A 91,081-nucleotide genomic window follows, 5' to 3' on the forward strand; every position below is an offset into this window, starting at 1 on the left:
TGCTCAAATGCAAGGGACTACATTAGTTCTTAACGTTGGGTATTCTCATCCAGTAGAAATTACACCACCAGCTGGTGTAACTGTAGAAGTACCTTCGAATACACAAGTAGTTGTAAAAGGTGCTAACAAAGAACATGTTGGTGAATTAGCAGCGAATATTCGTGGTACTCGTCCTCCAGAACCTTATAAAGGCAAAGGAATCCGTTATGTTGGCGAATTCGTACGTCGTAAAGAAGGTAAAACTGGTAAATAATAGCAGCTTGAGAGTTATTTTTCAACTTCGTTTGAAAAATAACGATCCGTTGTCTATCGCAGCTTAAGAGCTAGCAAATATAAAGAGGTGACAATTGTGATTACAAAACCAGATAAAAACAAAACACGCCAAAAGAGACATCGTCGTGTACGTAACAAAATCTCTGGTACTGCTGAGTGCCCACGCTTGAACGTATTCCGTTCTAACAAAAACATCTACGCGCAAATCATTGATGACGTAGCGGGTGTAACGCTAGCAAGTGCCTCTGCCTTAGATAAAGAAATTTCAGGTGGAAACAAAACAGAAACAGCCGCAGCTGTTGGTAAATTAATCGCTGAACGTGCCGCTGAAAAAGGCGTTAAAGTAGTAGTCTTTGACCGTGGTGGATACCTTTACCATGGCCGCGTGCAAGCTTTAGCTGAAGCAGCGCGTGAAAATGGACTAGAATTTTAGGAGAAGGAGGAACACCATTCATGGTTTATATTGATCCAAAACACTTGGAATTAGAAGACCGCGTGGTTTCTATCAACCGTGTAACAAAAGTTGTTAAAGGTGGACGTCGTCTACGCTTTGCAGCATTAGTTGTTGTGGGAGATAAAAACGGTCACGTTGGCTTTGGGACTGGTAAAGCACAAGAAGTGCCAGAAGCAATCCGTAAAGCGATCGAAGACGCGAAGAAAAACTTAGTTGAAGTGCCTATGGTTGGTTCTAGTATCCCTCACGAAGTGATTGGGGTATTCGGTGGTGGCCGTATCCTTATGAAACCTGCAGTAGAAGGTTCTGGGGTAGCCGCTGGTGGACCAGTTCGTGCCGTATTGGAATTAGCTGGTGTAGCAGATATTACATCAAAATCATTAGGTTCAAATACACCAATCAACGTTGTTCGCGCAACTGTTGAAGGGTTAAAACAATTAAAACGTGCCGAAGAAGTGGCAGCACTTCGTGGTAAATCTGTAGAAGAAATTTTAGGATAAGGAGGACATAAGAATGGCTGAATTAAAAGTTACATTAAAACGCAGCATCATCGGACGTCCTCAAAACCAAAAAGATACAGTTAAAGCATTAGGTTTAGGAAAAGTAAACAGCTCTGTTGTCAAACCTGATAATGTTGCCATTAAAGGTATGATCAACACTGTGTCACATTTAGTGGACGTTGAAGAAGTTTAATTTACAATAGTACATTGTTAAGGAGGTGCCAAACCAATGAAACTTCATGAATTGAAACCTGCTGAAGGTTCACGCCAAGTACGTAACCGTGTTGGACGTGGTACTTCATCTGGTAATGGTAAAACTGCCGGCCGTGGACAAAAAGGGCAAAAAGCTCGTTCAGGCGGCGGTGTTAGACTAGGATTTGAAGGGGGTCAAACTCCATTATTCCGTCGTTTACCAAAACGCGGCTTCACGAACATCAACCGTAAAGATTATGCAGTCATCAACTTAGATGTCTTAAATCGTTTCGAAGATGGAACTGAAGTTACACCTGCAGGCTTGATCGAAGCTGGAATCGTGAAAAACGAAAAAGCTGGAATCAAAGTTCTTGCTAACGGTGAATTAACAACTAAAAAATTAACTGTGAAAGCAGCTAAATTCTCTAAAGCAGCAGAAGATGCAATTGTTGCAGCTGGTGGAACAATCGAGGTGATCTAATGTTTAAACTATTAAAAGATGCTTTTAAAGTCAAAGACATTAGATCAAAAATTTTGTTTACTGTATTCATTCTTTTTGTATTTCGTTTAGGTGCGCACATAACTGTACCTGGCGTAAATGCAAAAGGTTTGCAAGACTTAAGCAATTTACCATTTTTAAATATGTTGAATATGGTCAGCGGTAGTGCTATGCAAAACTTCTCTATCTTTTCGATGGGGGTTTCACCATACATTACAGCATCGATCATCATCCAATTATTACAAATGGATATCGTTCCAAAATTTGTAGAATGGTCGAAGCAAGGTGAAGTCGGACGTAAGAAATTGAATCAAGCAACAAGATATCTAACGATTTTCTTGGGTATTGCTCAATCTATTGGGATTACTGCTGGATTTCAAAGTTTAAGTAGTGCTGGGATCGTAAAAAATCCTAACACGAGCACGTTTGTGATGATCGCTGTGATTTTAACTGGTGGAACAATGTTTGTTACATGGTTGGGAGAACAAATTACTGAAAAAGGAATCGGAAATGGAGTTTCAATGATTATCTTCGCGGGGATCATTTCTCGTTTACCAGAAGGAATCAAAGAGATCATTGATGATTACTTTATCAATATTGAATCTTCTAGAATTTGGCAATCTGTGATTTTTATTGTGATTTTGATTATTGCAATTTTAGCTGTTGTTACATTAGTAACATTTTTCCAGCAAGCAGAACGAAAAATTCCGATCCAATATACAAAACGCGTTTCTGGTGCACCAACAAGTAGTTATTTACCGTTAAAAGTAAATGCTGCTGGTGTTATCCCAGTTATCTTTGCTAGTTCATTGATCGCAACGCCGAATGCTGTTTTACAAGCCTTCTCTAAAAGCTATGCTGGTGAAGGTTGGTACGATGTAATGACACAAATTTTTAGTTACAATACCGTTCCAGGTGCGATTATTTATACTGTACTGATCGTTGCTTTTACATTCTTCTATGCATTTGTTCAAGTTAACCCTGAGAAATTAGCGGAAAACTTACAAAAACAAGGAAGCTATATTCCAAGCGTACGACCAGGTAAAGGGACAGAAGAATATATTTCTGGAATGTTAATGAGACTAAGTGTTGTCGGTTCTATATTCCTAGGACTAGTTGCCTTACTACCGATCATTGCACAAATGATTTGGAAGCTACCGCAATCTATCGGTCTCGGAGGAACAAGCTTACTGATTGTAATTGGTGTTGCTTTAGAAACAGCGAAACAATTAGAAGGTTTAATGTTGAAACGTCAATATGTTGGCTTTATCAATAAGTAAGAATAGTGTGTTGAGGATTATCCTCAGCACTGTTCTCTCATTGGGCTAGCTTCAAAAGCCAGTCTTTAAAATTAGGAGGAAATGAAATGAACCTCATTTTAATGGGATTGCCTGGAGCAGGCAAAGGAACTCAAGCAGAACAGATCGTGGATACTTATGGTATTCCTCATATTTCTACAGGAGATATGTTCCGTGCTGCAATGAAAAACGAAACTGCTCTTGGCTTAGAAGCGAAATCTTATATCGATAAAGGTGCTTTGGTTCCGGACGATGTAACAAATGGAATTGTCAAAGAACGTTTGGCAGAACCTGACACTGATAAGGGTTTTTTATTAGATGGTTTTCCTCGGACTTTGGATCAAGCAGAAGCATTAGATAAAATGTTAACAGAATTAAATAAAAAAATTGATGCTGTCATCGACATCCATGTTGAAGAAGAAATTTTGGTTGAACGCTTAGCTGGTCGGTTTATCTGCCGCTCATGTGGTGCAACTTATCACAAAATCTTCAATCCTCCTACCGTAGAAGGAACATGTGATCGTTGCGGCGGACATGAATTTTATCAAAGAGAAGATGACAAGCCTGAAACGGTCAAAAACCGTCTGGCAGTCAACATCAAAAGCAGTGCACCAATTTTAGACTTTTATAAAGCTAAAAACGTACTGGATACAATAGATGGGAATCGCGAGATCGATACTGTTTTTTCTGAAGTGAAAGAAATCATTGAAAAAAAATAGTTTTCTGATTGGCCGCAAGCTTACCATTTGTGTTTGATTCAGATTCTCTTGCCAAATAGAATAGTTTATGATAGAATATATCAGTCCGACTTCTACCTTTTTGTAGAGGTTTAATTGAAAATTCTAGGTGGGGGCTGAAGTTTCCGCCATTTTATCGTGTGAAAATGCGAAACAAGTACAAGGAGGTACTGTGCGTGGCTAAAGAAGATATGATTGAAGTCGAAGGTACAGTCGTCGAAACTTTGCCGAATGCAATGTTTAAAGTTGAACTAGAAAATGGACACCAAGTTCTTGCTACTGTTTCCGGTAAGATCCGTATGCACTACATTCGAATTTTACCTGGAGATAAAGTAACTGTAGAGTTATCTCCATATGATTTAACTCGTGGTCGAATCACTTATCGCTTTAAATAATTGTACTCCGTAAAATTCAGGGAGGTATTATCATGAAAGTAAGACCATCAGTAAAACCAATGTGTGAGCATTGTAAAGTAATTCGCCGTAATGGACGTGTTATGGTCATTTGCCCAGCAAATCCAAAACATAAACAACGTCAAGGATAATAGGAGGTGTAACGTAGAATGGCTCGTATTGCAGGAGTAGACATCCCTCGTGATAAACGTGTAGTAATTTCCCTTACTTATATTTTTGGTATTGGTAACACTACAGCTAAAAAAGTTTTAGCAAACGTTGGCGTATCTGAAGATATTCGTGTTCGTGACTTAACAAACGAACAAACAGATGCTATCCGTGCGGAAATCGATAAGTTAAAAATTGAAGGTGATCTTCGTCGTGAAGTGAACTTGAACATCAAACGTTTGATGGAAATCGGTTCATACCGTGGTATCCGTCACCGTCGTGGATTACCAACTCGTGGACAAAACACGAAAAATAATGCACGTACTCGTAAAGGCCCAGCTCGTACTGTAGCAGGCAAGAAAAAATAATTCCTAAGTGAAGGAGGTTAGATCTTCATGGCAGCAAAAAAAGTTAGTCGTAAACGCCGTGTGAAAAAGAATATAGAAACTGGGATTGCACATATCCATTCTACATTCAATAATACAATTGTAATGATCACTGACAGTCATGGTAATGCTTTAGCATGGTCATCTGCAGGTTCATTAGGTTTCAAAGGAAGCAAAAAATCAACACCGTTTGCAGCTCAAATGGCCGCAGAAGCTGCAACTAAAGCAGCACAAGAACATGGACTTAAAACTGTTGATGTAACAGTTAAAGGACCTGGTTCTGGACGTGAAGCAGCGATTCGTTCATTGCAAGCAACAGGTTTAGAAGTGACTGCAATTCGTGACGTGACTCCAGTTCCTCATAATGGATGCCGCCCTCCAAAACGCCGTCGTGTTTAATGAGTGCCACTCATTCTGAGTTTGAATTAAGAACGTCATTGAACAAGACACTTTTCGTTTTGAAAGGGGTATAGATAAGAATGATTGAATTTGAAAAACCAAGAATCGAAAAAATTGATGAGAATAGAGATTATGGCAAGTTCGTCGTTGAACCACTGGAAAGAGGTTACGGGACTACTTTAGGCAATTCTCTACGTCGTATTTTATTATCTTCTCTACCAGGAGCTGCTATTACCAATATTCAAATCGATGGTGTGTTGCATGAATTCTCTACCATTAAAGGTGTAAGAGAAGACGTAACTCAAATTATTTTGAATATCAAAGGCTTAGCATTAAAGCTTTATGCAGAAGAAGAAAAAACCCTTGAGATCGATATTACAGGACCTGCTACAGTAACTGCTGGCGATATCATCGTCGACAGCGATGTTGAGATCTTGAATAAAGATTTAATTATCTGTAGTGTCTCTGAAGGAGCTACTTTCCATGCTCGCTTAACAGTGAAACCTGGTCGTGGCTATGTTCAAGCAGACGAAAACAAAAAGGAAGATATGCCAATTGGTGTTCTCCCTGTTGATTCCATCTATACACCAGTTCGCCGTGTGAACTACCAAGTAGAGAACACTCGTGTTGGTCGTCGTGATGATTTTGACAAATTAACAATGGAAATATGGACTGATGGTTCAATCATTCCTCAAGAAGCCCTTAGCTTAGCAGCTAAGATTATGACGGAGCATTTAGACATCTTTGTTAACCTTACTGATGAAGCGAAAAACGCTGAAATCATGGTTGAAAAAGAAGAAACACAAAAAGAAAAAATGCTAGAAATGACCATCGAAGAACTAGACTTGTCTGTTCGTTCATATAACTGTTTAAAACGTGCAGGTATTAACACTGTACAAGAACTTACAAATAAATCTGAACCAGAAATGATCAAAGTACGTAATTTAGGTCGTAAATCTCTTGAAGAGGTTAAACTAAAACTACATGATTTAGGTTTAGGCTTACGTAAAGACGATTAATACTTTTTACGAAGGAGGAAAACCAACGTGGGTTATCGTAAATTAGGACGCACATCAAGCCAACGTAAGGCAATGTTGCGTGACTTAACTACTGATTTAATTATCAATGAACGTATCGTTACAACTGAAGCTCGTGCGAAAGAAATTCGTTCGACTACAGAAAAAATGATTACTTTAGGCAAACGTGGAGATCTTCATGCTCGTCGTCAAGCAGCTACTTTTGTACGTAATGAAGTTGCTAGCGTTCGTGAAGAAGACGAAAAAATCGTTGTTGAATCAGCTTTACAAAAGTTATTCAATGACCTTGCACCTCGTTATGCTGAACGCCAAGGTGGTTACACTCGTATCTTGAAGACAGAACCAAGACGCGGAGATGCAGCACCAATGGTAATTATCGAATTTGTTAAATAATCAAACTATACCGTCACTTTATAGATGATTCTTTTAGAGTGTTATGATGTTGGAGGCGACTCCTAGTCTAGCTCAACGCTTTCCCTGTCAAACTTGGTTTGACAGGGGAGCACTCATCATATTTTAAAGTGTATTTTTTTGTCTTACAACATATTTTGTTGTAAGTTTTTTTGTATTTAAAAAGATTTAATAGCGATTTTTTTTATTCTTTACATAAATTTGAGCAAAAATAGGTAAAGAAGGAACCTTTTAGCGACTACTCTTTTTTGTTATCTTATTGCATCTTAGTGTAATCTTTAGTATACTTTTATTAGTCGGAATTTTCTGACAAATAAAAAGGTGTATAAAGGGGTAGTATTATGGCACAAATGACTGCCTTTACGTTTTTGATGGCTATTTTACATATTGGAGATGTAGTATCTAGTAAGACCAACGCATGGATCTCATCTGTCTTTGTTTGTGCGGTATTATTTGTTAATGAGGGAGTAAAATGAAAGAATTAAAAACGTTGGTTCAAAAGTATAAAGCTGAAATAATTGATTTTAGAAGAGATTTACATCAACATCCCGAATTACAATTTGAAGAATTCAGAACAACAGAGAAAGTTGCTGAAGTCTTAGATCAGTTGGGAATTCCGTATCGAAAAACAGAACCGACAGGAATCATCGCTGAGCTGGTTGGGGCAAATCCAGGTAAGACAGTTGCATTACGTGCGGATATGGATGCCTTACCTGTGCAAGAATTGATAGAGAATATTCCTTATAAATCATTGGAAGACGGGAAAATGCATGCCTGTGGACACGATGCGCATACAGCGATGTTGTTGACGGCAGCTAAAGCGTTGAAAGAAGTACAAGCACAACTTAAAGGAACGGTTCGTTTTATTTTTCAACCATCAGAAGAAAATGCACAAGGAGCCAAAGCAATGGTTGCTCAAGGTGCTGTCGATGGAGTAGATGATGTTTTTGGTATTCATATTTGGTCGCAAATGCTTTCTGGCACAGCCTCTTGCGTAGTTGGATCATCATTTGCATCTGCAGATATTTTTTCGATTGATTTTAAAGGGCGTGGCGGTCATGGTGCAATGCCTGATGCTTGTGTGGATGCAGCTGTGATGGCTTCATCATTTGTCATGAATGTTCAAAGTGTGGTTTCTAGAGAAACGAATCCATTAGATCCAGTGGTAGTGACAGTTGGTAAAATGGATGTGGGAACTCGTTTTAATGTTATTGCTGAAAATGCGCGATTAGAAGGGACTGTCCGCTGCTTTAGCCTTGAGACACGTGATCGTGTAGAAAAAGCGCTAAAACGTTATGCAGAGCAAACTGCGCTGATGTATGGCGGTACAGCAACGCTAGAGTATAATTATGGAACGGTTCCGGTGATCAATGATGAAGAAGATGCTTTGTTTGCTCAAGAGATCATTAAAGAAAACTTTGGAGAGGTAGCACTTATTCAGGAACCGCCAACAACTGGTGGAGAAGATTTTAGCTATTTTACGGAGCATACATCTGGTTGCTTTGCTTTAGTAGGATGTGGAAATCCGGAAAAAGATACACAATGGGCGCACCATCATGGCCGTTTCAATGTGGATGAAGATGCAATGGAAATTGGTGCAGAATTATATGCGCAATATGCGTTTGAGTATTTGAATAAATAAAAATATCGAATTATAAAAGGATGCAGGGAAACTAGTGAGTAGTTTTCTTGCATCCTTTTATCTTCATTTGAGAGATAATGGAATTATATCAAAAAAACTTCCTGTCTTGACAGATAAGAATTCACATATTAGGTTATATTTTGTTATAATAGAGATTAGTGTAAAGATAAGAAGAGATGATTGAAAAAACACTGATTTTTTGTTAGTGTTAGGAAGACTAAATAATTGAGGGAGTACGCGATGCAACCGATAATTGAATTAAAAAATATCGATTTTAACTATCAACCTGAAGATGCTTCTCCCGCTTTGAAAGATGTATCTTTTTCCATCCAACAAGGTGAGTGGATTGCAATTATTGGACACAATGGTTCAGGTAAATCGACGTTAGCAAAAACAATCAATGGATTATTATTACCAGCGTCTGGCACGATTGCCGTCGGCGGTAAAGAATTAAATGAAACCAATGTTTGGGATATCCGTAAAATGGTCGGGATGGTCTTTCAAAATCCCGATAACCAGTTTGTGGGTTCGACTGTGGAAGATGATGTTGCATTTGGCTTAGAAAATCAAGGCATTCCTCGTGAAGAAATGCTTGTAAGAGTCAAAGACGCTTTAGAGAAAGTACGCATGGATTCATTTGCCACACGTGAACCAGCTCGCCTATCAGGGGGGCAAAAACAACGTGTCGCAATTGCTGGTGTCGTTGCTTTACGCCCCGATATAATCATTCTAGATGAAGCGACTAGTATGCTTGATCCAGAAGGACGGGAAGAAGTGATTACGACAATCAAAAAAATCAAAGAAGAAAGTAATCTGACTGTCATCTCGATTACTCATGATATTGATGAAGCGGCTAATGCTAATCGAATCTTAGTAATGAAACAAGGAGAGCTAGTTGCTGAAGGCACACCTGAGAAGATTTTCTCAGCAGGGACTGAATTGATTCAAATGGGTTTAGACCTACCCTTTCCTGAGCGATTAAAGATTGCTTTAAAACAACGAGGAATTGATGTGCCAACGGAATATTTGACTGAAGAAAGGATGGTGGATTGGTTATGGACATCCGTTTTGAACAAGTAGATTTTACGTACCAACCGGATACGCCATTCGAGCAACGGGCATTATTCGATTTAAATTTGACGATAGAAAATGGTTCATACACTGCGATTGTAGGGCATACTGGTAGTGGAAAATCAACGTTGTTACAACACTTGAATGCTTTGGTGAAACCAACAAAAGGAACTGTTACGATTGGGGATCGGACAATTGTTCCAGAAACAAATAATAAAAATTTGAAACCCATTCGTAAAAAAGTTGGGATCGTTTTTCAATTTCCCGAAGCTCAATTATTTGAAGAGACAGTTGCGAAAGATATTGCTTTTGGACCCAAAAATTTTGGTGTATCAGAAGCAGATGCAATTAGATTAGCGGCAGAAATGCTTGATTTAGTTGGTCTGGATGCTAGTTACTTAGAACGTTCTCCTTTTGAGTTATCAGGCGGTCAAATGCGACGAGTTGCTATTGCTGGTGTTTTAGCGATGGAACCGGAAGTTCTAGTACTAGATGAACCTACAGCAGGTCTTGATCCGCAGGGGCGTAAAGAAATGATGGCAATGTTTCAGCGTCTACATGAAGAGCGTGGGATGACGATTATTTTGGTGACTCATTTAATGGACGATGTCGCTAATTATGCAGATCATGTGATTGTATTAGAAAAAGGCAAGATGGTTAAGTCGGGCACGCCACAAGACGTTTTTCAAGATATCGATTGGCTGAAAGAAAAGCAGTTAGGTGTCCCTACAGCGGCATCATTTGCTGAAAAATTGATGGCTAAAGGTGTTTCTTTTGAGCAACTACCTTTGACAGCAGACGCATTGGCCGATGTTTTGATAAAGGAATTGCAAAAGGCAGGTGAGGATCAATGATGAATAAGTTGATTTTTGGACGCTATATTCCAGGTGAATCGTTTATCCACACTATGGATCCTCGTGCAAAGTTACTTGCTAGTTTCTATTTTATTGGAATCATATTTTTAGCGAATAATTGGCAAACATATAGTGTTTTAGCAATTTTTACGTTATTTGCGATTTTTCTATCAAAGGTGAATATTCGTTTCTTTATTCGTGGAATCAAACCGTTGATTTGGCTAATTTTATTTACGGTTGCTTTGCAGATGCTGTTTACTCAAGGTGGAACTGTTTACTTTAGCTGGGGGATATTCTCGATCACTGAGTTTGGCGTGATCAATGGACTCTTTATTTTCTGTCGTTTTGTGTTGATTATTTTCATGTCAACGTTACTGACACTAACAACACCACCGCTTGATTTGTCGGATGCTATTGAGTATTTATTACGCCCATTAAAAGTCGTTCGTTTTCCTGTTCATGAAGTATCGCTTATGCTATCGATCGCATTACGTTTTGTCCCAACTTTGATGGATGAAACAGAGAAAATAATGAATGCGCAGCGGGCTCGTGGCGTTGACTTTGGTGAAGGCAATTTAGTACAGAAAATGAAGGCTGTAGTTCCTTTACTGATTCCATTATTTGTCAGTAGTTTTAACCGAGCAGAAGATTTAGCAACTGCGATGGAAGCCAGAGGGTATCAAGGTGGCGATGGTCGGACGAAGTATCGGGTCTTGCATTGGCATGTCACAGATACTGTAGTAATGTTAGCATTTGTAGTTTTGACTGTACTATTGATCTTTTTAAGAAGTTAGAAGTAAAGGTGGAAAAGAAATGCCGCGTTATAAAGCAATAATTGCTTACGATGGAACAAATTTTAATGGGTTTCAGACTCAACCAAATGGACGAACAGTGCAAGCTGAGTTTGAAAAAACATTGAGAATGATGAATAATGGCAAAATGATCACGATTTTTGGTTCAGGTCGGACAGATGCTGGTGTTCACGCTGCGGGACAAGTTATTCATTTTGATTACCCCCACACAAGAGAGTTGGAGAAAATGCGGTATGCTTTGGATACACAAACACCTGAAGATATTGCTGTAAAAAGTGTCGAAATTGTCTCGGATGATTTTCATGCGCGCTATCATGTCGTTGAGAAAACCTATCAATTTCGAGTAGATATTGGTAAGCCGAGAAATCCCTTTAAACGATTTTATGCTAGTTATTTTCCTTACCAAGTCGATACGGACAAAATCCAACGAGCGTTGACGGATTTGATTGGAACGCATGATTTTACTTCATTTTGTGCATCGGGCACTGAGGTCGAAGACAAAGTCCGAACGATTCATGAAGCAAGTCTAGAAATGAATGAAGCGAAAGATGAGTTGATTTTTACCTTTCGTGGAGACGGCTTCTTATATAAAATGATTCGAATTTTAGTAGGAACCTTACTTAAAATGGGAAATGGTAGAATGGATGAAACATTGATTCCTGAAATCATAGCAGCAAAAGATCGGAATTTAGCTGGACCTACAGCACATCCAGAAGGACTTTATTTGGTGGAAGTGAAATACGAGCAGTAAGAGAAAAAGAGGTTGGGACAGAAGTGTTTAACCTCGAGAAATAAGAGGGAATTCACGAAAATTGCTCTTCAAATTTTTGTGAATTTCAGCTTATTTCCGAAGGAGTTGCTTCTGCTCCCACCGTTTATTCGCATTTAGGGTGTGAAACAAAAGTGCTTTTTACTTTTGTCCCACACCCTTTTTTGCGTATATTATAATTAGAGGCCAGATAACTATTCATTTTTTGAAACCTAAATCAATGAGTGAATCCATACGTTTTCAGTTCATTTTGTTTGTGAAATAGAAGATGTGCCTGGTTCAATTCATTTAATGCATTGTGTAGATCCTTAATAAAATCATGAGCTAAGTTTGTTCCAAAATCTTCTCGAACAACGATACGATGAACAAGAGTATTAGCCAGATTTTTTGGTAAAGGATACGTTGGAACTTGCCAACCTTTCATTCTTAGTCGATCGGATAGATCATAGAGCGTCCACTGGATGTCTTTATCTGTTGATAATGAATAACAAATGACCGGTAGTTCACTGCCGTCATTAATGACATCAAAGCAATCGATTGTTGCTAGCTGTTCGCTTAAAAAGGTAGAGACAGCACGTGTTTTTTGATGGATGGATTGGTAGCCTTCAAAGCCATAGCGTAAAAAGTTATAGTATTGGCCGATGATGTGGGCAGCACTATGGGAAAAATTGATAGCCATTGTGGGTAAACTTCCTCCTAGGTAGCTCACTTCAAAAATTAATTCTTTAGGAAGATACTTTTTACCACGCCAGATTACCCAACCGACACCTGGATAAACCAATCCATACTTGTGACCAGACGTATTGATTGAGACGACATTGTTTAAACGAAAATCCCAAATAAGTTCTGGATCGACAAAAGGAGCAAAAAGTCCACCCGATGCAGCATCTACATGAATAAAGACCTTATAATCCGTTGTTTGATTATATTGTTCAACTAAGTGATCAAGTTGTTTAATATCATCATATTTTCCTGTATAGGTGATACCAAGAATTCCGACGATCCCAATGGTATATTCATCTACATAGTCCATAACTGTCTCGAGATTTAGGGTCATTTCATTTTGTTCTATTGCTACTTCACGCAATTCCACATCCCAATAGACACCAAATTTTTCCCAGCAAACTTGATAGCCAGCAGAAATAACTAAGTTTGGCTTTTTCTTGGTACTATCTAAGCCTAACTTTTGAACGCGATTTCGCCAAGCAAATTTTAGTGCCATCCCTGCTAACATGCAGGCTTCAGATGAACCAATCGTTGAAGTCCCTAGAAATTCTTCAGTCTCGTTTGCATGCCATAAATCTGCGATCATATTGACACAACGTTTTTCTAATTCAGTTACTTGGGGATATTCTGATTTATCAATAGCATTTTTTTCTAGAGTCTGGCTCATCAAATCAATTGCTTCTGGTTCCATAAAGGTTTGACAGAACGTGGCTAAATTTTGCCGTGCATTTCCTTCATCCAATAATTCATCCGCTACTAATTGATGTGCAACTCGAGGTTCGATTGATTGTTGAGCCAAACGATATTTTGGTAGTATGCTACCTTCCTCTTTAGTGCCAAAAATCGGTTCTAGATAATCTGTTTCTTCTGATTTCTTTTTTTCATGGAGCATTCTCTTCACCTCAAAAAAAGTAGTTAGAAAAATTCTTCTAACTACAGTATATAACGTTGGGAGAAATAAATCTTATCTTAACTCAGGACGTCTTTACTCACCAATTATTCTGGTAGGATATTCTTTTTTTCAAATAGCTGCTGCAAAGTTCGATATAAATCAGCCAATTCTTCTTCACCGTAAGATAAATCCCAAAAATAAAGTGGCAGCTCTGGGTATTTTTTTCTTGGTAATAAAGAAGAACTGATTACTAAATCGTACTCTTCATTGAGTGTTTCTTGATAAGGAGCAGAATCCACAAAACCTAAATCGTTTAAAAATTGGTAGATTCTTCTGATCAAAAGGAAATTATGTTCAAAAGCAACACCAACGGTTAAATGATCCGAATGTTTCGGCTTATCATAGGCTGGCAGTAAGATACTTTTGAATGCATGGACTAATGGCGCTTTAATCGTATAAATAAACTTATATTCTTTTTCTTGCGATTTCTCATCAAAGAAAGCTTGAATTTTAGCTTCAAGATGCTCACTAGCTTTTTTCTTTTTTCGAGGTAATTCCACTAATTTTTGCAGATTAGGGAAGGGTTGGCGCAAGACAAAAAAGGTAAAGGTAATATTTAGCAAATTGCCTATAATAATGGGTTTATTAAGAACTTCAGGTTCTTTTTTGAAGATGTTAATTGTTGCATAATCTAAAAACTCTTGAACTAACTCATATACAGGGTTAGGTTTACCTGAAAAGTCCTGTAGTGTTTGAAACAATGAAGGATCATCATCCAGCGTATAAAAAGGTGCATAATGTGCTAAGAAAAAGATAAAGCTACTTTCACCTTTACTGTGTTTAGAAGGTAGTGCCTGAACTGGTCCAAGTTCTTTATTTAAGCGTTCAAAATCGTAATAAGGATTATCTTTCATTAAGAAATCATAGCGGTCATCGTAGCTAACAAAAATCTTTTTACGCATACGACAAAGAAAGATAGCTGCAAAATAGGTTAATTCTTTTGCACCTAAGTAAGTTCTAGATAATGGAAAGTATTCGGAGAAGGCTTCAGTGAGTCTTTCAGCTTCTTCTTTTGCAACACTTTTAAAGGGCCAGATCGTTCCTCGTGTTCCTAACCATAATGTATCAAAAAGAGCAACTCTGACAGCACGTTCATCGCCAGTTAAATTGGCTTCAGTATATGTAAATCGCAGATTAAATTGTTTTACGTGCTTTTTCAAAGGTAACATTTTTCTAGAAACGGTTGAGCGGCTAACGTAATAACGTTCACAAAAGTCATCTATGTTGGGTGAATCATGGTTTAACAAATAAAGAATAAATTGAAACGGAACCGATTTTTTCAATAGAAAATAACGGTACTCATCAATTGTTACTAATAGTTTAGTACTGTCTATTTTTCCTGCTTTTTTTAAAATTGCTGGATGGTTGGACAGGACTTTAGTTAAATCATTACTAATTTCATTTATAATAATAAATGTCTGCTGATAGTTTAAAGAGAGTTCATCAGATAATTGAGTAATGGAGATATCTGATTGATTGAGTTGTGTAATTCTTTTGAAAAGCTTAAATTTCGTAAGCATTCCCGAATCCATCATCAATTCTTCATATAGCATACTAATCACTTCCTTGCCCCTATTCTACTGTACTTTAGGGGGGCTTGTCAGCTAAGACGATGTTCAACCAACAGTTAGAGACACATCCTTAACAAAAAGGCAATCTTTAATCCAGTGTGAACAAAAGACAAAATAAGATGAACATTATTTCTCTTTTTGATTAGAAAAATTACCAGTAAGATAGATAAGATTATGAACGATTCAAATCAAAAAAAGCTGAGCTAAACCCTTAGGCTCACCTCAGCTACTATTTAATTTTAACTAAGTGTTTCAACTTTTTTGACCTTGGTCCAGATCAAGCCAATCAGAAAGCCAAGTGCAGCTGGAACGACCCAACCCATACCAATCGTAAATAGAGGGAGGTAATTCTCTGCAGCTTTTAAAATAGAAGTGACGACAGTATTTGATTTAATAAAATCAGGTGCACTATTCAAGGCATCGAGTAGCGCTGCAAAAAGAGTAACATAAGTTGTCATACGATAAACCTCTTTGCGATGGTGAAATAGTGGACTGATGATAACCAGAATGATTAAAGTCATTGCTAAAGGATAAAGAAACATTAAAACGGGAACTGAAAATTGAATAATATTCGTCAACCCAACATTTGCAAACAAACAAGGTAAAATACTAGCTACTGCAATATAAAAAGCATAAGAACCTCTTGGAAATAGCTCACTGAATGTTTCAGAACAAGCGGTGATCAAACCAATCGCTGTTTTTAAACAGGCTAAAATTACGATAAAAGCCAATAAAATACTACCTAGAGTCCCTAAATAATGATTTGCGATCTGCGCTAAAGCAATCCCACCATTCTCACTAAGAGGAAATGTCCCTAAACTCATTGTACCCATATACGATAACAAGGTATAGATGATTCCCATCAAGACAATACTGATTGCACCAGACTTGATCGTATCTTTTGCAATATCGTTCGGTTTTTCTACACCCATTCCCCGAATCGTCGAAACAATAATGATGCCAAAGGCTAAAGAAGCCAACGCATCTAAGGTATTATAGCCTTCGGTAAACCCTTTGAAAAAGGGATTTGCTACGTATGTGTCAGTGATAGCCGCAAAAGAGATTGAACCAAGCGGTGTAATAAATGCAAATAAAATCAAAATAGCTAATAAAAATAGAAATAATGGATTTAAAAATTTTCCTACATACCCTAATAATTTAGAAGGCTTACGCGAAAAAGCCCAAGCAACCAAAAAGAATAACGCTGAAAAAATAGCTAAAATCAATTTATGTTGTTCGCTTGGAACAAAAGGAGCTAAACCAATCTCAAAAGAAGTCGTCGCAAGGCGCGGTAATGCAAAAAATGGCCCAATCGTCAGGTACAATAATACAGTAAATCCAACAGCGTAGCGTCGATTCACACGAGTAGCTAAATCAAACACACCATTACTTTTGGAAATCCCAATGGCGATCACTCCTAAAAAGGGTAAACCGATTCCGGTAATCAAAAAACCAAGATTTGCTAAAAAAATGTTAGCGCCGGCTTCTTGTCCCATATGAACAGGAAAAATCAGATTCCCTGCTCCGAAAAATAAACCAAATAGCATGGAACCTACATAAAGGTAATCACGCCATGTTAATTTCTTTGTCACATTTCAACACTCCTTAATAATTATCTTTAATAAAAATAACAGAATAAGAAGACCACAGCAAGCGGAGTTTCAGAAAATACTTAAAGTTTTCTGAAACTATTAAAACTAGCTGAGATTAATCAACAAAATAGGCAAACTGATAGTCATCACAAAATAGTCCGTTGATTAGAAATTCATCTTTAAATAAAGCTTCTTGGATAAACCCATTTCTGCGATAAAACTGAATGGCTTTAATATTAGGTCCCATGACACGTAAAGAGATTTTATGAATTCCTGCTTTAACTGCAGCTTCTTTGACATAATCCAACAATTGTCTGCCAACGCCTAATGACTGACTGTTTGGATGAACACCGATGCCAAACATCCATTGTTTTTTATGTGCAGCTAGAGGTGTAGGATGGTGAATATCAATGAAACCGTGGACCTGATCTGCATCTACCGCAACAAAAATGATCCGTCCATTGATTTTTTCTTTGTATGCATCCACAGATTCGTAATGATGAAGGACAGGGGAGTTTTGATTGGTCCAAATAGTATTTTCTATTTCAAGTAATCCTGGTAAATCATGCTCTTCCATTACTCTAATCGTTAGTTGTTTTTTCATTGTATTTCTTCTTTCGAGTTCGTTAAAATGTTAAATCGCTCTTCTAGCTTTGATTTATGAGAGGTTAGAATATCTTCAAAACGAATATCGTATTTGTCTGCTAAAATGAAGACATTATCCAAAACATCTCCCAGTTCTTCCGTTAGGTCTTGAACCAGATGCTCAGGATCTTTTTCTTTTTCATCTGGACGATCACGTCCAATTTCTAATGCTCGAACGGCACGAGCAACTTCTCCTGTTTCTTCTGCTAAAAAGCCTACACGAATAAATGAGCTAAGTGTATACCAACCTCTTTTTTTATAAAAATCGCTGATCCATTGTTGATAATGTTGAAGTTCCACACAAATCCCTCCAGTCTATTTTACTATGGTAGCATATCAGACAATAAAAGCAAAAACTAGATAAAAATCACACTATCTCAACTCAAAAGCTCAAGTTAAAATAATGTGACCGTTCAGTTTATTCAGATCTTAGTGCTTCTACTGGATCTTTTTTAGCAGCCATTTTAGCTGGGATCGAACCGCCAATCAAGGTTAAAATAATGCTGATAGCAACTAAAAGTAGTGCATGGATCGGATTTAATTGTGCAACATTGGCCAAACCAGTCATATTTTCAATAATTTGATTTACTGGGAAGGTGAGGGCATATGCAATGGTAATTCCCAATAAGCCAGAACAAGTACCAATGATCAACGTTTCTGCATTGAACACTCGTGTGATATCTTTCTTTCTAGCACCTAAAGCTCTTAAAACACCGATTTCTTTTGTTCGTTCTAAAACGGAAATATAAGTGATGATTCCCACCATGATCAACGAAACAACTAATGAAATAGAAGCAAAAGCAACTAGAACAAGGGTGATACCATCCATGATACCGCCTGTCATTTCAGTAACAGTACTAGCTAAATCAGTGTAAACGACTTTGTTTTTATTGTCTTTTTTATCATTGTAAGCATCTAAGTAATCAACGATTTTGTCTTTTGTTTCAAAATCTTTTGGATAGATATAAACCATCATTGGAGCAGAATCGCCACCTAGATAAGCTAATAAGCTTTGTTTTGAATCAGCATCTAATTTTTCCATCGTCATTACGTTCATATCGGACTCTTTTTGAGCTTTCACGATCTCAGAATTTTCTTCCTTAGCAATGATATCTTCTACTAAAGTATCACTATAAGCAATTCCTTGACCAAGCATAGCAACCTGAACATCCTCTTTTTGACGAACAACAGCTGAAATAGTCAAACTCATTTCGGCATTGTCATACATCTCGGCATAATTATTTTTAGGAATGAAATTGCCCATATTCGTCTTTTCAAAGTATTGATTATTGCCAATCAATTTTAATTCTGTTCCTACTATGTCATTAAAATTGATCGTCTCTACGTTATCAATCGAGAACCCTAGATTTTTCATTGTATTTTCATCAATACGGTTTTTACTATCTACCACTAAAACCATATCTGTATTAGATTTAGGATAACTTCCAGCTAAAACGTCATAGTTTTTTTCGAGGTAGGTTTCTTTCTCATCTTTGAAAGCTGCTGGATAAGAAGATAGACCAACACCGTTCATACTAGTCATACCTGCACCTGAGCTGACATTTTGATTCCCGCCGGAGCGGGTCATGCCAACTGAAACAGAAACTGGTGTGACCTCGTTGCCTACTTTACGAAGCATATTCATTCCAACGACTCGAGTATAGCCAATACTGCGAACCCAGTCAGAATCAATAGCATTTAAATAATCCAAGTACTTTTGATTCAAATCATTTTTATGTGTCACACTATTTTCTTCTGGATTATATAAGAAGACTTTATCAGATTTGACAAATTCTTTTTTATGCAGTGGACCATCGGCTCTAAGCTCATTTAAAGATTCTTCATCCATATTGACTGCTTGCTGAGAAACAATGATTGGAAATTCGGCTAATGCATCACTTTGAAAGGAATCAATCTGCTTTTGAAACCCATTGGAGAGACTTAAAATCAAAGCAATTCCAATGATCCCAATACTGGCAGCGAATGCAGTCAAACCTGTCCGCCATTTTTTAGTCGCGATATTTTTTCCAGATAGTTTTAAGGCAGTGAAGAAACTCATGCTCGTTTTTTTCAAATCATAATGACTACTTTCTTCAGCTTCCAAATAAGGATTAGAATCATGGATAACATGACCATCTCTAAAGTTGACGATCCGATCTGCATATTGTTCAGCAAGTTCTGGATTGTGTGTTACCATAATGACTAATTTATCATCAGCAATTTCTTTGATTAAATCCATAATCTGTTCACTAGTAGTTGTATCTAAGGCACCAGTTGGCTCATCAGCCAAAATAATATCTGGATCATTAGCTAACGCTCGTGCGATTGCGACACGCTGCATTTGACCACCGGATAGTTGGTTTGGTTTTTTATGAAGGTGTTCTGTTAGTCCAACCCGTTCAAGTACCTCAACAGCGCGTTGTTTTTTCTCATCAGCTGAGACACCACTTAGGGTCATCCCCATTTCTACATTATCTAAAATGCTTAAATGAGTGATTAGATTATAGCTTTGAAAAACAAAACCTACGCTGTTATTTCGATAAGCATCCCAATCGGCATCTTTAAAATTAGTCGTGGATTTGCCATTAATGATTAAATCACCACTGTCATATTGATCAAGACCACCAATAATATTAAGTAAAGTCGTTTTACCAGAACCACTTTGTCCTAGAATCGCGACAAATTCATTTTCACGAAAATTAATATTGACACCATTTAAAGCAATTTGAGTAAATTCCCCAGTTGTATAACTTTTTTTAACATTTTTTACTTGTAGCATTGCTTGACTCCCCCTTCTTTACTTTACTAGTTTAACAAATGAATATGTACTCAGTATGAACAAAGAAAAAGAATCCAAACTTCTGTTTTTTTATGCTATAGTTAGTAACAAAAGAAATGAAGGAAGTAAAAAAATGATTACGATCTTAGTTGTAGAAGATGATAAAAATATACGGAAATTGCTTGTAACGATTTTAGAGCAAAGTGGGTATCAAACCTTGCAAGCCCAAAACGGTATGGAGGCTTTGTCCATAATTGAGCAAGAAACTGTTGATTTATTCGTTTTAGATGTAATGTTACCGCAAATTGATGGCTACCAAATTGCAGAAAAAATTAGAGCAATCAATGCACAATTGCCGATCATCATGGTCACGGCTAAAAGTTTACCATTAGACAAGAGGAAGGGCTTTATAGCTGGAACAGATGACTATTTAGTTAAGCCAATCGATGAAGAAGAGTTTTTACTTCGGATCAAGGCTCTATTAAGAAGAACTCAAAATGAATTGGAAGCAAAAATTCGTGTTGGTAAAACGGTTATTGATAGTGATAATCTGTCGATCCAATCAGAAAATACTTATTTAGAATTACCCAAAAAAGAGTTCCAACTACTATATAAATTGTTATCTTATCCCAATAAAATTTTTACTCGTCAACAATTACTAGATGATATTTGGGGGATTGATAATATGGCGGATGAGCGGACAATTGATGTTCATATCAAGCGCCTGCGAGAAAAAACGATTCACAATAAAGACTTTGATTTGATTACGATTCGGGGTTTAGGCTATAAGGCGGTGAAACATGAGGAGAAGTAGATCACTTAAACTTCAATTTGTCTGGACGATTTTTTTGATTTTAGTTTCTACGAGTATGATTTCAGGAGTCATTCTTTTAGGGTTGATGAAAATAGGCGTGATTAATTCATTGTCTGGGTATCCTTTTTTGCGCTTAGCAATCACTCTACTTTCTTGTGTGATCATTGGAACAACGATTTCGTTGGTAGTTAGTAAACGAATTTTAAAACCAATTAATGATCTAGTTGAGGGGACAAAAGAAATTGCAAAAGGAAATTTTGAGATTCATATTGAAAACGATACATTAAAGGATGAACTTGGTGCCTTGATCGATAATTTTAATTTGATGGCTGCTGAGCTTAAAAATGTTGATTTAGTTCATAATGACTTTATTACCAACTTCTCTCATGAATTTAAAACACCAATCGTTTCGATCAGAGGTTTTGCTAAGCAGTTGAATAATCCCAACTTATCAGAAAAAGACAAGCAAGAAAGTATTGCTATTATACTGGAAGAAACAGAAAGACTCAGTAATTTATCAATGAATATTTTACTATTGTCAAAAATTGAAAATCAGAAAAAAATCACACTGAAAAAATCTTCTTATTACTTAGATGAACAATTGCGGATGTGTATTTTATTGCTACAAAATTTATGGGAAGAAAAAAATATCGAACTGTCGCTCGATCTGGCACATTTACGTGTTACAGCAGATGAAGAGCTATTAATGCAGCTTTGGCTGAATCTGATAAAAAATGCCATTCGCTATTCTCACATAGGTGGAACAATTACGATTAGTTGTTCTGTTTTCGGAAATGCTGTGAAAGTAAACATACAAGATAACGGTATTGGAATGACGGATTATGCCCAGAAACATATTTTTGATAAGTTTTATCAAGGAGATCCCTCTCACCATGCAGTAGGAAATGGCTTAGGACTGACAATTGCAGCACGTATTGTTCAATTACATGGAGGAAAAATGCAAGTGAAATCAAAACAGGGAAAAGGTGCTACCTTTATTTCGATTTTACCTGCAATCTATACAGAAGAGACACCAACCATTACATCGTAAGAGACAGAGCAAAGTTTACTTATTTGTAGTATCATAATGAAGTATCAGGAAGCCTTAAGAAAATGGAGGGAGAAATCCATGACCACATTTTATTTTGTTAGACATGGAAAAACAGAACTTAATCTAAGCTTGAGATTTCAAGGAGGCGCTATCGATTCGCCATTATTACCGATTGGTGTTGAACAAGCAATTCAAGCGGGACGCTATCTTTGTGATCTATCATTTGATGCAGCTTACGTCAGCACGCAAAAAAGAGCGATGGATACAGCAAATTATATTTTGAAAGAAAATAATTTTTTGGATGACTTAACAGTTCACTATCAGGATAGCTTGCGAGAAATCAGATTTGGCAAACGTGAAGGAGCCGAAATCGATCATACGGATGAACAAACGAACTATCTAAGACAACGACCAGATTTATATGATCCTAAGGCCTTCGGTGGTGAAACGATTGACGCTTTAGTTCAGCGTTCAACGGAGACAATTGAAAAAATCAGCAAAGAATACCCTGATGGCAAAGTGTTGATCGTAGCTCACGGGGTCCTACTGATCACATTGATTAATTCCTTAACTGGTAAAGAAAAATCGCGTTGGCGTGAGGGTGGGCCATTAGCGAATACGAGTATTTCGATTTTAGAAAAAGAACAAAATACAGAATATTATACAATCAAATCGTTTAATGATATTTCTTATCAAACACAAAATGAAGAAGCATAACGAGATGTTTATTGAGCAAGAACAGGTGGGATTTTTATGAAAAGAATGGCAGTTTATTGTGGTGCTAGTAAAGGAACTAAAGCAGTGTATGAAGAGCGAACGAAGGAATTAGGGCAATGGATGACCGTTCATGATTATGACCTTGTTTATGGTGGTGGAAATGTTGGCTTGATGGGGATTTTAGCAGATCACGTTATTGAAACTGGCGGTCAAGTTATTGGTGTAATGCCGTCCTTTCTAATAGATCGGGAATTGGCTCATCAAGCCATTACTGAAATGCACATTGTTAGTGATATGCATGAGAGAAAACGAAAAATGATCGATTTAGCTGACTGCTATCTTGCTTTACCTGGTGGACCAGGCACTTTAGAAGAAATCACGGAAGTCGTTTCTTGGGGCCGAGTTGGGGAGCATCAAAATCCCTGTATCTTTTTTAATGTCGATGGCTACTACGATTTAGTAGCAGAGTTTTTTGATAAGATGGTGACAGATGGGTTCTTGACTAAGGAAGATCGAGCAAAGATCTGTTTCTCGGATTCGTTAGAGGAAATAAATGATTTTATAGATACGTTTACACCACCGATGATTAGAAAATATAAATAAAAAAACTCTTATGAACGTTTGCTGTTCATAAGGTTTTTTTCTCTATATTTAAAGTAATGATTGATTTAAGTTTTAGACAAAATACGGTGTAAAAATTCTTTCGTCCGTTCTTCTTTTGGATGAACAAAGATATCGTCAGATGTACCTTCTTCAGCGATTACACCTTTATCCATAAAGATTACACGATCAGAAACTTCTTTAGCAAACTCCATTTCGTGTGTTACGATGATCATCGTTAAACCAGTATGAGCTAAGTCTTTCATTGTTTTTAACACCTCACCCACCATCTCAGGATCAAGTGCTGAGGTCGGTTCGTCGAATAACATGACATCAGGATTCATTGATAACGCACGGGCGATTGCGACACGTTGTTTTTGCCCACCGGAAAGTTGTGATGGTTTTGCATCAATAAAGCGCTCCATTCCAACTTTTTCAAGATTTTCTAAAGCTGTTTTTCTCGCTTCTTCTTTGTTGCGTTTCAGTACAGTGATTTGTCCGGATGTGCAATTTTCTAAAACATTCATATTGTTGAATAGGTTGAATGATTGAAACACCATTCCTAAATGAGTGCGATATTTTGGCAAGTTGTAACCACGTTCTAAGACATTTTCACCATTATAAATAATTTTTCCGCCAGTTGGTTTTTCTAGTAAGTTGATACAACGTAAAAGCGTTGATTTACCGGAACCAGAAGAACCGATGATCGTAACAACTTCACCTTTATTTACTGTGACATTGATATCTTTTAAGACTTCATTTTCACCGAAGCTTTTTCTTAGATGTTCAACTTCAATAATTTGATTCATCTTGTTCTCCTCCTAGCTTTCTTTTAGATTTTCTGCTTCTTCTAATTTTACATAAGCAGAAGGACCGTCCATTTTCTTTTCAACAACGCGTAAGATACGTGTGATGGCATAGGTCATGATCAAATACATGATGCCCACGATCGTAAAGGTTTGGAAGAATTGGAAGTTTGCACCAGATGCAGAGTTCCCTTGGAAGAATAAGTCAGCTACTCCGATAACACTCAAGACAGCTGTATCTTTAATATTAATGACAAATTCATTTCCAGTTGCTGGTAAAATATTTCGTAAGACTTGAGGAACAACAACTTTCCGCATTGTTTGACCATGAGTCATTCCAATTGCTTGGGCTGCTTCAAATTGACCTTGATCAACCGCAAAAATCCCGCCACGGACGATTTCAGACATATACGCTCCAGTATTGATCGAAACGATAAACAAGGCTGCAACGGTTCGATCTAAAGAAATCCCAAAGGCTAAAGCTAAACCATAGAAGATAACCATTGCTTGAACCATCATCGGTGTACCACGGAAAACTTCGATATAAATAGAAAGCAAGGCATTTCCCAATTTTTGGAAGAAGCGTTTCACTTTATTTTCAGATTCAGGAATCGTGCGGACAACACCGATCAATAATCCTAAAGTCGTACCGACAACTGTTCCAATCAGCGCGATAAATAGAGTCAAACCGGCACCTCGTAAGAACATACCACCATATTGATCCCAAATGTTCTTGAAGTCAGCTAAAACGCCTGTTTTTTCGCTATCACTTGTTTCTGCGGCTGGCTGATCTTTGACTGCTTGATCCATGATCTTTGTTCGTTCTTCTGGTGAGATACCAGATAAAATTTGATTTACTTTACTGATTTCAGGATCCGCTTTGCGCATACCAACTGCAATTTGAACATCTTCAGCATTTGTTTGGAAGCCGTTTTCTTTAGAAAATTCAAGCATTTCTAAATCATTGTTCACACTTGTAGCAGTGACACCTTCAGGACGTTCACTCACATAACCGTCAATCATACCAGAAGCTAAGGCGGTTCTCATCGCTGAAAAGTTATCCATTGCTTGTTGTTTACTGACACCAGGAATTTGATCGATCACACTATAATGGAAGGTATTTAACTGTGCTGTAATTTTCGCGCCAGATAAATCTTTCAAATTTTTAGCATCTGCGAATTTCCCTTTTTTTTGAACGACTACAACTAATTGAGATTCATAATAAGGATCGGTAAAATCGATTTCTTTGCGCCGTTCAGCTGTTGGGCTCATTCCGGCGATAATTGCATCAATTTTGCCAGATTGTAAGGCAGGTGCTAGGCCATCCCATTTTGTTTGGACGATCACTAGTTTTTTATCGAGACCATCTGCAATTTTTTTAGCGATTTGCACATCATAACCGCCGGCGTAAGAAGAATTGCTTTGAATGGGCACGGCTCCGTTTGCATCGGTTTTTTGCGACCAGTTGAACGGTGCATAGCCTGCTTCCATACCGACACGGAATTCACCATTTGTGTTTTCTGCTTGGCTGAAGACTGGGGCACAGAAAATACTTAGAATAAATGCTACTAGCAAGCCAAGTGAAAATGTTTTTTTGTTCATGTTTGTCTTCCTTTCTTTTCCATCACTGAATTTGTTCTACTATAATTTAGTTTAGAGGTTGGGACTGAAGCGTTTAATCCCGAGAAATAAGAAAGAATTCACGAGAATTGCTCTCCAAATTTTTGTGAATTCTGGCTTATTTTCGAAGGGATTGCTTCTGCTCCCGCCGTTTATCCAGACCTTTTACGCAAAAAAACAACTATGCAAAATGCATAGCTGCCTACTATCGTCAGGTACTCTCAACAAAAACATAGCGCAACTTAGCATCACTACTAAGACAGTCCGCAAGTTGTTCGCTTGCGTCCCAACACATAACAGGGAGGCTGTTATGCATTTCGGCGATTGTTCCTAGACTTGTTTCAAAGTGTCCTCTCACTCCACAAGCTTAATAAAAATCGCAACCTCTACCTCGATTTGAGGTACTATTTAATTATTAGATTCAAGTACAAAGTGTACGTTAAGTGAGCGGAAAAGTCAATATTTTGCTTGGAAAGACTAGCGATTTCTAACTGTTTTACAATAGTTTGTTAAAAAAGTAAAAGAGCGAGGCAAAACTAATGATCTGTTTTGCTTCGCTCTCTAAATTCGAATAACTATTTTTGTCTTGAACACTTAAAAATTTTATGTTAAAGTTTTATCTTTTTTCAACGAAGAAATAATCCTTTACGATTTTAGGATTTTTCTTGTCGACATACATTATAACGATTTTACTATCCGTTAATTGTCTGTCAGTATCGATTGTGTAATAAAATTGTGTGAATGGTTTTCCTAGTGTAATGGCTTGGACATTATAAATGCCAGTTCCACCGTTGAAATCAAATTCACCGATTTTTAAATCGTATAAAGCGTTAGGTTTTTTTAAATGGAATAGAATATGAGTGAGTTTGTCAGTATTAGAGACTACTTCACGAGTTTCTTTCATTTCTTGCTTAGAAAAATGCGAACCGGTTCTAGCTGGGAAAGGTAAGTCAGCTGGGTTTAATTTTTCCTTGACTGTAACCGTAATGCGTTTTTCGATATCACCAAAATTAGTTACAGAAAGAATCGAGATTTCTGTAGAGCCAAGTTTTTTACCTGTAATTGTTCCATTATCATCAATATAAACAATAGATACATCATCTGAGATCCAGAATAGTTCTTTATCAGTTGCATTCGTTGGTAAAACAGAAGCGTTCAGTTTCATTGATTCACCTAGGTATAACGCTACATTTTCTTGATCAACCACGATTTCTTTAGGAGCAACTTCGTTTACAGTAACTTCAACATGTTCTGCGATTTTTCCGTCAGCTGTTGTTGCAGAAATCCATGTAGAACTAGGATTTACGGCTGTGATATGACCAGTATTATCAACAGTAACGATATCCTCATCCTCCGTTTCCCAGTGTAATTGCTTGTTGGTTGTATTCTCTGGTAAAACAGAAGCTTTAAGGGTCATAGAGTCCCCAGCATTTAGTTCGATAGCGTCTTTTTCAATGACAATTTCTTTAGGTGCTATCTCAATAGGAGTGCTTGCTTCACCAATATGTTCTAAAATGAAATCAATTTTTTCAGAATTTAATTTAACACCCACATTTCGATTACCACCGCCAGCAGAATGGACAACGATTATTTGATGCTTGTCATTAAATACGGAAGAACCAGATTGACCGCCGAAAGTATCAAAGTCGTAATCAATTAGGCTATTTGTTTGTTTTCCAATGATTTTACCTTTCGCTTCCCATTGGGTTCCCCATGTTTTATCCCCTAGATAACCTGTACTCGACACATTGTCTCCAATCGTTACTGTATCTGTTAAGATAATTGGTTTTTGTTTAACAATATCGCCAATTCCCTTACCATCATTTGGTTCCAAAGTAAGTACTGCTACGTCATCACTTGTACTTGAAGTCGTTAAATAATGTTTAAAGATATGAACTTCTTTAATTTGGAATTTTCCATAAGGAAGAGTTGCGCCGTTTCTTCCGGGAATAACATAGTTAGAATCTGTATTTGGATTGTCTTTAATACCAGATACAACATGAGCAGCTGTTAGTACAGTGTTTTTTCCGATAACAGAGCCCGAACCGAGAGCGCCATTTGCACCAATAAAGACAGTACTTTGATAAGGCATGGCTGTAGTGTCAGTGATTTGAACACGATCATCGTTACCAATGACGGAACGAGATTCTACTGCGGATACAGATTCAGGACCTAAGCTAACCAACGTTGCCCCCAGCAAAAAATACCAATTAAACCTAATTTTAAATTTTTCAAGATAGTAATTCCTTTCCTTTTTTGAATTCGCAGTCTACTGTTTATAAAATAGTAGATGTGGAAAGTATAATATGATTTTAAAAAAATGGCAATAAAGAAATAAATTTGTTATAAAATCGTTATTTAAAAAGTAGTTCGTATGATTGTTGAAATAGAAACAATAACTCTTTATACTGTAAATAGAAATGATCCAGCAGACAGGGGTGTAGAAAATGAACAAAAAAGAGCAAACAATTAGTGAATTTAGGGCATTATTTAATAAATTGATCTGGTTGAATAAACTTAAGATGGAAGAGGCTCTTAAAGAATACAAACCTTCGGAGGTCCACTGCATAGAATACATTGGGAAAAATGCTGATCCCAACGTAACGAAACTTGCAGAAGCCTTTTACATGACAAGAGGAGCTATCAGTAAAATAACGAAAAAACTGATAAAAAAAGAGCTAATTGAAAGTTATCAAAAAGCTGAGAATAAAAAAGAAATTTACTTTAGATTAACGAGGAAAGGTCAGTCAGTTTTTGATATTCATGAAAAAGTGCATAATGAATTTCAAAAACGTGACAACACGGTATTTGAACAAGTAACGGAAGAGCAATATGATAATATGTTGGCATTCATTGAAAATTACAGTAAACATTTAGATGAAGAAATGAAAAAACAAGGACTAGAAAATAAAGCTAAATAAATTTTGAATAAAAGTAGAACAAGATAAGCAACCTGACTCTATTATGAGGAGGTTGTTTTTTTGTTGACAAGGAAACTAAAAAAAGTTAAAATATTTATGTTTCTTAGGAAACTAAAAAACTAGGAGAACTATCAATGTTTAAATTTAAATCAAAAAAGAGACAGACTGAAGAGCAAACTATGAATAAACATGCCTTACTTTTCGGATTGATTTCTGTATTTCTGATCGGAATCAGTTTTAGTATCATAACGCCAGTTATACCGTTTTTAGTAGAACCTTATATTCGGAATACTAGTAATCAAGCTACCGTCGTGACGCTTTTGGTTTCAGTCTATGCCTTATGTATGTTTTTTTCAGCGCCTATTCTTGGTGCGTTAAGCGATAAATTCGGTCGACGACCATTATTGCTAATTAGTCTTTTAGGATCGGCCCTCGGTTTCTTAATTTTGGGTATCGGGGGAGCTTTATGGGTTTTGTTTGTTGGACGAATCATTGAAGGAATCACTGGTGGAAGTATCAGTACAATCTTTGCTTATTTCGCTGATATCACGCCAAGAGCGCAACGCACAAAATATTTTGGCTGGATAAGTGCAATTACTGGTGTAGGAACAGTAATGGGACCGGCATTGGGTGGTGTGTTGGCAGCTGAATTTGGACATGCTGCGCCGCTGTACTTCGGTGCGATGATCACCGTTCTCAATGTTGTGTATGGTTTTTTCTTTATGCCTGAAAGCCTTGATAAGGATAAACGACTAAAAGAAATTACGTTTGCTAGATTAGATCCTTTCCGTCAGCTATTTAGTGTGCTATCAATGAAAAATTTAAATAGAATACTCATTTCAGCATTTTTACTGTGGCTTCCTAATGGTTCACTGCAAGCGATCTTGTCACAATTTACGATTGATACATTTAATTTAAAGCCCGCACTGATTGGTTTGATTTTTTCGATCATGGGCATTCAAGATATTCTAACCCAAGGATTGATCATGCCAAAACTGTTACTTAGATTCAGCGATAAGCAAATTATGCTTCTTGGAATGCTGTCTGAAGTCATCGGTTATGGCTTGATCGCTGGCTCTGCTTTGCTGACTTCCTATCTTTTATTTATCATTGGGTTGTTTATCTTTGGATTTGGCGATTCGATTTTTGGACCTGCTTTCAATGGAATGGTTTCAAAATCTGCTGATTCAACTGAACAAGGAAGGGTTCAAGGTGGTAGTCAATCTATTCAGTCTTTGGCGCGAATCGTCGGACCAGTTATTGGCGGACAGCTTTATATAACTGTTGGATCGGCTGCGCCAGCGTTTATGGGGATGTTGTTGATCGCGATCTCAATAGTTGTCTTGAGTAAAATGAAGGACGACTGTGTAGACTATTAATTCGACTCAACTAACTTTTTTCTTATACTGATGGGATAGATTAAAACGATCAATTATAAAGTTAAACGCTTTTAGTTAGTAATACAAAAAGGCTATCTCAAATAAATCAGATAGCCTTTTTTCTGTATAAACTTATTTAAGTCTGTTGAAACTGACTATTATATAAATCAGCATACAACGAAGGTTTCGCCAACAATTCTTGGTGATTCCCTTTTTCCACGATATCTCCGTCTTTCATCACTAAAATCAAATCCGCACTTTCAATCGTAGACAAACGGTGAGCAATCACAAAACTGGTTCGGTTATTCGTCACTTCATCCATCGCTTTTTGGATGTGAGCTTCTGTTCTAGTATCCACACTGGATGTTGCTTCATCTAAAATAACCACAGGAGGATTTGCTAAAATGATTCTAGCAATCGTCAATAGTTGTTGCTGACCTTGTGACAGCGAGCCATTCTCGCTTGAAATAATCGAATCATAACCATTTGGCAGAGTCCGAATAAAGTGATCACATTGGGCAATTTTAGCCGATTCGATGACTTCTTCTCGTGTTGCGTCCATGCGCCCATATGCGATATTCTCCGCAATTGTTCCTTCAAATAACCATGTATTTTGTAAAACCATTCCAAACATTTCGCGTAAATTTGTTCTTGAAAGATCTGTAATATCCACACCGTCAAAGGTGATACGACCATTATTTAACTCATAAAAGCGCATCAGTAAATTTACTAATGTCGTTTTACCTGCACCAGTTGGTCCAACGATTGCCACCATTTGTTTTGGTTTAACCGTGAAATCGACTTGCTTCATCAATATTTTTTCTTTTGTATAACCAAACTGAACGTTATCAAAAGCAATTGCACCAGATGGTTGATCGATGCTTTGCAAGTTCTTTTTTTCTGGAATGTCATCTTCTGCATCTAAAATCTCAAAGATGCGATCAACAGCTGCTAATGCTGCTTGAATGGAGTTGATAACATATGATGCTGTGGAAATTGGTTCAGAAACTTGATTGATATATTGCAGATAAGCTTGCAGTAAACCGATTGTGATCCCACCTTGTAAAACTAAGAATGCTCCGATGATCGCACTGACGATAAATGCTAATTGATTGATCAAACGAATTGCTGGATAAATCGCAAAGTTCATAAATTGAGCACTTAAAAAGGCTTTGTAGTGCTTTTGATTTGTTTGAGAGATGACGTCTTTTGCATGATTTTGTTGATTGAAGGTTTTCGTCACTAAATTCCCAGATAAAAACTCTTCAGTTTTGTTGTTCAAAATCCCAAGTTCAGCCTGACTTGCTTCAGCCAGTTTCTTATTTTTATTAGCAATTTTGCCTGTTAAGAATGAGCTTCCAGTAATTAGGACAATGACGATCAGGGTTAGTTTTACATCAATATAGAACAGCATGATCCCAGCAAAGACGATCGTTGAGATCGATGTAAAGAATTGATTGATCCCAGTTAAGAAAACTTGTGATAATTGGTTTAAGCTAGTTGTTGTTCGGCTAAGAATATCCCCTACTTGATGTTGATCAAAAAAGGCCATTGGTAATGATTTAAATTTCTTCGTGACTTCTTTTCTGACTCTTAAGGTGATCCTTTCGCTTAAAGCGGCCATCACACGTTCTTGAATGTAAGACATCAAACTACTGATGATTGAAAAGACAATCAGAATCAAAACAGGTGTCAATAAAGCATCTTGAACTAGGGAAAATGTAATATGACCGACTCCATGAGTTTTAATCAATGTAAGCAAATCGTCAATAGCAATCCCCATAATGAAAGGCATAGCAATAACTAAGGCATTGCCGACTAAACTACACAGAATCAAGCCCAGAAATATCGGACGTTCAGGTCGAATCAATTGAAAGAATCGTTTTAATGTTTGTTTATTTAATTTTTCCATCATGACTGTGCTCCTTTCATGATAATCCCTTGTGAGCGGGCAAACTCTTGGTATGTTTTATTCTGTTGTAACAGTTGACTATGTGTTCCTTGACCTACGATTCTGCCTTCATCTAAAACGATAATCGTATCAGCTTGTTGGATCGTACTTAATCGTTGAGCAACAATCAGCAAGGTTTTATCGGACATTTCTTCTTTTAATGCGAGTCTTAATGCAGCATCCGTTTTATAATCAAGCGCTGAAAAACTATCGTCAAAAATATAAATATCCGCAGGTTTGATCAAGGCACGGGCAATACACAAACGTTGTCTTTGACCGCCAGAGAAGTTGGTTCCGCCTTGTGCAACAAATGAATCATAACCATCTTCTAATGTAGCAAGGTAAGAAGAGAGTTGAGAAATTTCAGCTGCTCGATCCATATCTTCTTTTGTTGCTTCAGGATAGCCCATCAATAAATTACTCTTAATCGTTCCGCTAAATAGAAAGGCTTTTTGAGGAACGTAACTGATTTTAGAACGTAGCTCATCTTGTGTAACATTTCTGATATCAATACCATCAAATAAAATAGCTCCCTCAGAGACATCGTTAAGTCTTAACAGTAATTTGGCAACTGTACTCTTACCAGAACCTGTACCACCAACGATTGCGGTCGTTTTTCCTTTGGGAATACTAAAATGGATATCCTCTAAAACGGGTTCATCCGCTTGATCATAACTGAAGGTTACGTGATTTAAATCGATCAAGGCATCTTGTGGTTCCGTTTCTTCAAGTAAAACAGGTTGATCAGTATCAAGAATTTGGTCTTGGGTATTTAAAATTTCTTCAATTCTTTTTACTGAAGCAAGGGATCTAGGTAACATGACTAACACCATTGCTGCGATCATTAAGTAAGCAAGTGTCAGTAAAGAATACTCAACGACGGCAGAAACCGTCCCAATTTGCAAGGTACCAAGTGCTACGAAGTTTCCACCAAACCATAAGATAGAAGAAAACACCACACCCATTAATAAGAAGGCAACTGGTGTAATAAACGCGAAAATACTGTTTACGCGGATCATCCCGTTTGCATAGTCAGAAAATGTTTTATTTGTTCGCTCTTCTTCATATTCTTGATTGTTAAAAGCTCGAATCATATTGATCCCAGTGAAAAATTCACGTAATGTCACAATGATCCTATCCATTTTAGGTTGGATCAATAATGAAAGAGGCGTTCCTTTTTTCATCAAGATATAGACGATCAATCCAAAAGCTGAGATGGCAATTAGTGGTACTAAAGCCAATGTCGCTGAATAAGTGTACGTCATATAAAGTGAGAAAATCGCAATAATCGGTGCAGGTAAAATGAGTTGTAGAAACAAGACAATCATTTGTTGAATATTATCAACGTCATTCGTCATTCTTGTTAGTAGGGAACCTGTCCCAAAATGATCTGCATCTTTGATAGAAAATGTTTGAAGTTTGGCAAAAAACATTTCCCGAGTTTCCAACCCAAATTTTGCGGCTACTTTAGCAGAAAGATAGCTTCCAGCAATTGCTGAGAGCGCACCAAATAAAGCCATTGCGAGCATTTTAAGGCCGATCATTTTAATGGATTGTTGATCGCCGCTGGCAATCCCAACATCGATCAATTGTGCTACGAGTAACGGTACACCAAGTGTTCCGATAATTTGTAAACATAAACAAAGAACTGTCGCTAAAATAAGTGTCAGATTCTTTTTAATGAAAAACTGAATGATTCTCATTTAAATTCCTCCTTTTCAAGACTCAAAAGGAATTCTACACCTTAAAGTTACTTGAATGTCAATGTTTTTTGTTTATAATTAAAATCAGAGGTGAGCATATGGAAAAAGAGAAGTTATTAACTGTAGGACAAGTGGCTGAAATCATGAATTTACCCAAGTCGAAGATTCGCTATTGGGACGATATGAATCTGCTGACATCGTCTAGAAATAGACAAAATGGCTATCGGCTTTTTGATATGGAGGATATTTTGACAATCAGTGATATTGATTTTTACCGGAGACTCGATATACCCATTAATAAAATGACTAATCTCTATCGCAAATCGCCAGAGGAATTATGGACGATATTAGATGAAACTCAAACACGCGTTGCATCAGAATTAGCTGAATTAGAGAAAAAACAGCAAGGGATCAAGCATAGGAAAGATCAACTGTTGAGTTTGATAGAACTAAAAGAAAAAGAATTTCTTGATGAGCCATTAGATGTAGAACGAATCATTCCAATTGATTTAAAAGATCCCAATGAATTGCAGACATACATTGATAATCCTTCAAGCTTAGTTGTTTATATCGAGAAAGGACATGAAAAAGAAATTACTTACGGATTTGCTGTGACGACGAAAGAATTTGTCAAAGAAATGACGATTTGGCAACAACCAGAGCAACCAAACTACTCGTATAAACAATTTCTACTTACGATCAAGTCCGACAATCCTTTAGAAAATAATTTTGAGTCAATGAAAGAGAAATTGGAGAAAAAAGGCTATCATACTGGGGCGATGGTTGGGCGTTATATCATGACAGCTGAAGACCAGGATGGATTTTATAGAGATTATTATAAAGCTTGGATCGAAGTAGATAAGTAATGTTGGGCATAAAAATCGTAAACTTGCTGAGAAGATGCTATGATTTAGCCAATAACAAAAGGGTGACTAGACTATGAAAAAATTACAAACAATTCAAGAGGTAATAACCTTTGTCAATGAAAATCAGCTTGCTTTTTTATACGTTTCACAAGAAAACTGTTCAGTGTGTCATGCGCTCAGACCTAAATTGACTGAGCTATTAAAAAACTATTCTAAAATCGAATTAAGAGAAGTTGAAGCGGATAAAGTCAAAGCGATTTCCGCTGAATATCTAATTTTTTCAGCACCAACTTTACTATTTTTCGTTGATGGAAAAGAGTATCTTCGTGAAGGAAAGTTTGTTCAGTTTAAAAAATTAACTGACGCAATCGAGCAAATCTATTCATTTGAAGAGAATAAGATATAGTTTAAACTCAGTAAGAATAAGCAGTTGAGTGTTATGTGAGGAGACTTGTAATCAAAATGTAAGCGTACTATTGACAAAGAAAATAAGACGTTGTATACTTTGGTCAACGGATCGTTACTGGTTAAGCAGGCGTGACCTCTCACATTACTTTTTTGGTGATGTTTGATATGGTCAGGTCTTTTTTCTTTTTTCAAGTTAAGAACAGGAGATAATTGCAATGAAAATACTGAAAGTTTTTAATAATAATGTTTCTTTGATCTTAAATGATGATAGTGTTGAAGAAATCATTATGGGCAAAGGCGTCGGTTTCAACAAGCGTGAAGGTGACGTGATCGATCCTGTCTTGATTGAAAAAAGATTTGTTCTAGAAGGTAACAATTCCGTCAGCAATTTAGATAATCTACTTGCAAGAATCGACATTGAAGATATTGAACTGGCCAGTGATATTATTCAATTAGGTGAAACTGAATTAAAGCAAGCAATCGATGATTCCATATTGCTGACATTATCCGATCATATCGGCTTTGTCCTAAATCGTGCGGCAGAGGGTTTACAAATGCGCTCGCCACTAGAATGGGACATTAAACAAATTTATACAAAAGAATATGCATTTGCGTTGAAAGCCGTTCAAATGATGCGGGAGAAAACGGGCATTGAGATTCCTGACCAAGAAGCTGCTTTTATTACCCTTCATTTTGTAAATGCTTATAATTCTACTAGCAGTATGAACGAAACCATGCTGACAACCAAAATCATTCAAAGCATTATCGATATCATTAAATACCATTATGGCAAAGAATATGATGAAACTTCTTATGATTTTACTCGTTTCATCACCCATATTCGTTATTTTGTCAAAAGGCAGTTGGACAAAGAAGTATCGTCAAATGAGGATTCGTCCTTGATCAATCTGATCGCTGTCAAATACGAACAAGATTATCAATGTGCAGTCAAAATCAAAGCATTTTTGGCACAACAATATGATTGGACGATTTCCAATGATGAATTGATGTACCTAACACTTCACTTAAATCGCTTATCAAGCAATCAATAGGATCGTTACTGTTGGATCAGGCGTGACCTAAGAAAAACACTTAGTCTATAAGTGTTTTTCTTAGGTCATTTTTTTCTGAAAAATGAATCAAAGAGAGGAATTACTATCATGCGTTATGAAGAAGAAAGTAAAAAAATCATTGAACTTGTCGGCGGCAAGTCGAATATCAATAGTTTAGTTCATTGTGCGACACGTTTAAGATTTAGCTTGAAAAATACGAAAAAAGCGGACAAAGAATCATTAGAGAAGTTGCCCTATGTGATGTCAGTTGTGAATAGCGGTGGACAATATCAAGTCGTGATCGGTAGTAAAGTCCCAGATTATTATGCAGCGATTCAGTCGCTCGCTGATTTAAACGAAGATGCACCTAAAACAGAGAAGAAACTAAGCTTCAATTATGTGTTCGAAGTGATTTCTGGGGCCTTTTCACCGCTGATTCCAGCAATGGCTGGATCTGGAATGATCAAAGCAGTTTTGACGATTTTAGTTGAAATGAAATTATTAGCTGATACTAGTTCAACTTATATGGTCCTAAGTGCGGCAAGTAATGCAATCTTTTATTTCTTACCTGTTTTTCTAGGGATCACATTAACGAAAAAAATCGGTGGGAATATGTATGTTGGTGGTGTAATTGGTGCGGCCTTGCTGGAACCGTCATTTACTGGAATGATTGGTCAGGAAAAGCTTGATTTTCTAGGAATCAATTTAAATGTTGTCGATTACGCAACAACGATTTTCCCGATTTTTGTAGCAATTTTCATTTATTCATTCGTGGATAAATTCTTACGTAAAATTATTTTTAGAGACCTTCAATTATTCTCTGTTCCAATGTTTAGCTTAATGATCATGGTTCCCTTGACAGCATTGCTTTTCGGCCCATTTGGAACTGTTATCGGAGATGCGTTATCCCAAGGGGTAATGTGGTTGATCGGTAAAAGTGCGTTGCTTTCAGGGATCGTTTTAGGTGGCGGAATGCCATTTATGGTTATGTTTGGTTTGCATTGGGGCTTTTCACCAATCACACTGGAAAACTTGACGGTGATGGGTGGCGATCCAATCGAAGGTATGGCTGTTGCAGCTGTATTTGCACAAATCGGGATTGCAATTGGGTTCTATTTAAAATCTAAAAAACATTCTAAAATGAAAGCTTTAGCTGGACCATTGGCGTTGACAGGTTTATTTGCAGGTGTAACAGAACCAATTGTATATGGTTTGATTTTAAGATATAAACGCTTATTACCGATCGTTGCGATTTCAGGTGCGATTGGTGGCGCAATTTGTGGTGTGACAGGTGTGACCATGAATGCCTATGTATTCCATAATATTTTTTCTATTCCAGTTTATACACCAAAAATCGGCTATTTCATTGGCGTCGGTTCTGCTTTGATTGCAGGAGCTGTATTAACGTATTTCTTCGGTGTTAAAGAAGACGAAATGACTGATTTCTTGCCTGAAACAGATCAAGGAGAAGATGATTTTCAAGAAACAGTAACAGAGGTACAAGAGAATCCAGAAACAACTGTCTATGCGCCGCTTGCAGGGACTGTGATTCCTTTGAAAGAAGTAGATGATGATGTATTTTCTAGTGAAATTGCTGGGAAAGGTGTGGCTATTATCCCGACTGCTGATAAAGTTGTGGCACCATTCGATGGAACAGTTGTCGCCATTTTCCCATCAAAACATGCGATTGGGTTAAAATCAACTAGCGGTAGCGAGTTATTGATTCATATCGGAATTAATACAGTGAACTTAAATGGCGAACATTTTGAAACGAAAGTTGCAATGGGAGATACGATCACACGTGGCCAAACATTATTAGTTTTCGATCGTGAAAAGATCGAGCAAGCAGGTTATGCGATGACATCGCCAGTTATTTTAACAGACGCACCAAGTATGGAATCATTGAATATTATCAATGATAGCGATAAAGTGACACCAGAAACAAAATTATTTGTTGTTGGAACGAGCAAGGAGGCTGACGGTCAATGAGAAACGATTTTCTATGGGGCGGCGCAGTTGCGGCTCATCAAGTAGAAGGCGGTTTTAATCAAGGCGGCAAAGGAATCAGTATTGCAGATGTCATGACGGCGGGGTCAAAAGATCATGCTAGAGAAATTACTGACGGAGTTATTGAAGGAAAGTTTTATCCTAACCATGAAGCGATCGATTTTTATGGGAACTATAAAGCAGATGTCCAACTCTTTGCAGAAATGGGCTTTAAATGTCTAAGAACCAGTATTGCTTGGACAAGAATTTTTCCAAATGGCGATGAGCAAGAACCAAATGAAGCAGGGTTAGCTTTTTATGATGATCTATTTGATGAATTATTGAAATACGGAATCGAGCCTGTGATTACGTTGTCACACTTTGAGATGCCCTATTATTTAGTTAAACACTATGGTGGTTGGCGTAGCCGCGAATTGGTCGGCTTTTTCACTACATTTGCTGTGACTGTGATGGAGCGTTATAAAGATAAGGTAAAATACTGGATGACGTTCAATGAAATCAATAACCAACGAATCTTAGAAAATCCGATTTACTCATTTACCAACTCAGGTATTCTTTATCAAGAAGGCGAAGACAAATTAAAAACGATGTATCAAGCTGCACATTATCAATTTGTAGCAGGAGCGATAACGGTTGCTGAAGGAAAGAAAATCAATCCTGATTTCCAAATTGGCTGTATGTTAGCCGCAACACCAAACTATCCGTTGACGAGTGATCCAGAAGATATTATCGCTGCCCAACAAGAAGATGAAAAGCAACTGTTTTTCACCGATGTCCAAGTTAGAGGTAACTACCCTCGCTGGGCAATCAAAGAGTGGGAAAGAAATGGCTATCAAATGGATATCACTGAGGAAGATTTACAAATACTAAAAGCTGGAACAGTTGATTATATCGGTATCAGCTACTATTTAAGTAATACGATCTCAACACGTCCGGAAGCCGTACGTTTAGAAGACGACTTACTTGGAGACAGCTCTCTTGTAGAAAATCCTTATGTAAGCATGACAGAGTGGGGGTGGTCGATCGATCCGGCTGGATTGCGCCACTATTTAAATCTTTTAAGTAATCGTTATGAACGTCCAATTTTTATCGTGGAAAATGGATTTGGGTATGCAGATAAACTGGTAGAAGATCAAATCCATGATGTGGAACGAATCGACTTTCTTAATCAACATATCAAAGAAATGAAAAAAGCCATTGAGATAGATGGTGTAGATGTGTTAGGATACACTGTTTGGGGCTGTATTGATCCTATTTCATTCACCACTGGGGAAATGCGGAAACGTTATGGTTTTATTTATGTGGATCGTGACAATCAAGGAAACGGTTCACTAAAACGCATTAAAAAAGATTCTTTTGAATGGTATAAACACTTGATCCAGACAAATGGAGCCGAAATATAAAAAAATAACAGCATCTCTCATCGTATTTTAGTAAAATAGATACGGTGAGAGCTTTTTTGCCTAGAAAAGCATAGAATAGAGTGGAATGAATTAGAATGGGGAATGGAACCATGAAAAAAGTAATAGGCTTGATTATCGGTGCTGTCGTTGTGATTGCGCTTGCTTTAAATTATTTTGGTGAGAGTAAAGAAAAAACAGTGAAACCATTAATGGAAAAAGAAACTGTTGAATTTTGGGTCGTGAGTGATCCGCATTATCTCGATAAAAGTTTGACTGATTCGGGTACTGCCTATCAAAATATCAAGCAGACTGCAGCAGGTAAAGAGTTGGATTATCAAGAAGAAAGCTGGCAAGCATTTATCGACAAAGCGATAGAACAACAACCAGATATGCTGATTATTACTGGTGATTTGACCTTAAATGGGGAAAAAGCTAGCGCAGAAAAACTGGCAGAATTACTTAAACAATTAACGAATAACGGGATCAACGCTTTTGTCATCCCGGGCAATCATGATATCAATGATGGATGGGCGAGAAAATTCGTTGGCGCTAAACAAGAGAAAACAGAAGCCGTATCAATTGCTGATTTTAAAGAAATATTTGCAGAAAATGGCTATCAAAATGCAACGAGTTATGATAAACACTCATTGAGTTATTCTGTAGCCGTGAATCCAACGTATAATTTTCTGTTTCTTGATTCTAATATTTATCCTGACGATAACCAACCTCAAACAAGACCTGTAACAGGGGGAACGATTCGTGGCAAAACGATGAGTTGGGTCAAGCAACAATTAGCAGAAGCAAAGGAAACGAATAAAAAAACGCTTGTCTTTTTACATCATAATATCTATGTCCATAACAAATTATTATCCAGTGGCTTTGTCCTTAATAATGCGGACGAGTTCAAACAACTCTTGGCAGAATATCAAGTACCCGTTGTCTTTTCAGGACACATACATGCACAAGATATCATGACAGAAACAGTCGAGAATGACAGCTTGACTGAAATTGTCTCTGGTTCATTTTCGATCACACCGCAAAGCTATGGTATAGTCAAATTGAGTAAAGATTCATTCGAGTATCAAAAGAAAGAAAATGATGTAGATACATGGGCACGAGAAAAAAATATCACAACCCCGCAAGTTAGAAACTACCAAGAATATATCAAAAATATTTTTATGGAAGATGGCAAACGGCTAGCCTATGCCCAACTAATCGATAGTGGTATGACGAATGAAGCACAAATGGATATAGCGGCTGAGTTTGTAGGAACAGTAAACATCCGCTTCTTCTCTGGAAATGATTACAGTTCAGAGGAAGAAGTTGAAAAACTTAAACAAGAAAAAGGCTATCAGATCATCGCAGAGAATAGCAAGTTTTTGAAAGAATACATTGATTCGATCATTCAAGATACAAATGAAGAGGACAATCGATTGAATAAATCTTTTTAAATAACCTAGAAGAGGCCAAAATAAAAGTGTCTAGATCCAAGAACCAAGTCCTTCAATTCTAAGTGTCTTCAGCACTTAGAGATTGATGAGATCGAAACGTAGTGTAGTAGGCACTGTGTAATATCGACTCGTAATAAGGAGGAGCTGCTTTTTCCTCGCTGTTTATTCGAAGTTAGAGAGCTGGACAAAACTGATCTTGAGTTTTGCTTAGCTCTCTTTTTATTGATGGTTTTTGGGAAAGAAAAAAAGAGGTAAGAGATGACCAAGATAGAAGCCGCTCTTCGGAAACCAGTAGTTAAGCAAGGTGACAATGGTTGTTTCGAGGTTACAATCGGCATTGGCTGGTCTGTAGACGGAATAGTGGGTTTTATCACCTATGATTCATACGGAGAATTCCGCTTTTAAGGAACTCGTTGCAACTTAAGATAAATTGTTGGATGGCTAACCCCCATTTTATCGCCTATTTCCTGAATACTCATGTTGTCATAAAACACCGTCACTATAAGCTTTCGAGTATCTCATTTAAGTTTTTTATGTGAACCCATCAAAATCAATCCTAGTAGTTTGCTAATCTAAACTCATTTTACTAGAAAATTTTGATGGACTCATTGTTGCAATTACTATTACAACTCAGCATATAAATGAGCTAACTGGTATTACATTTAAGGGAGTTTTTTTAAAAAAATGGTTTCTAAATTAAAAAGAGTTATTTTTTTTAAAAGTGTCATGGTCTATAAATGTTGTTATGACAAAGATAAATAGATATGGAAATATTTCTTATTCCTTTTTATTGACAAACGAAAAAAAACCACCGTAATATTGGCTTGTGGTTATAACCAGTTAAAATAAAGGAGAAACTTATGGAAAATGCCTTTAAAAACAAAGCTTTGTATCATCAACTTGTTGATTTACTGCAGGAACGAATCGAAACAGTCATGATTCCCCATGACAAGTTGCCCTCTGAACGTGAATTAACTGCACAATATGGGGTAAGTCGGACGACGGTCCGGTTAGCGCTACAAGAACTAGAAAATAGAGGTTCCATCTATCGTCGTCATGGCAAAGGAACATTTGTTTCAGATATAAAAAAAGAGGCCGCTGATTTAGCTGGCGCATATAGTTTTACAGAACAAATGAAGAGTCTTGGTCGAAAACCACACACTCGCATCTTATCGTTTGAAAAATTGGAAGCGGATAAATTTATTTGTCAGCATCTCAACCTTTCATTAGGAGAAGCAGTATTTAAATTAAGTCGACTACGGATTGCTGATAGAGAGCCTTTAATGGTAGAAGACACTTATTTGCCAGTGAAATTTTTCTTATCACTCACAGATCAATTATTGCGTAGCAAACCATTATATGACCTGTTTTCGGAAGATTTTAATCAAACCATTCGTTTAGCAGATGAAGAGTTATACGCGAGTATTGCTTCGAAAGAAGATGCGAAACTATTGATGATTCCAGAAGGAGCACCAGTACTTCATTTAGCACGACAGACGTATAACATGAAAAATGAAATTATTGAATTTACGTTGAGTGTGGCGCGAGCAGATCAGTTTCATTATCAGATACGCCATATTCGGAATAGTTAGGAGAGTTAAGTATGTTTACAGCAGAAAAAGAAGAACTAGAACAGCTAGGAGCGGAAATTACTACCCGTGAAATTCGTCAGCAACCAGAGCTTTGGCAAGAGACCGTGACACTTTATCGTAAAAATCAAGCCATTTTGGAAAACTTTTTAAAAGAAGTCCAAGCCAGAGCAGAAGGAAAACGTACGAGAGTCATTTTTACAGGAGCAGGGACTTCCCAATATGTAGGTGATACCGTTGTTCCTTATTTACGAGCACATGGGGACACACAGGCGTTTACATTTGAAAGTATCGGGACAACAGATATTGTTGCCAAACCAGAAGATTATCTGATTAAAGAAGAACCAACGTTGTTAGTTTCGCTTGCTAGAAGTGGGAATAGTCCTGAAAGCTTAACTGCAGTGGAAGTAGCAAATCAAGTAGTTGAGACGATTCATCATTTAGCCATTACTTGTGCAGAAGAAGGACAGTTGGCACAACGGGGTCAAAAAGAAGATAATAGCTTTTTATTCTTAATGCCGAAACGTTCAAATGATGGTGGTTTTGCGATGACTGGTAGTTTTTCTTGCATGACCTTGGGTACGTTATTACTCTTTGATCAAACAGCCTTCGAACAAAAACAAGAATATGTAAGCGTTCTGATGGAATTAGGTGAAGAAGTTTTATCTCGTGAAGAAGAGTTGAACAAAATTGTTAATCTTGGTTTTGAGCGTATTGTTTATGTTGGTTCTGGAAGTTTAGCTGGTTTGACAAGAGAAGCTCAACTGAAAATTTTAGAATTAACGGCAGGAAAAGTTGCAACAATTTTTGACTCATCAATGGGCTTCCGTCATGGTCCGAAATCATTTATTAATGAAAAAACCATTATGTTTGGCTTTGTTAATAATGTGCCTTACACAAGAGATTATGATTTGGACATTTTAGAAGAAGTTCACAGTGACGAAATAGCAGCTGGCGTCTTTGCGATTGCTCAACCTGGAAAACGTAATTTCTCAGGTCCAACCATTGAATATTCAGCGGAAACAGCTTTATTACCAGATGGCTATTTAGCATTAGCAGATATCATGGTAGCACAAACAGTCGCACTATTAACATCTATTAAGGTGGGAAATAAACCGGATACCCCTTCACCGACAGGTACAGTGAATCGTGTGGTTAAAGGAGTAACGATTTATGACTATAAATGATACGACATTTGGAGGAGAAACTATGCTTACGTTAACAGCGGGAAAAAAAGCGGCAATGGATAGTTTATCAACGCATGAAGGAATCATTAGCGCGTTAGCAATTGATCAACGAGGTGCGTTGAAAAAAATGATTAAAGCGCTAGATGTAGAGCCAACTGATGCACAAATTGAAACGTTTAAAGAATTAGTCTCAAAAGAAATGACACCGTATGCTTCAGCAATTTTATTAGATCCAGAATATGGGTTGCCTGCTGCTAAAGCACGTGATACTGAGTCGGGGTTGTTACTCGCTTATGAAAAGACAGGATACGATGCAACTACTCCTGGACGATTGCCCGATTTACTAGCAGACTGGTCTGTTTTACGCTTGAAAGAAGAAGGCGCAGATGCTATTAAGTTTCTACTATACTATGACGTGGATGAGGATCCAGAAATTAATCATCAAAAACACGTGTTTATTGAACGCTTAGGTAGTGAATGTGCAGGAGAAGACCTACCATTTTACTTGGAATTAGTTTCTTATGATGCGCAGATAGCAGATGCTATTTCTTTGGAATATGCAAAAGTTAAACCACATAAAGTGAATGAAATGATGAAAGAATTTTCCAAACCACAATATAAAGTAGATGTATTGAAAGTGGAAGTACCAGTCAATATGAATTATGTAGAAGGTTTTGCGACTGGTGAAACAGCATATACAAAAGAGAAAGCGGCTAATTATTTCTTAGAACAAAGTCAAGCCACTCATTTACCATTTATCTTTTTAAGTGCCGGTGTTTCAACTGCTTTATTCCAAGAAACATTACGTTTTGCTAAAGAAGCAGGTTCAACATTTAATGGTGTTTTATGTGGCCGTGCAACATGGAAAAATGGGGTGAAACCTTTTGTTGAAGCAGATGAAACCGCAGCCTGTGATTGGTTGAAAACAGAAGGAAGAGAAAATATTGAAAGTTTAAATGAAGTCATCGCAGCAACAGCCAGCTCTTGGCATGCGAAAGTTCAAGTAAACGAAGGGTAATTGGGAGGCATAGCTGTGATAGTAACAGTAACGATGAATCCGTCAATTGACATCTCCTATCTATTAGGCCATCTAAACCTTGATACCGTTAACCGGACCAGTCAGGTAACGAAAACACCTGGTGGTAAAGGATTAAATGTCACTCGTGTCATTCATGATCTAGGAGGAGATGTTACAGCTACCGGCGTTCTCGGTGGTTTTCATGGGGCTTTTATTGCTAGCGAATTAAAGAAAGCAAACATCACCCAAGCATTTACATCAATCAAAGAAGAAACGCGTGATTCGATTGCTATTTTGCATGAGGGCAATCAAACTGAAATTTTAGAAGCTGGGCCGATTGTTTCCAAAGAAGAAATAACCGCCTTCCTTGAAAACTTCGATCAATTAATTAAGCAAGCAGAAATTGTCACAATTTCTGGAAGTTTAGCCAAAGGATTACCACAACATTTTTATCAAGAATTAGTTCAAAAAGCACAAATACAAGAGGTTAAAGTGTTGCTAGATACGTCTGGTGAAAGTTTAAGGCAAGCTCTTCAAGGGCCATGGAAACCGTATCTAATTAAACCCAACTTAGAGGAACTCGAAGGATTGCTAGAGCAAAACTTTTCAGAAAGTCCATTAACAGCTGTGCAAAAGGCCTTAACAAACCCAATGTTTATTGGAATTGAATGGATTGTAGTGTCTTTAGGAAAAGAAGGAGCAATTGCAAAACATCACGATCAGTTTTACCGTGTAAAAATTCCGACGATTCAAGCAACGAACCCTGTTGGTTCAGGAGATGCAACCATTGCTGGTTTCGCATATGGCCTGGCCAAGAATGTATCAGCCACTGAACTATTAAAATGGGGAATGGCTGCAGGAATGGCCAATGCCCAAGAAAGAATGACAGGGCATGTGAACGTAGGTAACGTGAACAAACATATTATGAACGTACAAGTAGTCGAAATTGCTAAATAAAGAGGTATCTTTATTTAGCAATTATCCAACGATTGAAAGCGTTTGCTAGGAAGGGTGGAAATGTGGACAGATTTGAAATTAAAGAGGAGTTTTTTTTAAATGATCAACCTTTTAAAATTTTATCAGGAGCCATTCATTATTTTCGTGTAGATCCCTCAGATTGGTATCATTCACTTTATAACTTGAAAGCTTTGGGCTTCAATACAGTTGAGACATATGTACCATGGAATTTGCATGAACCGCAAAAAGGTGCGTTTCATTTTGAGGGAATATTAGATTTGGAGCGTTTTTTAAAATTAGCACAGGACCTTGGGTTATATGCGATTGTTCGGCCTTCTCCTTATATTTGTGCAGAATGGGAATTTGGCGGTTTTCCAGCATGGCTATTGAATGAATCTGGACGGATGCGTTCGAATGATCCGATATATCTGAAACATGTTGCAGAGTATTATGATGTTTTAATGGAAAAAATTGTTCCTCATCAACTTGCTAACGTTGGCAATATTCTAATGATTCAAATCGAAAACGAATACGGTTCATTCGGCGAAGAAAAAGCTTATTTACGGGCGGTTCGTGATTTGATGATTGCGCGTGGAGTGACAGCGCCATTCTTCACTTCTGATGGGCCATGGCGCGCAACCTTGCGAGCAGGCAGCATGATTGAAGATGATATTTTAGTAACAGGGAACTTTGGCTCAAAAGCCAAAGAAAATTTTGGGCTGATGCAAGCATTTTTTGAAGAACATGGCAAAAAATGGCCGTTAATGTGTATGGAATTTTGGGATGGCTGGTTTAATCGTTGGAAAGAGCCAATTATTAAACGAGATCCGCAAGAACTGGCTGAATCGGTTAGAGAAGCGCTAGCATTAGGCAGCATCAACTTGTATATGTTTCATGGTGGGACTAATTTTGGCTTTATGAATGGTTGCTCCGCACGAGGAACAATTGATTTACCACAAATCACTTCCTATGACTATGATGCACTACTTGATGAACAAGGGAATCCAACAGAAAAGTATTTTGCGTTACAAAAAATGCTTCACGAGGAATATCCCACATTGCCACAAGCTGAGCCACTAGTTAAAGAATCTTTTGAGCAAAAGTCAATTCCTTTAGCAAACAAAGTGAATTTGTTTGCAACCTTAGAAACTATTAGTCAGCCAGTGGTCAGCGTTTATCCGCAAACAATGGAACAACTAGGACAAAGTACCGGCTATCTTCTTTACCGAACAAGCATTGAAAAAGATACCGCAGAAGAAAAGTTAAGAGTGATTGATGGTCGTGATCGTCTACAATTATTTGTCAATCAGACACTTCAAGCAACGCAATATCAAACGGAAATAGGCGAAGAAATTTACGTTACACTTCCGCAAGAGAATAATCAAATCGATGTTTTAATGGAAAATATGGGTCGCGTCAATTACGGGCATAAACTATTTGCAGATACTCAGAAAAAAGGGATTCGAACAGGTGTCATGGGGGATTTACATTTTATTACTCAATGGCAGCAGTATTGTTTACCCATGACAAGCTGTGAACAGGTGAATTACTCAAAAGAATGGCAACCTGATCAACCGAGCTTTTACCAATATCATGTGGAGTTAGCAGAAGTCAAAGATACATTTATTGATGTTTCTAAATTCGGCAAAGGGATTGTTTTTGTTAACCAAACCAATCTTGGTCGTTTCTGGAATGTTGGCCCAACGCTTTCCTTATATATTCCAAAAGGATTATTAAAAGAAGGAAAAAATGAGATCGTCATTTTTGAAACAGAAGGAACATACCAACCAGAAATTCAGTTAGTAAAAGAACCGCTATATAAAGAAATGAAAGAGGGATTACAATGAGTATTATTGGCGTAAGAGTTGATGGACGTTTGATTCATGGACAAGTAGCAAATTTATGGACGACAAAATTGAATATTTCCAGAATTATGGTCGTTGATGATGAGGTTGCAGGGAATGCAATTGAAAAAAGTGGGTTAAAATTAGCGACACCTGCTGGCGTGAAATTAAGCGTGCTACCAGTTGAAAAGGCTGCTCAAAATATTTTAGCAGGAAAATATGATTCACAACGTTTACTAATCGTGGTGCGTAAGCCAGATCGTTTATTAAAACTAGTAGAACTTGGAGCACCAATTAAAGAAATCAATGTTGGTAACATGTCTCAAACAAACGAAACACGGTCGATTACCAAGTCGATCAATGTGGTAGATCAAGACATTGAGGTCTTTAAAGAGTTAAATAATAGAGGCGTGCATTTGACTGCCCAAATGGTGCCAAGTGACAAAGCTGAAGACTTTATGAGTTTGATAACAAAATAGGAGGGAACAAAAAATGAATATCTTATGGTGGCAGATCTTATTATTAACATTATACGCAGGATACCAAATTTTAGATGAATTACAAATTTATTCTTCATTAAGTGCGCCAGTGTTTGCAGGTCTATTTGCAGGATTAGTGATGGGGGATATTAAAGCAGGACTTATTATTGGTGGAAGTATGCAATTAACCGTTTTGGGAGTTGGGACTTTCGGAGGTGCTTCAAAAATTGATGCCAACTCAGGAACTATCCTTGCCACAGCATTTTCCATTTCTTTAGGAATGAATCCAGAACAAGCAATTGCTGCTATTGCAGTACCAGTTGCTAGTTTAATGATTCAATTAGATATTTTGGCTCGTTTTGCGAATACGTACTTTGCACATCGGATTGATAAAATGGTCGAAGATATGAACTATAAAGGGATTGAACGTAACTTCTTAATGGGAGCGTTACCATGGTCTCTTTCTCGGATGATTCCTGTCTTCTTAGCACTTGCTTTTGGTGGTGGCTTAGTAGAAAAAGTCGTATCTGTCTTAAATGGCGATTTAAAATGGTTAGGTGATGGTTTATCTGTTGCAGGGGCAGTCTTACCAGCAGTTGGTTTTGCGATTTTACTACGTTACTTACCAGTGAAAAAACATTTCCCTTATTTAATTCTTGGTTTCACTGTAACGGCTTTACTAGGAACAATCTTTACAAACATGCAACTTTTAGGAACGTCTGTTGCTAGCGTTGTGAAAGACTTCAGTGGTGTATTTAACGCACTCCCAATGTTAGCAGTCGCTTTAATTGGTTTCGCTTTAGCCGCAATTAGCTATAAAAATGGTCAAATGATTCCGAGTGGACCAGTAGCCAAAAAAGAAAATGCAGCGAATAATTCAGACGAAGGAGAGATTGAAGATGACGAAATCTAATTATAAATTGACGAAAGAAGATTTTAAACAAATTAATCGCAGAAGCTTGTTTACTTTCCAATTAGGTTGGAACTACGAAAGGATGCAAGGATCAGGTTACTTGTACACGATTTTGCCGCAATTACGTAAAATGTATGGGGATGATACGCCTGAATTAAAAGAAGTTATGAACACACACACACAATTTTTCAATACATCAAACTTCTTTAATACGATTATCACAGGGATCGATTTGGCTATTGAAGAAAAAGAAGGAATTGATGGAAAACAAACAGTTTCAGGTTTAAAAACTGGTTTAATGGGACCATTTGCTGCAATTGGGGATTCAATTTTTGCGGCGTTAATTCCAACAATTTTTGGAGCCTTAGCTGCCAATATGGCAATTAACGGTAACCCAACCGGAATCTTTATCTGGATTGTTGCACAAATTGCTGTCATGGTCTTCCGTTGGAAACAATTGGAATTTGCGTATCGAGAAGGAATTTCTTTAGTAACAACCATGCAACATCGTTTAACTGCCTTAACAGATGCGGCAACTTTACTGGGTGTCTTCATGGTTGGAGCTTTAGTGGCAACTATGGTTAATGTGAAATTTTCGTGGGCACCAAGTATTGGAGATGTAACACTTAACATGCAAAATAACTTGGATATGATTTTACCACGTCTACTTCCTGCAGGGATTGTCGGTGGCGTTTATTGGATGTTAGGTAAAAAGAATATGACGTCTACTAAAGCAATTTTTATTGTATTAATTGTCTGTGTCGCATTCTCTGCCTTAGGTGTTATTTCAAAATAAATAAAACAGGAGAAAATCGATGAGTGAACAGTTAGTTTTAGTAAGTCATGGTCGTTTTTGTGAAGAATTAAAAAAAAGTGCAGAAATGATTATGGGACCGCAAGAAACAATTACCACAGTTACTTTATTACCAGAAGAAGGAGAAACCAACTTTTTAGAAAAATTTGAAGCGATTACGGAATCGTTAGAGAATTTTGTTGTCTTTGCTGATCTATTAGGGGGAACACCTTGTAATATTTTATCAAAAAAAATTATGCAAGGTGCTTCGTTTGACTTATATACTGGGATGAATTTACCGATGGTTATCAGCTATGTTAATGCGAATTTATTAGCAATAGAAGGTGACTATGTCAAGGAATCAGCGGAAAGTATTGTGAAAGTTAACGAGTTGCTGCTAAATGTCTCAGTAGATGATGAAGATGAATAATTCTGATTTGTAGTCACAATTTATCAAATTTTTTTAAGAGAATGGTCTAGAGACGGGCATTCAAAAAATAAAAGAATTTATTTTTTGAACGCCCCCTTTGATCATTACGATTGAAAACGTGTTCAAAAAAATGTTAGGGGGCCGATTTATCTGATGAAACATGGAAAAGTGAAACGATTTAGTATATTGACACTATTGGCAAGCGCAACGATTTTAATACCATTAAGTACATCTGCAGAAGAAACAACAAGCAGTAGCACTGAAATGACAACATCGATGGTTGAACCTGCCGCAACAGAAGAGAAATTGTGGCAATCTAATTTTTCAGGGGGGAAAATCGGGGAGTGGCAAGACGTGATTGGCAAAATAAATCGGGAATTAGCTGGAAAGTCATTGGCGATTTCACGAGATGCTGCAGCAGGTAATAATGCCGTATCCTTAAATCTAGATTCACCTAAATTAGCTGATGGTGAAGTAGAAACGAGATTTAAATACACTGCTGGAAGTGGTCGGACCGGTGTGATTATTCGCGGTAATGCCAAAGATAGCTGGGTCTTTGTAGGCTATAATGATAACGGAAAATGGTTGGTAGAAAGTCCTAATTCATGGAATGATTCGATTTCTGGACCAACGTTGAATGAGGATACAAGTTATTTGTTAAAAGTGCGCTATGTCGGTGAAAAAATTACTATCTGGCTAAATACCACGGTGGTTTACGAAGGAGAACCCGTTTTGGCAAATGGTGCGAAGATTCCAACAGAAGCCGGACATATGGGTGTCCGCTTATGGTATGACAAAAAAATTGTCAATTATGACTATTTGAAAAATGGACCCGTAGATAGTATTCCAGAAATTGTGCCAGAAGTGACGCAAATTGCTCCAGTCAAAGTTTTTACAAAAACTGGTGTCGCACCAAAATTACCTAAACAAGTTAAAGTGACCTATAACACAGGCAAAGAAACCCATGAAGCAGTAAGTTGGGACGACATCAATCCTGATGCATACAAAGAACCAGGGACTTTTGAAGTTGATGGCACTGTGGAAAGCACAAGCATGAAAGCAAAAGCCAGCGTTGTTGTTGCTAAAGACAATGAAGCAGAACAAGGTGACAAAATCTCTTCTGCAGATTTAACAGCAGTGGTTGATCCACAATTTCCACGAATTATTCGCTACGAAGACCCTCAGGATAATCAAGTGATTTTTCATGGACAGCACAAGAAAATTGACCAAGTGATGATTGATGGTAAAGCGTATAAAGCTACTGCTAAAAAACAAAAGAGTGAAGCGAAACAAGCAGTTTATGACGTTGCAGTACCAGAAATTGGTCTGCGTTTTACGACGACATTAACCGTTTCAGATGGACAAGAATTGGCTATGAAACTATCAGATATTCGTGAAGAAGGAACAAAAATACACACAATTTCTATTCCAAATCATGGCTTGATTTCTGTTAATAGTACGGATGAAGGGGCGACATTTGCTGGTGTCGTGATGAATACTGGGACAAACGCAAATAATGAAAATAAAAATGGTGATACCATTCAAGATTTAACTACGGCAAGTCAAGAAGAAGCGAAAAAATATATGTATGGTTTCTTAAACACAGCGAACTATGCTGCAAGTTTCTGGACAAACGCTTATGGAGATGGGTCTGTCGATGGTAGCGACAACAATCGAATCCATAAACAAACAAAAGAATCGGAGTCTGGCTATGTAACAACTTTGTCAAGTGGTGCATGGACTTACCGACCATTTGATGCGCCAGAGGATTACACGACTGGAGAAACGCCAGAAGTGAAAGTTAAATTCTCAAAAGATAGAAACGACGACAATCAAGTGGATTGGCAAGATGCGGCGATTGGTTTTCGTTCGATTATGAATAATCCAATTGGTGCTGAAAAAGTACCTGAGTTAGTCAATCAACGTATTCCTTTTAACTTTGCCAGTCAGGCTACAAATCCATTTTTGGTGACGTTAGACGAATCAAAACGCATTTACAATTTAACAGATGGATTGGGACAAATGAATTTACTGAAAGGGTATCAAAATGAAGGGCACGATTCTGCACATCCAGATTACGGCGCTATTGGTCAGCGACCTGGTGGGGAACAAGCGTTGAATCAATTAATTGATGAAGGCCATAAATTAAATGCAGTTTTCGGTGTGCATATTAATGACACAGAATCTTATCCAGAAGCAAAAGCATTTAATGAAGAATTAGTTGATCCGACGAAACGTGGCTGGGATTGGTTGGACCCATCCTACTTTATTAAACAAAGACCAGATGCATTGAGTGGTCGTCGTTATGATCGCTTTAAAGAATTAAAACAAAAAGCACCAAATCTAGATTACATTTATGTCGATGTCTGGGGGAATCAAGGCGAATCAGGTTGGGCGAGTCGTCAACTAAGTAAAGAAATTAATTCTCTAGGTTGGTTTACAACCAATGAATTTCCAAGTTCTTTAGAGTATGATTCAGTTTGGAACCATTGGTCTGCAGAAAAAGATTATGGTGGTACAACTACGAAAGGATTTAACAGTACGATCGTTCGCTTTATTCGTAATCACCAAAAAGATACTTGGGTTATTTCCGACAACCCATTATTAGGCGGTGCCGAATTTGAAGCGTATGAAGGGTGGGTTGGTAAAACCAATTTTAATACCTATCGCCAAAAAACTTTTGCAATTAATGTACCAACTAAATTCTTACAACACTATCAAATTACCAACTGGGAAACAACAACAGCGGAGGATGGTCAAATCTATGGCACAATTAAATTGGTGAACGGTGCTGAAAAAGTGACCGTTACTCAAGCAGATGCCAATTCACCAAGAAGTATTACTTTAAATGATACAGAAGTGCTAAAAGGCGATGCGTATCTATTACCTTGGAATGTCAATGGTCAAGACAAACTGTATCATTGGAATCCAAAAGGTGGCACCAGCACTTGGTCATTAGATAATAAAATGCAAGGGAAAGCGAATTTACATTTATATGAATTAACTGATCAAGGTCGTATCGATAAAGGCACAATTGCAACTACGAATAACCAAGTCACCATCCAAGCAGAGGCCGATACGCCGTATGTGATTGCTGAACCTGATAGTATTGAACCGATGACGTTTGGAACAGGAACACCATTTAAAGATCCTGGATTTAATGAAGCCAATACCTTGAAAAATAACTGGAAAGTTTTCCGAGGCGATGGTGTGGTTGTGAAAGATGCAAACGGTGATTATGTCTTTAGTTCAGAAAAAGAAAGAACAGAAATCAAACAAGATGTTAATATTCCTAAATCAGGAAAATATAGTTTGTATCTAAACACAGAAACACATGATCGAAAAGCCACAGTAACTGTTAAAATTGGTGGTAAAAAATATACGCGGACAGTTGATGATTCAGTTGCCCAAAACTATATTCAGGCAGATATTAACCACACAAGTAGAAAAAATCCGCAGTATATGCAGAATATGCGAATTGATTTCGAAATTCCAGATAATGCCAAAAAAGGGTCGGTTACGTTAGCGGTTGACAAAGGCAATTCCGTTACAAAATTTGATGATTTACGGATTGTTGAGCGTCAAACCGATATCATGAACCTAGACAAACAAACAGTAATTAAGCAAGATTTTGAAGACACACAAGCAGTCGGTTTATATCCGTTTGTTAAAGGTTCAGCTGGTGGTGTAGAAGATCCACGGATTCATTTGTCAGAAAGAAATGAACCTTACACACAATATGGCTGGAATGGGAATCTTGTATCAGATGTATTAGAAGGCAACTGGTCATTGAAAGCCCACAAACAAGGTGCGGGCTTAATGCTTCAAACGACTCCGCAAAATATTAAATTTGAACCTAACAAGAAATATACTGTTCAATTCGATTATCAAACAGATGCTGATAATGTCTTTTCTGCCGGAACGATTAACGGTGAATTTAAAAACAATAACGACTTCAAACCAATCGGTAAGTTGACTTCTACGGTAGCAGATGGTCAAACCAAACATTATGAAGCAGAAATAATTGGGGATGCTTCAGGAAATACCACATTTGGTATTTTTACAACAGGCGCCGCTAAAGATTTCATTATGGATGACTTTACTGTAACCGTTGAATCGAAAAAATAAGTCAACCTGATTTTGATCCTATTAATTTGATAAAAATCAACATAAGGAACTTGAGGTTGGGACAGAAGTGTTTAACGCCGAGAAATAAGAGGAGATTCACGAAAATTGCTTTTCAAATTTTTGTGAATCTCAGCTTATTTCCGAAGGGGTTGCTTCTGATCCCACCGTTTATTCGGATTCCTTGAGGGTTGGATGTAACTCGTAGAGTTATGTCCCAGCCTCAAGTTTTTAGGTTCTTTGTATAGTGAGCTGTCAATTTCTTTTTAAATGCTGATTTTTTTGACCCGATAAATGGCAGATAGGGAAATCACTCATTATTTAGCTTAAAAGAAGTGTATAGAAAATAGTCATTTTCTGTACACTTCTTTTTTCTGCACTCTTCCCCACGATTTTTGGCTGTTCAATAGAGTCGCTAATAATATAAATTTAGAATAGAGGTTTTATCTGTCCTAATTTGTTCAACCGAATTCATTAGTTAAGCGAATATTTAAAATCTGATCCAAGCATTTTGAGTCAGACGCTCTTAAACATACGATTCCCAAAAGCACCCCTTTTTGGAAATCTATTTACTTTCAGAAATTAGATTTCCTTCCTAATCTCACGCATGATCATACCTTCCGTTGATACGTGCATAATTTGATAAATGAGAATTATGTGAGACATAACGGTAACACGTAACATCATCACAAGCTATTGAGTCACTTTATCCGTCAGCTGACGGATAAACAAGTGTTTCTTCGTCATTTTCATAAATATAGAAAATGATTAAGTCGTTTGTTTCATCTATTTTTCTTCATCTTATTGATAGCTTTTTGCTATCATACCCACTATTTAACTATTATCAGTTTGCTAGGTTTTGTACTATCATAGTAAGATAAAGAAAACGCTATAAAATAGAGAAGCAAATAAGCAAAGGAGTGGAGAAAATGGAATTGATTTCAAGTGAAAAGGGCTTTGAATTAGTGCATCAAAATGGAAATTGGTTATTAAAAAAAGAACTGGGTTTTTCACCAGTTGAAATGTTAGTCGCATCGATTGCGGCATGTGGTGCGTATGTTTATGAAAAAATATTGACCAATTCGCATATCAATTTCACGATCAAGCAGGTCGAAATTTCATATGAACGAGCAGAAGAGAAACAAGCGAAACCTTTAAGCCGTGTTGACATCACTTTTTCAATTCAAGTAGCTGAAGAAGCACAAGGTAAGGCTGAACGAGCGCTTAAATTGATTGGGAAAAATTGTCCAGTCATGCAATCTCTAGATCCAGCAATAGCTGTTGTTGAAAAGGTTATCTTTGTTTAGATGCTGTTGTTTCTTACGTCTTTGATCAGGAGGAATAAGATGAAAAAGTTTTTCGCAATCAGTGCATTGGCACTTTTACTTTTTGTAACAGGGTGTAATTCAGTGAGCAAAACGGAATCAAGTGAATCTAAAAAAGCAATCGTCCATTTTACTGAACCAGCAGAATTACTAACATTAGATACGACACAAGAAGAAGATTTTACAAGCTTTAACGCTCAAAATCAAGTATTGGAAGGACTTTATCAGTTAAATGAAAAAGATGAAGCTATACCGGCAGTAGCCAAAGATTTACCAAAAATCAGTGAGGACAAACAAACGTATACGATTTCTTTAAGAGAAGAAGCAAAATGGTCGAATGGTAAACCAGTTACAGCAGCTGATTTTCTTTATGCATGGAGACGCGCAGTCACGCCAGAAACTTCCCCGTCCTATGCTAGTCTGTTTGTTTCTTCAATCAAAAATGCTGATGCTATTTACCAAGGGAAAATGAAGCCAGAAGAATTAGGCGTAGAAGCACCAGATGAGCACACACTAGTCATTCAGTTGATCAAGCCGATTCCCTACTTTACTTCACTGTTGACGTTTGAAACATTTTTCCCAATCAACCAAGCCTTTGCCGAAAAACAAGGCAGTGATTACGGAACATCAGCTAAAACCACGCTGTATAATGGCCCATTTGTTTTAGAAGGCTGGGAACAAAACGCAGATACTTGGCAGTACGTTAAAAATCCTGACTATTGGGATAATAAAAATGTCAAAGTCGATGAAATTCAAACAACGGTTGTAAAATCAACTAGTACCGCTGTTAACTTATATCAAACGGATGAACTTGACCGTGTAGTATTAGACGGTGAATTCTCAAAACAATATAAAAACGACCCAGATTTTCAAAATCAAAACGACACAAAAATGGGGTACCTCCGTTTTAATCAAGGAACAGAGAAACCATTGGCAAACCAAAACTTGCGTAAAGCAATTGCTTTAGCCATTGACCGTGAGACCTTTGTCAAAAACATCTTAGGCGATGGTTCAATTGCAGCGGAAGGGTTTGTGCCACAACATTTTGTGCAAAATCCGAAAACAGGGGAAGATTTCCGTAAAGAAAATGGCGTTCAGCAAACGTTCGATAAAACTGCGGCGCAAAAGGCTTATACAGAAGCGAAAAAAGAGCTGAACAAAGACGATATCACGTTAGTTTATTTGAGTAAAGACACTGATACAGAGAAAAAAACAGCGGAATATTTAGCAAGTCAAATAGCTGAAGTTTTGCCGGGGATAAAATTTGAAATCACCACATTACCAAGCAATAACTTACAGGAGCGCTATTTAGCCGGTGACTATGATATTGCGTTTGGTCAATGGATGCCAGATTTCAAAGACGCCAGCACGTTTTTAGATATGTTTGCTTCAACATCGGGATTAAACCATGTGAACTATAAAAATCCAACCTACGATCAATTGATTCAAGCAGCCTCTGAAACAGATGCAGCGAACGAAGAAAAAAGATGGTCGGATCTATTGCAGGCAGAACAGCTTTTACTTGCTGAAGATTATACGATAGCGCCGATCTATCAACAGCAAACAGCTTTGCTGCAAAACAAACAGATCAGTGGTGTGGTGAAACATGCCTTTGGTTCACCCTATAGTTTCAAGTATATTCAAGTAGAAGAAGCAAAATAAAGTCAAAACTAGAGCAACGCGGAATAGGCGTTGCTCTAGTTTTTTTAGATGTAAAAAAATATATATTTTTACTTGACATATGAATATGCGCTCATGTATTATGAGTATGTGATATATGAACAGATATTCATTTGAAAAGAAAAGTGTATCTTTTCAGAAAACAACCAAAAAGGAGGAAACATAAAATGGATACAACAAAAGCACACGATCATGGCTGTTCAAGCGGAAAAGACCATGAGCACAATCATGATCATGAAGGCAGTCACGGACACAGTCACAGTCATGGAAAATCTCCTGTCGTTTTATTTTTTACAGGATTAGCAATCTTTATCGTCGCATTTTTTATCACTGAGGGCTCACTGCTCCAAAATATTCTATTTGTCAGCGCCATGCTATTATCAGGTTATCACATTATTTTAGAAGGTATTGTTGATACGATCAGTGAATCAAAAGAACAAAGAAAATTTGTTCCAAACGTTCATATCTTAATGACCTTAGCAGCCTTCGGAGCGACGATCATTGGAAATTATGAAGAGGGGGCTTTGCTGATCATTATATTTGCAGCAGCTCATTTCCTTGAAGAATATGCAGAAGGTCGTAGTAAAAGAGAAATTACCAATCTACTTAAAATGAATCCGACCGAAGCGCGTTTGATCCAAGCGGATGGCAACGTGAAGACAGTTGATGTCGGCACTTTGAAAATCGGTGATAAACTACAAGTTTTGAATGGCGATCAAATTGCTACTGATGGAGTCATTCTATCAGGGCGTACCTCAATCGATGAGTCTTCGATCAATGGTGAAAGTATTCCACGAGAAAAAACAGTCGGTGACGAAGTTTTCGGTAGTACAATCAATGGAACAGGTACATTTACTATGGAAGTGACCAAAGACAGCAGTGATACAGTCTTTGCCAAAATTCTTCAATTAGTCAATCAGTCTCAATCAAATTTGTCGAAAACAGCTACTAAAATCCAAAAATTAGAACCTTATTATGTAACGATCGTCTTGATTTTAGTTCCAATTTTTATTGCAGCAGGTCCATTTATATTTAATTGGTCATGGAACGAGAGCTTTTATCGCGGTATGGTGTTCTTGATATCAGCTTCACCTTGTGCGCTGGCAGCCAGTGCTGTACCAGCCACACTATCAGGTATTTCCAACCTAGCTAAACGAGGTGTTTTATTCAAAGGTGGTTCTTATCTAGCAAATCTAGCGACCATTAAATCAGTCGCTTTTGATAAAACGGGGACTTTAACGAAAGGGAAACCATCTGTCACTGATTTCTATTTCTTAACAGATACGGCACAAATGACAGAACAAACCTGTATCGATTTAATTGTTGCGATGGAAAAAACAGCGAACCATCCGCTAGCAAATGCGATTTTAGACAGATTCAAAGCAGGTACAGAACTAAGCTTAAACGTCGAAAATGAAATCGGTAAAGGACTAGTTACTGAATATCAAGGAGATACGTATCAAATTGGTAAACCAGAAATTTTCAGCTTAGTTAAAACTCAAATCAACGCTCATAATGAACAATACGCTAAAGAAGGAAAAACAGTGGTCTACTTTGCGAAGAACAATGAAGTGATTGGGTTGATCGCAATGATGGATGTACCAAATGAAAATGCTAAAACGGTCATTAGTTATTTGAAAGCTCAAGGAATTCATACCACGATGATTACTGGTGATGCCGAATTAACTGGACAGGCAGTCGGACGTCAAATCGGAATCGATGAAGTTGTTGGGAATGTTTTACCGGAAAATAAAGCAGCAATCATTAAAGACCAACAAGCTCGTTTTGGCAATGTAGCGATGTTAGGGGATGGAGTCAATGATGCACCAGCTTTAGTAACAGCGGATATCGGTGTTGCGATGGGGGATGGAACAGATATTGCCATTGATGTAGCAGATGCTGTTTTGATGCAAAATGACTTAACGAAATTCAGCTACGTTCATAAAATCTCCAAACGTTTAGATCGTGTCGTTTGGCAAAATATCATTTTCTCAATGTTCATTGTAGTTCTCTTGATTACATTAAATATTCTTGGAAAAATGGATATTACGATCGGTGTGATTGCACATGAAGGAAGTACGTTATTGGTTATTCTGAATGGCTTACGTTTATTGATCCCTTCAAAAGAGTAGCAAGAAAAGAGTGAAACAAAACTGATTTTTAGTTTTGTTTCGCTCTTTTTTGAATAGTATAACGGTACTGCTACTTTAAATCAGACTGTCAACTTGATAATAAAACGTGAACTTTAAAATAGTATAAGAATAGACGATTCCTTTAGAATTATAAATTTATCATCAAAAATCAGTAAAATCATTCATAATTTTAAATAATGAGAGCTCATTTTTTGTAAATACTCATCATTCTCACAAAAAAAGTAATAAATTGCTAAAAAAAATACTTAGTTGTTTTTCCTATTTTTTAATGAAATCAATAACAAATGAAAAAAGATGTTTTCTTATATAAAAAAGATATAATGTTTAGGTTATCAAATGCTAGAATTTGGTTTTAGAATTAATAGTTACTTAATCTTTTAGAAGGAAGTGCTCCGTTTATCTACTAAAAAAAGAGGGGGGAGAGGTGAAATGGTCATTTTACAAAGGATTCAATCATGATTTCAGGGGAAGGTCAAGTACTTTAAAATCTAAAATGATTAGCTTTTTAAAGACGTTTCACCTTTTTAAATCATTGATAGTTTTTAATGTTTAAATAAAAAAAATAATTGGTTTTTTCGGAAGCTAATTATAAAAAAACATATATTAATTTTTTTATAAATCTATTTTTTTGTGAAAAATAATAAAGGACTATTTCAGTTTCACAAAAATGGAACGAAAGCGTGAATTCAGTTTGTTTGTTTGCTTGTTATCTGATAAAATGTAAGGAACTAGGTATGTTTTAGACCCCTATTTTTTGTCTACTAGAATGAACATAACAATTATTCGTCATGCTTAGACAAACAAGTAGGTTATTGTAATTTGAAAAACACCTAGAAGTGAAGTTGGTTATTTTTATAAATAAAAAATTACGGCACTCGTCACTATAGTTATATACATAGATAGACAGTTCAAATAATTCACTTAAGATCCATTGTACACTAAAAATAATCAATAAAAGAGATAGCCCTATTTTTATAGAAGGACGTGAGCATATGCTAAAAATTTTTGGAAAAGGTAAAAAAAGAAAAAAATACGAAGATTACGATGAGTATGATGACGAAGATTACGACGATGAAGAGTACGATGATGACGAAGATTATGACGACGAAGACCTGTCTCTTATACACATCTAGATGTGTATAAGAGACAGGACTACGACGACGATGATGAAGATTATGATGACGACGAAGACTACGAAGACTACGACGACGATGATGAAGATTATGATGACGACGAAGACTACGACGATGATGAAGAAGAACCTCTGTCTCTTATACACATCTAGATGTGTATAAGAGACAGGAGTACGATGATGACGAAGATTATGACGACGAAGACTACGACGATGATGATGAAGATTATGATGACGACGAAGACTACGATGATGATGAAGATTATGATGACGACGAAGACTACGACGACGATGATGAAGATTATGATGACGACGAAGACTACGAAGACTACGACGACGATGATGAAGATTATGATGACGACGAAGACTACGACGATGATGAAGAAGAACCTCGTTCACTATTCTCACGTAAAAAGAAAAAACCGGTCCCTGCGCCAGCTAGAAAGCCAAAACCAAAGAAAAAGAGACCACCTGTCAATGAAGTTATCGATGATGATGAGTTAGAGGAACTACAAGAAGAAAATGAACAACTTCAAAGTGAACTTCGCGAATTAAAAGCAGAGTTACGCAAGAATAAGAGAGAGAACACTCAATTACAAAATCAATTAGAAGCGGCTCGTGAAACAAACGATTCATTGGAAAATGAATTATCGATGGTACAAGCCGTACCAAAAGATTACGATGCTCGTATGGCCGAACTTGAACAAGTAAAAAGCAAATACAACAGCTTGTTGCGTGATAGTAATCGTCAGATTGATGAGACTGATTTGAACCGTAAAAAAGCAGAGCGCTTTGCTAACAAAATCAGACAGTATGAGCAAGAGCTACTGGCGAAACAAGAAGAAATCGACAAACTTTCAGAAGACCGGATCGTGATCATGGCATCTGATACACCAACCGACACAGGTGCTTATGAAGAATTGGCAAAAGTCCGTCAGGAATTAGAAGAAACAAAACGTCAATTAGCACAAAAAATGATCGATGTCGACCAACAATTAACGAAAGAAGATATCGGTGAAGTTTTATTAGAGGCGAAGAGACAAGCAAAAGAAATCGTCAATCAAGCAAATCAACGTGCACAACTAATCAATGAAGAAACCAAGAAAAAAGCAGGTGTCTTAAAACGCTTAGAACGTGCTGAACAAGAATACCAAAATTATTATAAACGCATCAAAGATGTTAAGGAAGAATCAGAACAAGCATTCAACCAAATCATCAATTTGGTGAAAGAAGATACTGATTAATAGAAAGAGAGGACACAGAATGAAAAAGAGAAATCTAAACAGTAAAAAATTAAGATTATTGAGTGTGGGATTGCTTACTTCAAGTGCTGTCCTTTCTGTTAGCGATGTTCAACCAATTGTTGCGAAAGAAATCGATGACAAAGCAACTTCAAGCTCCGAAGAACAAGAGCAAGTAGCAATTTTATCTTCAACTAAGGAACATGAAACAACAGAAAGTACAGTAGAAGGAATAGAGACCAGTTCTACTACCGAAAATAGCGCAGATTCTTCTTCGACCACAGAGTCAACTGAAGAATCTAGCAGTGATTCGACAAGTACATCAGATGAGACCAGCTCTACACAAGATACAACGGATTCGACAAGTACATCTGAATCGTCGACATCAACTACAGATTCGTCAACTAGTACTTCAACTAGTACTTCAACTAGTACAACAAGCAGTTCTAGTACAAGTACAACGAATTCAACAACAAAACCGTCAAAACCGAAACCAAATAAGCCAAAGCCAAACAAACCAACACCTAATCAGCCAACACCACCCGTTCAAGGACCAATTCAACAGCCAAGTGCACCAGCACAGCAGCCAAGTAGACCAAGTACTGGAACGGTAACTGGAAGTAATACTGGTAGTATTTCTACTGGATCAGATCAGGTATTTCATATCAGCCCTAATCTGACTACGAAAAGTTTTGTTAAGGTAATAGGTGAAGATGCCCGCACGATTGCGGGTGAGAATAATTTATATGCATCAGTGATGATTGCGCAAGCGATTTTAGAAAGTGCTTCAGGAAACAGCGCTTTAGCTTCTGCACCAAACTATAATCTATTTGGTATCAAAGGAAGCTATGAAGGCTCTAGTGCTAATTTTCTAACAAGTGAAGATAATGGCTCTGGAAGTATGTTCACGATTCGCTCGAATTTTAGAAAGTACCCATCATATAAAGAGTCACTAGAGGATTATGTGAAACTTCTTCGAGGTGGTACAGATTCCAGCAGTGCGTTTTATAGTGGAACTTGGAAAACCAATACGAAATCGCATAAAGATGCAACGAAGTTTCTAACGGGTCGTTATGCGACAGATACTAGCTATAATTCAAAATTGAACGGCTTGATCGATGCGTATGATTTAACACAATACGATACGTTAAAAGATAAAAAGAATACCAAAAAAGCGAAAAAAATCACATTAAATACATCTTTTGATAAGTTAGAAAAGAAAGATGATCAACTGGATCAAAAAATTGAATACCTTACACATATCGTGAAAAAAGGTGAGTCACTTAAATCAATCAGTGAGTTGTATAATATTTCTACGTTAGCTATTTTAGAAAAAAATCAATTAGATCGACGTATGTTATTTATCGGTCAAAAATTGAGTGTACCAAAACAAGAGGAAGAAACGACTGTAGTGCCAAAAGAAGATGCAGTAGACCGTTCATTGGACATGGTTCAAAAATTATCTAATGCATTTTCAAATCAAGAAACAACTAAATCTACGGCTAAAAAAGAATCAAAAACAGCATCAACTAAAAAGACAACTAATACAACTAAGCAAACAAAATCGACAAAAGAAACAAGTGCAACAACGTCTACAAAAGAATCAAAAGATTATCAAGTAAGCGCGACTCGCAAGAAGACAAAAGAAACGTATGAAGTGAAAAAAGGCGATACTTTAGCAAGTATATCTAAAAAGACAGGGATTTCTGTGTGGTCGTTAAAAGAGTGGAACGACCTAGATCAATACTTTTTAACTGAAGGACAACAGCTTATTTTAGCGCCAGTTTATGAACTTCAATCATAAAAAACAAGGAAGGAGAACGGTGTAATGAATGATTATTTCGATGTGTTTTTTCATCAACAAGCTATCCCATTCACTTTAGGGACCGTTCTCTACCAAAAAGATAGTACTGAAGAAATCATTGACGCATGTGAGACACTCTATGAACGCTCAACAGGAGATTTTCTTACTTTTCAGGAGAACGATGAGCTTTCTCGGAAGGTCATAACATCTCCAATTAAAAAACATGTGGAAATCCAGTTTTTCAATGCTCAGTTGAATTGGGATGTCTTATTGGAAGAATTAGAAGAACTTTTTCCCCAGTTTGTTTGGACAAAAATTGTTGAAGAAGTCGATGGTGCTTTTAATACATATTTTTGTGAATTGGTTCCTGTTTCTTTTTCTTCAGAAGAAGAACCAATCCAATTTACCGTTTCTGCTAGCCTGGAACAGATGGCCTATTCAAAAGGTGAATCTGTCAGCAGCATTTTAGAAAAAAGACTTCTTTCTATTTTTCAAGAAGAAGAAGAGCTTCCTCTGTCTGGTGAAACACTTAGTTTTCCTGTAGAAGTATCTATAGAAGAAACACCAGAAGAAGAAATATCAGAAATCGAACAATGGTTTTTAGATGAAGAAGAAGCCGAAGAAGGAGACTCCAATCTAGAACGAATAGAAGAGGCTGAAGTAACAGCACTTGCTCGAACAGAAGGAAGTGAAGTTCTCTTTTTAAAAGAAAGTTTGAAACGAGAAAAAGCGTCAAAGGAACGCGTGCGGGTAGCAAAAGAAAAATTGGAATACGAGCTGCTCGCCATAGAAAACAGCTTACTCGTTAGTGGATTAAAACGATTTAAAAAACATCAGAAGTCTACTATTGATGAAGAAGACTGGTACAAGCCAGTTCGTATCGATTTGATCCAGTATGATGATCTTTATAAAAAAGCGAAGTTTATTGAACAATCTTGGCGTTTAAATCGTCAATTAGTGACGATCACCGAAAAAATGACCGTTACAAAAGATCAATGGGTCTATGAACGAGCACGTATTGAAAAAATTAAAAATAGTGTTTCAGAAATGGATTTACAATCAATGATGGAACAATGTCATTTGATTAATGAGCGTGTTAAGATTCGTCCAGGCTTTCTCTTTTTCAAACCTAGAGTAAAATTATATCGAATCGATTATGAGCAATTAGAGAAAATCAGTGCTTTCTTTGACATTATTCAAACAGAAAATCGATTATTAGAATCAGTGATCGAGCAAAAAGACCATAATGGATAGTAAAAAAAGTAGAAACGGCTAAGAACTTAAAAGCCTTTCTGCTTTTTTTGTGCGCTAAAAATGAGATTGAATCGACTGGAAATCATGTTTTAGTAAAGGAAATAGCTGAAATTTTCTGTAATAATTCCCAAATTTTGTAACATTACAATTAATATTCAAATTAAATCAGTATTATTTCAGAAAAAATCATGTATTTTTTCAATTTTAAAATCAAATGAAAATCCAGAGCGAACAAGTGTTTTAACAGTCTTATTTTACAAGCCGTTACGTAATGAAAACACTCGTAACGAATTGTCACGGTATCTTCACCTATGAAATATTTTTAGATGTTAAAGTATGCAAAGTCGATAAACAAACGACAAAAAAATATTTTTTACAAAGGAGAAACAACATGAAATCACTTAAAACGATTTTATTCGCAACAACTTTGACTGCAGGACTTGGTATTTTTATGGGAACGACTGACGCGCACGCTGATAGCTTATATACAGTAAAATCTGGAGATACATTATCTACTATTTCTCATCAATTCAGCGGAGACAATAGCATGATTGATTTAATTGCAAAAGATAATCATATTTCTAATATAAATATGATCTTTGAAGGCGAACAATTAACAATCAGAACAGCAGAAGAAGCAGCGCAAGCACCAGTTCAACAAGAAGCAGCTCAACAAACAGTGCAAGCTCCTGTACAAGCAACAGAAGTACCAGCAGCGCCAGTTGCGCAAGAAACAGCACCAGAAGCAGCTGTGACAACTTCATCTGCAAAAGAGTGGATTGCTCAAAAAGAATCTAGCGGTTCTTATGGTGCAACAAACGGTAAGTATATCGGTAGATATCAATTAGATGCTTCATACTTAAATGGAGATTATTCAGAAGCAAATCAAGAACGTGTAGCGGATAGCTATGTAGCAGGTCGTTATGGCTCTTGGGAGGCAGCTCAATCTTTCTGGATGGCTAATGGTTGGTATTAAGCAAAATAAAAAAGAAATTACTATTTATAAATAGAAAAGAAGCAGTCGTTTAAAGGGACTGCTTCTTTTTTTATATACAAAGCAACATGCTAACAGGCGACTTTATCTCAGAAGTGAGTATAATTTAATTAAACGAGTACTATTCAAGAAAGGATGAAGTGAAATGCCTGATTTTTATAAGAATCTCAAAACAGGAGCTGTGATCACTGCTGCAGAGTATCAGGAAAAAATCATGAATACTATGACAGAAGCAAGTTCAGAATTAGGGACAATGGGAATTGGATCGTATAGCCATGTTGTCAATGATTTTTTTGAAGGGGAAATGGATAATTATAGTCAATACGTTCCCTATGATCCTAAGTCAGATGATGTGTAACGTGTCAGGAGGAAGGTTTAAATGAAAAAACAAACAGTGTTGAATAGTGTGTTTAGATTAATTCGATTTGCTTTTATTATTGTTTTTGGTTATTTAGTTTATAGAACCTTATTCGCAGAAATTTTAACACGGAAAATCCATATTTTTCTTTATATTTTTTTCTGGTTGTTTAGTTCTTATTTAGTGATTCCTTTTATCAACAAACTAATGACAGGCCGCTACTTGCCGGATTATTTTATTGGTCGCTCTAGAACCAGTGATGGATTGCTTGGTGATCCAATCAATCTGGCTTTTATAGGCTCTAAAGCTGAGCTGGAACAACTATTTATAAATGCAGGCTGGACGAAAGCAGAACCTTTATCACTTCGTTCTAGTTTACATATGATCACAGCCAGTGTATTTAGTAAATCATATCCCAGTGCGCCAGTTAGTTCTCTCTTTTTATTTAATAAAAAACAAGATCTAGCTTTTGAAAAAGAAATCGAAAATAACCCACGACGAAGGCATCACATCCGCTTTTGGCAAACACCAGATGATTGGTATTTACCAGGAGGTAGAAAAGCTGACTGGCTGGGTGCGGCAACCTATGATAAAAAAGTTGGTTTTTCTATTTTTACAGGTCAAGTGACACATAAAATAAATTCAGATATTGATGAAGAACGAGACTTTGTTTTAAAAACATTTAAGCAATCGAATCAAGCTGTTTCCATTGAAATCGTGGAGCATTTTACAACAAGTTATCATGGTAGAAATGGTGGTGGGGACGAAATTTTCACGGATGGTGCATTACCTTTTATCAAAATCGACAACTGAAAAGGAGTGGAAGAAGGCTATATTAGCACTTTTTCCATTTTTTTGTATATATTTAGCTATTTTGTTTAAGTAAGTGAGCCTCATAATTCGCTTTGGTCAAAGAAATAACGCCAGACAATAAAAATAAGCTAAGTAGTGTTCCTTCGCGTACGAAGACAGGGAGGTCGTAACTCAATGAAAGAATCAAAGAAAGTGTTACTGAAAATAAATCAATACCATATCTGAATTTGGCGAAAGAAAAACCTGTCAACTCAGATAAAACAATACAGACACTTTCGATAGGAAAGGGTAAAACACCAAGTGAGATCACCATTCCCGTAGCAAAACCAGCAATGCAAGTACCAATAATAAAGACTATTAGCTTAAGTAAATAATTGTCCAAATCTAAGGGAGCTAACACGGTATAAGAGCAAAAATTGATTATGTTACCCAAACATAGTACGGAAAGGAACATTAATAAATACTTTAAGAGTTGTCTTTCTCGTGATAACAACATATAAAGCAACAAAAATAAAGTATTCAATAAAAAAGTAATGGTTCCAACTCGAATCTCACTAATCGACGCAAGCGCAACATTCAATGAATTGAAACTACTGACGCCAATATCCGCCTTAAGAGTTAAACTAATACCGATGCCGCTAAGCGTGTAAAAGAAAAGAGAAAATAAAAAATTTTTCATGATAAACCTCCTAAATGTAAAGCATAGAGACTTAGATTAATCTCTTAGTAGTAATTTAACGAATAGTCAGTCATAATAATAGGAGATATCTCACATTTTAGGAGGCACAATGAAAAAATATTCTTTAGATCAATTAACAGCATTAACTAAAAATAGCCCTTTCGATTTATCTCATTATTTTTCTGATGCTCTGTTAAAACAAGCCCAAATTATCGTCTATACAAATAAAGAATACATCGTCCGCTTTGATAAAGAAGTCGAACAGCTTTTTTTGATAATCGAAGGTAGAGCTAAAATCTATAAAATCCATGAAAATGGTCGACGTTCTCTGATCCAGTTTTTGGGTAAAGGGGATTTTATAGGAGAACTGTCGCTATTGGCGGTAGAAGAACAAGTAAAAGACGTACAAGCGATCGATCGTTGTGTTTGCTTAGCGCTACCCTATCACAAAGTAAAACAAGAATTATTAAATGATAATCATTTTTTAAGAATTATTGCTAAATATTTAGGTGATAAGGTGTTATTAAGGGTCGAGCATTTTTCAAATAATCAAAACTATGAATTGAAACATCGTTTAGCGGCGTATATGTTACAGACAGAGGTTGAGGGCTTGTATACTGAAAAGCAAACAGAGACTGCTGAATTTTTAGGTGTGAGTTACAGACATTTGCTTTATACCTTAGCAGAGTTCCAAAAAGAAAAATTAGTGATAAAACAGGGGAAAAACTATCAACTGAATCAAACTAAACTAAAAAAACTCGCATTAGGATTGTTTGAGGATTGAAACAAAAAAATATATGGAAAAATGATAGAATAAAACAGTTTATTTTCTATTTATTGGGAGAGGTTAGGATAAAAGTATGTACTTCTATCCACTGTTTATTCGGATTTCATGTGACTGAAGTATAACTCGTAGAGTTATGTTTCAGTTGTTTTTTTATTTATTCAATAAATTAGATGAAATAAATCATGAAGGAGAAGGCGTAATCCTGCCCTTTTATCAAAAAAGCGTGGAAATTACACACAAAATTAATAATAAAATAGCCTTTTTCTTTTTTATACTGATTATTAGGAAGAAAAAAAGTATAAATATCCTTAAAAAAATAGAAGAATACTTGTGTAATAATCAAAAAAATTATAAATGAGGGAATCAAAAATGTTTAACATAGCAATCGTAAGTGATACTCAAAACAATGCATCAACATATATATCTGCGTTAAAAGAAAAAGAATATACGTTACTTCATATGGATTTAGGTGAATTATCGAAAGAAATTTCCAGTATACATGCTGTATTTATCCTAGAACCAGCAGTAGAAACCATTGGTCAAACTTGTGAATGGATCATTAAAGTGAGAGATATTGCGAACTATTTCATCTGGGTCTTATCTGAAGAGGCAACAAAAATAAATGGAATCATCCATCTCCAACTTGGAGCAGATGGTACCTTTAATAATCAAACTGATTTAGATGAATTTTCGTTGTATATTACAAAGACTCTTGAAAGAAGAGCGGGTCACAGTGTAAATCGATTCGTTGATCACTCTAAAGAGGACAAGAAATCTTTTGATATTCGTTTAGTTCCTGCAAATTTTTCTGTAAAAATTGAAGGAAAAGATGAAATAAGCTTAACCAAATTAGAGTATAGAACGCTAGAACTATTGATTGATCGAAAAGGTGAAGCTGTTACGTATGAAGAATTATATGAAAACGCATGGGGGCAGGAAGAAGGCGATAAAAAGTATCGTGTTGCCAATTTAGTTTTTCATTTGAGAAAAAAGCTTGATGATGATTCTTTCAAATCCAAATATATTTGAACGGTTCGTTCAAGAGGATATATGTTGCCAAGTTGTTAATAGCCTATAATTTGTGATTGTTTGAATTTAGACTGTGGAATAAGACATTAGTTGCCTTATTCTACATTTTTTTATATCTCTACTAATAAAAATATATCGTTTTAACAAGTATATCGTTAGCGCTTTCAATCAAAATGTTATATTATTATGAATAGATTAAGAAGAGCTTTAGGAGGGGATACTCAAAATCAGAACATGAAGTATTGACTATCATTCCTGCACGACAAAAACTTAAACGAGGTGGAAAATTTGAAAAAAGTGTTTAGAAAAAATGTAAACGTTTTATCTGCTCTGGTTCTTATTGTTTCAAGTTTAGTTTTATCTTTATCCGTGTTAACTCCAAATAAGACTGTAGTGGCAGCAGAACCTGCTCAATACCGTAATGTAATGTACTACGGGGACTGGTCGATCTGGGGTGGGGAAGACAATTTTTATCCTAAAGATATTCCAGCGGATCAATTGACGCATTTAAATTATGCCTTTTTAGATTTTGATAGTAGCGGTAATTTAAAATTTACTGATAAAGATGCAGCAGTTGGTGCGCCAGTTGGACAAGAAGGCGTTCAGTGGAATAGTGCCAGTGCAGGTGTCTTAAATGCTATTCAAGATATTCGCGCCAAGAATCCTAACTTAAAAATCGGGATTTCAATTGGCGGGTGGTCTAAATCGGGAGACTTTTCTGATGTAGCAGCTAATCCAACGATTCGTGCAAATTTTGTCAGTAATATTGCTAAATTTATTAAATATACAAACATGGATTTTGTCGATTTAGATTGGGAATATCCAGCCTCTATTCGTGAACCAGATAAGGTTGATAATACCAATGATGAAGGGACACCACATGCTAAACCAGCAGATAAACAAAATTTCATTACATTGTTGCAAGACATCCGTACAGCGATCGATAAGCAAGGGAAAGACTTAGGTAAAACATATGAGTTATCTGTTGCCTTACCTGCTTCACAAAATACGTTGAAAAATGGTATAGATGTTGACCAATTATTTAAAGTAATCGATTTTGCGAACGTGATGACCTATGATATGAATGGAGCATGGACACCAAATAGTGCCCATCATAGCGCGCTTTATGGCAATCCAGCAGATCCTAATTATGCTAGTGGATTTTCAGTAGATCAAACGGTTAAATACTTACAAACTAATGGTGCTCCAGCAAGTAAAATTGTTATTGGAGCTGCTTTTTATACACGTGGTTGGAATAAAGTAGCAGCAGGAACTGATACGGCAAATCCTGGACTATTCCAAGCCGCAGAAAAAAATAATAAGGATGCTGATTTATCACCAACTTATGGTGCTAATAATAAAAATCCTTTGAAATCAGGTGACGGCGGTCGTGCAGGTGGTGTTTGGCCATATCGCAATATTGCAGATCTTAAAGTTAAATCTCCTGATTTAAAAGAATATTGGGATGATGTAGCCAAAGCACCATACATGTATAATCAAAAAACAGGTGAATTTTATACCTACGATAACCCTCGTTCGATCGGTTATAAAGCAGAATATGTGAAAAATAATCAATTAGGCGGTGTGATTTCATGGATGCAATCACAAGACAAAACCACAGATACAACGAAACGGGACGAACTAACGAAAGCAATCAAAACAGGTTTATTTGGTTCAACTGCTCTTCCAGCAAATAAAACGATTTATGCAGATTTAAATGTCAAAGCAACGATCGCACCTTATAGTGAAAACGGCGCTGGTTATGAAATTACAGTGAAAAACAATGAGACTTCAGGTGAAACTGGCGACGTACTAAAAGCGGTAGAAGCTGCTTTTGAAACAGTGAAATTACCTAAGTTGTACATTCCAGTAAATGCAGCTGAAACATTGACTGCAGGTGATTATAAAGCTGGAACTGTTACTGTAGAGAACGGAAACGTTGTGGTTGATCTTTCTTCGGTTTACGATGCACAACAAATTCCACAAGGTGCAAGTTATACCTTTAGATTAAAATCGAGCGCTGCAGCAGTAGATGTAAATCGAATCAGCAGCATTGATTTGACACAACGAATTGCTAAAAATGGTGCAGAGCTTAGTAAACAAACAGTTTACGGTGGAGGTGCAGTCAATCCAGATCCAACTGATACGACACCGCCAACGACACCTGGCAATTTAACCGCTGGAACTGTTACAGATGCTAGTGTAGTATTAAACTGGTCAGCCGCTACAGATAATGTGAAGCTCGCTGGTTACAAAGTTTACCGTGATGGTGTCTTAGTAGGGACCGTTGCAGAAACGACGTATACAGATACTGCTTTAAAAGCGAATACGACATACAATTACACAGTCAAAGCCTATGATGCAGCTGGCAACCTTTCAGCTGACAGTAATGTCGTTTCAGTCAAAACGAAAGAAAGTACAACACCTCCTGTAACCAATGCATGGGACGCTGCTAAAGCATACAATGGCGGCGATGTTGTAACGTATCAAGGCAAGACGTATAAAGCAAAATGGTGGACGCAGGGCAACGTACCAGGAACAGAACAATGGGGACCTTGGGAGTTAGTTGGATAGAAAATATAATAAGAAGCTAGGTCTAACATGAGTGGTTAGACCTAGCTTTTCTTTTTTATTCTGGTGGTGTATCTAAATAATCATGGATAAAATCTGCGTATTTATCAACAATGGCTTGACCTTTGTCCATTAAAATATAAATTCCAGGATCGACCATATTTACGATATAATCAGCAGTGAATTCCTTTTTTAGCAGTTTCAGAGCTTGTGTTTTAGTGTCACATTTGCTCAGTCCATTTTCCTCAAATACTTCGTTCAGTTGAAATAGAGACCAGTAATCAATAACCGATGCATCATTTAAAATATCCAAATAATCAGCAAACAATAACTCATTTGTAGATGCTGCCGGATCAATCCCTAACTCCATTTCAAAGAATTCTGGAAAAACAGCCAGAGTAGAATCTTTTTTATTGACCCAATCCAGTAAAATCACTTCACCAGGTAGTAAGCCATCGGCATTGCGAACCATACTTTCTTTAGGGACAATGGTACTTGTTCCTTTAGCAATTGATTTCAGCCAGTCATCAACATTACGCTCTGCTGACATTACTGGGAATTCTGGATAAGTTTCATAAATTGCTACGATTTTTGCTACTTCCTCATCTAAATCGATCGTTTGTTTTGGTTCTTCTTGTTTGAAAAAATCAAATAATCCCATACCTACACCTAACTCCTTTTATTTATGATTCCTATTTTATTGATATAAACTTGTATAACGGCGCACAAAATAATCCAAGAAAAACGTCAAAGGATAATTACCAATGCGGACATAGTTGGTAGTGGTCACATTGAGTGATAAATCGAATTGATTGGTCAATGTATTTTGTGTATGTTGAGTCAAAAGAATCGACTTAGCAGGGCTATTACTGATTTTTCTCATCAGCTCACTGCTACGATTAAGTAAAGAGCCATAAGAGGAAATCACGATTACGATCGATTGTTCACTCAGTTCATCCACAAACGCTTGCTGAGTTTCTTCTGTTTCCCCAATAAAAATCAGTTTCTGGCTTAGAAGAAAAGATGTTTGTAAGTCTTTTGCTAACTCTAATGTAGCGCTATACCCAATCAAAATGACTTCTTGTGCTTGATGGATATCTGCTAAAATATGATCGACTTGCTCAATATCGATAGTCTCCAAGACATCATTAACCGCTGTAATGATTTCAGTTCCATATGAAGCTAGGTAGCTTTTCGGATCATGCTTAAGATCAGTCAGCTCATGTTCTTTCATTCGCAAACCACTATGGCCTTTCATCGTGCCTAACGAAACGAGTGCCTCTCGCAAAGAGGCAAAACTTGAAATGCCAAAATGACGGCAGAATCGGCTTAGTGTTGCTGGTGAAACAAAACAGCTTTCGGCAATTTCAGTGATTGTCAGTGTCCGAACCTCATTAAGATGATTAAGAAGATAAATGATGATCCGTGAATAAGTTGCATCTCGCTTATTTGTGTTTAAATAATGAAGAAAATCAAATAAATCAAGCATCAAAAAGCTCCTTCGTAGTGATCCATTTTCACATTAACGAAAATAGATCGAAATAATGAAAATAACACCAGAAACATAAAAATCATATTGACTCTTCTCGTGTTAAGATTAGTTTATTAAGTCAATTATACACTAAATCAATGACCGAGAGGATGGAAAATATGAGCGGATTTCCACAAAACTTTTTATGGGGCGGCGCAACTGCAGCAAATCAGTTTGAAGGGGCATTTTTGGAAGATGGTAAAGGCTGGTCAACAGCAGATACAGCACGTTTTATCAAGGAAAATGGAATCAGTATGACAGAATTACTGAAACCTACCACTAAAGCAGATGTTGAATTTGCAATGAATGACAAAGAGGGTGTTTATCCTAAACGTCACGGCATCGATTTTTATCATAGATATAAAGAAGATATCGCTTTGTTTGCGGAAATGGGGTTTAAAACATTTAGACTATCGATTTCTTGGCCACGTATTTTTCCAAACGGTGATGAACTGGAGCCAAATGAAGCAGGTTTAGCTTTTTATGATGCAGTCTTCGATGAGTGTATCAAATATGATATTGAACCATTAGTAACGATTTCTCATTATGAATTTCCATTAGGATTGGCATTTAAACAAAATGGTTGGGAAAGTCGTGCTACGATCGAAGCGTTTGAACGTTATGCACGAGTTCTATTTGAACGTTACAAAGACAAAGTAAAATACTGGCTAACTTTCAATGAAATCAATATTATTGGGATGACAGGTTACTTAAGCGGTGGTATTTTAGCGGATGGTGAAAAAAATATGCTACAAGCACAATATCAAGCAGCACATCATCAATTTATCGCAAGTGCTTTGGCAGTCAGAGCTTGTCATGAAATCATTCCAGATGCTCAAATCGGTTGTATGCTTGCAAGAATGGAAGCTTATCCAGAAACATGCAATCCATTAGATGTGATGGAAAGTGTCAATAGCGATCACAGTAACTTATTCTATTCAGATGTTCAAATTCGTGGGGCTTATCCAAGATATATGAATAAATTTTTCCGGGATCACAACATCACAATCAAAAAAGAAGCGGGAGATGACGAAATCTTACGTGAAGGAACGGTTGATTTCATGTCTTTCAGCTATTACATGAGTAGCATTGCCTCACATGAAAAAGATGGCGATACGACTGGTGGAAACTTACTTGGTTCTAAGAAAAATCCATATTTAGAAGCAAGCGACTGGGGCTGGCAAATCGATCCGGTGGGCCTTCGCATAACCTTGCATAAATTATATGACCGCTACCAAGTACCGTTGTTTATCGTAGAAAATGGTTTAGGTGCCAAAGATGTTGTTGAAGCAGATGGCAGTATTCATGATAGCTATCGAATCGACTATTTAAGAAGTCATATCGAACAAATGGAACAAGCAATCGATGAAGGTGTGGATCTGATGGGGTATACACCGTGGGGCTGTATTGATCTAGTCAGTGCGAGCACAAGTGAAATGTCCAAACGTTATGGTTTTATCTATGTCGATTTAGATGATGAAGGAAGAGGGACTTTAGCTCGTTCTAAGAAAGATTCATTTTACTGGTATAAAAAAGTGATCGAAACAAATGGTGCAGATTTAAAATAAGAAAACGATCAGATCCTAATTTCCATGAAAGCGTTGCAAATTAAGGGGAAATAGATTATACTAAAACCAAGAAAAAAAACGTTAATGGCGAAGCAGCCATTTTATAGAGTATGTTACTGAATGATGCAGGCAGAACTCAAACTACCTAGGAATGTCCTTTCCTGGGTAGTTTGAGTTTTTTTTCTGGAAAGGAGTAAATCAAGTGAAAGTAAGTCAAATTTTAAACAACAACGTAGCAATCGTAAGCCGAGGAGATAATGAGGTCATCGTCTATGCCAAAGGATTAGCCTTTAGAAAAAAAGTCGGGCAAGTGATTTATGACCATGAAATCGAAAAGACCTATGTGTTAGATTCTAATGATATGTTGGAACATTTTAGTTATTTACTGTCCCATTCAGATGCGAATCATATTACATTAGTCAATCAAATCATTGCTTACGGAGAAGAAAAGTTGGGTGAAAAATCAAATGATTATCTTAGTTTGACCTTACTGGATCATATCGAATTTGCATTAAAACGTGCAGCTAAAGGACAATTTATTCGCAGCCCATTGACTTGGGAAGTTAAGAAATTTTATCCGCAGCATTTTGATATTGGCATGTATGCATTGAATTTGATCAATGAACAATTTCAACTGACGTTTCCAGAAGACGAAGCCGTTTCAATCGCATTGCACTTTGTCAATCTGCAGGAGGATAAGAATAATCTAGACGAAACGATCCGTTCGATGGAAAGTTTAAGAGATATCTTATCGATCATTCAGTACCATTTTCAGATCAAATTAGATGAAGGCTCACTGAATTACATGAGACTAATGACCCATTTACAATATTTTATTCAACGAATCATGACGAAAAACAGTTATGAAGAAAGTGATACGGTTTTGAATAAACAAATCAAATCGATGTATACAAGTTCGTTTGAATGTGTTGAGAAAATTAGAGTTTATATTCAGCAAAAATATACCTGTGATCTAACGATCGATGAAGAAACCTACCTTATGCTCCATATCCATCGAGTAACGCATCGGAGTCAAAAAGAGAGGACATAAGAAAATGAAATATCAACCATTTAATGAAGAAATCATCCGCCTAGTAGGTGGGAAAGAAAATATTCAAGCAGTCGTTCATTGTATGACTCGCTTACGCTTTACGTTAAACGATCGCTCAAAAGCAGATACAGAAGGTTTAAAGGCACTAGATGGCGTGATCGATGTTGTCTCTAACAATGTAGCGTATCAAGTAATCATTGGGACACATGTCAGTGAAGTTCATGCAGAATTGATCAGTATGTTGGGACTATCGCCAAGTTCAGATGAAGAACTCGAAGTGAAAGAGAAAAAGAACCCATTAAAAGCCGCAATGGATTTACTATCTGAAACAATGACACCAGTAATCGAACCGATTATTGCTTCTGGATTACTTGCTGGTTTTTTATCTTTATTTTCAATCACTGGGTTGATTTCTGCAGACAGTCCAACCTATCAATTATTAGATTCGATCCGTTCAGCAGTGTTTTTCTTTTTACCAATTTTAATTGCTATGTCTTGTGCAAAGCGTTTAAAAGCAAGTCCATATTTGGCAGTAGCGTTAGCTGCAACACTTGTTTCAAATTCAATCAATGATGTAGCAGGTTTGAGCATCTTTGGGATTCAATTACCGCAAATGGTTTATGCGAACTCATTTATTCCAATTATTTTAGCTGTTTGGTTTATGGGGCAATTAACGGTATTATTAAAGAAATATGTTCCGAAGTTTTTACAATACTTTTTAAATCCATTATTGATCATGGTGATTTGTTTGCCCGTGACATTATTGGTATTCGGACCGATCGGTATTTGGATCGGTGATGGTATTGGTTGGTTCTTTGAAGTTTTACACAATACATTTGGTAGCTGGATTGTTGTGATGCTTTATGCAGCATTCCAACCGTTCTTGATCATGTTAGGTGCCGGAAATTTCATGATGCCATTAGCACTGAACTTTGTGAACAAAATGGGGTACGATCCGATTTTCTTAGCAGCAGCAACCATTTCTGATTTAGCTGTATCTGGTGCTATGTTAGGTTACTTCCTAAGAGCAAAAGATTCAAAACAAAAACAATTATTTGGGACAGTTAGTTTTAGTGCCTTGATGGGTGTAACAGAGCCAGCAATCTATGGTGCCTTTATTAAATATAGAAGACCGTTTATTGCCGTTATGATCGGTGGCGGAATGGGTGGTTTGTTTGCTGGTCTGATGAACGTTAAAACCTATTCGATTGTTTGGGGCTTGATGGGTCTACCGTCGTATGCGGATAATCAAGATTTCTCTAATCTGATCTTTATGATCATCAGTGTGGTGGTTGGTTTTGTAGCAGCGGGTGTTGCAGCATACATTTTAGGGATACCTCAGGAAGAAAAAGATATAGAAGCAAAAGAACCCGTGAACGAAACAGAACAAGCTTCGGCTGGCAACGTAAAGAAAGTTCCTCTTGCGTCAGTTGTTGAAGGAAAATTAGTTCCATTAGCTGAAATCAACGATCAAGCATTTTCAACGGGTGCATTAGGTAAAGGATTAGGAATTATTCCAAGTGATAGTCAAATCGTTGCGCCTGTTGCAGGTGAAGTATCAGCTGTTTTTCCAACGAAACATGCAATCGGCATCAAAACAGAAAAAGGCGTAGAAGTACTGATCCATATTGGTATCGATACGGTAGAACTTGATGGGAAGCACTTTGATACAATCGTGGAACAAGGCGACCAGGTGAAACAAGGTCAATTATTATCAACAGTTGATTTTGAAGGAATCAAAAAAGATGGCTATGACCCAACAGTTATCGTAGTTATTACGAATACAATGGATTATTTAGATGTGATACCAGCAGCGCAAGAAAATTTATTTGCCGAAGATGAGTGTTTGACCGTTATTTTATAATATCTAGTTTCGCGGGCTAGTTCATCCATTCCTGAGAGCAAGTGCTAAAGCGTACTACAAAACACTATGAATGGACTGAATAGATGTAAAGTAGTATTTGTTTTCTGAAGAATTGGACGAGCCTGCTAGGCTTTTAATTTAAGGAGAATACACAATGAAAAAAAATGAATTTTTATGGGGCGGCAGTATTGCTGCTCACCAATGTGAAGGTGCTTGGGATCAAGATGGTAAAGGTGTGGCAATCATGGATTTGGTCACTCAGGGAAGCCATGAAACCCCACGTGAAATTTGTCAGACGATCGAGAAAGATAAGTATTATCCATCTCATGATGGGATCGATTTTTATCATAACTATAAGGAAGATATTGCTTTATTTGCTAAGATGGGCTTTAAAGCACTACGTATTTCTATTGATTGGTCAAGAATCTATCCTAAAGGAGATGAAGTACAAGCCAATCCATTAGGGATACAGTTTTATCAAAAGGTAGTCGATGAATTATTGGAAAATGGCATTGAGCCGATCGTGACCTTATATCATTTTGAAATGCCTGTTCATTTAGTCAGAGAATATGGCTCGTGGACGAACAGAAAAGTCATTGATTTTTATCTAAAGTATTGTCACTCAATGTTTGAAGCACTAAAAGGTAAAGTCCGTTATTGGGTAACGTTTAACGAAATGAATCATATTGATCCGCAAACAGAAGCCTCTGATATTTTTACCTATATTATTGCGGGGCTGAAATATACGGACATGGAAAACAAAAAGCAAACCTTGGCGACAATTAGCTACAACATGACTTTAGCAGGTGTGAAGGCTGTTGAATTAGCACGTAGAATTGATCCAACGAATCAAGTTGGCTGTGTTTTTGGTCTAACTCCGGCTTATCCGTTAAACTGTGATCCGCAAAATGTCATGAATTCATTGAAAGAAACAGACCGTGAATTTTATCAGATTGATGCCATGTGTATGGGAAAATTTCCAGAGTACAAATTGAAAGAATACAAGACTCAAGGAATCGAATTAGAGGTTTCTAAAGCAGATCAAGAAGCCTTTGCAAAAGGCAAACTGGATTTTATAGGCTTAAATTATTATTCTTCAAGTGTGGCCCATTATGAAGGGGACGACGACAATGAAGAAACGTTATTTGGCGGTGTTCAAAATCCGTATCTTGAACAGAGTAAATGGGGCTGGGCAATTGATCCAACTGGGTTAAGATATCTCTTAAACTATGTTTATAGACGCTACGGTTTGCCGATCATCATTACTGAGAATGGCTTAGGTGCAGTGGATCAGGTGGAACCTGATGGATCGATCCAAGATGATTACCGGATTGACTATTTACAAAAGCATTTAGAACAAATGGAAAAAGCAATCGTTGAAGATTATGTGGATTGTTTTGGTTATCTAATGTGGGGACCGATTGATTTAGTCAGTGCAACGACTGGTGAAATGAAAAAACGTTATGGCTTTATCTATGTGGATAAAAATGATGATCAAACAGGGACTTTAGCGCGGAAAAAGAAAAAATCTTTTGCGTGGTACCAAGAGATGATTAAAAATAATCCGACATTTTAAGTTTAAAAAAGATGGCAGAAAACTGATTGTTGGTTTTCTGCCACTTTTTTAGTTGTTTGTTTCTCTAGGAAAACCACTTGACATTTAGTTAATAATATCTTTAAATTAGGGAAAAGCATTCCTGTTCAGTACATACTCAGGAGTGCCTTTTGTGTACTAAAAACTGTCTCATGTTTAAATTTCTGTTATATAAAATATTGATTTTCCTTATAATATAGAGCTTTTTTGAGCAAATATATGTAATTTTATAATTAGAAATGATAGACTGAATCTGTTATTGGAATTATCAGAATTTTCGAGTTGACACTGTTGAAAGCACTTTTATAGAAAAGAGGAAGTAAATGTATTATGTTATTATGCCCTCGCAAGACATTCGTCGAAATTTAGCCACAGAACAATATTTGTTGAATCAGCGAACATTTGATGAACCACTTGTTTTATTTTATATTCAAAAACCTTGTGTGATTGTCGGACGCAATCAAAATGTGCGAGCTGAAGTGGATCTAAAGTATGCTAAGGAACATCAAGTTATGATTACGAGAAGATTATCTGGTGGAGGTGCTGTTTACGATGATCTAGGCAATTTGAGCTTTAGTTTTGTTGTGAATGCGGATCATGCCTCTTTTGGTAATTTTAAACTATTTACACAGCCAATCATTGAAGCTCTACATGAAATGGGGGCAACGGGGGCTGAGGTCAGTGGGCGCAATGACTTAATGATCGATGGGAAAAAATTCTCTGGGAATGCGATGTATACTAAAAATAAAAAAATGTATTCCCACGGCACTTTGATGCTGGATGTTGACTTAGATGAAGTCAGTCGAGTTTTGACTGTTTCTGAAAAAAAGTTAGCTTCAAAAGGTACCAAATCAGTTAGAAGTCGAGTGACAAATCTCAAACCCTATTTGGCGAAGGAATACCAAGATATTACCACAGAAGCTTTTCGAGATAAGCTATTACTGCATTTATTTAGTGCTGATACGATGGAGGCTATCCAAACGCACGAATATAAATTGACCCAAGCAGATGAGCAGGCAATCGACCAATTAGTTGCAGACATTTATGCAAATGATGCTTGGATATTTGGTGAAGAACCTAAATACACAATCAAAAGAGAAGAGAAGTTCAAAGGTGGCTTAATTGAAGCGAACATTTCTATAGAAAAAGATCGTATCACAGCAATCACGATTTATGGTGATTACTTTAGTCAAAAAGATACACAGGAAGTAGCTGATTTATTGATTGGCTGTAAATATGCACCGGAAGCAATTAAACAGGTATTAGCACCGATTAGAATCGATGATTATTTTGCCAATGTTACTAAAGAAGAATTTGTCCAGTTGTTGGTTGATTAAGTTGGAGGATATGAAATGATTACGTTTGACCAAGTTTCAAAAATCTATCGTCATAATGATACATCTATTACAGCCTTAGATAAGGTTGATTTGCAAATCCAACATCATGAGATATTTGGTGTGATTGGAGAGAGTGGTTCAGGAAAATCAACATTACTGCGTATGATCAATACGTTAGAGTTGCCAAGTCAAGGGCAAATCAACATCGCTGGAACCAACTTGACGCAGCTAAGTGATGCTCAAAAACGGCAAAGTAGGAAAAAGATCGGGATGATTTTTCAACAATTTAATTTACTTTACAATCAAACCGTGAATGAGAATATCGCTCTACCGCTACGCTTAAATAGAGCGTATGATCCGCAAAAAGTCCGAGAAGTTTTAGAATTTGTTCGTCTGTCAGATAAAGGAGAATCTTACCCAAAACAACTAAGTGGCGGTGAAAAACAACGTGTAGGGATTGCTCGAGCATTGATTACACAGCCGGAGATTTTACTTTGTGATGAACCAACCTCCGCCTTGGATGGTCAAAACGCTTATGATGTTTTGGCATTGTTGCAACGGATCAACCAAACTTTTGGGACTACCATGGTCATTGTTAGCCATGAACTGAATTTGATCAAGCAATTATGCAATCGGACAGCGATTTTAGAAAATGGCAAAGTTTTAGAGACCATAGAAATTCAAAAAGAACAACAACAGACACAATTTAGTTCTTATTATGAAAGAGTTCGGGAGAGTTTAGGATGATGACAGAATATATCGATAAAATAAGCTATTACCTCCCAGAATTAAGCAAAGCTTTAACAGAAAGTGGCATTATGATTTTGATTTCGATCATTGCCGCCATCTGCATTGGTCTACCATTGGGGACCTTTGTCTATCTGACCAAAAAAATACCAACTAAAACCAATCGTTGGGTTGGGGTCTTGCTAAATGGTTACATCAACATTGTGCGCTCATTTCCATTTTTGCTGTTTGTTGTAGCCTTGATTCCTTTTACACGTTTAGTATTGGGAACGGCGTTTGGAACCTATGCCGCTGCGTTGCCCTTGAGTTTTGTAGCAGTTGCCTTATATGCCCGACTTGTTGAACAAGTACTATTAGAAATTCCAAATGACATTTTAGAGTTGTCCCAGTCTTTGGGTAGCACAAAGCTACAACTGATTTTTCGTTTTTTGTACGTTGAGGCAAGATCCGGTCTAGTCTTGGCATTGACTTCAGTTGTCATTAGCATGGTGTCGTATTCAACAGTGATGGGTGTGATCGGAGGTGGTGGTATCGGAGATTTTGCCTTACGTTACGGGTATCAACGCTATGAATATGCGGTAATGTATACAGCAATTGTACTTATGATTTTTTTCGTTAGTTTTATTCAAATTAGCGGTAGCGCATTAGCTAAAAAAATAAATAAAAAATAATCGTTAGGAGCAAGAAGATGAAAAAGAAAGTATTGATTAGTATGTTAGTTGTAGCTGGATTTGTTGTGGCAGGTTGTACAGGTCAGAAAAAAGCCGCAGATACCAAAGAAAAAGAAGACAAAGTCATCAAAGTCGCGTCACATATTCCATCGACTGTCGAAGTTGTTGAATTGGCTGGAAAAAACATCGAAGAGGGGTACAAAGTAGAATTAGTTCAAGTAAATGATAATATTCAATATAACGAGTTATTGAATGCCAAAGAAATCGATGCAAATTTTGCACAGCATGAACCATTCATGCAAAAGTTCAATGAAGAAAAAGATGGTAATTTAGTGATTGTACAAAAAATATATAATGCTAAAGTCGGTTTTTATTCTAAAGAGTACAAAGATATCAAGGATCTTCCAGAAGGAGCTAAAATTGCTTTACCAAGTGATGTCTCTAATGAGGGACGAGCTTTGGCAATTTTAGATGATGCTGGTTTGATCACACTAAAAGAAGGTGTCGGCTTTAATGGAACAATCAAAGATGTTGTTGATAATCCCAAAAATATTGAATGGGTCTCAGTTGATTTGTTAAACTTAGCCGAAGCGTACAACGAAAAAGATATTGCGATGGTTTATAATTACCCAACCTATATTGCTAAAATCGGTTTAACACCAAAAGATGCGATTTTGTTAGAACAGAAAGTAGATGATCGTTTTGCAATTAGTTTGGTTGCTAGAGAAGATAACAAAGATTCAGCTGAAATCAAAGCGTTGCAAAAAGCTATGACCAGTGATAAGGTACGAGAATTGTTGGAAACAAAATATAGTGAAACATTAACGCCTGCATTTTAAAGTAAAGAGTGTGAAGATCTGCCCTTTGACGGTTAAGATCTGCACACTCTTATTTTTGTAAATACTAGAACTGCGTATAAAAGATTTTTTTATACGCTTTATCTTTAATATGCTTGAAAAATAAAGACTCTTCAATAAAAATAAGCTGGAATAATATTTAAGTATTACCTTTTTTACCCCATAATGTTATTATTTTCAGTTGCTAGTTCGATTTCTCTAGCATAGTGATCCATACTCGTTTGATGACGATCCATGGAAGTAAGATCACTTTCGATATGACCTAAACGTGTATTTAATTCTTCGATTTTTACTAAAGTTTTTTGTAAAACTTCTAACATACGTTCATCTGTATTCATTTTAATTCTCCTTATTTTGAAATAATAGTTGTTCTGTAGGAATTGTTTTATAGTTAACTGCTTTTGACCGATAACATAGTGCATAAAGAATAATGCAAATGATTGGAATTGCACTGGCAACTAAATATAAACCAGAAAATGACATGAAATTGTGCAATTCACCTAAGAGGTAAGGTCCTACTCCAAGACCTAAATCTAAGCCGATAAAATAAGTAGATAAAGCAATTCCGATACGATGACTGTTGGGACTAGCTTTCAGACAAATCGCTTGTCCATTTGACATGAATGTCCCATAACCTAACCCAATCAAACCTCCGGAAACGAGTAACATCCAACTTGTTGTTGTCATGCTTAAGAAGAACAGACCAACCGTTAGAAAAATGAAACTAGGGTACATAACGGCATTTTCGCCACGAGCATCAAAAATTCGACCAGATAATGGACGAGTGGCCGTAATAACTAAGGCATAAACCACAAAGAAGAAGGAGCTTGCACTGACAAGATCAATTGCTTTTGCATAAGATGAAAGGAAAGACAAAACGCTTGAATAAGAAAGTCCCATCAAAAATGCAATAAATGAAATAAACAACACTTTCTTTTCAATAAAACTATTGATGCTCCAACTTGCTAAACTTGCTCTGTGTTCGGTAGTTAATTGAATATTTTTTACAGGGAAGACAAAACAAGCAATGGTTGTACATAAGATAAGAATAATAGAAAACAAAATAATAAAATAAAAACTCATTGTATTTAACAGAACCATCCCAATAAACGGACCGATTGCTGCAGCTAAACTGGTACTTAATCCATAATAATTGATACCCTCGCCATGTTTTGATTTAGGAATATAAGCGGTCACGATGGCATTAGTTGCTGTCGACACAGCACCATAACCAAAACCATTTAGTAAGCGGACGAGATAGAGCACACCAATACTCGGAATATAAAGATAAGCAATCGTTGTCATTAGATAAAATAATGCTCCATATCTCAACACTGCTTTTCTACCGATCAGCTCCAACGTTTTTCCCATAAATAACCGTGCAAACAAGGTTCCAATAATGTAAATTCCTGAGGCAAGTCCCGCTTGACCTAAAGAAGCATGAAGCGTGTCTTGTGCAATGACTGCAATAATGACCATTAGTAAATAATAGACTAAGTAAACGATAAAATTAATGATGGTAATACTGATAAACCCTTTGTTGAATAATTTTTCTTCTGGATGTTCCGACATTGTGTTTGATTCCTTCTTTCTTGTTTTCATAAGCTTATTATGGAAATTACAATTTTTTCTGAAAGCCAGTTATAGCTATTACTATACGAAAAAAGCGTTTAAAAAAAATGTGGATTTGTATTTTAAAAAAGCTATTAACAAAAAAACACAACAAAAGACATATACATTTGTTGTTGCTCTTCGATGTGTTATCATTTTAAATAAGACTAGCATTTATTTTTACAGAAAATTTTCAAAAAATAATGAGGAGCTGAAAAATGGATAGCCATGTGTTACAAGAATATTTAGATGATCACTCATTTCCTATAGTAGTTAAGAAAAAAAAGACTTACCTTACGTATGAAGGGCTGCAAGATCGATATGCTTACATACTAAAAAGCGGAACTATCAAAACGAGCGTCATTTCACCTGATGGACGAGAATTTAATCTAAGATACATCAACAGTTTAGAAATCGTTTCTCTATTAAGGGATGAATATTCTCAATTTATTGATGCACCGTTCAATATTAGAATTGAATCAGAGCAGGCTGAATTATATCAGATTGACCGTGTCCAATTTTGGAAGGACATTAATCAAAGCAAAGAGCTGCAGATGTATGTAAAAGATTATTATCGTGTGCGTTTGATGTATTCAATGAAGAAGATGCAACAGATGTTGATGAATGGAAAATTTGGTGCCGTTTGTACTCAGATTTATGAATTGTATGATACATTTGGGGTACAGATTGAGGATGGATTATTGATTGATTTTGTGGTGACGAATGAAGAGATTGCTCATTTTTGCGGGATCACTTCTGCAAGTAGTGTTAATCGAATGATGCAGCAGTTGAAGGATTTAGGAGCAATCAAAATTCAAGATCGAAAGATTGTGATTACTGATTTAGAGATTCTGAAAGACAATATTATTTTATAGAGAGACCTATAGAAGAGTCTGATTTTGGGGCAACTACCGACTTTCTTGAAGTACATTACAGACAATTATAGCAAAAAGAGATGGTTAGATGTTTAGCAAATGTGTCTCTTATTTATTTATATAAATTTACTAAAAGGCTTAGACGATGAAAACTGATTGTTTACTCAGTTTGATAAAATTATTAAAAGAAGAAAAGAATAATAATTGATTGAGAAAAAACGGCCTAAATGCTTTGTTTCATATTGGAAAAATTGCTCAAATGTATACGTAAAAAAGTAAAAAAAGATGTGCGCATGCGACCGTTATCATTAAAATATGACAGATTCAATGTAATAAGATGACTAGAATTTATATTAAATTTGCTTATGTCTTTTCCGAAAATGAAGTGATACAAATTTCTTATTATCTCATGATGAATGAATAAATTGTGAGTTTTTTTGTATTGAAAAACATGAAACGTATACAATTAAATAGAAGGAAACAAAAATGAACAATAAGCTCAATGGTTTATGGAGTTCTTCAACTGCTCAATGAATTGTAATGGATAACTTATGAGATCGTGAAAGATGCAGCGACATATCGGAACAACCGCAAGCATGAGAATGATTGAAAAAATAGTGAAGTAGTTGCACATTATACTTGAACTAAGGGAAATACTTATTGTAAAATTTTTCAAGAATAGACAATGTTTCTTTTTAAGTACTACTCTCAAAACTTATAAGTATCAATTACATAAATGATAGATTCAAGAATCATGGCATTAGACTATCAAAAATACAATCATAGATAGTTATATAAAATAATTTAACATATAGTTTTTTTTTAACAAATGTCTTTACGGAAAATATTTGGAAATGGCGTATATAGTTGTTAAAAATTGGAACAAAATCAGTCTGATTGATAAATTGTCTTTTATAGGGCTAGTATTTCCGATGATCAAGCATAGGTGCTTCGAAATAATTTTTTTAGAAAATACGAGGATAATGCATTTTCTATTGATTCTCGAATATATTACCTTTAAAATATAGAAGTAGATATTAAAAAAAGGAGAGTTGTTTTATGAAAAAGAAAGGTTATTTAGGGTTGGTAATGTTAGTGTCCATGTTGTTAGTTGGGTTTAAAGGTCAACGAGTATTTGCAGAGCAATATAAAACGCTTAACCCATTTCACATCCCAGGTATTGAAAATGGATTAGGAGAAGAAGATTTAAATTTATTTAATTTGTATAACGTATTACCAAGTTCACATTTTGGAAATTCTATAATTGAGAACGCTACACAATATGATATGGAACAGCCATTACGTGGCTTATATGTTGATAGATTAGACATTCTTACGCCATCAAGAGATTTATCCTATATCTATAATATAAAAGACTTAAAAGAATTAAATATAAGTAGTGCTATGGGATCATCAGAAGGAATTGATTACACTAATATTACAGATCTAAATTTTTTAAAAAACCAAAAACAGTTAGAAAGTTTAAATGTCTGTAATTTAATTGTTGATAAAGTAATACTAGACCTTAGTGCATTGAATGAACTTCCAAAGTTAAAAAATATCAATATTTTTCAAGATAGAGGCTACGCTCAGGGAATTACCCTTAAAAAAAATATCAAATCTATAAACATTCCATCACCAGTCATTCTTTCTAAGCAGTTTGAGGATGTAAAAATTAAGATTAATATTTACAACGGCAACGGCAATGAAGGATATGAAATTGATGATTATGAACAAGGAACATTATTGAGCTTTGATAATTTAGATCCTACCATTGATAAATTAGAGATGTCTTTTAATGCGACAAGTAGTGATTTTAATTTGAGTTACATGATTGGTTATATGTATATTCCAATTAATTGGGTTGATTAATACAAAAATGTGATAAGCATTATAGGTTAAGTGTATTTAGGAGTTAGTTCTGTTAGTGATTATAAAACAGCTAAATCAAATTAAGATGAAAATAGAAACAGCTTGAATGCTTCTACTGTAGAAGCGTTCAAGCTGTTCTCTACTTATTATGTTGTACGCGATAGTATAAATAATACAGTATGGCCTTCTCAGAAAGAGTAAAGAAAAAAAGTTTACTTCTATTTTTTCTTATAGTATTAACTGAATTTTTTAAAATTATGGGAATCTAAACACTGAGATAGATTAATTATCGTACATCACGACATTGAATCAGCCCGAATATAATTATGCTGTGAAAAAATTAATGGTTGATAAACCAAGTAAATATTTTGTGAGTGAAGTCATCGTGAATGGCATTTGTCTAAGCCAAAGAATGAAAGAGAACATTTATACAAATGATCAGTGAATCTGTCAAAAGACATATTATCTATTAGAAATTTAAGTATTTTTTTGATATTTTGATAAAAATAAACAGCTTATTGTGCTAAACTAAAACTAGTACTTATTAAATAAATAAAGGAAAGATTATGCATGGCTGGAGATCGCATCAAATTATCGCCACAGGAATTACGCACGTCTGCTACAAAATATACAGACGGTTCACAGCAAGTTCAGGATATTCTACAAAAACTACAATCTGATCAATATACCATTCAAGGGAATTGGGAAGGTTCAGGGTTTGACAGCTTTAACGATCAATTCACTGCCTTAAAACCAAAAGTAAGTGAGTTTGCTGAATTATTAGATCAAATCAACAAGCAATTAAATGAAGTCGCAAACATTGTAGAAGAGACAGATCAAAATATTTCTTCTGCGATCGGTCGCGGGTTATAAAAATTTAACGAGACTAGGGACGTTGTCTCCTGGTCTTTTTTATAATCCCTTAAAAGCAAGAAACGCAAGACGAGGTACTTCGAATAAAATATAGGAGAACAATCAATGACAATTAATAGTAATTCCAGTATTGCCGGCGGTGTGTCTGCATCATTTAGTCAATCTGCTAGTGCTTTAAATAGCATTTCTGTCTCTGTTGCTTCAGGGCAAACTAATGTTGCTGGAAATAGTTCGGCAATTCAGAGTTTTACGTCTTTTCAATCGAGTTTAAAAGGGATATCGACTAGTATTGTTACAGCAGGAGACAACATCAACTCTGTTGCCAAAGAGTTTGAACGGATTGATCAAAAGATCGCTCAATTGCCAAATCTTTCTTTCGGAGGGCTAAACTAATGAACTTAACGTCGCAACAACAGGTTGAAGATAAAAATTACCAGTATAGAATTCGATTGGAAGAACTCCAAGACGAACAGGTAGAAAATAAAAAAGAGCGACGTTTTCTTGAATCACTACAGGAACAGTTTTATCACGCACAACAACAAGAAAATCAACTGTACCAACAGTCATTAAACGAAGTTGAGCCAGAAGAACGTGCTTTTTTTGAGGAGCGATTGGATGAAGTGACCTATTTATCACGGAAAGCCTTACAAGAATTTGAAAAAGAGCAAGAGCAATTACAACAGGACTATAAAAAGTTGTTAGAGAATGAAAATTCTGTCCGCTCAGAGCAACTAACATTTTTGAAAAACGATGGAGAGGAGAATGTAAGTGGGACTTAAATTTATTATGTCAGAAGCATAGACACGAAGTTCACAAGCTTCGCAAGTAAGTAGTCAAGCCCAACAAGCAGCTGCTTCGTTGCAACAGAGTGTTCAATTCTTTTTGTCAGCACCGTTATCAAGTAAGGCGTATGATTCCGCTAAAAATTATTTTATGGTCGCTTATACTCCAATTTGTCAGTCGATTATTATGACAGGTGAAGCACTTGCCAATGCTCATAAAAAATTCCTAAGTGATTATCAAGCAACGGTTGGTGTGGGAGATATAGACGAGGATAAAATTCAAGCGGAAATTGACGGGTATCAAGAATTACTCCGATCACTTGATGATTTGATTCGCACAGCTAAAACCTATAAACCGGATTTAGAACAACGGTCTATGAGGGCTTATGAAGCCATGCAAAAGAGACAAGAAAAATTAGAGAAATTACGTACTTATAGCGCTCTCTCTGCTAGTTTTTTTTCAGAGTATGAATCTTCACAACAAGAATTAACTAATGGGTTAGCTCAAGTAAAAAATTGTACAGCATGGAATGCGTCTACGGGAACTTTCGATATTAGCAAGTTGAATATGAACTGGGCGAAAGATATTTCTACTCGATGGAAAAATAGAGAAGTCGCTAAAGCAACACAAAAAGAAGAAGCCTTTAATAATAATTTGAAAAAGTTAGAAGCATATACCATTTATGCATGGCCTTATGAAGACCCCGTGACAGGGGAAGTAACCGTTAATTGGTTTATAGACAAAGATGGTCGTAGACTAGATAATAGTGAGTTACAAAATTTCTTGGAACAACATGGTACAGAATTAGATCCTAGTTATTACCACATTGTGGACTGGAAAAAAATTAGAGACTTAGAAAATGATGCTCTAAGACGAGGCGAAACCTATATTACAGGACAAAAATATGAAGGGTTATCCAAAGGGTCTATGCAGTTGAGTGGTTATATTTCGACAGGATATGCATTCGCACAAGACAGCGGTTTGTATGATCTTGCGATGATTGCTGGACTTTCTTATGCAGGAGCTAAAACTAAAGTTTCTTCCCCTAAGAAAGCCAGTGGGGCTGTCGATGATATAAAAATTCCTTCTGTTAGAAATAATGAGTTTAGTAAATGGTTTGATAACTTGACTAGTGAACAGTTAGAAGAACTTTGGAAAAATCCTGAAATTCGGAAAAAAATAGAAGATAGAATTAGAAGACCAGGAGGTTATCATGAATGGCACTTGGTTTCTAGAACACCGACGTTTAAAAAGTGGGGAGTTAGCATGGATGACATCAAAGAGTTGCGAACTTTAACAAAAGACGTGGAATTTGTTAACCCTAGTGGTTGGCATGGAGGAAGAGGTTCAACAAAAGCTCATAATGAAATTTTAAAAATTATAGATAATGCTACTGACTATGATAATTTTGTAGTAGAATTAAATGAGTGGGCAAGTAGAAGACTTAAAAATGGAGTCAGCGGGTTGCCAGAAGGTCTAAGGAGGTAATTGATATGACTGATAAAAATGATGTTTCATTGTGGCTAGGTAATTTTTTAGATAAAGAGGCGTTAGATAACTATGTTGAAATATCTTATACAATGGATGGAGATAGTATCCCTTCTCAATTTGAGAAAGATTATAAATTAGGCTATTATGATAGAGATTTAATTGAACGAGATTGGATTTCTGTTAAAAAGAAAAATATAAGAGAACTGCTTGAAGGTTTTTCTTATGATGATCAATTAATTTCGCAATTTGAAAATCAAGAAACTGCTTATAATACAATATTATTGATTTATAAC

86 protein-coding genes and 1 riboswitch (1 of these 87 cut by a window edge) are annotated in these 91,081 nt (G+C 36.6%); of the genes, 70 read left to right on the forward strand and 16 right to left on the reverse strand.

The genetic code is table 11. From position 1 onward, the window contains the following. From rplF to truA, 19 genes are all read left to right on the forward strand, one after another. Positions 1–253 carry the 3' end of a 50S ribosomal protein L6 gene (rplF, locus tag A5819_RS08120; RefSeq protein WP_025869795.1) on the forward strand. 284 nt of this gene lie to the left of the window's left edge, so 253 of the gene's 537 nt are visible here — the last part of the coding sequence; its start codon lies beyond the left edge, outside the window; the stop codon is at positions 251–253. Between the two features lie 96 nt (positions 254–349). After that, positions 350–706, forward strand: coding sequence for a 50S ribosomal protein L18 (gene rplR, locus A5819_RS08125; protein WP_010761675.1), 357 nt, complete (start codon positions 350–352; stop codon positions 704–706). Between the two features lie 20 nt (positions 707–726). Next, positions 727–1,227 (forward strand): 30S ribosomal protein S5, encoded by a 501-nt coding sequence (rpsE, locus tag A5819_RS08130; RefSeq protein ID WP_010761674.1) that lies wholly within the window; start codon positions 727–729, stop codon positions 1,225–1,227. A gap of 13 nt (positions 1,228–1,240) precedes the next feature. Further along, positions 1,241–1,420 (forward strand): 50S ribosomal protein L30, encoded by a 180-nt coding sequence (rpmD, locus tag A5819_RS08135; RefSeq protein WP_010766215.1) that lies wholly within the window; start codon positions 1,241–1,243, stop codon positions 1,418–1,420. 36 nt (positions 1,421–1,456) lie between these two features. Further along, positions 1,457–1,900 (forward strand): 50S ribosomal protein L15, encoded by a 444-nt coding sequence (rplO, locus tag A5819_RS08140; protein ID WP_086278231.1) that lies wholly within the window; start codon positions 1,457–1,459, stop codon positions 1,898–1,900. After that, positions 1,900–3,198 (forward strand): preprotein translocase subunit SecY, encoded by a 1,299-nt coding sequence (secY, locus tag A5819_RS08145; RefSeq protein WP_086278233.1) that lies wholly within the window; start codon positions 1,900–1,902, stop codon positions 3,196–3,198. Before rplO ends, secY begins: the two co-directional genes overlap by 1 nt. Positions 3,199–3,284: 86 nt before the next feature. Next, entirely contained in the window at positions 3,285–3,935 is a 651-nt protein-coding gene (locus A5819_RS08150) for an adenylate kinase (RefSeq protein WP_086278235.1), read from the forward strand. Between the two features lie 194 nt (positions 3,936–4,129). Continuing rightward, positions 4,130–4,348 (forward strand): translation initiation factor IF-1, encoded by a 219-nt coding sequence (gene infA, locus A5819_RS08155; protein ID WP_002356224.1) that lies wholly within the window; start codon positions 4,130–4,132, stop codon positions 4,346–4,348. Between the two features lie 32 nt (positions 4,349–4,380). Next, the gene (rpmJ, locus tag A5819_RS08160; RefSeq protein WP_010742772.1) at positions 4,381–4,497 is read left to right on the forward strand and encodes a 50S ribosomal protein L36; all 117 of its coding nucleotides are present in this window, start codon (positions 4,381–4,383) and stop codon (positions 4,495–4,497) included. An 18-nt stretch (positions 4,498–4,515) separates the two neighbouring features. Then, entirely contained in the window at positions 4,516–4,881 is a 366-nt protein-coding gene (gene rpsM / locus A5819_RS08165; RefSeq protein WP_010766211.1) for a 30S ribosomal protein S13, read from the forward strand. A 27-nt stretch (positions 4,882–4,908) separates the two neighbouring features. Next, positions 4,909–5,298, forward strand: a complete 390-nt coding sequence (gene rpsK / locus A5819_RS08170; RefSeq protein WP_010761668.1) for a 30S ribosomal protein S11 — start codon at positions 4,909–4,911, stop codon at positions 5,296–5,298. Positions 5,299–5,378: 80 nt separating this feature from the next. Then, a complete protein-coding gene (locus tag A5819_RS08175) occupies positions 5,379–6,317 on the forward strand; it encodes a DNA-directed RNA polymerase subunit alpha (RefSeq protein ID WP_010761667.1) in 939 nt (312 codons plus the stop codon). A gap of 27 nt (positions 6,318–6,344) precedes the next feature. Then, entirely contained in the window at positions 6,345–6,728 is a 384-nt protein-coding gene (rplQ, locus tag A5819_RS08180) for a 50S ribosomal protein L17 (RefSeq protein WP_010761666.1), read from the forward strand. 359 nt (positions 6,729–7,087) lie between these two features. After that, positions 7,088–7,222, forward strand: coding sequence for a hypothetical protein (locus A5819_RS19760; protein ID WP_254907246.1), 135 nt, complete (start codon positions 7,088–7,090; stop codon positions 7,220–7,222). Next, positions 7,219–8,388 carry a M20 family metallopeptidase gene (locus tag A5819_RS08185; protein WP_176271386.1) on the forward strand — a complete coding sequence of 390 codons (1,170 nt, stop codon included), beginning with the start codon at positions 7,219–7,221 and terminating at the stop codon, positions 8,386–8,388. The genes A5819_RS19760 and A5819_RS08185 overlap by 4 nt, the downstream gene beginning before the upstream one ends. A 240-nt stretch (positions 8,389–8,628) precedes the next feature. Next, positions 8,629–9,468 carry an energy-coupling factor ABC transporter ATP-binding protein gene (locus A5819_RS08190; protein WP_086278237.1) on the forward strand — a complete coding sequence of 280 codons (840 nt, stop codon included), beginning with the start codon at positions 8,629–8,631 and terminating at the stop codon, positions 9,466–9,468. Next, positions 9,444–10,313, forward strand: a complete 870-nt coding sequence (locus A5819_RS08195; protein ID WP_176271387.1) for an energy-coupling factor ABC transporter ATP-binding protein — start codon at positions 9,444–9,446, stop codon at positions 10,311–10,313. Before A5819_RS08190 ends, A5819_RS08195 begins: the two co-directional genes overlap by 25 nt. After that, positions 10,310–11,107: an energy-coupling factor transporter transmembrane protein EcfT gene (locus A5819_RS08200; RefSeq protein WP_086278240.1), complete on the forward strand. Its 798-nt coding sequence runs from the start codon at positions 10,310–10,312 to the stop codon at positions 11,105–11,107. The genes A5819_RS08195 and A5819_RS08200 overlap by 4 nt, the downstream gene beginning before the upstream one ends. Positions 11,108–11,126: 19 nt before the next feature. Next, a complete protein-coding gene (gene truA / locus A5819_RS08205; protein WP_086278241.1) occupies positions 11,127–11,876 on the forward strand; it encodes a tRNA pseudouridine(38-40) synthase TruA in 750 nt (249 codons plus the stop codon). A 235-nt stretch (positions 11,877–12,111) separates the two neighbouring features. On the opposite strand, the gene A5819_RS08210 is transcribed toward truA, so the two are convergent. The 6 genes from A5819_RS08210 to A5819_RS08235 form a co-directional block, all read right to left on the reverse strand. Beyond that, positions 12,112–13,512, reverse strand: coding sequence for a glutamate decarboxylase (locus A5819_RS08210; RefSeq protein WP_086278243.1), 1,401 nt, complete (start codon positions 13,510–13,512; stop codon positions 12,112–12,114). Positions 13,513–13,616: 104 nt separating this feature from the next. Continuing rightward, positions 13,617–15,125: a helix-turn-helix domain-containing protein gene (locus A5819_RS08215; RefSeq protein WP_086278245.1), complete on the reverse strand. Its 1,509-nt coding sequence runs from the start codon at positions 15,123–15,125 to the stop codon at positions 13,617–13,619. A gap of 257 nt (positions 15,126–15,382) precedes the next feature. Beyond that, complete coding sequence (brnQ, locus tag A5819_RS08220) at positions 15,383–16,735, reverse strand: branched-chain amino acid transport system II carrier protein (RefSeq protein WP_086278247.1); 1,353 nt, start codon at positions 16,733–16,735, stop codon at positions 15,383–15,385. Between the two features lie 115 nt (positions 16,736–16,850). Continuing rightward, positions 16,851–17,339, reverse strand: coding sequence for a GNAT family N-acetyltransferase (locus A5819_RS08225; protein ID WP_086278248.1), 489 nt, complete (start codon positions 17,337–17,339; stop codon positions 16,851–16,853). Then, positions 17,336–17,680: a MazG nucleotide pyrophosphohydrolase domain-containing protein gene (locus A5819_RS08230; RefSeq protein WP_086278250.1), complete on the reverse strand. Its 345-nt coding sequence runs from the start codon at positions 17,678–17,680 to the stop codon at positions 17,336–17,338. The genes A5819_RS08225 and A5819_RS08230 overlap by 4 nt, the downstream gene beginning before the upstream one ends. A gap of 118 nt (positions 17,681–17,798) precedes the next feature. Continuing rightward, positions 17,799–20,159, reverse strand: a complete 2,361-nt coding sequence (locus A5819_RS08235) for an ATP-binding cassette domain-containing protein (protein WP_086278252.1) — start codon at positions 20,157–20,159, stop codon at positions 17,799–17,801. A gap of 133 nt (positions 20,160–20,292) precedes the next feature. Between A5819_RS08235 and A5819_RS08240 the strand changes: the two genes are divergently transcribed. The 4 genes from A5819_RS08240 to A5819_RS08255 all read left to right on the forward strand — a co-directional run bounded on the left by A5819_RS08240 (position 20,293) and on the right by A5819_RS08255 (position 23,344). After that, a complete protein-coding gene (locus tag A5819_RS08240; RefSeq protein ID WP_086278254.1) occupies positions 20,293–20,973 on the forward strand; it encodes a response regulator transcription factor in 681 nt (226 codons plus the stop codon). Beyond that, a complete protein-coding gene (locus A5819_RS08245; RefSeq protein WP_086278256.1) occupies positions 20,960–22,024 on the forward strand; it encodes a HAMP domain-containing sensor histidine kinase in 1,065 nt (354 codons plus the stop codon). The genes A5819_RS08240 and A5819_RS08245 overlap by 14 nt, the downstream gene beginning before the upstream one ends. A 78-nt stretch (positions 22,025–22,102) precedes the next feature. Further along, complete coding sequence (locus tag A5819_RS08250; RefSeq protein ID WP_086278259.1) at positions 22,103–22,741, forward strand: histidine phosphatase family protein; 639 nt, start codon at positions 22,103–22,105, stop codon at positions 22,739–22,741. A gap of 36 nt (positions 22,742–22,777) precedes the next feature. Further along, a complete protein-coding gene (locus A5819_RS08255) occupies positions 22,778–23,344 on the forward strand; it encodes a TIGR00730 family Rossman fold protein (RefSeq protein WP_086278261.1) in 567 nt (188 codons plus the stop codon). A 65-nt stretch (positions 23,345–23,409) separates the two neighbouring features. Here A5819_RS08255 and A5819_RS08260 read toward each other — a convergent pair whose 3' ends face one another. The 3 genes from A5819_RS08260 to A5819_RS08275 form a co-directional block, all read right to left on the reverse strand. Beyond that, positions 23,410–24,150, reverse strand: coding sequence for an amino acid ABC transporter ATP-binding protein (locus A5819_RS08260; RefSeq protein WP_086278263.1), 741 nt, complete (start codon positions 24,148–24,150; stop codon positions 23,410–23,412). A 12-nt stretch (positions 24,151–24,162) separates the two neighbouring features. Beyond that, complete coding sequence (locus A5819_RS08265) at positions 24,163–25,749, reverse strand: ABC transporter permease subunit (protein WP_086278264.1); 1,587 nt, start codon at positions 25,747–25,749, stop codon at positions 24,163–24,165. Positions 25,750–25,992: 243 nt separating this feature from the next. Further along, a riboswitch (Lysine riboswitch) is annotated at positions 25,993–26,164 on the reverse strand. A 219-nt stretch (positions 26,165–26,383) separates the two neighbouring features. Beyond that, entirely contained in the window at positions 26,384–27,952 is a 1,569-nt protein-coding gene (locus tag A5819_RS08275) for an Ig-like domain-containing protein (RefSeq protein WP_086278268.1), read from the reverse strand. A gap of 262 nt (positions 27,953–28,214) precedes the next feature. Between A5819_RS08275 and A5819_RS08280 the strand changes: the two genes are divergently transcribed. Both A5819_RS08280 and A5819_RS08285 read left to right on the forward strand, forming a co-directional pair. Beyond that, positions 28,215–28,688: a MarR family winged helix-turn-helix transcriptional regulator gene (locus A5819_RS08280; RefSeq protein ID WP_086278270.1), complete on the forward strand. Its 474-nt coding sequence runs from the start codon at positions 28,215–28,217 to the stop codon at positions 28,686–28,688. Positions 28,689–28,822: 134 nt separating this feature from the next. Next, positions 28,823–30,067 carry an MFS transporter gene (locus A5819_RS08285; RefSeq protein ID WP_086278271.1) on the forward strand — a complete coding sequence of 415 codons (1,245 nt, stop codon included), beginning with the start codon at positions 28,823–28,825 and terminating at the stop codon, positions 30,065–30,067. Positions 30,068–30,203: 136 nt separating this feature from the next. On the opposite strand, the gene A5819_RS08290 is transcribed toward A5819_RS08285, so the two are convergent. Continuing rightward, on the reverse strand, positions 30,204–31,979 hold the full coding sequence (locus A5819_RS08290) for an ABC transporter ATP-binding protein (protein WP_176271457.1): 1,776 nt from the start codon (positions 31,977–31,979) through the stop codon (positions 30,204–30,206). Further along, complete coding sequence (locus A5819_RS08295) at positions 31,979–33,721, reverse strand: ABC transporter ATP-binding protein (RefSeq protein WP_086278275.1); 1,743 nt, start codon at positions 33,719–33,721, stop codon at positions 31,979–31,981. The genes A5819_RS08290 and A5819_RS08295 overlap by 1 nt, the downstream gene beginning before the upstream one ends. 98 nt (positions 33,722–33,819) lie before the next feature. On the opposite strand from A5819_RS08295, the gene A5819_RS08300 reads away from it, so the two are divergent. The 27 genes from A5819_RS08300 (at position 33,820) to A5819_RS08420 (ending at position 66,997) form a co-directional block, all read left to right on the forward strand. Continuing rightward, entirely contained in the window at positions 33,820–34,587 is a 768-nt protein-coding gene (locus tag A5819_RS08300; protein ID WP_086278277.1) for a MerR family transcriptional regulator, read from the forward strand. 73 nt (positions 34,588–34,660) lie between these two features. Next, a complete protein-coding gene (locus A5819_RS08305) occupies positions 34,661–34,993 on the forward strand; it encodes a thioredoxin family protein (RefSeq protein ID WP_086278278.1) in 333 nt (110 codons plus the stop codon). A gap of 217 nt (positions 34,994–35,210) precedes the next feature. Then, positions 35,211–36,047 (forward strand): BglG family transcription antiterminator LicT, encoded by an 837-nt coding sequence (gene licT / locus A5819_RS08310; protein WP_086278280.1) that lies wholly within the window; start codon positions 35,211–35,213, stop codon positions 36,045–36,047. Between the two features lie 108 nt (positions 36,048–36,155). Further along, entirely contained in the window at positions 36,156–38,036 is a 1,881-nt protein-coding gene (locus A5819_RS08315; protein WP_086278283.1) for a beta-glucoside-specific PTS transporter subunit IIABC, read from the forward strand. Beyond that, positions 38,033–39,457 (forward strand): 6-phospho-beta-glucosidase, encoded by a 1,425-nt coding sequence (locus A5819_RS08320; protein ID WP_086278284.1) that lies wholly within the window; start codon positions 38,033–38,035, stop codon positions 39,455–39,457. The genes A5819_RS08315 and A5819_RS08320 overlap by 4 nt, the downstream gene beginning before the upstream one ends. 110 nt (positions 39,458–39,567) lie before the next feature. Beyond that, a complete protein-coding gene (locus A5819_RS08325) occupies positions 39,568–40,908 on the forward strand; it encodes a metallophosphoesterase (RefSeq protein WP_176271388.1) in 1,341 nt (446 codons plus the stop codon). Positions 40,909–41,166: 258 nt separating this feature from the next. Further along, positions 41,167–41,313: a hypothetical protein gene (locus tag A5819_RS19230; RefSeq protein WP_176271389.1), complete on the forward strand. Its 147-nt coding sequence runs from the start codon at positions 41,167–41,169 to the stop codon at positions 41,311–41,313. Positions 41,314–41,768: 455 nt separating this feature from the next. After that, positions 41,769–42,500 carry a GntR family transcriptional regulator gene (locus tag A5819_RS08330; RefSeq protein ID WP_086278287.1) on the forward strand — a complete coding sequence of 244 codons (732 nt, stop codon included), beginning with the start codon at positions 41,769–41,771 and terminating at the stop codon, positions 42,498–42,500. 11 nt (positions 42,501–42,511) lie between these two features. Next, positions 42,512–43,684, forward strand: a complete 1,173-nt coding sequence (locus A5819_RS08335) for an SIS domain-containing protein (protein ID WP_086278289.1) — start codon at positions 42,512–42,514, stop codon at positions 43,682–43,684. 22 nt (positions 43,685–43,706) lie between these two features. Beyond that, a complete protein-coding gene (gene lacD, locus A5819_RS08340) occupies positions 43,707–44,702 on the forward strand; it encodes a tagatose-bisphosphate aldolase (RefSeq protein ID WP_086279669.1) in 996 nt (331 codons plus the stop codon). Positions 44,703–44,717: 15 nt separating this feature from the next. Next, positions 44,718–45,659 (forward strand): hexose kinase, encoded by a 942-nt coding sequence (locus tag A5819_RS08345; protein ID WP_086278290.1) that lies wholly within the window; start codon positions 44,718–44,720, stop codon positions 45,657–45,659. 32 nt (positions 45,660–45,691) lie between these two features. Further along, on the forward strand, positions 45,692–47,506 hold the full coding sequence (locus A5819_RS08350; RefSeq protein WP_176271391.1) for a beta-galactosidase family protein: 1,815 nt from the start codon (positions 45,692–45,694) through the stop codon (positions 47,504–47,506). Beyond that, on the forward strand, positions 47,503–47,982 hold the full coding sequence (locus A5819_RS08355; protein ID WP_086278294.1) for a PTS system mannose/fructose/N-acetylgalactosamine-transporter subunit IIB: 480 nt from the start codon (positions 47,503–47,505) through the stop codon (positions 47,980–47,982). Before A5819_RS08350 ends, A5819_RS08355 begins: the two co-directional genes overlap by 4 nt. Positions 47,983–47,995: 13 nt before the next feature. Next, the gene (locus A5819_RS08360) at positions 47,996–48,895 is read left to right on the forward strand and encodes a PTS sugar transporter subunit IIC (RefSeq protein ID WP_086278296.1); all 900 of its coding nucleotides are present in this window, start codon (positions 47,996–47,998) and stop codon (positions 48,893–48,895) included. Continuing rightward, the gene (locus tag A5819_RS08365; RefSeq protein ID WP_086278298.1) at positions 48,882–49,691 is read left to right on the forward strand and encodes a PTS system mannose/fructose/sorbose family transporter subunit IID; all 810 of its coding nucleotides are present in this window, start codon (positions 48,882–48,884) and stop codon (positions 49,689–49,691) included. The genes A5819_RS08360 and A5819_RS08365 overlap by 14 nt, the downstream gene beginning before the upstream one ends. A gap of 19 nt (positions 49,692–49,710) precedes the next feature. Then, positions 49,711–50,118: a PTS sugar transporter subunit IIA gene (locus A5819_RS08370; protein ID WP_086278300.1), complete on the forward strand. Its 408-nt coding sequence runs from the start codon at positions 49,711–49,713 to the stop codon at positions 50,116–50,118. A 153-nt stretch (positions 50,119–50,271) separates the two neighbouring features. Then, a complete protein-coding gene (locus A5819_RS08375) occupies positions 50,272–54,246 on the forward strand; it encodes an endo-alpha-N-acetylgalactosaminidase family protein (protein WP_086278303.1) in 3,975 nt (1,324 codons plus the stop codon). Positions 54,247–55,172: 926 nt separating this feature from the next. Further along, positions 55,173–55,550: an OsmC family protein gene (locus tag A5819_RS08380; RefSeq protein WP_086278304.1), complete on the forward strand. Its 378-nt coding sequence runs from the start codon at positions 55,173–55,175 to the stop codon at positions 55,548–55,550. Positions 55,551–55,589: 39 nt separating this feature from the next. Beyond that, positions 55,590–57,230: a peptide ABC transporter substrate-binding protein gene (locus A5819_RS08385; protein ID WP_086278306.1), complete on the forward strand. Its 1,641-nt coding sequence runs from the start codon at positions 55,590–55,592 to the stop codon at positions 57,228–57,230. A gap of 185 nt (positions 57,231–57,415) precedes the next feature. Continuing rightward, a complete protein-coding gene (locus tag A5819_RS08390; RefSeq protein WP_086278308.1) occupies positions 57,416–59,380 on the forward strand; it encodes a heavy metal translocating P-type ATPase in 1,965 nt (654 codons plus the stop codon). Between the two features lie 1,013 nt (positions 59,381–60,393). Next, the gene (locus A5819_RS19235; protein WP_176271392.1) at positions 60,394–60,534 is read left to right on the forward strand and encodes a hypothetical protein; all 141 of its coding nucleotides are present in this window, start codon (positions 60,394–60,396) and stop codon (positions 60,532–60,534) included. A 154-nt stretch (positions 60,535–60,688) separates the two neighbouring features. Next, positions 60,689–61,777: a hypothetical protein gene (locus A5819_RS08395; protein WP_139843544.1), complete on the forward strand. Its 1,089-nt coding sequence runs from the start codon at positions 60,689–60,691 to the stop codon at positions 61,775–61,777. Between the two features lie 19 nt (positions 61,778–61,796). Beyond that, positions 61,797–63,578 (forward strand): glucosaminidase domain-containing protein, encoded by a 1,782-nt coding sequence (locus tag A5819_RS08400; protein ID WP_086278312.1) that lies wholly within the window; start codon positions 61,797–61,799, stop codon positions 63,576–63,578. A 24-nt stretch (positions 63,579–63,602) separates the two neighbouring features. Then, positions 63,603–64,832 carry a hypothetical protein gene (locus A5819_RS08405; RefSeq protein ID WP_086278314.1) on the forward strand — a complete coding sequence of 410 codons (1,230 nt, stop codon included), beginning with the start codon at positions 63,603–63,605 and terminating at the stop codon, positions 64,830–64,832. Positions 64,833–65,223: 391 nt separating this feature from the next. After that, positions 65,224–65,808: a LysM domain-containing protein gene (locus A5819_RS08410; RefSeq protein WP_086278316.1), complete on the forward strand. Its 585-nt coding sequence runs from the start codon at positions 65,224–65,226 to the stop codon at positions 65,806–65,808. Positions 65,809–65,971: 163 nt separating this feature from the next. Further along, positions 65,972–66,184, forward strand: a complete 213-nt coding sequence (locus A5819_RS08415; protein WP_086278318.1) for a hypothetical protein — start codon at positions 65,972–65,974, stop codon at positions 66,182–66,184. Between the two features lie 21 nt (positions 66,185–66,205). Next, positions 66,206–66,997: an LssY C-terminal domain-containing protein gene (locus A5819_RS08420; protein WP_086278320.1), complete on the forward strand. Its 792-nt coding sequence runs from the start codon at positions 66,206–66,208 to the stop codon at positions 66,995–66,997. 52 nt (positions 66,998–67,049) lie between these two features. Here A5819_RS08420 and A5819_RS08425 read toward each other — a convergent pair whose 3' ends face one another. Continuing rightward, positions 67,050–67,676, reverse strand: a complete 627-nt coding sequence (locus A5819_RS08425) for a hypothetical protein (protein ID WP_086278321.1) — start codon at positions 67,674–67,676, stop codon at positions 67,050–67,052. 109 nt (positions 67,677–67,785) lie between these two features. Here A5819_RS08425 and yeiL point away from each other — a divergent pair, with 109 nt between their 5' ends. The 3 genes from yeiL to A5819_RS08445 all read left to right on the forward strand — a co-directional run bounded on the left by yeiL (position 67,786) and on the right by A5819_RS08445 (position 72,066). After that, positions 67,786–68,460, forward strand: a complete 675-nt coding sequence (yeiL, locus tag A5819_RS08430; RefSeq protein ID WP_086278323.1) for a transcriptional regulator YeiL — start codon at positions 67,786–67,788, stop codon at positions 68,458–68,460. A 372-nt stretch (positions 68,461–68,832) separates the two neighbouring features. Further along, positions 68,833–69,492: a winged helix-turn-helix domain-containing protein gene (locus A5819_RS08440; protein WP_086278328.1), complete on the forward strand. Its 660-nt coding sequence runs from the start codon at positions 68,833–68,835 to the stop codon at positions 69,490–69,492. Between the two features lie 288 nt (positions 69,493–69,780). Beyond that, a complete protein-coding gene (locus A5819_RS08445; RefSeq protein WP_086278329.1) occupies positions 69,781–72,066 on the forward strand; it encodes a glycosyl hydrolase family 18 protein in 2,286 nt (761 codons plus the stop codon). Between the two features lie 55 nt (positions 72,067–72,121). Here the strand turns inward: A5819_RS08445 and A5819_RS08450 are convergent, their stop codons facing one another. Both A5819_RS08450 and A5819_RS08455 read right to left on the reverse strand, forming a co-directional pair. Then, entirely contained in the window at positions 72,122–72,724 is a 603-nt protein-coding gene (locus A5819_RS08450) for a hypothetical protein (RefSeq protein WP_086278331.1), read from the reverse strand. A 36-nt stretch (positions 72,725–72,760) separates the two neighbouring features. Next, complete coding sequence (locus A5819_RS08455; protein ID WP_086278333.1) at positions 72,761–73,552, reverse strand: MurR/RpiR family transcriptional regulator; 792 nt, start codon at positions 73,550–73,552, stop codon at positions 72,761–72,763. 161 nt (positions 73,553–73,713) lie between these two features. Here A5819_RS08455 and A5819_RS08460 point away from each other — a divergent pair, with 161 nt between their 5' ends. The 8 genes from A5819_RS08460 to A5819_RS08495 all read left to right on the forward strand — a co-directional run bounded on the left by A5819_RS08460 (position 73,714) and on the right by A5819_RS08495 (position 83,265). Continuing rightward, positions 73,714–75,162, forward strand: a complete 1,449-nt coding sequence (locus tag A5819_RS08460) for a glycoside hydrolase family 1 protein (protein WP_086278336.1) — start codon at positions 73,714–73,716, stop codon at positions 75,160–75,162. A 202-nt stretch (positions 75,163–75,364) separates the two neighbouring features. Further along, the gene (locus A5819_RS08465) at positions 75,365–76,213 is read left to right on the forward strand and encodes a PRD domain-containing protein (protein WP_086278338.1); all 849 of its coding nucleotides are present in this window, start codon (positions 75,365–75,367) and stop codon (positions 76,211–76,213) included. Positions 76,214–76,217: 4 nt separating this feature from the next. Further along, on the forward strand, positions 76,218–78,077 hold the full coding sequence (locus tag A5819_RS08470) for a beta-glucoside-specific PTS transporter subunit IIABC (RefSeq protein WP_086278339.1): 1,860 nt from the start codon (positions 76,218–76,220) through the stop codon (positions 78,075–78,077). Between the two features lie 154 nt (positions 78,078–78,231). After that, entirely contained in the window at positions 78,232–79,653 is a 1,422-nt protein-coding gene (locus A5819_RS08475) for a family 1 glycosylhydrolase (protein WP_086278341.1), read from the forward strand. Between the two features lie 341 nt (positions 79,654–79,994). Further along, on the forward strand, positions 79,995–81,008 hold the full coding sequence (locus A5819_RS08480) for a lipoate--protein ligase (protein ID WP_086278343.1): 1,014 nt from the start codon (positions 79,995–79,997) through the stop codon (positions 81,006–81,008). 15 nt (positions 81,009–81,023) lie between these two features. Further along, positions 81,024–81,755: a methionine ABC transporter ATP-binding protein gene (locus A5819_RS08485; protein WP_086278345.1), complete on the forward strand. Its 732-nt coding sequence runs from the start codon at positions 81,024–81,026 to the stop codon at positions 81,753–81,755. After that, entirely contained in the window at positions 81,752–82,426 is a 675-nt protein-coding gene (locus A5819_RS08490) for a methionine ABC transporter permease (RefSeq protein ID WP_086278347.1), read from the forward strand. The genes A5819_RS08485 and A5819_RS08490 overlap by 4 nt, the downstream gene beginning before the upstream one ends. A 17-nt stretch (positions 82,427–82,443) precedes the next feature. Next, complete coding sequence (locus tag A5819_RS08495; RefSeq protein WP_086278350.1) at positions 82,444–83,265, forward strand: MetQ/NlpA family ABC transporter substrate-binding protein; 822 nt, start codon at positions 82,444–82,446, stop codon at positions 83,263–83,265. Positions 83,266–83,438: 173 nt separating this feature from the next. Here the strand turns inward: A5819_RS08495 and A5819_RS08500 are convergent, their stop codons facing one another. Together A5819_RS08500 and A5819_RS08505 are read right to left on the reverse strand one after the other, a co-directional pair. Then, positions 83,439–83,621 (reverse strand): hypothetical protein, encoded by a 183-nt coding sequence (locus tag A5819_RS08500; RefSeq protein ID WP_086278353.1) that lies wholly within the window; start codon positions 83,619–83,621, stop codon positions 83,439–83,441. A gap of 1 nt (position 83,622) precedes the next feature. Beyond that, positions 83,623–84,855, reverse strand: coding sequence for an MFS transporter (locus A5819_RS08505; RefSeq protein ID WP_086278355.1), 1,233 nt, complete (start codon positions 84,853–84,855; stop codon positions 83,623–83,625). Between the two features lie 257 nt (positions 84,856–85,112). On the opposite strand from A5819_RS08505, the gene A5819_RS08515 reads away from it, so the two are divergent. The 7 genes from A5819_RS08515 to A5819_RS08545 all read left to right on the forward strand — a co-directional run. Continuing rightward, entirely contained in the window at positions 85,113–85,769 is a 657-nt protein-coding gene (locus A5819_RS08515) for a Crp/Fnr family transcriptional regulator (protein ID WP_086278359.1), read from the forward strand. Between the two features lie 1,059 nt (positions 85,770–86,828). Beyond that, positions 86,829–87,641, forward strand: a complete 813-nt coding sequence (locus tag A5819_RS08520; protein WP_086353031.1) for a hypothetical protein — start codon at positions 86,829–86,831, stop codon at positions 87,639–87,641. A 570-nt stretch (positions 87,642–88,211) separates the two neighbouring features. Continuing rightward, positions 88,212–88,514 carry a WXG100 family type VII secretion target gene (locus tag A5819_RS08525; protein ID WP_086278362.1) on the forward strand — a complete coding sequence of 101 codons (303 nt, stop codon included), beginning with the start codon at positions 88,212–88,214 and terminating at the stop codon, positions 88,512–88,514. Between the two features lie 105 nt (positions 88,515–88,619). Beyond that, positions 88,620–88,907: a TIGR04197 family type VII secretion effector gene (locus A5819_RS08530; RefSeq protein WP_086278364.1), complete on the forward strand. Its 288-nt coding sequence runs from the start codon at positions 88,620–88,622 to the stop codon at positions 88,905–88,907. After that, positions 88,907–89,293: a DUF3958 family protein gene (locus tag A5819_RS08535; protein WP_086278366.1), complete on the forward strand. Its 387-nt coding sequence runs from the start codon at positions 88,907–88,909 to the stop codon at positions 89,291–89,293. The genes A5819_RS08530 and A5819_RS08535 overlap by 1 nt, the downstream gene beginning before the upstream one ends. 79 nt (positions 89,294–89,372) lie before the next feature. Further along, on the forward strand, positions 89,373–90,785 hold the full coding sequence (locus A5819_RS08540) for a hypothetical protein (protein WP_086278368.1): 1,413 nt from the start codon (positions 89,373–89,375) through the stop codon (positions 90,783–90,785). A 5-nt stretch (positions 90,786–90,790) separates the two neighbouring features. Further along, the coding region (locus A5819_RS08545; RefSeq protein ID WP_086353032.1) for an immunity 22 family protein at positions 90,791–91,081 on the forward strand (291 nt) is incomplete at its 3' end.

Source organism: Enterococcus sp. 7E2_DIV0204 (genome assembly GCF_002140855.1).
Taxonomy (GTDB): Bacteria; Bacillota; Bacilli; order Lactobacillales; family Enterococcaceae; genus Enterococcus_L; species Enterococcus_L lemimoniae.

Coding starts and splice junctions, on each gene's coding strand:
- A5819_RS08330 (WP_086278287.1), top strand. CDS start 41,769: ATGGAAAATGCCTTTAAAAACAAAGCTTTGTATCATCAACTTGTTGAT.
- rpsE (WP_010761674.1), top strand. CDS start 727: ATGGTTTATATTGATCCAAAACACTTGGAATTAGAAGACCGCGTGGTT.
- A5819_RS08315 (WP_086278283.1), top strand. CDS start 36,156: ATGCGTTATGAAGAAGAAAGTAAAAAAATCATTGAACTTGTCGGCGGC.
- A5819_RS08175 (WP_010761667.1), top strand. CDS start 5,379: ATGATTGAATTTGAAAAACCAAGAATCGAAAAAATTGATGAGAATAGA.
- A5819_RS08195 (WP_176271387.1), top strand. CDS start 9,444: ATGGACATCCGTTTTGAACAAGTAGATTTTACGTACCAACCGGATACG.
- A5819_RS08495 (WP_086278350.1), top strand. CDS start 82,444: ATGAAAAAGAAAGTATTGATTAGTATGTTAGTTGTAGCTGGATTTGTT.
- A5819_RS08500 (WP_086278353.1), bottom strand. CDS start 83,621: ATGAATACAGATGAACGTATGTTAGAAGTTTTACAAAAAACTTTAGTA.
- A5819_RS08325 (WP_176271388.1), top strand. CDS start 39,568: ATGAAAAAAGTAATAGGCTTGATTATCGGTGCTGTCGTTGTGATTGCG.
- A5819_RS19235 (WP_176271392.1), top strand. CDS start 60,394: ATGCTAAAAATTTTTGGAAAAGGTAAAAAAAGAAAAAAATACGAAGAT.
- A5819_RS08520 (WP_086353031.1), top strand. CDS start 86,829: ATGAAAAAGAAAGGTTATTTAGGGTTGGTAATGTTAGTGTCCATGTTG.
- A5819_RS08250 (WP_086278259.1), top strand. CDS start 22,103: ATGACCACATTTTATTTTGTTAGACATGGAAAAACAGAACTTAATCTA.
- secY (WP_086278233.1), top strand. CDS start 1,900: ATGTTTAAACTATTAAAAGATGCTTTTAAAGTCAAAGACATTAGATCA.
- A5819_RS08240 (WP_086278254.1), top strand. CDS start 20,293: ATGATTACGATCTTAGTTGTAGAAGATGATAAAAATATACGGAAATTG.
- A5819_RS08255 (WP_086278261.1), top strand. CDS start 22,778: ATGAAAAGAATGGCAGTTTATTGTGGTGCTAGTAAAGGAACTAAAGCA.
- yeiL (WP_086278323.1), top strand. CDS start 67,786: ATGAAAAAATATTCTTTAGATCAATTAACAGCATTAACTAAAAATAGC.
- A5819_RS08515 (WP_086278359.1), top strand. CDS start 85,113: ATGGATAGCCATGTGTTACAAGAATATTTAGATGATCACTCATTTCCT.
- A5819_RS08200 (WP_086278240.1), top strand. CDS start 10,310: ATGATGAATAAGTTGATTTTTGGACGCTATATTCCAGGTGAATCGTTT.
- A5819_RS08425 (WP_086278321.1), bottom strand. CDS start 67,676: ATGAAAAATTTTTTATTTTCTCTTTTCTTTTACACGCTTAGCGGCATC.
- A5819_RS08415 (WP_086278318.1), top strand. CDS start 65,972: ATGCCTGATTTTTATAAGAATCTCAAAACAGGAGCTGTGATCACTGCT.
- A5819_RS08485 (WP_086278345.1), top strand. CDS start 81,024: ATGATTACGTTTGACCAAGTTTCAAAAATCTATCGTCATAATGATACA.
- A5819_RS08285 (WP_086278271.1), top strand. CDS start 28,823: ATGTTTAAATTTAAATCAAAAAAGAGACAGACTGAAGAGCAAACTATG.
- A5819_RS08225 (WP_086278248.1), bottom strand. CDS start 17,339: ATGAAAAAACAACTAACGATTAGAGTAATGGAAGAGCATGATTTACCA.
- A5819_RS08380 (WP_086278304.1), top strand. CDS start 55,173: ATGGAATTGATTTCAAGTGAAAAGGGCTTTGAATTAGTGCATCAAAAT.
- A5819_RS08530 (WP_086278364.1), top strand. CDS start 88,620: ATGACAATTAATAGTAATTCCAGTATTGCCGGCGGTGTGTCTGCATCA.
- A5819_RS08260 (WP_086278263.1), bottom strand. CDS start 24,150: ATGAATCAAATTATTGAAGTTGAACATCTAAGAAAAAGCTTCGGTGAA.
- A5819_RS08410 (WP_086278316.1), top strand. CDS start 65,224: ATGAAATCACTTAAAACGATTTTATTCGCAACAACTTTGACTGCAGGA.
- A5819_RS08385 (WP_086278306.1), top strand. CDS start 55,590: ATGAAAAAGTTTTTCGCAATCAGTGCATTGGCACTTTTACTTTTTGTA.
- A5819_RS08335 (WP_086278289.1), top strand. CDS start 42,512: ATGTTTACAGCAGAAAAAGAAGAACTAGAACAGCTAGGAGCGGAAATT.
- A5819_RS08405 (WP_086278314.1), top strand. CDS start 63,603: ATGAATGATTATTTCGATGTGTTTTTTCATCAACAAGCTATCCCATTC.
- A5819_RS08535 (WP_086278366.1), top strand. CDS start 88,907: ATGAACTTAACGTCGCAACAACAGGTTGAAGATAAAAATTACCAGTAT.
- A5819_RS08185 (WP_176271386.1), top strand. CDS start 7,219: ATGAAAGAATTAAAAACGTTGGTTCAAAAGTATAAAGCTGAAATAATT.
- rpmJ (WP_010742772.1), top strand. CDS start 4,381: ATGAAAGTAAGACCATCAGTAAAACCAATGTGTGAGCATTGTAAAGTA.
- A5819_RS08290 (WP_176271457.1), bottom strand. CDS start 31,979: ATGGAAAAATTAAATAAACAAACATTAAAACGATTCTTTCAATTGATT.
- A5819_RS08265 (WP_086278264.1), bottom strand. CDS start 25,749: ATGAACAAAAAAACATTTTCACTTGGCTTGCTAGTAGCATTTATTCTA.
- A5819_RS08505 (WP_086278355.1), bottom strand. CDS start 84,855: ATGTCGGAACATCCAGAAGAAAAATTATTCAACAAAGGGTTTATCAGT.
- A5819_RS08365 (WP_086278298.1), top strand. CDS start 48,882: ATGACGAAATCTAATTATAAATTGACGAAAGAAGATTTTAAACAAATT.
- A5819_RS08400 (WP_086278312.1), top strand. CDS start 61,797: ATGAAAAAGAGAAATCTAAACAGTAAAAAATTAAGATTATTGAGTGTG.
- A5819_RS08355 (WP_086278294.1), top strand. CDS start 47,503: ATGAGTATTATTGGCGTAAGAGTTGATGGACGTTTGATTCATGGACAA.
- A5819_RS08305 (WP_086278278.1), top strand. CDS start 34,661: ATGAAAAAATTACAAACAATTCAAGAGGTAATAACCTTTGTCAATGAA.
- A5819_RS08450 (WP_086278331.1), bottom strand. CDS start 72,724: ATGGGATTATTTGATTTTTTCAAACAAGAAGAACCAAAACAAACGATC.
- A5819_RS08300 (WP_086278277.1), top strand. CDS start 33,820: ATGGAAAAAGAGAAGTTATTAACTGTAGGACAAGTGGCTGAAATCATG.
- A5819_RS08360 (WP_086278296.1), top strand. CDS start 47,996: ATGAATATCTTATGGTGGCAGATCTTATTATTAACATTATACGCAGGA.
- A5819_RS08480 (WP_086278343.1), top strand. CDS start 79,995: ATGTATTATGTTATTATGCCCTCGCAAGACATTCGTCGAAATTTAGCC.
- A5819_RS08375 (WP_086278303.1), top strand. CDS start 50,272: ATGAAACATGGAAAAGTGAAACGATTTAGTATATTGACACTATTGGCA.
- A5819_RS08280 (WP_086278270.1), top strand. CDS start 28,215: ATGAACAAAAAAGAGCAAACAATTAGTGAATTTAGGGCATTATTTAAT.
- A5819_RS08235 (WP_086278252.1), bottom strand. CDS start 20,159: ATGCTACAAGTAAAAAATGTTAAAAAAAGTTATACAACTGGGGAATTT.
- A5819_RS08245 (WP_086278256.1), top strand. CDS start 20,960: ATGAGGAGAAGTAGATCACTTAAACTTCAATTTGTCTGGACGATTTTT.
- A5819_RS08440 (WP_086278328.1), top strand. CDS start 68,833: ATGTTTAACATAGCAATCGTAAGTGATACTCAAAACAATGCATCAACA.
- rpsM (WP_010766211.1), top strand. CDS start 4,516: ATGGCTCGTATTGCAGGAGTAGACATCCCTCGTGATAAACGTGTAGTA.
- rpmD (WP_010766215.1), top strand. CDS start 1,241: ATGGCTGAATTAAAAGTTACATTAAAACGCAGCATCATCGGACGTCCT.
- A5819_RS08525 (WP_086278362.1), top strand. CDS start 88,212: ATGGCTGGAGATCGCATCAAATTATCGCCACAGGAATTACGCACGTCT.
- A5819_RS19230 (WP_176271389.1), top strand. CDS start 41,167: ATGACCAAGATAGAAGCCGCTCTTCGGAAACCAGTAGTTAAGCAAGGT.
- A5819_RS08370 (WP_086278300.1), top strand. CDS start 49,711: ATGAGTGAACAGTTAGTTTTAGTAAGTCATGGTCGTTTTTGTGAAGAA.
- A5819_RS08215 (WP_086278245.1), bottom strand. CDS start 15,125: ATGCTATATGAAGAATTGATGATGGATTCGGGAATGCTTACGAAATTT.
- licT (WP_086278280.1), top strand. CDS start 35,211: ATGAAAATACTGAAAGTTTTTAATAATAATGTTTCTTTGATCTTAAAT.
- A5819_RS08320 (WP_086278284.1), top strand. CDS start 38,033: ATGAGAAACGATTTTCTATGGGGCGGCGCAGTTGCGGCTCATCAAGTA.
- A5819_RS08210 (WP_086278243.1), bottom strand. CDS start 13,512: ATGCTCCATGAAAAAAAGAAATCAGAAGAAACAGATTATCTAGAACCG.
- A5819_RS08390 (WP_086278308.1), top strand. CDS start 57,416: ATGGATACAACAAAAGCACACGATCATGGCTGTTCAAGCGGAAAAGAC.
- lacD (WP_086279669.1), top strand. CDS start 43,707: ATGCTTACGTTAACAGCGGGAAAAAAAGCGGCAATGGATAGTTTATCA.
- A5819_RS08420 (WP_086278320.1), top strand. CDS start 66,206: ATGAAAAAACAAACAGTGTTGAATAGTGTGTTTAGATTAATTCGATTT.
- rplO (WP_086278231.1), top strand. CDS start 1,457: ATGAAACTTCATGAATTGAAACCTGCTGAAGGTTCACGCCAAGTACGT.
- A5819_RS08150 (WP_086278235.1), top strand. CDS start 3,285: ATGAACCTCATTTTAATGGGATTGCCTGGAGCAGGCAAAGGAACTCAA.
- rpsK (WP_010761668.1), top strand. CDS start 4,909: ATGGCAGCAAAAAAAGTTAGTCGTAAACGCCGTGTGAAAAAGAATATA.
- A5819_RS08490 (WP_086278347.1), top strand. CDS start 81,752: ATGATGACAGAATATATCGATAAAATAAGCTATTACCTCCCAGAATTA.
- A5819_RS08455 (WP_086278333.1), bottom strand. CDS start 73,552: ATGCTTGATTTATTTGATTTTCTTCATTATTTAAACACAAATAAGCGA.
- A5819_RS08460 (WP_086278336.1), top strand. CDS start 73,714: ATGAGCGGATTTCCACAAAACTTTTTATGGGGCGGCGCAACTGCAGCA.
- A5819_RS08295 (WP_086278275.1), bottom strand. CDS start 33,721: ATGAGAATCATTCAGTTTTTCATTAAAAAGAATCTGACACTTATTTTA.
- truA (WP_086278241.1), top strand. CDS start 11,127: ATGCCGCGTTATAAAGCAATAATTGCTTACGATGGAACAAATTTTAAT.
- A5819_RS08475 (WP_086278341.1), top strand. CDS start 78,232: ATGAAAAAAAATGAATTTTTATGGGGCGGCAGTATTGCTGCTCACCAA.
- A5819_RS08470 (WP_086278339.1), top strand. CDS start 76,218: ATGAAATATCAACCATTTAATGAAGAAATCATCCGCCTAGTAGGTGGG.
- A5819_RS19760 (WP_254907246.1), top strand. CDS start 7,088: ATGGCACAAATGACTGCCTTTACGTTTTTGATGGCTATTTTACATATT.
- A5819_RS08190 (WP_086278237.1), top strand. CDS start 8,629: ATGCAACCGATAATTGAATTAAAAAATATCGATTTTAACTATCAACCT.